General features: G+C 61.3%; 95 protein-coding genes and 1 riboswitch (2 of these 96 running past the window's edge). Of the genes, 34 read left to right on the forward strand and 61 right to left on the reverse strand.

What is annotated here, in order from left to right:
- Window positions 1-110 carry the beginning of a GlxA family transcriptional regulator gene (locus tag FHT29_RS17540; RefSeq protein WP_037197560.1) on the reverse strand. 883 nt of this gene lie to the left of the window's left edge, so the window shows 110 of its 993 coding nt (coding positions 1-110); its start codon is at window positions 108-110; its stop codon lies beyond the left edge, outside the window.
- Window positions 111-213: 103 nt separating this feature from the next.
- Here FHT29_RS17540 and FHT29_RS17545 point away from each other — a divergent pair, with 103 nt between their 5' ends.
- The 10 genes from FHT29_RS17545 (at window position 214) to FHT29_RS17590 (ending at window position 14037) form a co-directional block, all read left to right on the forward strand.
- Window positions 214-1116, forward strand: coding sequence for a 3-keto-5-aminohexanoate cleavage protein (locus FHT29_RS17545; protein WP_037197404.1), 903 nt, complete (start codon window positions 214-216; stop codon window positions 1114-1116).
- A 7-nt stretch (window positions 1117-1123) separates the two neighbouring features.
- Window positions 1124-2614 carry a carnitine 3-dehydrogenase gene (locus tag FHT29_RS17550; protein ID WP_037197402.1) on the forward strand — a complete coding sequence of 497 codons (1491 nt, stop codon included), beginning with the start codon at window positions 1124-1126 and terminating at the stop codon, window positions 2612-2614.
- 12 nt (window positions 2615-2626) lie between these two features.
- Window positions 2627-3787 (forward strand): acyl-CoA dehydrogenase family protein, encoded by a 1161-nt coding sequence (locus tag FHT29_RS17555; RefSeq protein WP_168599928.1) that lies wholly within the window; start codon window positions 2627-2629, stop codon window positions 3785-3787.
- A gap of 4 nt (window positions 3788-3791) precedes the next feature.
- Window positions 3792-5849, forward strand: a complete 2058-nt coding sequence (locus FHT29_RS17560; protein WP_168599929.1) for an acetate--CoA ligase family protein — start codon at window positions 3792-3794, stop codon at window positions 5847-5849.
- Between the two features lie 6 nt (window positions 5850-5855).
- Complete coding sequence (locus FHT29_RS17565) at window positions 5856-6638, forward strand: carnitinyl-CoA dehydratase (protein WP_168599930.1); 783 nt, start codon at window positions 5856-5858, stop codon at window positions 6636-6638.
- A 130-nt stretch (window positions 6639-6768) separates the two neighbouring features.
- The gene (locus FHT29_RS17570; RefSeq protein ID WP_047561373.1) at window positions 6769-8358 is read left to right on the forward strand and encodes an ABC transporter substrate-binding protein; all 1590 of its coding nucleotides are present in this window, start codon (window positions 6769-6771) and stop codon (window positions 8356-8358) included.
- Window positions 8359-8514: 156 nt separating this feature from the next.
- Window positions 8515-9522, forward strand: coding sequence for an ABC transporter permease (locus tag FHT29_RS17575; RefSeq protein WP_037197396.1), 1008 nt, complete (start codon window positions 8515-8517; stop codon window positions 9520-9522).
- Window positions 9519-10346 carry an ABC transporter permease gene (locus FHT29_RS17580; protein WP_037197394.1) on the forward strand — a complete coding sequence of 276 codons (828 nt, stop codon included), beginning with the start codon at window positions 9519-9521 and terminating at the stop codon, window positions 10344-10346. Before FHT29_RS17575 ends, FHT29_RS17580 begins: the two co-directional genes overlap by 4 nt.
- Entirely contained in the window at window positions 10339-11970 is a 1632-nt protein-coding gene (locus FHT29_RS17585) for an ABC transporter ATP-binding protein (RefSeq protein ID WP_168599931.1), read from the forward strand. Before FHT29_RS17580 ends, FHT29_RS17585 begins: the two co-directional genes overlap by 8 nt.
- A gap of 63 nt (window positions 11971-12033) precedes the next feature.
- Entirely contained in the window at window positions 12034-14037 is a 2004-nt protein-coding gene (locus FHT29_RS17590) for a CocE/NonD family hydrolase (RefSeq protein WP_168599932.1), read from the forward strand.
- A 1-nt stretch (window position 14038) separates the two neighbouring features.
- On the opposite strand, the gene FHT29_RS17595 is transcribed toward FHT29_RS17590, so the two are convergent.
- Window positions 14039-14959, reverse strand: coding sequence for an alpha/beta hydrolase (locus FHT29_RS17595; RefSeq protein WP_047561377.1), 921 nt, complete (start codon window positions 14957-14959; stop codon window positions 14039-14041).
- 282 nt (window positions 14960-15241) lie between these two features.
- A riboswitch (guanidine-I (ykkC/yxkD leader) is annotated at window positions 15242-15355 on the forward strand.
- Window positions 15356-15429: 74 nt separating this feature from the next.
- Between FHT29_RS17595 and FHT29_RS17600 the strand changes: the two genes are divergently transcribed.
- From FHT29_RS17600 to atzF, 7 genes are all read left to right on the forward strand, one after another.
- Window positions 15430-16503: a putative urea ABC transporter substrate-binding protein gene (locus FHT29_RS17600; RefSeq protein ID WP_047561379.1), complete on the forward strand. Its 1074-nt coding sequence runs from the start codon at window positions 15430-15432 to the stop codon at window positions 16501-16503.
- 62 nt (window positions 16504-16565) lie between these two features.
- Window positions 16566-17384: an ABC transporter permease gene (locus tag FHT29_RS17605; RefSeq protein ID WP_168599933.1), complete on the forward strand. Its 819-nt coding sequence runs from the start codon at window positions 16566-16568 to the stop codon at window positions 17382-17384.
- Window positions 17381-18202, forward strand: a complete 822-nt coding sequence (locus tag FHT29_RS17610; protein WP_168599934.1) for an ABC transporter ATP-binding protein — start codon at window positions 17381-17383, stop codon at window positions 18200-18202. Before FHT29_RS17605 ends, FHT29_RS17610 begins: the two co-directional genes overlap by 4 nt.
- A 2-nt stretch (window positions 18203-18204) precedes the next feature.
- The gene (locus FHT29_RS17615) at window positions 18205-19023 is read left to right on the forward strand and encodes an urea amidolyase associated protein UAAP1 (RefSeq protein ID WP_168599935.1); all 819 of its coding nucleotides are present in this window, start codon (window positions 18205-18207) and stop codon (window positions 19021-19023) included.
- A 15-nt stretch (window positions 19024-19038) separates the two neighbouring features.
- Window positions 19039-19689: an urea amidolyase associated protein UAAP2 gene (locus FHT29_RS17620; RefSeq protein ID WP_168599936.1), complete on the forward strand. Its 651-nt coding sequence runs from the start codon at window positions 19039-19041 to the stop codon at window positions 19687-19689.
- Between the two features lies 1 nt (window position 19690).
- Window positions 19691-23227 carry an urea carboxylase gene (uca, locus tag FHT29_RS17625; protein ID WP_168599937.1) on the forward strand — a complete coding sequence of 1179 codons (3537 nt, stop codon included), beginning with the start codon at window positions 19691-19693 and terminating at the stop codon, window positions 23225-23227.
- On the forward strand, window positions 23227-25038 hold the full coding sequence (atzF, locus tag FHT29_RS17630; protein WP_047561391.1) for an allophanate hydrolase: 1812 nt from the start codon (window positions 23227-23229) through the stop codon (window positions 25036-25038). The genes uca and atzF overlap by 1 nt, the downstream gene beginning before the upstream one ends.
- A 188-nt stretch (window positions 25039-25226) precedes the next feature.
- Here the strand turns inward: atzF and FHT29_RS17635 are convergent, their stop codons facing one another.
- The 24 genes from FHT29_RS17635 to cydD form a co-directional block, all read right to left on the reverse strand.
- A complete protein-coding gene (locus FHT29_RS17635) occupies window positions 25227-26858 on the reverse strand; it encodes an FGGY-family carbohydrate kinase (RefSeq protein ID WP_168599938.1) in 1632 nt (543 codons plus the stop codon).
- On the reverse strand, window positions 26858-27586 hold the full coding sequence (locus FHT29_RS17640; protein ID WP_037197379.1) for an SDR family oxidoreductase: 729 nt from the start codon (window positions 27584-27586) through the stop codon (window positions 26858-26860). Before FHT29_RS17640 ends, FHT29_RS17635 begins: the two co-directional genes overlap by 1 nt.
- Before the next feature lie 24 nt (window positions 27587-27610).
- A complete protein-coding gene (locus FHT29_RS17645; protein WP_047561398.1) occupies window positions 27611-28861 on the reverse strand; it encodes an ABC transporter permease in 1251 nt (416 codons plus the stop codon).
- Window positions 28858-29679, reverse strand: a complete 822-nt coding sequence (locus FHT29_RS17650; protein ID WP_037197377.1) for an ATP-binding cassette domain-containing protein — start codon at window positions 29677-29679, stop codon at window positions 28858-28860. The genes FHT29_RS17645 and FHT29_RS17650 overlap by 4 nt, the downstream gene beginning before the upstream one ends.
- An 82-nt stretch (window positions 29680-29761) precedes the next feature.
- Window positions 29762-30847, reverse strand: coding sequence for a sugar ABC transporter substrate-binding protein (locus tag FHT29_RS17655; RefSeq protein WP_168599939.1), 1086 nt, complete (start codon window positions 30845-30847; stop codon window positions 29762-29764).
- A gap of 202 nt (window positions 30848-31049) precedes the next feature.
- Entirely contained in the window at window positions 31050-31934 is an 885-nt protein-coding gene (locus FHT29_RS17660; protein WP_037197375.1) for an AraC family transcriptional regulator, read from the reverse strand.
- 229 nt (window positions 31935-32163) lie between these two features.
- Window positions 32164-33117: an ABC transporter ATP-binding protein gene (locus FHT29_RS17665; RefSeq protein WP_047561405.1), complete on the reverse strand. Its 954-nt coding sequence runs from the start codon at window positions 33115-33117 to the stop codon at window positions 32164-32166.
- The gene (locus FHT29_RS17670; protein ID WP_047561407.1) at window positions 33118-34134 is read right to left on the reverse strand and encodes an ABC transporter ATP-binding protein; all 1017 of its coding nucleotides are present in this window, start codon (window positions 34132-34134) and stop codon (window positions 33118-33120) included.
- Window positions 34134-35054: a dihydrodipicolinate synthase family protein gene (locus FHT29_RS17675; protein WP_047561434.1), complete on the reverse strand. Its 921-nt coding sequence runs from the start codon at window positions 35052-35054 to the stop codon at window positions 34134-34136. The genes FHT29_RS17670 and FHT29_RS17675 overlap by 1 nt, the downstream gene beginning before the upstream one ends.
- Before the next feature lie 19 nt (window positions 35055-35073).
- The gene (locus tag FHT29_RS34300) at window positions 35074-35949 is read right to left on the reverse strand and encodes an ABC transporter permease (protein ID WP_047561408.1); all 876 of its coding nucleotides are present in this window, start codon (window positions 35947-35949) and stop codon (window positions 35074-35076) included.
- 3 nt (window positions 35950-35952) lie between these two features.
- Window positions 35953-36912, reverse strand: coding sequence for an ABC transporter permease (locus FHT29_RS34305; protein WP_047640650.1), 960 nt, complete (start codon window positions 36910-36912; stop codon window positions 35953-35955).
- Between the two features lie 54 nt (window positions 36913-36966).
- Window positions 36967-38517, reverse strand: a complete 1551-nt coding sequence (locus FHT29_RS17685; protein ID WP_246703051.1) for an ABC transporter substrate-binding protein — start codon at window positions 38515-38517, stop codon at window positions 36967-36969.
- A gap of 70 nt (window positions 38518-38587) precedes the next feature.
- Window positions 38588-39298, reverse strand: coding sequence for a FadR/GntR family transcriptional regulator (locus tag FHT29_RS17690; protein ID WP_047561414.1), 711 nt, complete (start codon window positions 39296-39298; stop codon window positions 38588-38590).
- Window positions 39299-39478: 180 nt separating this feature from the next.
- Window positions 39479-40348: a shikimate dehydrogenase gene (locus tag FHT29_RS17695; RefSeq protein ID WP_047561416.1), complete on the reverse strand. Its 870-nt coding sequence runs from the start codon at window positions 40346-40348 to the stop codon at window positions 39479-39481.
- A gap of 139 nt (window positions 40349-40487) precedes the next feature.
- On the reverse strand, window positions 40488-41159 hold the full coding sequence (locus FHT29_RS17700) for a TetR family transcriptional regulator (protein WP_037197370.1): 672 nt from the start codon (window positions 41157-41159) through the stop codon (window positions 40488-40490).
- Window positions 41160-41243: 84 nt separating this feature from the next.
- A complete protein-coding gene (locus FHT29_RS17705) occupies window positions 41244-43133 on the reverse strand; it encodes a sugar phosphate isomerase/epimerase and 4-hydroxyphenylpyruvate domain-containing protein (RefSeq protein ID WP_047561418.1) in 1890 nt (629 codons plus the stop codon).
- A gap of 105 nt (window positions 43134-43238) precedes the next feature.
- Window positions 43239-44579, reverse strand: coding sequence for an MFS transporter (locus FHT29_RS17710; RefSeq protein ID WP_047561436.1), 1341 nt, complete (start codon window positions 44577-44579; stop codon window positions 43239-43241).
- Window positions 44580-45001: 422 nt separating this feature from the next.
- Complete coding sequence (locus tag FHT29_RS17715) at window positions 45002-45406, reverse strand: DUF983 domain-containing protein (protein WP_037197368.1); 405 nt, start codon at window positions 45404-45406, stop codon at window positions 45002-45004.
- Window positions 45407-45619: 213 nt separating this feature from the next.
- A complete protein-coding gene (locus FHT29_RS17720) occupies window positions 45620-47023 on the reverse strand; it encodes a PLP-dependent aminotransferase family protein (RefSeq protein WP_037197549.1) in 1404 nt (467 codons plus the stop codon).
- A 326-nt stretch (window positions 47024-47349) separates the two neighbouring features.
- On the reverse strand, window positions 47350-47472 hold the full coding sequence (cydX, locus tag FHT29_RS17725; RefSeq protein WP_037197367.1) for a cytochrome bd-I oxidase subunit CydX: 123 nt from the start codon (window positions 47470-47472) through the stop codon (window positions 47350-47352).
- Window positions 47473-47490: 18 nt separating this feature from the next.
- A complete protein-coding gene (gene cydB, locus FHT29_RS17730; protein ID WP_047561420.1) occupies window positions 47491-48645 on the reverse strand; it encodes a cytochrome d ubiquinol oxidase subunit II in 1155 nt (384 codons plus the stop codon).
- 6 nt (window positions 48646-48651) lie between these two features.
- The gene (locus FHT29_RS17735; protein WP_168599940.1) at window positions 48652-50253 is read right to left on the reverse strand and encodes a cytochrome ubiquinol oxidase subunit I; all 1602 of its coding nucleotides are present in this window, start codon (window positions 50251-50253) and stop codon (window positions 48652-48654) included.
- Window positions 50254-50333: 80 nt separating this feature from the next.
- Complete coding sequence (locus tag FHT29_RS17740; protein WP_047559200.1) at window positions 50334-52025, reverse strand: ATP-binding cassette domain-containing protein; 1692 nt, start codon at window positions 52023-52025, stop codon at window positions 50334-50336.
- Complete coding sequence (cydD, locus tag FHT29_RS17745) at window positions 52022-53713, reverse strand: thiol reductant ABC exporter subunit CydD (RefSeq protein ID WP_281408378.1); 1692 nt, start codon at window positions 53711-53713, stop codon at window positions 52022-52024. The genes FHT29_RS17740 and cydD overlap by 4 nt, the downstream gene beginning before the upstream one ends.
- A gap of 546 nt (window positions 53714-54259) precedes the next feature.
- Between cydD and FHT29_RS17750 the strand changes: the two genes are divergently transcribed.
- The 5 genes from FHT29_RS17750 to FHT29_RS17770 all read left to right on the forward strand — a co-directional run bounded on the left by FHT29_RS17750 (window position 54260) and on the right by FHT29_RS17770 (window position 60456).
- Window positions 54260-54715, forward strand: coding sequence for a universal stress protein (locus tag FHT29_RS17750; RefSeq protein ID WP_047559190.1), 456 nt, complete (start codon window positions 54260-54262; stop codon window positions 54713-54715).
- Window positions 54716-54833: 118 nt separating this feature from the next.
- Window positions 54834-56090, forward strand: a complete 1257-nt coding sequence (locus tag FHT29_RS17755; protein WP_047559189.1) for an arsenic transporter — start codon at window positions 54834-54836, stop codon at window positions 56088-56090.
- 57 nt (window positions 56091-56147) lie between these two features.
- Window positions 56148-56750: a TetR/AcrR family transcriptional regulator gene (locus FHT29_RS17760; RefSeq protein ID WP_047559186.1), complete on the forward strand. Its 603-nt coding sequence runs from the start codon at window positions 56148-56150 to the stop codon at window positions 56748-56750.
- Window positions 56751-56791: 41 nt separating this feature from the next.
- Window positions 56792-57769, forward strand: coding sequence for a zinc-binding dehydrogenase (locus tag FHT29_RS17765; protein ID WP_047639916.1), 978 nt, complete (start codon window positions 56792-56794; stop codon window positions 57767-57769).
- 353 nt (window positions 57770-58122) lie between these two features.
- Window positions 58123-60456 (forward strand): heavy metal translocating P-type ATPase, encoded by a 2334-nt coding sequence (locus FHT29_RS17770; RefSeq protein WP_168599941.1) that lies wholly within the window; start codon window positions 58123-58125, stop codon window positions 60454-60456.
- 73 nt (window positions 60457-60529) lie between these two features.
- Here FHT29_RS17770 and FHT29_RS17775 read toward each other — a convergent pair whose 3' ends face one another.
- The 12 genes from FHT29_RS17775 to FHT29_RS17830 form a co-directional block, all read right to left on the reverse strand.
- Window positions 60530-62185, reverse strand: a complete 1656-nt coding sequence (locus FHT29_RS17775; RefSeq protein ID WP_168599942.1) for a GMC family oxidoreductase N-terminal domain-containing protein — start codon at window positions 62183-62185, stop codon at window positions 60530-60532.
- A 14-nt stretch (window positions 62186-62199) separates the two neighbouring features.
- Window positions 62200-62979, reverse strand: a complete 780-nt coding sequence (locus FHT29_RS17780; protein WP_047559174.1) for a 3-ketoacyl-ACP reductase — start codon at window positions 62977-62979, stop codon at window positions 62200-62202.
- The gene (locus FHT29_RS17785) at window positions 62976-64481 is read right to left on the reverse strand and encodes a GMC family oxidoreductase (protein WP_168599943.1); all 1506 of its coding nucleotides are present in this window, start codon (window positions 64479-64481) and stop codon (window positions 62976-62978) included. Before FHT29_RS17785 ends, FHT29_RS17780 begins: the two co-directional genes overlap by 4 nt.
- Before the next feature lie 21 nt (window positions 64482-64502).
- On the reverse strand, window positions 64503-65618 hold the full coding sequence (locus tag FHT29_RS17790; protein ID WP_037197717.1) for an ABC transporter ATP-binding protein: 1116 nt from the start codon (window positions 65616-65618) through the stop codon (window positions 64503-64505).
- 5 nt (window positions 65619-65623) lie between these two features.
- Window positions 65624-66571, reverse strand: a complete 948-nt coding sequence (locus tag FHT29_RS17795; protein WP_037197716.1) for a carbohydrate ABC transporter permease — start codon at window positions 66569-66571, stop codon at window positions 65624-65626.
- Window positions 66568-67515: a sugar ABC transporter permease gene (locus tag FHT29_RS17800; protein ID WP_168599944.1), complete on the reverse strand. Its 948-nt coding sequence runs from the start codon at window positions 67513-67515 to the stop codon at window positions 66568-66570. Before FHT29_RS17800 ends, FHT29_RS17795 begins: the two co-directional genes overlap by 4 nt.
- 77 nt (window positions 67516-67592) lie before the next feature.
- Window positions 67593-68855 (reverse strand): ABC transporter substrate-binding protein, encoded by a 1263-nt coding sequence (locus FHT29_RS17805; protein WP_037197714.1) that lies wholly within the window; start codon window positions 68853-68855, stop codon window positions 67593-67595.
- Between the two features lie 87 nt (window positions 68856-68942).
- Window positions 68943-70463: an aldehyde dehydrogenase family protein gene (locus FHT29_RS17810; protein WP_168599945.1), complete on the reverse strand. Its 1521-nt coding sequence runs from the start codon at window positions 70461-70463 to the stop codon at window positions 68943-68945.
- Window positions 70463-71242, reverse strand: coding sequence for an enoyl-CoA hydratase/isomerase family protein (locus tag FHT29_RS17815; RefSeq protein ID WP_037197711.1), 780 nt, complete (start codon window positions 71240-71242; stop codon window positions 70463-70465). The genes FHT29_RS17810 and FHT29_RS17815 overlap by 1 nt, the downstream gene beginning before the upstream one ends.
- The gene (locus FHT29_RS17820) at window positions 71235-72848 is read right to left on the reverse strand and encodes an acyl CoA:acetate/3-ketoacid CoA transferase (protein WP_047559259.1); all 1614 of its coding nucleotides are present in this window, start codon (window positions 72846-72848) and stop codon (window positions 71235-71237) included. Before FHT29_RS17820 ends, FHT29_RS17815 begins: the two co-directional genes overlap by 8 nt.
- Window positions 72849-72857: 9 nt before the next feature.
- Window positions 72858-73862, reverse strand: coding sequence for a Gfo/Idh/MocA family oxidoreductase (locus FHT29_RS17825; RefSeq protein ID WP_047559166.1), 1005 nt, complete (start codon window positions 73860-73862; stop codon window positions 72858-72860).
- On the reverse strand, window positions 73859-74905 hold the full coding sequence (locus FHT29_RS17830) for a LacI family DNA-binding transcriptional regulator (protein WP_037197708.1): 1047 nt from the start codon (window positions 74903-74905) through the stop codon (window positions 73859-73861). Before FHT29_RS17830 ends, FHT29_RS17825 begins: the two co-directional genes overlap by 4 nt.
- Window positions 74906-75172: 267 nt before the next feature.
- Here FHT29_RS17830 and FHT29_RS17835 point away from each other — a divergent pair, with 267 nt between their 5' ends.
- Window positions 75173-76339 (forward strand): dihydrodipicolinate synthase family protein, encoded by a 1167-nt coding sequence (locus FHT29_RS17835; RefSeq protein WP_168599946.1) that lies wholly within the window; start codon window positions 75173-75175, stop codon window positions 76337-76339.
- A gap of 7 nt (window positions 76340-76346) precedes the next feature.
- On the opposite strand, the gene FHT29_RS17840 is transcribed toward FHT29_RS17835, so the two are convergent.
- The 9 genes from FHT29_RS17840 to FHT29_RS17880 all read right to left on the reverse strand — a co-directional run bounded on the left by FHT29_RS17840 (window position 76347) and on the right by FHT29_RS17880 (window position 86819).
- On the reverse strand, window positions 76347-77312 hold the full coding sequence (locus FHT29_RS17840) for a sensor domain-containing diguanylate cyclase (protein WP_246703049.1): 966 nt from the start codon (window positions 77310-77312) through the stop codon (window positions 76347-76349).
- A gap of 434 nt (window positions 77313-77746) precedes the next feature.
- Complete coding sequence (locus tag FHT29_RS17845) at window positions 77747-78787, reverse strand: LLM class flavin-dependent oxidoreductase (RefSeq protein WP_047559160.1); 1041 nt, start codon at window positions 78785-78787, stop codon at window positions 77747-77749.
- A gap of 12 nt (window positions 78788-78799) precedes the next feature.
- The gene (locus FHT29_RS17850; RefSeq protein WP_131512146.1) at window positions 78800-79738 is read right to left on the reverse strand and encodes an ABC transporter substrate-binding protein; all 939 of its coding nucleotides are present in this window, start codon (window positions 79736-79738) and stop codon (window positions 78800-78802) included.
- Between the two features lie 78 nt (window positions 79739-79816).
- On the reverse strand, window positions 79817-80761 hold the full coding sequence (locus FHT29_RS17855) for an ABC transporter substrate-binding protein (protein ID WP_047559154.1): 945 nt from the start codon (window positions 80759-80761) through the stop codon (window positions 79817-79819).
- Window positions 80762-80853: 92 nt separating this feature from the next.
- A complete protein-coding gene (locus FHT29_RS34955; RefSeq protein ID WP_168599947.1) occupies window positions 80854-82638 on the reverse strand; it encodes an amino acid ABC transporter permease/ATP-binding protein in 1785 nt (594 codons plus the stop codon).
- Window positions 82639-82678: 40 nt separating this feature from the next.
- The gene (locus tag FHT29_RS17865) at window positions 82679-83239 is read right to left on the reverse strand and encodes a GNAT family N-acetyltransferase (protein WP_168599948.1); all 561 of its coding nucleotides are present in this window, start codon (window positions 83237-83239) and stop codon (window positions 82679-82681) included.
- Window positions 83236-84435, reverse strand: coding sequence for a M20 aminoacylase family protein (locus tag FHT29_RS17870; protein WP_168599949.1), 1200 nt, complete (start codon window positions 84433-84435; stop codon window positions 83236-83238). Before FHT29_RS17870 ends, FHT29_RS17865 begins: the two co-directional genes overlap by 4 nt.
- Before the next feature lie 16 nt (window positions 84436-84451).
- Window positions 84452-85801 carry an LLM class flavin-dependent oxidoreductase gene (locus FHT29_RS17875; protein WP_112442266.1) on the reverse strand — a complete coding sequence of 450 codons (1350 nt, stop codon included), beginning with the start codon at window positions 85799-85801 and terminating at the stop codon, window positions 84452-84454.
- Window positions 85802-85826: 25 nt separating this feature from the next.
- Window positions 85827-86819, reverse strand: a complete 993-nt coding sequence (locus FHT29_RS17880) for an LLM class flavin-dependent oxidoreductase (protein ID WP_037197753.1) — start codon at window positions 86817-86819, stop codon at window positions 85827-85829.
- 387 nt (window positions 86820-87206) lie between these two features.
- Between FHT29_RS17880 and tauA the strand changes: the two genes are divergently transcribed.
- From tauA to FHT29_RS17915, 7 genes are all read left to right on the forward strand, one after another.
- Window positions 87207-88220, forward strand: coding sequence for a taurine ABC transporter substrate-binding protein (gene tauA / locus FHT29_RS17885; RefSeq protein ID WP_168599950.1), 1014 nt, complete (start codon window positions 87207-87209; stop codon window positions 88218-88220).
- A gap of 55 nt (window positions 88221-88275) precedes the next feature.
- Window positions 88276-89064, forward strand: a complete 789-nt coding sequence (locus tag FHT29_RS17890; protein WP_168599951.1) for an ABC transporter ATP-binding protein — start codon at window positions 88276-88278, stop codon at window positions 89062-89064.
- Window positions 89061-89915 carry an ABC transporter permease subunit gene (locus FHT29_RS17895; RefSeq protein WP_168599952.1) on the forward strand — a complete coding sequence of 285 codons (855 nt, stop codon included), beginning with the start codon at window positions 89061-89063 and terminating at the stop codon, window positions 89913-89915. The genes FHT29_RS17890 and FHT29_RS17895 overlap by 4 nt, the downstream gene beginning before the upstream one ends.
- Before the next feature lie 91 nt (window positions 89916-90006).
- On the forward strand, window positions 90007-91077 hold the full coding sequence (locus FHT29_RS17900) for an LLM class flavin-dependent oxidoreductase (RefSeq protein WP_168599953.1): 1071 nt from the start codon (window positions 90007-90009) through the stop codon (window positions 91075-91077).
- A gap of 262 nt (window positions 91078-91339) precedes the next feature.
- Entirely contained in the window at window positions 91340-91819 is a 480-nt protein-coding gene (gene mntR, locus FHT29_RS17905) for a manganese-binding transcriptional regulator MntR (protein WP_037197698.1), read from the forward strand.
- A gap of 213 nt (window positions 91820-92032) precedes the next feature.
- Window positions 92033-93499: a sensor domain-containing diguanylate cyclase gene (locus FHT29_RS17910; protein WP_047639931.1), complete on the forward strand. Its 1467-nt coding sequence runs from the start codon at window positions 92033-92035 to the stop codon at window positions 93497-93499.
- A 123-nt stretch (window positions 93500-93622) separates the two neighbouring features.
- Window positions 93623-94432 carry a mechanosensitive ion channel domain-containing protein gene (locus tag FHT29_RS17915; protein ID WP_168599954.1) on the forward strand — a complete coding sequence of 270 codons (810 nt, stop codon included), beginning with the start codon at window positions 93623-93625 and terminating at the stop codon, window positions 94430-94432.
- 231 nt (window positions 94433-94663) lie between these two features.
- On the opposite strand, the gene FHT29_RS17920 is transcribed toward FHT29_RS17915, so the two are convergent.
- The 3 genes from FHT29_RS17920 to FHT29_RS17930 all read right to left on the reverse strand — a co-directional run bounded on the left by FHT29_RS17920 (window position 94664) and on the right by FHT29_RS17930 (window position 97806).
- On the reverse strand, window positions 94664-95320 hold the full coding sequence (locus FHT29_RS17920; protein WP_037197696.1) for a hypothetical protein: 657 nt from the start codon (window positions 95318-95320) through the stop codon (window positions 94664-94666).
- Window positions 95321-95664: 344 nt separating this feature from the next.
- Window positions 95665-96756, reverse strand: coding sequence for an LLM class flavin-dependent oxidoreductase (locus tag FHT29_RS17925; protein ID WP_037197695.1), 1092 nt, complete (start codon window positions 96754-96756; stop codon window positions 95665-95667).
- Window positions 96757-96882: 126 nt separating this feature from the next.
- The gene (locus tag FHT29_RS17930; protein ID WP_168598579.1) at window positions 96883-97806 is read right to left on the reverse strand and encodes a LysR family transcriptional regulator; all 924 of its coding nucleotides are present in this window, start codon (window positions 97804-97806) and stop codon (window positions 96883-96885) included.
- Window positions 97807-97910: 104 nt separating this feature from the next.
- Here FHT29_RS17930 and FHT29_RS17935 point away from each other — a divergent pair, with 104 nt between their 5' ends.
- Genes FHT29_RS17935 through FHT29_RS17945 form a run of 3 tightly spaced genes read left to right on the forward strand, consistent with a single transcriptional unit; the run spans window position 97911 to window position 102142 of the window.
- On the forward strand, window positions 97911-99308 hold the full coding sequence (locus FHT29_RS17935; protein ID WP_047559123.1) for a VOC family protein: 1398 nt from the start codon (window positions 97911-97913) through the stop codon (window positions 99306-99308).
- A gap of 60 nt (window positions 99309-99368) precedes the next feature.
- The gene (locus tag FHT29_RS17940; RefSeq protein WP_047559121.1) at window positions 99369-100901 is read left to right on the forward strand and encodes an aldehyde dehydrogenase family protein; all 1533 of its coding nucleotides are present in this window, start codon (window positions 99369-99371) and stop codon (window positions 100899-100901) included.
- Window positions 100902-100906: 5 nt separating this feature from the next.
- Window positions 100907-102142 (forward strand): pyridoxal phosphate-dependent aminotransferase, encoded by a 1236-nt coding sequence (locus FHT29_RS17945; RefSeq protein WP_047559115.1) that lies wholly within the window; start codon window positions 100907-100909, stop codon window positions 102140-102142.
- 66 nt (window positions 102143-102208) lie between these two features.
- On the opposite strand, the gene FHT29_RS17950 is transcribed toward FHT29_RS17945, so the two are convergent.
- Window positions 102209-103312: a saccharopine dehydrogenase family protein gene (locus tag FHT29_RS17950; protein ID WP_047559105.1), complete on the reverse strand. Its 1104-nt coding sequence runs from the start codon at window positions 103310-103312 to the stop codon at window positions 102209-102211.
- A gap of 137 nt (window positions 103313-103449) precedes the next feature.
- On the opposite strand from FHT29_RS17950, the gene FHT29_RS17955 reads away from it, so the two are divergent.
- The gene (locus FHT29_RS17955; RefSeq protein WP_037197688.1) at window positions 103450-103881 is read left to right on the forward strand and encodes an Lrp/AsnC family transcriptional regulator; all 432 of its coding nucleotides are present in this window, start codon (window positions 103450-103452) and stop codon (window positions 103879-103881) included.
- 22 nt (window positions 103882-103903) lie between these two features.
- Here the strand turns inward: FHT29_RS17955 and FHT29_RS17960 are convergent, their stop codons facing one another.
- The 10 genes from FHT29_RS17960 to FHT29_RS18005 form a co-directional block, all read right to left on the reverse strand.
- Window positions 103904-104728 (reverse strand): ABC transporter ATP-binding protein, encoded by an 825-nt coding sequence (locus tag FHT29_RS17960; RefSeq protein WP_047559097.1) that lies wholly within the window; start codon window positions 104726-104728, stop codon window positions 103904-103906.
- A gap of 4 nt (window positions 104729-104732) precedes the next feature.
- Window positions 104733-105716 (reverse strand): ABC transporter ATP-binding protein, encoded by a 984-nt coding sequence (locus FHT29_RS17965; protein ID WP_168599955.1) that lies wholly within the window; start codon window positions 105714-105716, stop codon window positions 104733-104735.
- Between the two features lie 2 nt (window positions 105717-105718).
- Window positions 105719-106576, reverse strand: coding sequence for an ABC transporter permease (locus tag FHT29_RS17970; protein ID WP_037197682.1), 858 nt, complete (start codon window positions 106574-106576; stop codon window positions 105719-105721).
- A gap of 4 nt (window positions 106577-106580) precedes the next feature.
- Window positions 106581-107585 carry an ABC transporter permease gene (locus FHT29_RS17975; protein WP_168599956.1) on the reverse strand — a complete coding sequence of 335 codons (1005 nt, stop codon included), beginning with the start codon at window positions 107583-107585 and terminating at the stop codon, window positions 106581-106583.
- A gap of 115 nt (window positions 107586-107700) precedes the next feature.
- The gene (locus FHT29_RS17980) at window positions 107701-109602 is read right to left on the reverse strand and encodes an ABC transporter substrate-binding protein (protein WP_037197679.1); all 1902 of its coding nucleotides are present in this window, start codon (window positions 109600-109602) and stop codon (window positions 107701-107703) included.
- A 127-nt stretch (window positions 109603-109729) separates the two neighbouring features.
- Window positions 109730-111238, reverse strand: coding sequence for an alpha-N-arabinofuranosidase (locus FHT29_RS17985; protein WP_037197677.1), 1509 nt, complete (start codon window positions 111236-111238; stop codon window positions 109730-109732).
- A gap of 223 nt (window positions 111239-111461) precedes the next feature.
- On the reverse strand, window positions 111462-112388 hold the full coding sequence (locus tag FHT29_RS17990) for a helix-turn-helix domain-containing protein (RefSeq protein ID WP_037197676.1): 927 nt from the start codon (window positions 112386-112388) through the stop codon (window positions 111462-111464).
- A 167-nt stretch (window positions 112389-112555) separates the two neighbouring features.
- Window positions 112556-113212 (reverse strand): class II aldolase/adducin family protein, encoded by a 657-nt coding sequence (locus FHT29_RS17995; RefSeq protein ID WP_051963631.1) that lies wholly within the window; start codon window positions 113210-113212, stop codon window positions 112556-112558.
- A gap of 32 nt (window positions 113213-113244) precedes the next feature.
- Window positions 113245-114633, reverse strand: a complete 1389-nt coding sequence (locus tag FHT29_RS18000) for an FGGY family carbohydrate kinase (RefSeq protein WP_037197671.1) — start codon at window positions 114631-114633, stop codon at window positions 113245-113247.
- A protein-coding gene (locus FHT29_RS18005) for an ABC transporter permease (protein WP_113102457.1) crosses the window boundary here: on the reverse strand, window positions 114630-115343 show its 3' portion. Its footprint extends 345 nt past the window's final position; 714 of the gene's 1059 nt are visible here — the last part of the coding sequence; its start codon lies off the right edge, out of view; its stop codon occupies window positions 114630-114632. Before FHT29_RS18005 ends, FHT29_RS18000 begins: the two co-directional genes overlap by 4 nt.

The raw sequence follows: 115343 nt of genomic DNA on the forward strand, positions 1-115343 counted from the left end.
ATGCGATTGGCCCCGCGTAGCGGCTCGATCACCGAAGCGATCAGGATCAGGTTCGTTTCCGGCAGGACCAGCAGATCGATGTCGAGTGGCGTATCGGAGGGGGTCAGCATAACCATTATCTCAAATTTCCGATAATGTATCGACAGATTCCGATAATGCAAAGCATGAAGATGTCGCATGCCGCGTAATGCTCTCAATACGAGGGAGAACAAAATGCCTCTTGCGATGAACCGAGATGTCTTCATCACCTGTGCCGTGACAGGCTCCGGCGATACGGTTTCGAAATCCAGCCATGTTCCGATCACCCCTAAGCAGATCGCGGATTCGGCGATCGACGCCGCCAAGGCTGGAGCCGCAATCGTTCACTGCCATGTCCGCGATCCGGAAACAGGCGCTGCCAGCCGCCGCAACGATCTCTACAAGGAGGTCACCGACCGGATCCGCTCGGCGGACGTCGACGTGGTGCTGAACCTGACTGCCGGCATGGGCGGCGACCTGATTTTCGGCGATGTCGAAAGCCCCCTGCCTCTGAATCCCAAGGGCACCGATATGGCAGGCGCAGCCGAACGTGTCAGCCATGTCGCCGAATGCCTGCCCGAAATCTGCACGCTCGATTGCGGCACCATGAACTTCAGCCTCGGCGACTATGTCATGACCAATACGCCCTCCATGCTGAGGGCCATGGCGAAGAAGATGACCGATCTCGGCGTGCGCCCCGAGATCGAGGCCTTCGACACCGGTCATCTCTGGTTTGCCAAACAGCTTGCCGAGGAGGGTCTTATTGAGGACCCGGTCCTCATCCAGCTCTGCATGGGCATCCCTTGGGGCGCGCCCGACGACCTCAACACCTTCATGGCGATGGTCAACAACGTTCCCACCAGCTGGACCTTCTCGGCCTTTTCCATCGGTCGTAACGCCATGGCCTACCCTGCGGCTGCTATCCTTGCCGGCGGCAACGTCCGCGTCGGCCTCGAAGACAACCTCTATGCCGGAAAAGGCATGCTCGCCACGAACGCACAGCTCGTCGAAAAGGCAGTGCAGGTGGTCGAAGGCATGGGCGCGCGCATCATCGGCCCCGAAGATGTCCGCAAGAAACTGAAACTGACGAAGCGCTGAGGCCCAGATGACGAAGATCAACAAGGCGGCCTGCATCGGCGGCGGCGTCATCGGCGGCGGATGGATCGCCCGCTTTCTGCTGGCCGGCATCGATGTCGATGTCTACGATCCACATCCCGAGGCAAGCCGCATCGTCGGCGAAGTGCTTGATAACGCCGAAAAAGCCTATGCGATGCTGACGGGCGCCCCTCTTCCGCCGCGCGGCAAACTGACGTTCCGCGAGACGCTGGAAGCGGCCGTCGCCGGTGCCGACTGGATTCAGGAAAGCGTGCCCGAGCGGCTGGACCTGAAGCGGAACGTGCTGACGCAGATCGACGCGGCGGCACGACCGGATGCGCTGATCGGCTCCTCTACTTCGGGGCTGTTGCCGACCGATCTGCAACGCGACATGCGCCATCCGGAACGCCTCTTCGTCGCCCATCCCTATAATCCCGTCTATCTGCTGCCGCTTGTCGAGATCGTCGGCGGCGAAAAGACGAGTGCTGCGACGATCCAGGCCGCGATGGACAGGCTGCCGCCGATCGGCATGAAGGGCGTGCATATCGCCAAGGAGATCGAGGCTTTCGTCGGCGACCGCCTGTTGGAAGCTCTGTGGCGCGAGGCGCTCTGGCTGATCAAGGACGACATCTGCACCGTCGAGACGCTGGACGACGTCATCCGCTACTCCTTCGGCCTGCGCTGGGCGCAGATGGGCCTGTTCCAGACCTATCGCATCGCCGGCGGAGAAGCGGGCATGCGCCACTTCCTGGCGCAGTTCGGCCCGGCCCTGCAATGGAACTGGACCAAGCTGATGGATGTCGTCGATCTCGACGACGCCCTCGTCGAGAAGATCGGCCAGCAGTCGGACGAGCAGGCGAACGGATTGTCGATCCGCGAGCTGGAGCGCATCCGTGACGAAAACCTCGTCGGCATTCTGCAGAGCCTGAAAGGCGGCCACGGCGGCAAGGGCTGGGGCGCCGGCAAGCTGCTCAAGGATTTCGAACAGAGCCTCTGGGCGGCAGGCGGCGGCGAGAAGACGCCGCCTGACGTGGCAAGGCCGCTGCGCCTGATCGACACCAAGGTCAGCCCGGCATGGGTCGACTATAACGGCCACATGACCGAGCATCGCTATCTGCAGGTATTCGGCGACACTTCGGATGCGCTTCTGCGCCTGATCGGCGTCGATTTCGACTATGTCGAACGCGGCCACAGCTACTATACGGTGGAAACCCATATCCGCCATATCGGCGAGGCCAAGCTCGGACAGGCCATCCATTCGACCTGCCAGGTCCTCGCATCGGACGAGAAGCGGCTGCATGTTTTCCATAGGCTACACGACACGGCGAGCGGCGATGTGATCGCCACCGCGGAACACATGCTCCTGCATGTGGATGCCAAGGCGGGCAAGGCTGTTGCCGCACCGGAGGAGGTGCTGGTGAGACTAAGGCCGATCGCCGCCGCGCATGCAGCACTGCCAATGCCGGAGGGAGCCGGCCGTCATGTGGGACAAAAACGCTAGGAGGAAGCGACCGTGAATTTCGGACTCAGCGAAGAACAGGAGATGATCGTCAAAACGGTCCGGGACTTCGTGGAGACGGAGATCTATCCGCATGAGAACGAGGTCGAGCGCACCGGCATCGTGCCGCCGGATGTTGCCGAGGATATCAAGCGCAAATGCATCGAGCTCGGCTTCTATGCCTGTGGCTTTCCCGAGGAGATCGGCGGCGCCGGCCTCGATCATCTGACCTTCACTCTTGTCGAGCGCGAGCTCGGCCGCGGTTCGATGGCACTGACGGTTTTCTTCGGTCGCCCCTCCGGCATCCTGATGGCCTGCGCAGGCGAGCAGCGCGAACGTTATCTTCTGCCGGCCGTGCGTGGCGAACGGATCGACGCTCTCGCCATCACCGAACCGGACGCCGGTTCCGACATGCGCGGCATGAAATGCGCGGCGCGGCAGGATGGCGATGATTTCATCCTCAACGGCACCAAGCATTTCATATCGCATGCCGATGTCGCCGATTTCGTCATCGTCTTTGCCGCCACCGGCGAGGAAGAGACCTCGAAAGGCGTCAAGAAGAAGATCACGGCCTTTCTGGTCGACCGCGGTACGCCGGGCTTTGATATCGTGAAGGGTTATGACTCGGTCTCTCATCGCGGCTATCACAATGCCATTCTGAACTTTACCGATTGCCGTCTGCCGAAATCGCAGGTGCTCGGTGAGGTGCATCGCGGCTTCGATCTCGCCAATCAATGGCTGTACGGAACGCGGCTGACGGTTGCGGCGACCTGCGTCGGGCGGGCTCGCCGCGTCTTCGACCTGGCGCTGCCCTATGCCGCCGAGCGAAAGCAATTCGGCAAGCCGATCGGCGCCAATCAGGGCGTGTCGTTCAAACTCGCCGACATGATCACCGAGATCGACGCCGCCGACCTCCTGACGCTGTCCGCCGCCTGGAAGCTGGATGCCGGCATCCCAGCCAATCGCGAGATCGCCTCGGCAAAGCTCTATGCTTCCGAGATGTTGGCTCGCGTCACCGATGAAGCCATCCAGATCTTCGGCGGCATGGGGCTGATGGACGACCTGCCGCTCGCCCGCTTCTGGCGCGACGCCCGCGTCGAGCGCATCTGGGACGGAACCTCGGAAATCCAGCGGCACATCATCAGCCGCGACCTGCTTCGGCCGTTCGGAGCATGACGACATGACGCCACGCCCGCTCGACCGCCTCATCAGACCCAGAACGATCGCCGTCTTCGGCGGTCGCGAGGCGCGACGGGTCATCGAGCAGTGCGACCTGATGGGATTTGCCGGCGACATCTGGCCGGTGCATCCGACGCTGGAAAGCGTGCTTGGACGCCGCTGCTATCGCTCCGTGGAGGAGCTGCCGGATGGGCCGGATGCCGCCTTCGTCGGCGTCAACAGGATGCTGACCGTCGAGATCGTGCGAGCCCTCTCGGCACGAGACGCGGGCGGCGCGGTCTGTTACGCCTCCGGTTTCAGCGAGGCGGTTTCGGAGCTGGCGGATGGAGCGGAGTTGCAGCAAGCCCTCGTCGAAGCCGCCGGCGATATGCCGATCGTCGGTCCCAATTGCTATGGCATGATCAACGGGCTGGACGGCGCCCTGCTCTGGCCTGATCAGCATGGCATCGTGCGCAGCGAGCGCGGCGTTGCGATCCTCACCCAATCCTCCAACATCGCCATCAATCTCAGCATGCAGCGGCGCGGCTTGCCCATCAGCTACCTGATGACGGCCGGCAACCAGGCGCAGATCGGGCTATCGGATCTTGCCCATGCCGTTCTCGACGACCCGCGCGTGACGGCAGTCGGCCTGCATATCGAGGGCTTCGGAAATATTCGTGCGCTCGAGGCTCTTGCCGCCCGCGCCCGCGAGCTGAAAAAACCGGTCGTCGCCCTGAAGGTCGGCAAATCCGAACAGGCGCAACGCGCCGCAATCTCGCATACGGCCTCGCTTGCAGGCAGCGATGCCGTTGCTGACGCCGTTCTCGATCGCTTGGGCATCGGTCGCGTAACCACGTTGCCGGAGCTTATCGAAACACTGAAGCTCCTGCATGTCGCCGGCCCGCTCGAAAGCAATGCGATCTCCTCGATGAGCTGTTCAGGCGGCGAGGCATCGCTGATGGCTGATGCAGCCGTCGGCCGGAACGTGGAATTTCGCGCCCTGAAACCCGGGCAGCTGCCGGCCTTGCGCGCGAGCCTCGGCGAGATGGTGACACTCTCGAACCCGCTCGACTATCACACCTTCGTCTGGGGCGATCTCTCCCGCCAGACGGATGCCTTCACCGCCATGTTCGAAGGCGGTTATGCCCTCAATCTGGTCGTGCTCGATTTTCCCCGGGAAGATCGCTGCGACGGTTCGGACTGGATGACGACCGTTTCTGCTGTCGCCGCTGCCGCCAAGCGAAGCGGCGCCCGGGCCGGCGTCCTCGCGACCTTGCCGGAAAATCTGCCGGAACCGATCGCCAAGCAGCTCATCGAAACCGGCATCGTGCCGCTCTGCGGCATCAGCGAAGCACTGGCGGCCGCCGATGTCGCGAGCGGGATCGCCAGAGTTTGGAAGAAGCCACGGCCATTGCCGTTGCTGGACCAGCCCGCAGACGCGGGCGAGATCGAAACCTTGAGCGAAGCGGCCGCGAAGGCGGAGCTTGCCGCTGCCGGCCTTACGGTTCCGCTCGGAAGAACGGCCGCTACAGCAAATGAGGCAGCCGAAACTGCGCAGCAAATTGGCTTCCCCGTCGCACTCAAGGCGCTCGGCATAGAGCACAAGTCCGAAGCGGGTGCCGTCAAGCTCAACCTATGGGATAAGAATGCAGTCAAAGATGCGGCCGAAGGCATGGCTCCCATCGCCCGCGGATATCTGGTCGAGCGGATGATCGAGCGCCCTGTCGCCGAGCTCATTGTCGGTGCGGTGCGCGATCCCGTCGTCGGCCTGACCTTGACGGTCGGCGCGGGCGGAATCCTCGTGGAATTGCTTGAAGATTCCGTTGTCCTGCCGCTTCCGGTGACGAAAGCGGAGGTTTTGGACAGGATTTCACGGCTGAAGATCCGCAAGCTCATCGAAGGCTATCGTGGCAGTGCTGCAAGCAGTCTCGAAATCGTTGCCGACGCCGTCGTATCAGCGGCAGAATATGTCGTAAAGAACGCCGCGCTGCTCGAAGAACTGGACATTAATCCCTTGATGGTCTTGGGTGAATCACGCGGCGTCGTTGCCGCGGATGCCCTCATCCGGCGAAGGAGGTAGCAGAAGTTGCAAGACCCCATTCGCACCCGATGCGACGACGGTATCCTCGAGGTCGTCATCGACCGGCCGAAGGCGAATGCCATCGACCTGGCGACCAGCCGTACCATGGGGCTCATCTTCCGCGACTTCCGCGACAATTCGGATCTGCGCGTCGCCATCGTTTCGGGCGCCGGCGAAAAATTCTTTTCAGCCGGCTGGGATTTGAAGGCTGCCGCTGATGGTGACGCTGTCGACGGAGACTATGGCGTTGGCGGCTTTGGAGGCCTGCAGGAGCTGCGCGATCTCAACAAGCCGGTCATCTGCGCCGTCAACGGCATCTGTTGCGGCGGTGGCCTGGAGATCGCGCTTTCCGCCGATCTGATCATCGCGGCCGCTCACGCAACCTTCGCGCTGCCGGAAATTCGCTCCGGCACTGTCGCCGATGCGGCGTCGATCAAATTGCCGAAGCGCATTCCCTATCACATCGCCATGGATATGCTGCTCACCGGCCGCTGGCTCAATGTCGAAGAGGCGCATCGCTGGGGTTTCGTCAACGAGATCGTCTTGGCCGACAAGCTGATGGACAGGGCTTGGGAACTTGCCCGTCTGCTTGCAAGCGGGCCGCCGCTCGTCTATGCGGCCATAAAGGAAATAGTTCGCGAAGCGGAGGGAACGACGTTTCAGACTGCCATGAACAAGATCACCAAACGGCAGTTTGCGACCGTCGACGCCCTCTATTCAAGCGAGGATCAATTGGAAGGCGCAAGGGCTTTCGCGGAGAAGCGGGCCCCCATCTGGAAAGGAAAGTGAAAAGCGGCGGCAACCGCAGCATTTTCCCGCATGATCGCGGGCAACAGGCTTCACGCGGAAGAGGAAACCGTGACGTGAAGTGCGCTGCCCGGGAATTTCTGTCAACACGGCAAAAAGAAGGAACAGGGGAATGAACGACTACACGAAATATCTGGCAAGCCGCGTGACTTCGGGCGGGCTCAGCCGCCGCGAATTCATGGGACGAGCAATGGCAGCCGGTGTAACCTTGGCACTCGCCGACCAGCTCTTTACCGAAAGCGCGATGGCGGCCGAGCCGAAGCGCGGCGGGCATCTGAAGCTCGGCCTCGAAGGTGGAGCTGCGACCGATTCCAAGGATCCGGCGAAATTCCTGTCTCAAGTCATGTTCTGCGTCGGCCGTTGCTGGGGCGACATGCTGGTGGAATCCCACCCACTGACCGGCGCTGCCGTTCCGTCGCTTGCCGAATCCTGGGAGCCGTCGAAGGATGCCGCTACGTGGACCTTCAAGATCCGCAAGGGCGTGAAGTTCCACAACGGCAAGGATCTGACGATCGACGACGTCGTCGCCACCCTCAAGCGCCACACCGATGCGAAGTCGGAGTCGGGCGCGCTCGGCGTCATGAAGTCGATCAAGGAGATCAAGGCCGACGGCGGCAACCTCGTGTTGACGCTGACGGAAGGCAACGCCGACATGCCGTTGCTTCTCACCGACTATCATCTCGTCATCCAGCCGAATGGCGGCTATGACGATCCCCTCGCCTCGATCGGCACCGGCCCCTACAAGATGGTCAGCTTCGAACCCGGAGTGCGCGCCACGTTCGAGCGGAACAAGGACGACTGGCGCACCGACCGCGGCTATGTCGATTCAATCGAAATCATCGGCATGAACGATGCGACGGCACGCATCGCCGCCCTCTCCTCCGGCCAGGTGCACTACATCAACCGCGTCGACCCTAAGACGGTTGACCTGTTGAAGCGCGCACCGAATGTCGAGATCCTGGCGACGGCCGGCCGCGGCCACTACGTGTTCATCATGCATTGCACCACGGCGCCGTTCGACAACAACGACCTGCGTCTCGCGCTCAAATACGCCATGGACCGCGAAACCATGGTCAAGAAGATCCTCGGCGGCTATGGCAAGGTCGGCAACGATTTCCCGATCAACAACACTTATGCCCTGTTCCCCGAAGGCATCGAGCAGCGCACATACGACCCAGACAAGGCCTCCTTCCACTACAAGAAGTCCGGCCATAGCGGCTCGGTGCTGCTGCGCACCTCCGAAGTCGCTTTCCCGGGCGCCGTCGATGCAGCCGTCCTCTATCAGGAAAGCTGCAAGAAGGCGGGGATCGAGATCGAGGTCAAGCGCGAGCCGGGCGACGGCTATTGGACCAACGTCTGGAACGTCCAGCCCTTCTCCACATCCTATTGGGGCGGCCGCCCGACACAGGACCAGATGTATTCCACCGCCTACCTGTCGACCGCCGACTGGAACGATACCCGCTTTAAGCGCCCGGACTTCGATAAGCTTCTGCTTCAGGCCCGCTCCGAACTGGACGAAGCCAAGCGCAAGGAGCTCTACCGTGCCATGGCGATGATGGTGCGCGACGAAGGTGGTGTGATCCTGCCGATGTTCAACGATTTCGTGAACGCCTCCACCAAGAAGGTGAAGGGCTACGTCCACGATATCGGCAACGACATGTCGAACGGCTACGTCGCGACCCGCGTCTGGCTGGACGCCTGATGCCCGAAGCCGGGCGACAACGCCCTCATCTCTGACGAAGCCTGGACCGCGGACTCTCTTCGCGGTCCTCCCGACGTTTAGGGCAACTCCAGGAAAAGTGCGCAGCGGTTTTCCATCCGGAATTGCGTAAAACAACAAGAGCGCGAGGCATCGGCCATGTCCAATCCATCCCCCGGAACCGTTCTGCCCGGGCTGAGGTTCAAGCAGCGCTTTCCGCTGCTGTCCCTGATCATCGAGCGCTGCCTGCTCAGCATCGTCCTGCTGTTTGCGGTCTCCATCCTGATCTTCGGCGGGCTGGAAGCCCTGCCGGGCGATTTCGCGACCACCTATCTCGGCCAGTCGGCAACGCCGCAGGCGGTTGCCAACATTCGCGCCGATCTCGGCCTCAACCGGCCTGTCGTCACTCGCTATGTGGAATGGCTCGGCAACGCCGTACAGGGCGACTTCGGCACCTCCTGGGCCAGTAAGAATTCCGTCAGTGAGCAGATTGGCAAGCGGCTCGGCAATTCGCTGTTTCTGGCCGGTTTCGCCGCGCTGATCTCGGTGCCGCTCGCCGTCGGCCTCGGCATGCTGGCGGTGCATTTCAGGAACCGCATGCCCGACAAGATCATCAATGTCGTTTCGCTGGCGGCGATCTCCCTGCCGGAATTCTTCATCGGCTACCTGCTAATCCTGTTCTTCGCCGTAAAATTCGGCGTGGCGACCTTTCCCGCCACCGTCTATGAAGGCATGGGCCTCATGGACCGGCTGCAGGCGATCGCCCTGCCGACGGCGACGCTGGTGCTCGTGGTGCTTGCTCACATGATGCGCATGACCCGCGCCGCCATCCTCTCGGTCATGTCGTCGGCCTATATGGAAACGGCTGAGCTCAAGGGGTTGTCTGCCTTCCGCGCCATCGTCAAGCACGCGGCCCCCAACGCGCTGGCCCCGATCATCAACGTCATCGCGCTGAACCTTGCCTATCTCATCGTCGGCGTCGTCGTCGTCGAGGTGGTCTTCGTCTATCCCGGCATGGGCCAGTACATGGTCGATGCGGTCACCGTGCGCGATATGCCTGTCGTCCAGGCCTGCGGGCTGATCTTTGCCGCCGTCTACATCCTCCTCAACATGACCGCCGATATTCTGGCGATCGTCGCCAACCCGCGCCTGAGGCATCCACGATGAGATTGAGAGAGATCCCCATCACCGCCTGGATCGGCATAGCCGGTATTCTGCTCGCCTTCTTCTGCGCGATTTTCGCGCCCTGGATCGCCCCCTATGGCGAGACCGAAGTCGTCGGCAATGTCTGGCAGGCCGCCGACGCGCAATATTTCTTCGGCCTCGACAATCTCGGCCGCGATATCCTGTCGCGTCTGATCTATGGCACACGCACGACGCTGTTCGTCGCGCTGACGGCGACGATCATCTCCTTCTCGCTCGGCATCGTCCTGAGCTTCACCGCCGCCGTCTCGCGCGGATTGATCGACACGATCTTCTCGCGCTTCAACGACCTGATGATGTCGATCCCGACGCTGATCTTCGCGCTCGTCGTGCTGGCGGTGCTGCCGCAGAACCTGATCGTGCTGATCCTCGTCATGGCCATCCTCGATTCCACCCGCGTCTATCGTCTCGGCCGCGCCGTGGCGCTCGATGTGGCGGTCATGGAGTTCGTCGAGGCCGCCAAGCTGCGCGGCGAAGGCAGGATCTGGATCATCTTCCGCGAGATCCTGCCGAACACGCTTTCGCCGCTGCTGGCGGAATTCGGCCTGCGCTTTGCCTTCTCGATCCTGTTCCTTTCCACCCTATCCTTCCTCGGCCTCGGCATCCAGCCGCCATCGGCCGACTGGGGCGGCATGGTCAAGGACAACAAGGACGGCATCATCTTCGGCATCTCTGCCGCTCTCGTACCGGGCTCCGCGATCGCGGCGCTCGCGGTCTGTGTCAATCTGGTGGTCGACTGGCTCTTGAAGCGCACCTCCAGCCTCAAGGGAGGGCGTGGCGATGCCTGAGCTTCTTTCCGTTCGCGATCTCAAGATCGAGGCAACCAGCTATCCGCCGGGCGAGCCACCGAAACGCGTGACCATCGTCGACGGCGTGTCCTTCGATCTCAAGAAGGGCAAAGTGCTCGGCCTGATCGGCGAATCCGGCGCCGGCAAGTCCACCATCGGTCTCTCCGTGCTGGCCTATGGTCGCGGCGGCGCCGAGATCACCGGCGGCCAGGTGCTGCTCGACGGCGTCGATATCCTGCCGCTCGGCAAATCCGGCATCCGCAAGATCCGCGGTGCCCGTGTCTGCTATGTCGCGCAATCGGCAGCGGCCGCCTTCAATCCGGCGCACAGGCTGGGCGATCAGGTGATCGAAGCCACCGTCAAACACCGGCTGATGACGAAGGACGAGGCCAGGAAGCGCGCGCTTTACCTCTTCCGTGTGCTTGGCCTGCCCAATCCGGAAACATTCGGCGAGCGCTATCCGCATCAGGTCTCCGGCGGCCAGCTTCAGCGCGCCATGACGGCCATGGCGCTTTGCTCCAACCCCGAACTGATCGTCTTCGACGAACCCACAACCGCGCTCGACGTGACGACGCAGATCGACGTGCTGGCGGCGATCAAGCACGCTATCGAGGAAACACATACGGCGGCGCTCTATATCACCCACGATCTCGCCGTCGTCGCCCAGATCTCCGACGACATCATGGTGCTGCGATACGGCAAGCAAGTGGAGTACGGCAGCGTGCAGCAGATCATCGAGGCGCCGCGACAGGACTATACCCGCGCCCTCGTCAACGTTCGCCAGATAGCGAGAGAGGAAACCGCCGATCAATCGGGAGCGCTTCTGAAAATCGAGAATATCAACGCGCAATATTCGAACGGTTTCAAGGTATTGCACGATGTTTCTCTACATGTACCAAAAGGTCAGACACTGGCTGTTGTCGGTGAATCCGGATCGGGGAAATCGACGCTCGCCCGCGTCATCACCGGCCTGCTGCCCCCGAGCGATGGACGGATTTCCTTCGACGGCAAGCCGCTGACACCAGCCTTGAAAAACCGCTCCCGCGAGGAATTGCGGCGGATACAGCTGATCTACCAGATGGCCGACACCGCCATGAATCCCCGCCAGACCGTGCGCGACATCATCGGCCGCCCGCTGACCTTTTATGACGGTCTGCACGGCGCGGCGAAGACGGCGCGCGTGAAGGAACTGCTCGACCAGATTGAGATGGGCACCGGTTTCGTCGACCGTTACCCGGCCGAGCTTTCCGGCGGCCAGAAGCAGCGCGTCGCAATCGCCCGTGCGCTTGCCGCCAAGCCGGAGCTCATCCTTTGCGACGAGCCGACCTCGGCGCTCGATCCACTCGTTGCCGATGGAATTCTGAAGCTGCTCTTGAGGTTGCAGAAGGAAGCCCAGCTCTCCTACATCTTCATCACGCATGATATCGCCATCGTGCGCGCCATCGCCGACAGCGTCGCCGTCATGCATCGCGGCAAGCTCGTTCGCTTCGGACCGAAATCACAGGCACTGTCGCCGCCTTTCGATGATTACACGGACCTGCTGCTGAAATCCGTGCCCGAGATGGAAATCGGCTGGTTGGAGCGTGTCTTGACGACGCGAAAAATGGAGAGCGCCGGAAATTGAATGCTCGACATCTCAAGGCCTCCGCCCAATCTTAATCCTGCCTGCAATACCGGAATGAAACGCATGACCGACCGCAGCTTCACCACCATCGAAAATCACTGGATCACCCTCAAGGACGGCACGCGCCTGGCGGCGCGCATCTGGATGCCGGACAATGCGGAAAACGATCCCGTGCCCGCCGTCTTCGAATTCCTGCCCTATCGCAAACGGGACGGAACCAGCCCCCGCGATGAATCGACCTACCCGGTTTTTGCGGCCGCCGGCATTGCCGGCGTGCGCGTCGATATAAGAGGCTCCGGCGAATCCGACGGCGTGATCGATGGTGAATATACCGAGCTCGAGCTTGCCAATGCCTGCGAACTGATCGCCTGGATCGCCGAACAACCCTGGTCCAACGGATCGGTCGGCATGATGGGCATTTCCTGGGGTGGCTTCAACTGCCTGCAGGTCGCCGCCTTGAAGCCGCCGGCACTGAAGGCCGTCATATCGATCGCCTCCACCGTCGATCGCTACAACGACGACATCCACTACAAGAACGGCTGCCATCTCTCCGCGCAGCTCTCCTGGGCCGCGACTATGCTCGGCTATCAATCGCGTTCGCCCGATCCGGCCATCGTCGGCGAGCGCTGGCGGGAGATGTGGTTGGAGCGCCTGGAACACGAACCCTTCTTCATGGAGGAATGGCTTCAGCATCAACGCCGCGACGACTTCTGGCGGCATGGCTCCATCTGCGAGAATTTCGCGGAGTTCGATGTCCCGGCTATCGTCATTGCCGGCTGGGCGGACGGCTATCGCAATACGCCGCTGTTGGCTGTCGAAGGCCTCGGAAATAAGGCGAAGGCGCTGATCGGGCCGTGGGTCCACAAATATCCGCATTTCGCCTGGCCGAAGCCACGCGCCGATTTTCACGGCGAGGCCATCGCCTGGTGGAACCGCTGGCTGCGCGGCGACCAGAATGGAGCAGAAAGCATACCGCCAGTTCGCGCCTATATTCTCGATGCCATAAAACCCGCAACACGCCGCGATTTCGACCCTGGTTTCTGGGTCGCCAAGCCGGAATGGCAAAAGCCTGATATGCAGTGCTTCTATGTCGAGCAGTTCGGCACGCTGATGGAAGGCATGCCGATCCCACATGCGCCCGAACATCCCATCTATCTGCGCTCGCCGCTCGACACGGGCACCGCCTCGGGCGAATGGTTCACCCTGAAGCCGGACGTGGAAATGGCGATCGATCAGCGTCTCGACGACGCCGGCTCGCTCACTTTCCAGACGGCGCCGCTTGTAGAGGATCACGATTATCTGGGACGCCCGGTACTTGCGTTGACGCTTCGATGCGACGCGGAAACGGCAAATCTCTGCGCAAGACTTGTCGATATCCATCCGGACGGCACGGCGACGCGCGTCTCCTTTGGCGTGCTCAATCTCGCCCATCGCAACAGCAATGCCGAGCCCGAACCGCTGAGCAAGGGCGAGCGCACCAGGGTCACGCTGACGCTCGATGCCTGCGGCTACCGCTTCCGCAAGGGTCATCGCATCCGCCTGTCCCTGTCGACGGCCTACTGGCCGATGGTCCTGCCGCCGCCGGAAGATCCGGGCCTGACGATCGACCTCGCCTCCATCGGCCTCGGCCTGCCAAAGCTGGGGGCGCATGACGTCATCGACTTGAAGCAGCCCGATAATCCGGATCCGCTGCCGAAATACATCGAACATGCGCCGCCTTCGACGAAACGGCGGGTGATGCGCGACCTTTCGGCAGGTAAAACTCACTATGAAATTCATGAGGATACCGGACTTTTTGAACATCCCGGTACAGGTCTTTCCACGCGGCAGCTACGCGAGGAAGTCTGGTCGATCGCACCGGACGATCCGCTGTCGATGAAGGGCATTTCGACCTGGACATGCGACATGCAACGCCCCGACTGGTTCGTTAGGACGATCGCGACATCGGCGATATCCTGCACGGCAACGGACTGGATCGTCAGCGCTTCCGTCACCGCCTATGAAGGCGAGACGCAGATTTTCCGCAAAGTGTTCGAGGAGAAGCGCGTCCCGCGCGACCTGATGTAAATCAGCGCGTGCCTGCGAACCGGCTTGCCGCGGCGCATATGGCGGCAAAGCCGTCGCGGGCGCCGTCGCTCATATGTCTCGCCCGCAGCCAGGCATGCACCATCTGCGGCTCCTCGCGGAACCAGACCTCGACGCCCGCCTGCGCCAGCCTTGCCGCATAGTTGCGGCCGTCGTCGCGCAACGGATCGAAATGCGCTACCGTGATGAAGGCGGGGGGAAGGCCGGCAACCGATTGCGAGGCAAGCGGTTCGGCAACGGGATTGCCTGATGGAGCCTGCAAGACGCTGCGGTAGTAGCCGACATCGGCGGTCGTCAGCCCCGGCGCGTCCGCCATCTCCTGGTAGGAACCGGAGACGAGATCGCCGCCGAGCGCGGGATAGATGAGGATCTGACCCGCAATCCCCGAAAGACCGTCGGCCTTCGCGCGGATGGCCAATCCAGCCGCGAGATTGCCGCCGGCGCTGTCACCGATCAGCACGACGGTCTTTCCCTCGGCAAGCAATTGCCCGAGAACGCTGAAGCAATCATCCGTCTGCGCCGGCCAGCGATACTCCGGCGCCAGACGATAGTCGACGGAGATAAGCTCTGCTCCGGCATGGTCGGCAATCTCGGCGCAAATCGCGTGGTGGCTTTCGAGCGAGCCGACGACGAAGCCGCCGCCGTGAAGATAGAGCAGGCAGGTTGCGGTGCGGATGTCGGCCGGCTGATAGCGCCTGACCGGAATCGTTCCCGACACAAGCTCATCGCGCATGCGCATGCCATCAGGCAATGGTCGGTCGAAGCGAGCGCAGAGCGCGTCATACCATTGGCGTTGCTGTCCGATGGAAGCCGTCACCGCGTCCGGCGGATAAAAGGAATCGCAGATCTCCATGAACTGCAAGATACCCGCCTCGGTCGGCATGGGGCGCTGCGGAGAATCCATCTGAAATCCTCGTTCCGTTGGGATTGTCGAGCAATAGCACAGTCCCGCCGCGGGCCGCTTATCCGCTTACGGCCAAAGCCGCCGCGACGGCGACATGCGGCTGGACGGCTCCACGGAAAGGCGAGCGATTGCACACAGCCCCTCATTGCCGGAAGATTCGTCAGAAACTGCACATTTTTCGCGCAAGTGCATGCACTATTGATTTCAGAAATTGCCGCTCAATCACATCACCAAATAAAATCAATGAGTTGTGATTTGGCACGCCACTTGCTTCGTTACCGTTGAGTTGGTGGCTAGGGTTCCGGCGCTCCATTGGGAGCGTGACTGGTCCGAGAGCTGCCACCGGTCGGGAGAGAAATCCCACCGGATGCACGGCGGGACAAAAGCCCGGGAGACCTCGTAAGCCAAGGGATTGGCGGCGCGATGGTCTTTGCCGATCCCTTTTGACGAAAAGCAAAAGGGGAATTTCTATGCAGACTTTTTCAAAGATCCTTTCCGTAACCGCTCTTTCGGTATCGCTGGCTCTCGGGCTCGGCTCCGCCGCCAGCGCAGCACCCAAGACCAGCTTCAAGGTCGCCTGGTCGATCTATGTCGGCTGGATGCCCTGGGGCTATGCCGCCGACCACGGCATCGTCAAGAAATGGGCCGACAAATACGGCATTAGCATCGACGTCACCCAGTTCAACGACTATGTCGAATCGATGAACCAGTACACGGCAGGCGCCTTCGATGCCGTGACGCTCACCAATATGGACGGCCTGTCGATCCCAGCGGCGGGCGGCGTCGACACGACTGCCGTCATCGTGGGCGACTTCTCCAACGGCAATGATGCCGTGATCCTCAAGGACAAGACCAGCCTTGCCGATATCAAGGGCCAGAACATTAATCTCGTCCAATATTCGGTCTCCCACTACCTGCTCGCCCGCGCGCTCGACAGCATCAAGCTGACCGAACGCGACGTGAAGGTGGTCAACACCTCGGACGCCGACATGGTCGCGGCCTACAAGACACCTGATGTCTCCGCCGTCGTGACCTGGAACCCCTTGGTCTCGACCATTCTCGAGGACCCCACCGCCAAGAAGGTGTTCGACAGTTCGCAGGTGCCGGGCGAGATCATCGACCTGATGGTCGCCAACAGCAACGTGCTCAAGGACAACCCGAATTTCGGCAAGGCGCTGGCCGGCATCTGGTATGAAACGGCGGCGCTGATGAAGGCCGACACGGCGGAAGGCAAGGCTGCCCGCGAGGCGATGGGCGCGGCCTCGGGCACGGATATCAAGGGCTTCGAGGCCCAGCTTGCAGCCACCAAGCTCTTCGACAAGCCGGCCGACGCCGTCGCCTTCACCGCATCGCCGAGCCTGCCGAAGACGATGGATCTCGTGCGCAACTTCCTGTTCCAGAAGGGCCTGCTCGGCAATGGCGCTGCTTCCGCCGATGTCATCGGCATCGAAATGCCCGATGGCAAGGTTCTCGGCGACAGCAAGAATGTCAAGTTGCGCTTCACCGAGAGCTACATGAAGGCAGCCGCCGACGCCTCGCTCTGAGCGAAAGATCCATCGGCGGCGCGATAGCGCCGCCCCGTTCCTTCATTCGCGGAGCATTGTTCATGCGTTGGATCAACACAAGGCCGAGCCCGGGCGCACAGCTTGCCTTGACGCTGCTGCCCTTTGCGCTGCTGATCGTCGCCTATGCCATCGGTTCGGCCGCGCGGCTTGCCGAAAACGCCAACGACAAGCTGCTGCCCAATCTTGCCGGCTTTGCCGATGCGATCGACCGCATGGCCTTCATCGCCGACCCGCGCACGGGAGATTATCTGCTGTGGTCCGATACGGGGGCGAGCCTCGTTCGGCTGCTATCCGGTCTCGGCATATCCACAGCGATCGCGCTTTGCTTGGGCATGCTCATCGGCATGTTGCCTTATCTGAGAGCGCTGCTTTCGCCTTTTGTCGCCGTCATCTCGATGGTGCCGCCTTTGGCGCTTCTGCCGATCCTCTTCATCGCCATGGGCCTGGGCGAAACGTCGAAGATCGCGCTGATCGTCATCGGCGTCACGCCAACGATGATACGCGATCTGGCACTGAAGGCGCTGGAATTGCCGCGCGAGCAGATCGTCAAGGCCGAAACGCTCGGCGGCTCCTCCTGGCAGATCGCTCTTCGCGTCGTGCTGCCGCAGATCCTGCCACGGCTGATCACCTGCCTGAAATTGCAGCTCGGCCCGGCCTGGCTGTTCCTGATCGCGGCTGAAGCGATCTCGTCGGATGCCGGTCTCGGCTACCGCATCTTCCTCGTTCGCCGATACCTGTCGATGGACGTGATCTTTCCCTATGTCGTCTGGATCACGCTGCTCGCCGTGCTCATGAACTATCTGCTCGACCGAATCCGCATCGCCGTCTTCCCGTGGTCGGAGCTGGAGAAGCAGGCATGAGCGAACTCAGGATCGAAAAGGTCTGGAAGGAATATGGCGACCAGATCGTCCTTGAGGACGTGTCACTGACCGTGGATTCGCGCGCCTTCGTCGCGCTGGTCGGCCCCTCCGGCTGCGGCAAGTCGACCTTTCTGCGCATGTTGCTGGGGCAGGAGCAGCCAACCAGGGGCAATATCCTTCTCGACGGCGTGGCGTTGCCGTCAGAGCCAGGTGCGGATCGCGGCGTGGTCTTTCAACGCTATTCGGTCTTCCCGCATCTGACAGTGCTCGGCAATGTGCTGCTCGGCAAGGAACTCACCGCCGCCCGCTATAAGGCAAGGCTCCTTGGTGCAGCGCGCCGGAGCGCCCTCGATGAAGCCCGTCAGCTGATCGCCGAGGTTGGCTTGGCTAGCGCGGAGAACAAATATCCGGCCCAGCTTTCCGGCGGCATGCAGCAGCGCCTGGCACTTGCCCAGGCTCTCATCATGCGGCCGAAGGTGCTGTTGCTCGATGAGCCCTTCGGTGCGCTCGATCCCGGCATCCGCGCCGAAATCCATACGCTGATGAAGCGGCTGTGGCATGAAACGCAGATGACCGTCGTCATGGTGACCCATGACATGCGCGAGGCCTTCACGCTCGCCACCCGTGTCGTCGCCTTCGAGCGCCGCCGCGACCGGCCGGAAGAAAAGGAGCGCTACGGCGCGACCATCACCAAGGACATTTCCATCTGGCCGCCGCGCATCGCCGGCGCAGCCTCGATCTTCAGCCCCGACCGGGACGGCCCGGTCGCTTCCCCGGGGCACCGCCGGGACGACCTGGCACCGCTGGGAGACATCTAGCCATGCAGCACGTCAGACGTTCGCCGGAAGAAATCGCCGCCAATCGCGCACGCTATGAGGAACATCAAAGGAAAGGACTGGAGTTCGCGCCCAAGGCCTTGCCCGCGCCAAGCCCCCTTCCCGCCCCGCCTGTCGACGCAGCTCGCGTCGTTCATCAGGAGGTCATACCGGGCGGCTGGTATTGGTCGACCCGCATCAAGCGCGGCGAGACGTTGCGCATCGCCCAGCAGCAGGGTTTCTCGACGGTAACGCTCGTCGCATGGAATGCGGCTGAAACAAGCGAGCGGCTGAACCTGCCCGACACCGTGAAAATGCAATGGACCACCGCCCTTTCGAAGGGCCGGGTGATCTTCTCCGATATGGGCCGGGTGATGTTTTCGGTGACCGAGGATTCCTCCGGCGCTCATGATTGCCTGATGGGCGGCTCCACGGCCACGTCGAATCTCACGAAATATGGCGAGGGTACGCGCAATACCCGCGACAACCTCGTTTTGCTTGCGACCAAGGCCGGGCTTGAGCGGCGGGATATCCCGGCGGCGCTTTCGCTCTTTGCCCCCATCCGCGTCGACCAGGACGGCAAGTTCCAATGGAGACCCGAGCTTCGTCATGAGGGCGACTACATCGAGCTTCGCGCCGAGATGGAAATCATCGTCGGCCTCTCCAATTGCCCGCATCCGCTCGACCCCAACCCCGACTACCGGCCCAATCCGGTAACGGTCACCCGCATCGCAGCAACCGAGCCACGCGCCGACGACCTTTGCCGGACGGCAACCGCCGAAGCCGTGCGCGGCTTTGAAAACAACGCGCTGGCAGCGATCTGAGCGAGGATCGATATCATGACCACTTTCATCCAGACCGCATCCAGCCGCACCCTCGATAACGCCGCGCAAGATCACTCGATCGCTGCCGAAGCACCCTTCTCGACCATCATTCGAAAGGGCCAGACCCTGCGCATCGAGGATAGTTACGGCCAGCAGGCAATCGACACGTTGTTCTACAACGCGAAGGATCACTCCGAGCGCTACTCCAGCCAGGACACCATACGCGAGCAGGGTGCGGCCTATATCTCCACGGGCACCCGGATTATCTCCAACGAGGGCCGGGTTATGCTGACCATGACCGCCGACAGTTGCGGGCGCCATGACACCTCGGCCGGCGCCTGCTCCTGCGAGAGCAACACGGTGCGCTTCGGCCATGGCACGAAGTATCTCCATGCCTGCCGCGACAATTTCGTTCTGGAGGTCTCCAAGCACGGCATGAGCAAGCGCGACGTCGTGCCTAACATCAATTTCTTCATGAACGTGCCGATCGAACCATCAGGCGAGATGACGATCGTCGACGGTATTTCAGCGCCTGGCGACTATGTCGAGCTGAAGGCCGAAATGGACGTGCTGCTCGTCATCTCCAATTGCCCGCAGATCAACAATCCCTGCAACGGTTTCGATCCGACGCCGATCCGGGTTCTCGTCTGGGACGGTGAGGCCTGAGATGTTCAAAAAGATATTGATCGCCAACCGAGGCGAAATCGCCGTCCGGATCATCCGGACATTGAAACGCATGGGCATCGCCTCCGTCGTCGTCTATTCCGACGCCGACCGGTTTTCCAAGGCATCGCTGATGGCCGACGAGGCCGTGAGGCTCGGCCCCGCACCGGCATCCGAAAGCTATCTCAATGTCGATGCCGTCATAGCGGCCTGCAAGGCGACTGGCGCGGAAGCCGTTCATCCTGGCTATGGCTTCCTTTCGGAAAACATCGGTTTTGCCGAACGGCTGGCGGAAGAAGGCATCGTCTTCATCGGCCCGACGCCGGAAAACATTGCCGCCTTCGGCCTGAAGCACACGGCGCGCGGGCTGGCGCGAGCAAGCGGCGTGCCGCTACTTCCGGGCAGCGGTCTTGTCGACACGAGCGAGGCGGCGCTAGCGGCCGCCGCGGAGATCGGCTACCCGGTCATGCTAAAATCGACAGCGGGCGGCGGCGGCATCGGCATGCAGCTCTGCGAGGATGCCGATAGTCTGAAGGCCGCTTTCGAAAGCGTGCAGCGCACGGCCAAGGCGAGCTTCGGCGACGCGCGCGTCTATCTCGAACGCTTCGTTTCCAAGGCCCGTCACGTCGAGGTGCAGATCTTCGGCGATGGCGAGGGACGGGTGATCGCGCTCGGCGAGCGCGACTGCTCGCTGCAGCGCCGGAACCAGAAGGTGATCGAGGAAACTCCCGCTCCCGGTCTTTCGCCCGCCGTGCGAGAGCGTCTGCACGCCGCGGCCGTGGCGCTGGGCACCTCCGCGCGCTACCAATCCGCCGGGACGGTGGAATTCATCTACGATCCGCTGCGCGAGGAATTCTATTTCCTCGAGGTCAATACCCGCCTGCAGGTCGAGCATCCGATCACGGAAGCCGTCTATGGCATCGATCTCGTCGAATGGATGATCCGCCAGGCGGCTGGCGAGGATGTGATCACCGGCAACGACCATCTGACTCCGAGCGGCGCTGCGATCGAGGCTCGCATCTATGCCGAGATGCCGCATGCCGGCTTCCGGCCCAGTGCCGGTCTGCTGACGGAAGTCGCCTTCCCGGCGAGTGCGCGCGTGGATGGCTGGATCGAGACCGGCACGGAAGTTACGCCCTTCTATGACCCAATGCTCGCCAAGGTGATCGTCACGGCCGAAGACCGACCTGCCGCGATCGAGAAGTTGAAGCACGCGCTTGCGGAAAGCGCCATCGCCGGCATCGAGACCAATCTCGAATATCTCAAGGCGATTGCGGGATCGGATCTGCTGTCGAGCGGCGATGTGGCGACGACCGCGCTCAAGGACTTCGCCTTCGTGCCCGATATCATAGAAGTTGTTGCGCCGGGCGCGCAGTCGAGCATACAGGACCTACCCGGCCGACTCGGCCTCTGGCATGTCGGCGTGCCGCCGAGCGGCCCGATGGACGAGCGCTCGTTCCGCCATGCCAATCGGCTCGTCGGCAACGCCGATGAGACGGCGGCGCTGGAACTCACCGTATCCGGCCCGATACTCAAGATCTTCTCGGACATCACCATTGCTCTCGCAGGCGCGCGCATGCCGATGAGCCTCGACGGCCTCCCTCTGCCGCATGACGAAGCCGTCACCATCAAGGCGGGACAGACGGTTGTGATCGGCGCGATAGAGGGTGCCGGCCAGCGCTCCTATCTCGCGGTTGCGGGCGGCTTTGCAGCCCCCGTCACGCTCGGCTCGAGAGCGACCTTCGGCCTCGGGAAATTCGGCGGCCACGCCATTGGCACGCTCCAGACCGGCCATGTGCTGCGGCTGGCCCGCGCACCGCAACTGCCCGCCAAAGCAGCTGAGGCACCGGCGCCGCTGACCCGCAACTGGCAGGTCGGCGTTCTCTATGGCCCACATGGCGCGCCGGACTTCTTTCTGGAAGACGACATCGAGACGCTGTTCTCGACCGAATACGAGGTGCATTTCAACAGCGCCCGCACCGGCGTGCGTCTGATCGGCCCAGCACCCAAATGGGCGCGCAGCGACGGTGGCGAAGCCGGCCTTCACCCCTCCAATCTCCATGATAATGCCTATGCTGTGGGAGCCATCGACTTTACCGGCGACATGCCGATCATTCTCGGACCCGATGGCCCGAGCCTCGGTGGCTTCGTCTGCCCTGCCGTCATCGCCCGCGACGAGCAATGGAAAATGGGTCAGTTCAAGCCCGGCGATAAAATCCGGTTTCATCCGGCCGAGCGTGCGCAAGATCCTGTCGCCGGTCCCGTGGTGCGGCGCATCGGTGATGAAGCTGGATCGGCGATCGTCGGCCAGAACGAGCATGGACCGGTTCCCGTCGTCTATCGCCGCCAGGGCGACGACAATCTGCTGGTCGAATATGGCGCGATGACTCTCGATATCGCGCTCCGCCTGCGGGTGCACTTGCTGATGCAGGCCGTCTCTGAGATCCGCCTGCCAGGGATCATCGACCTGACACCCGGCATCCGATCGCTGCAGATCCATTATGACGGCACCACGCTCACGCGCACGCGCCTGCTGGGCCTGCTTGCCGAGATCGAGGCGGCCCTCCCGGCAGCGCAGGAGGTCAAAGTCCCGAGCCGCATCGTGCATCTGCCGCTCTCCTGGAACGATCCGGATGCCGAACTCGCCATGCGCAAATATCAAGAACTCGTGCGGCCAAACGCACCCTGGTGCCCATCGAATATCGAGTTCATTCGCCGGATCAACGGCTTGCCCGACGAGCAGGCCGTGCGCGACATCGTCTTCGATGCCAGCTATCTGGTGCTCGGCCTCGGCGACGTCTATCTCGGCGCACCGGTCGCGACCCCAATCGACCCGCGCCATCGGCTGGTGACGACGAAGTACAATCCGGCCCGCACCTGGACGCCGGAGAATGCCGTCGGCATAGGCGGCGCCTATATGTGCATCTATGGCATGGAGGGCCCGGGTGGCTATCAGCTTTTCGGCCGCACCATCCAGGTCTGGAACAGCTGGCGGCAGACACCGGTCTTTGCCCGAGGCAGGCCGTGGTTGCTGAACTTCTTCGACCAGATCCGCTTCTTTCCCGTCGGCCATGAGGAACTGGCGGAGGCACGTGCCGCCTTCCCGCATGGAGGCTATCCCGTCAAGATCGAGGAGACGGAATTTTCCTACGGTGCCTATGAAGCAGGCCTTGCCCGCGACGCAGCCACCATCGGCGCTTTTAAATCCAAGCAGCAGGCCGCCTTCGAAGCGGAACGCCAGCGCTGGAAGGAACTCGGTCTCGACAGTTTCACCGTCGACGAGGGAGCCGGCCCCGGATTGGGCGGCGACATACCCGAAGGCTGTTTCGGCATCGAAAGTGCCGTACCCGGCAACGTCTGGAAAATACTCGTCGAAGAGGGTCAGCCGGTTGCCGCCGGCGATACATTGGCCATCATCGAATCCATGAAAATGGAAATCAACGTCACCGCACACGCCGCCGGGCGCGTCCGCGATCTGCGCGCCGGCCCGGGGCACAACGTCAAAGCCGGCGATGTGCTCGTCATTCTGGAGGAAATCTGATGCTTCCCACCATTCTCGATCTCGCTTCGCTGAAAGCGGCCTATGCGGCAGGCCTGTCACCGCTCGACCTGGTGGAGGAGATCATCGCCAGACGGAAAGCGTCGGACGATCCGGCGATCTTCATCACCATGACGCCGGATGACGATCTGCGCGCGGCAGCCCGCGAGCTGTTGGCAAGAGTGCCCGAGCCGAACAGCCTGCCGCTCTGGGGCGTTCCCTTCGCGGTCAAGGACAACATCGACGTCGCAGGTCTGCCGACAACAGCCGCCTGCCCGGCCTTTGCCTATCATCCTGAAGAGGATGCGACCACGGTCGCCCGGCTGAAGGCCGCCGGCGCCATCGTCATCGGCAAGACCAATCTCGACCAATTCGCGACCGGCCTTAACGGCACGCGTTCGCCCTATGGCGCACCGCGTTCCGTATTCGACCGCAACTACGTTTCCGGCGGCTCCAGTTCCGGTTCGGCCGTCGCCGTCGCGGCTGGACTGGCGAGCTTTTCCCTTGGCACCGATACGGCAGGCTCGGGCCGCGTCCCGGCCGCCTTCAACAATCTCGTCGGCATCAAGCCGACGCCAGGGCTTGTGCCGAATGTCGGCGTGGTGCCTGCCTGCCGCAGCGTCGATGTCGTCACCGTCTTTGCGGCGACAGTGAGAGATGGCACTACCGTGCGCAGGATCATGGAAGGCTATGACGCTCGCGATCCGTTCTCGCGGCAGGCCGCGCCGCCAAACCTGCCATCATCACGCCCGCGCATCGGCGTGCTCGACGGCGTGGAGCGCGAATTCTATGGCAACAAGGATGTCGAAGCTCTCTATGACGCCGCCATCGAGCGGGCTAAATCGCTGGGTGCAGAGATCGTACCCTTCGACTATGCGCCTTTCCGGCAAGCGGCCGAATTGCTCTACAACGGCCCCTGGGTCGCCGAGCGGCTGGCGGCGGTGAAGGATTTTCTGGAGACGAATGCTGGTGATTTCAATCCGACCGTGCGGACCATCATCGAAGGGGCAAAGGCCTATGACGCGGTCGCTGCCTTCGAAGGCCGGTACCGGTTGGAAGCCTTGCGACAGAAGACGAAGGTGGAATGGGAGAAGGTCGACTTCCTGATGCTGCCGACCTCGCCCACCACCTACACCGTCGAGGAGATGCGGGCCGATCCGATCGTCAAGAACGGCCACTTCGGTCGCTATACCAACTTCGCCAATCTGCTCGACTGCGCGGCGATCGCCATACCTGCCGGCTTTGACGCCAAGGACCATCTGCCCGCGGGCGTGATGCTCGTCGGCCCCGCCTTCACCGACGAAGCATTGGCTCCCTTCGCCGACGCCATGCATCGCGCCCTGAACGCCGGAATGGGCAAGGACCGCACGGCCGCGCTGCCCGCTGCAAGCCGCGTAGCCCCGGCTGCCGAAGACCTCGTTCCAATCGTGGTCGTCGGCGCGCATCTGACCGGCATGCCGCTCAACCATGAACTGACCCGGCCGGGCGGATATAAGTTGAAAACCTGCCGGACGGATGGCAGCTACCGGCTCTTTGCGCTCCCCGGCACCGTCCCGCCAAAGCCGGGACTGGTGCGCGATCCGGGTTTTGCCGGCAAGGGTGTGGAAGTTGAGGTCTGGGCTCTGCCGCCTGCGGCATTCGCCCGGTTCGTCCAGAATATTCCGGCACCGCTGGGCGTGGGCAAGATCACGCTCGATGATGGAAGTTCCATCTCGGGGTTTCTCTGCGAGGTCCATGCCGTCGCTGACGCCCGGGATATCACCGAATTCGGCGGCTGGCGCGGCTATGTAAGCGCCGCTGACCCGGCTTCTTGAGGAGGCAAGTCAAATGCCGGAATTGCTGATGAAGGCGTTGCGAACCATCCTCGAAGGCCTGATAGCGAGAACCGGTGCTATCGGTGGCGGCCGTCCTGACAGGCACGATCTCCAATCACAAAAAACTCGTGTTAGCGACTCCTGACTGATCTCGGCCACCGTGGATGACGAGTCATCCGCGGTGGCATCTACGATGCCATCAACGAGCGGATGCTCCGATCAGCCGATTGCAGCAGCTCGAAAGCGGCATAGCGACGTTCGTGCAGCACCTTGATGGCGCCGTGCGCCGGCGAGAACAATTTCGCCAGCCGCGACATGGCCGCCATCGCTTCCGCGAGCGAGCCATAATGTCCACCGGCCGTAGCGCCCAGCATGGCCGCTCCGAGAAGAACCGGCTCTTCAGTGTCGGCAACAGCGACAGGTATGTTGGCCGTATCGGCCAGAAGCTGTCGCACAAGGCCGCTCTGGGCGGCACCGCCGCTCGCGACGATAAGATTGCACGCGATGCCATCCAGAGACAGCTTTTCGAGCAGCTGCCGCAGGCCGTAGCCGATGCCGCAAAGGCCGGCGACATAAAGCGCGACCAGATCGTCGATGCCGGTTTCCAGCGCCAGACCCGAGATGACGGCACGGGCGTCAGGATCAGCGAAGGGTGAGCGGTTACCGAGGAATTCCGGCACCACCTGTATGGATTTGGCGAGCACGACCGCGTCGGACGCATTCTTGCAGGCTTCGCCTGCCTGACGATCGAGCCAGGCGACCAGCGAGAGGCCCTCCGCCTCGGCCCTCGCCCGCGCTTCGTCGGCTGCGGGATGCATGGTGACGAGATGGTCGATGGCGGCTCCAGCCGCCGACTGCCCGCCTTCCGTCAACCACAGGCCGGGCACCATGGCCGAATAATAGGGGCCCCAGACGCCATCGACGAAAACCGCCGTCTCGCTTGAGGCCATCGAGCAGGCTGATGTGCCGAAGATGTAGGCGAGCCTGTTGCTGATATCGGCATTCCCCTTGGCGTCTTGGCCACCTAAGGTGCCGACGCCGCCGGCATGAGCGTCGATCAGGGATGCGCCGACGGGCGTGCCGGCTGCAAGGCCCAGATCACGGGCCGCAGCTTCGCTCAGACCGTTCCCCAGGGGAGTGCCGGGCTCGACGATGTCAGTGCCTATTCTGGCAAAATCCTCGTCAGCCAGTTCTCCGACGCCGATATCCCTGAAATATTGGGCGTCCCAGCGCTTTTCATGCGCGAGATAGGTCCATTTGCAGGTGACCGTGCAGATTGATCTCGTCAGTGAGCCCGTCGCGCGCCAGGTCAGATAATCGGCAAGATCGAAAAAATGATCGGCTGCTGCGAAAGATTGCGGCAGGTTTCGCTTGAGCCAGAGGAGCTTGGGGGTCTCCATCTCGGGCGAGATGCGGCCGCCGACATAGCGCAGCACGGCATGATTGCCGGCATTGATTTCCTGAGCTTCGCGGGCGGCGCGATGATCCATCCAGACGATGATATTGCGAGCGGGATCGCCGGACGGACCGACCGCCACCGGCGCGCCATCCGCCGTGACCGCGACAAGTGAGCAAGTCGCATCGAAGCCGATGCCGGCAACATCGGTTGCCACTATGCCAGCAGTCGCGACAGCTTCCCTGACGCTGTCGCAAACGGCCTTCCAGATCTGCTCGCTCGACTGCTCGACGATGCTGCCGGCCTCGTGCCAGATGGTGATCTGGCGTTTGGCCGAGGCGAGCAGATGTCCCCGCGCGTCGAAGACGCCGGCGCGGGCGCTGCCGGTTCCGACGTCGATGCCGATGAAATAAGGTGCCGTCATCAGAGATCCGTACTTAAAGGCAGGATCACCAGATCCCGAATGACAATGTTACGTGGCCTCGATAGCATGAAGAGGACGGCTTCCGCCACTTCGGTCGCTTCCATAAGGCCGCCGGCGGCGATCGTCTCGTCCAGCTTCGCCTTCGGCCAATCGCTAATCAGCGCGGTCACCACGGGCCCTGGCGCGACTGCGCCGACACGGATGCCATGCTTGGCGACCTGGCGGCGTACGGTATGGACGAATGCCTGAACCGCATGTTTCGAGGCCGTATAGATCGGCTCCCAGACCACCGGCACCAGGCCGGCAATAGAACTGGTCATGATGATGTCGCCAGTCTTCCGCTCGACCATATGCGGCAGCACCATCCGGACGGAACGGAAGGCCGCGTTGATATTGAGATCCAGCATCCGATCCCAGGCATCGGGATCACCATCCACGACCTCGCCGCCAATATAGGCGCCGGCATTGGCGTGGAAGATGTCGAGTTTGCCGAATTTCTCCAGAATCTGCGGCATCATGGTGGCCACACTTGCAGGGTTCAGAAGGTCGATGACCACGGGATGGGCATTCGGTCCCAGGTCGGCGCAGAGGCTTTTCAGAGTATCCTCGGCCCTGTCGATGAGGGCGACGCTGGCGCCCTCGTTCAAAAGCGATTTGGCGCATTCCAGCCCGATCCCGGAGGCGGCCCCGGTGATGGCGGCGATTTTACCGGCAAAATCCTGTCTCATATCAATCCTTACTTTGTGATGAAATCAGCCACGACCATGCGAGGCGCGAGACCGGCGAGCCAGCGAGTCGACGATGACAGCGATGGCAAGGACTGCGCCGGTGATCATGTAGCGAAGCGCCGACGACAGATCGAGCATCGTAAGACCGCTCGCGATCGACTGGATGACGATGATGCCCAGTAGCGCCGAATAGGCGTTGCCACGGCCGCCGAAGAGGCTGGTGCCGCCGATGACGGCTGCGGCGATCGCATTCAGGTTGACGTCTCCGGTGCCGGCCTGCTGGCTGGCCGAGGCCAGACGCGCCGCGGCCAGCACACCGCCGAGGGCTGCAAACATGGCGCAGAGCACGAAGGCGCTCGTATAGATCATCCGCACGTTGATGCCGGCACGCCGCGCAGCCTCCCGGTTGCCGCCGACCGCTGACATCGACCGGCCCCATTGCGTGCGCGTCAGCGCGTAGTCCATCAAGATGACCAGCACCACGAACAAGGCGAACATCCAGGGAATGCCGCGATCCTGATTGAGGTAGAACGCGACGAATTCAAGAGCCACGGTGATGGCGACGGCTTTCGCAACGAGGCCGCCGGCGGAAGGAGCCGACAAGTTCGCCTGCTTGCGACGACGAACTACGGCGAAGCCGGAAAACAGCATCACCACGCCGGGGATGAGCGCAAACAGATAGGCGAGCGGACGCGGAATGACCAGGAGTTGGCCGAAGTTCACGATCGCCGAACCATAGGGCAGATTGATGGAGCCGGTGGCGCCGAGCAAATAGAGCTGCATGCCGAGTACGGCGAGCAATCCCGCCAGCGTCGAAACGAAGCTTGGCATGCCCAAACGGTTGAAGAGCAAAGCGTAGATCGTGCCGATCACACCACCGAAGACAAGCGCGGCGAGGATGGCGAGTACCACCGGCCAGCCTTCATTGACCCAGAGCATGCCGACCATGGCCGAGGCGAAGCCGCTGATCGAGCCCACCGAAAGATCGATCTCGCCGACCATCAGCACACAGACGATGCCGAGCGAGATGATGCCGACCGTCGACGCATCGAACAGCAGATTGGCGAGATTGTTGCTAGAGAGGAATGTCGGGTTGAGCGCGCCGAATACCGTCCAGATGATGACGAGGCCGACGACGACTGGCAGGGAGCCGAGATCGCCTGACCGTACCTTGTCGATGGACGAACGGATCGTGGCGGCGATGCCTGTTTCATGGCTGACGCGAACGTCGCTTCGGTCGAGCAACACGGCCGGCTGCTTCATGTCCTGGTTCATAGCTGGCCCCCTTCTCTTTGTTCCTGTTGGGCCTGACGCCGCCCGGCGCGCCGCGACACGGCATTTTCAGTTGCGCCGGTGATGGCGCTGACAAGTTCCTGGTTCGAGGTGTCGGGATAGAAGATGCCGTTGTTGCGGCCGAGACGCAGCACGACGATACGGTCGGCCACGGCGCGCACGTCCTCCATGTTGTGGCTGATCATGAGCACGCCGAGCCCCTTGTCGCGGACGCGTTCGATCAGGTTCAGCACCTCCGCTGTTTGCGCCACGCCGAGCGCGGCTGTGGGCTCGTCCAGCATGATGAGCTTCGGCTCGAGCAACAGCGAGCGGGCGATGGCCACCGTCTGCCGTTGGCCGCCGGAAAGCGAGGCGATGGGAATGCGCACGCTCGGGATGCGCGCAGCAAGCTCATTGAGGAGTGTCCAGGCACGCACCTCCATCGCGGTCTCGTCGAGCTTCAGCGGGCTGAGCTCCCGGCCGAGGAAGATGTTCGCCACGACATCGAGGTTCTCGCACAGCGCCAGATCCTGAAAGACCGTGGCGATGCCGAGATCGAGGGCTGTGGCGGGATCGCTGAGCGTGACCGGCTTGCCTGCGAATGTGATCGTGCCGGCGCTCGGCTGGTGAACGCCGGCAAGGATTTTCACGAGCGTCGATTTGCCCGCGCCGTTATCGCCGACAAGCGCCACGACCTCGCCGGCATGTACATCGAGGTTAATGTCAGTCAGTGCCGAGACGGCGCCGAAATGTTTGGAGACACCTTGCAGGCTGAGCACCAGCTCGCCTGTCGGGGCTCTTTGACCGGAAGCGTCAATCATGTTTCGCCACTCTCTCGGTTTGCAGTGATGGTCGGTTCATTTCCGGCCGCCGAAGCGGCCGGAGCATATCGATTAGCTATAGTCAGCTGCCGATACCGAGCTTCTTGCAGCCATCCGCGTAGCGATCGGTGCAGAGCTGGTCGGGCGTCTGGATCGGCTTGCCGTTGACGGCCTTGTCGATAATTTCAGCCTTGAGATTGTCGGCCGTAACCAATGCCGGCGTGAAGAGCTTCGTCGGCGTGTCGAAGAGTTTCGTGTCCGCCTTCGGCATTTCGCCGGAGAGCAATTCTATCGCGACATTGGCAGCAGCCGCGGCGACGATCTCGCTCGGCTTGGAGATCGTGTTGTACTGATCGCCGGAAATGATGAGCTGCAGGCCGGCGATGGTGGCGTCATTGCCCGTGACCGGCGGCACCGGATCGAAGCCTCCTGCCTTGAAGGCCGCCACCGCAGCGCCGCCCGTGCCATCATTGGCCGCGACCACGCCGAGGATCTTCTTGCCAAAGCGGGTGATCTGGCCACTTGCCCATTGCTGTGCCTTCGGCGGCGCCCATTCCGGCGTGTCGAATTCGGCGAGCACGGGATAGCCGCCCTCGGCGAGACCGGCATGGATGCCCTTCTTGATGAGGCCGGCCGCCGCATCGGTCGGCGAACCGTTGATCTGGAGCAGGCCGCCGTCACCGGCCTTGACGTTCTTGGCCTTCAGGTGATCGACGAGCGATTTCGCGATCATCTTGCCGATCTCTTCGTTGTTGAAGGACACATAGTAATCGGCAGGGGTCGACGGGATCGGGCGGTCATAGGCGATGACGCGAACGCCCTGGCTCTGGGCCATCTTGACCAGCGAGGCAGCGGCGGTGGAGTCGACCGGGTCGAGCACGATTGCCTTGGCGCCCTGCGAAATCGCCGAGTTGAATTGCTGCTGCTGGCGCGAAGCATCGCCATTGGCATTCTGGTAGATGACCTTGCAGCCGGCGCAGAGCTTCTTCATCTCCGCCTGGAAACCGGGAAAGTCATGCTCTTCGTAACGCGTCGAACTCTGGTCTGGCATCAGGAAGGCGACGGTTGCGTCGGTTACCTTGGCGGATTGCGCGAATGCGGACGTGCCGCTCAGAAGACCAACCGTGAGCGCGGCTGCGCCAGCGATTTTCAGTGCGAGATGGTTCATTGGAAATTCTCCGTTCCAAATGGTAATGGTTTCCCTCGATCATCGCGGCCCTAAGCACGCGATGCTCTTGTTCGACGTCCCCTGGCGACGGTCGTCCGACCGTGGCAGCGGTTATTTTTCGGACAAACGATCTCCTTCGGGCGACAGAGGCGCCCGTTCGCTTGGCCTGAATTGTTGTCTCTCCTCCCTGTCCTCCCCTTGGTTAGGCGGCCTCCACCGCACGAGCATGCTGTGCCAACAGTGATCTGAACCGTGAGGGCGCCATGCCCTTCTGATCCAGAAAACGGCGATTGAAATTCGAGATATTGTTGAAGCCGGCGGCAAAGCAGATGTCGGTGATCGACATATCCGCCTTGCTCATCAGCAGGTGACAGGCGAAGTTGACCCGCAGTCGGTTGACATATTGCACCAGCGCCATGCCGGTGTGGCGGCGAAAGCTGCGCGAAAAAGCGCTCGGGCTCTGGCCCGTCAACTCGGCGAGGTCACACTCGCTGAATGGCTCGGTCAGATGCGCATTGATATAGGACAGCGCCTGATTGACGCCCGCGGACATGAAGCCAGACGGATCCGGCTGGTAACCGGCGCTGGCAAGCGAGCGCGTATCCGAGGCACTGCTCATGGCGTCGAGAATGTTCATGAAAAGCTCGATACGGCGGATGCCGGTCGCCTCAACCAACTCACCAAGGATTGGGCCGACGATTGCGGCGGTCTCGGGCGTGAAGAGCGCACCACGGCGGCTCGTTTCCAATATGCCTGCGCAAGCGGACAGTTCCGGGAAGACCCTGCTCGCATCGGCAAAGAAGGATTCGGAAAATTGCAGGACGCGGCAGCGCAGAGGAAGGGTGACGCCGACCGGGACGTCGCTCACCCAATTATGCGGTAGGTTCGGCCCCGTCAGCACCAGATTGCCCGGCTCGAACTCGCCGATGAAATCGCCGACAAAGTATTGCCCGGTGGTCGCCACGACATGATGGATTTCATACTCGGGGTGAAAATGCCAGCGAACCGTGCGGTAGGGATAGCCATGCTCCCAGGCCTTGAAGGACTCGCCGCTGCCGATCGCAACAACTTCCAAATCGGGGTTCATCAGCCAGCCTCCTTTCGCCCGCCCGTGCTCAATCCGGTTGCGGGGCCTCCTCCCAGAGGCCATCACGTCTTCTATGTGGTAAATCTACGCCTCGTATTCGCCCCCCGCTACTACGCCCTGAACGCTCGGCCGATACTTTTTTGACATGAATGGCCCCTTCGTTGGCCAAATGTGCAGTGCAGTATGACAAACCGCAATGCGAGGGGCGTGGCGATATTATGAAGCGACTTCAATCCAGATCGTTGCGGATGCATGCCTTGAATTGTCCCGGCACGACTTCGCGCAACTCGGGCACTGTTGCTGCACATGCATCGAGAGCATGCGGACAACGCGTTCGGAAGACGCAGCCGCTGGGCGGGTTTGCCGGGCTGGGAATGTCGCCCTTCAGGATCTGGCGGTCGCGCCGGGCATCCGGATCGGGGGACGGAATGGCTGATAGGAGCGCGCGCGTATAAGGATGGCTGGGGCGGGCATAGAGATCGGCGCCCGCGGCGATCTCCATGATCCGCCCGAGATAGAGTACAATGACCCGATCGCAGACATATTCGACGACGGCGAGATCATGCGAGATGAACAGCATGGTCAGGCCGAGCCGCTGCTGCAGGCCGCGCAACAGATTGATCACCTGGGCCTGGATAGAGACATCCAGCGCTGAGAGGGGTTCGTCGGCCACGAGAAACTCCGGTCCGAGCGCAAGCGCGCGTGCGATGCCGATCCTCTGTCGCTGGCCGCCGGAAAACTCATGCGCATAGCGATTGATCGCCTCTGCCGGCAAATCCACCTGCTCGAGCGCTGCTCGCGCCCTGTCGAGCCGATCCAGGCGATGGCCGATACGCTGTATCTTCAGGCCTTCCGTCAGGATCTCGCCGATGGTCATGCGTGGCGATAGGCTGGCGAAGGGATCCTGGAAGATATACTGCATGCGTGGCCGCATGCGTCGCAACGCTCCCGCGCGAAGACCGGTGATCTCGGTGCCATCGAAACGGACGCTTCCGGCGGTGGGCTCGACGAGCCTGAGGACAGAACGCCCTATCGTCGTCTTGCCGCTACCAGATTCACCCACGAGCCCCACGACCTCCCCCTTGCCGATATCGAAGGAGATATCGCGAAGGACGGCAAGCTTTGCGCCTCGGGAGACATAGTCCTTGGCAAGGCGGCGCACGGAGAGAAGCGGTTCGGTCATCTAGATCTCCCGCCAGCGGATACAGCGGCTCGCATGCCCGGCACCAACAATCTCCAGAGCTGGCACTGCTTCGGCGCAGGCGGCAATGGCGTGAGAACAGCGCGGTGCGAAGGCGCAGCCTGTAGGCATCCTGGTCAACCCCGGCACGACACCCGGAATGGCGGCCAGCTGTTCGCCGGCTTGCCGCATCCGCGTTGCCTCGCCGAGGCGCGGCATGGAGGCAAGCAGCCCCTGCGTATAAGGATGCCTTGGATCGCGAAACACTGTTCCGACCGGTCCTTCCTCGACAATCCGGCCGGCATACATGACGGCGACGCGATGGGCGATTTCGGCCACCACACCGAGATTGTGTGTGACGAAAAGGATCGCCATGCCGCGCTCCCGTTGCAGCCGCTGCATGAGTTCGAGGATCTGCGCCTGGATCGTGACGTCGAGAGCCGTTGTCGGCTCGTCTGCGATCAGCAGCACCGGGTCGCAGGCAAGCGCCATGGCGATGGTCGCCCGCTGCCGCATGCCGCCGGAAAGCTCATGCGGATACTGCCGCACCCGCCGCTCCGCATCGGGAATGCCGACGCTCTCCAACAGCGCGACAGCCTTGCGCATCGCCGTCCTGCGGTCAGCCTTGCGATGGATGCGGATCGGTTCGGCGATCTGGTCGCCGATGGTCAGCACCGGGTTGAGACTCGACATCGGCTCCTGAAACACCATGCCGATATCATCGCCGCGTATCGCGCCCATATGCCTGTCGTCCAGGGTGGCGAGATCGCTGACGACGCCTTGCTTGTCCCGCAACCTGATACTTCCGGCGGCAATGACGCCGACATTGCGCGTCAGCAGCCGCATGACTGAAAGACTGGTAACCGACTTGCCGGAACCGGATTCCCCGACCAGCGCCAGGGTCTCTCCAGCGCCAATGGTCAGGTCGACATCCCGCACCGCCGTCAACTCGCCGCCGCGGGTACGGAAGACGGTCCTCAGCCCCTTGATGTCGAGAACGGGCTCGGCGGCCGGCGTCATCATATCTGGAGCAGCCCCGTTTCCCGCAGGATGCCATCGATCCTGGCCGTCTCTTCCGCATTGAGCGGTGCGCGCGGACGCGGCATGATGGCGGTATCGATGATGCCGAGGCTTTTCATCGCTGCCTTGAAAGCGCCGATGCCGGACGCGCCGCCGCTGACGCGGCCCTGCGCCACCCAGGCAATCTCGAACAGGCGGCAAAGCCGCTCCTGTTCGCGCCGCGCCGCGACCCAATCGCCTCGCTGTGCCGCATCCCAGAGGCGGACGTAGCCATGCGGATCGACATTGGCGATACCGGGAACCACACCATGCGCTCCCATCAGCAAGGCATTGTCGACGACGATCTCGGAGCCGGTCATCAGGAAGACGTCCTTGTGATCGGCGAGATCGAGGAGCGCGTAACGGAAGTTGCCGTCGTCGCCGCTGGAATCCTTCAGCCCGATGATGGTGCCTTCCTTGGCAAGGGTCACCACCGTCTGGCGCAGCAGCTTCACATGCACGCAAACTGGAATGTCATAGGCGACAAGCGGCACGTCGACGGCATCGCGGATATAGCGGAAATGATCGAGTATCTCGGATTGGCTGGTGACCGTGTAAAACGGCGCCGTCACGACGACGGCATCCGCCCCGGAAGCCCTGGCGATCTGCGAATGGGCGATCACGCGGTCGGTGGTCGCGTCGATAGTGCCGACCAGCAGCGGAACGCGGCCATTCACGACCTTGGCCGAATGTTCGATGATCTCCCGCCGTGTCTTCTCGTCATGGAAGACGACTTCGCTCGTCGAGCCCAGCACGAAGACGCCATGGCAACCGGCCTCGATCAGATGCTCCAGAACCCGCGTATAGGATTTGTAATCCACCGTGAAATCATCATTCAGCGGCGTTACGACGGGGGGCACCACACCCTTGAATTTGCTCATTGTCTCTTTCTTTCCTGGTTCAATGAAGCTCGGCGCGCGGATCGAAGGCATCCCTCAATCCGTCGCCGATGAAATTGATGGCAAGGACGGCAAGAATCAGCGCGGCGCCGGGAAACAGCCATTGCCAGGGATATTGTTCGAGGACGGCGGTGGAGCGGGCGGCATTCAGCATGTTGCCCCAGCTTGCTGCCGGCGGGGCAATGCCAAGCCCGAGAAAGGAGAGCCCCGCCTCCAGCAGGATCGCATTGGCAACCTGGGTCGTCGCGTAAACCACGAGAATATCGATACAGTTCGGCATGCCGTGACGCAGCAGAAGGTGCGGCAGCCCGGCGCCCATGCCGCGCGCGGCCGTCACGAAATCGCGTTCGCGCAATTCGAGCAGCCTTGAGCGCACCATGCGCGCAAGCAGCGGCCAGGACAGCAGCGATATGACCGTGATCGTCGGCAGGATACCGGTGCCGGTGATGGAGGCGAGCACCAGCAGGAAGATCACCGGCGGCAGGGTCATGACCAGATCGACGAAGCGCATGCTGAGCGCATCGGCCCAACGACCGGCAAAGGCCGAAATGGAACCGAACAGGAAGCCGATCAGCGCCGAAATCAAAGTGGAACCCGCAGCCACCATCAGCGAAATACGACCGCCTTCGAGGACTCTCGCAAAGACATCGCGTCCGACACCATCGGTTCCGAACCAATGCGTCGCATTGGGTGCGGAATTCATCGCCAGAAGGTCGATGTCGTTCGGCTGGAACCGCCACCACAGCGGATAAGACAGAATGAACACCAGCATCGGCGCGGCGAGGCAGACGCCAAACAGCGCCGCTCCGTTCAGCCGGAAGCGGTCGAATGCGCGGGCCAGAGGGCCGGGACTTGGTCGTTCGGTTCGCGCCAGCATCGCTCATCCCATCTTGATGCGCGGATCGACCACCGCATAGGCGATGTCGGTCAGCAGATTGACGACGATGACACAGGCGCCGATGACCAGCGCTGCTCCCATGATCACAGGGTAATCACGGGTCGTGACCGCATCGACGAGCAGCAGGCCCATGCCGGGCCAGTTGAAGACGCTCTCGATGAAGATCGCCCCGCCGATGGCAAGCCCAATGGTCGAGCCGATGACAGTGACAACAGGCAGCAAAGCGTTGCGCAGAGCGTGCTTGACGATAACCCAGAACTCGACCACGCCCTTGGCCCGCGCGGTGCGCACATAATCCTGGTTGAGGACTTCGAGCAGCGAGGCGCGCATGTAGCGCATGATCAAAGCCGCCTGGGCGACCGCCAGAAGTGCGGACGGCAGGATGAGATGCCGGAGCAGGTCGCCAAGAGAGAAATCCTCGCCCGGCGTCAACATGCCCCCGGATGGCAGCCAGCCGAGACGCACGGCAAAGATATAGAGGCCGAGAAGCGCGCTCAGGAAGGCCGGGCTCGATATGCCGGCCAGCGCCAGGACGGAGAGCGAAACGTCGGTTACAGAATTGCGCCTGACGGCGCCGATGACGCCAGCGGCAATGCCGGCGACGATCGCCATGATAAGTGCGGAGCCCATCAGCAGGAGAGTCGGCCCTATGCGCGACAGCACCAGCGTCAGCACCGGCTGATCCAGCCGCTTGATCGAATAGCCGAAATTGCCGTGCAAGGCCTGCTGCAGCCACCCGATATATTGCACCGGCAAGGGCTGATCCAACCCAAGTCTATCGCGCAGATCGGCCATGGCAGCCGGAGACAGCGGCGTGCTCGGATCGATATAGGCATCGATGGGATCGCCTGGTGTCAGCCGCAGCAGCACGAAGACCAGCATGCTCAGCGCAATGAGCATGCCGATACCGATCGCCAGACGCTTGAGACAGGAACGAAGCATATCGAATCCGCGCTTGAAGGATGAGCCAGCCGCAGCCCGCGACCGGCCGAAAGCCTATTCGGAGAGTTTCCACGCTTCCGGATGGGCCACATACGGACCACCGCCGGGCGCGGGCGTCCAGATGAAGTCCTTTACCTTCGATGAAACGACACCATAGCGGTTCGCCACCCACATGGTCGCCCAGGGCAGATCCTTGTTCATGACCTTGCAGACATCCTGATAGCGCTGGTGGCGCTTGGCGACGTCCGTCTCGGCAATGGCGGCGTCGAGTGCCTTGGTCAGATCCGGCATGCGGGCACGTACGACATTGGCGCCCGCCGGCGGGATCTGTTTTTCGTTGAGCCCGGTATTGATGTTGCTCGGATCGGGGCCATTCTGCAAACCCGCATAGACAAGCTGGAACTGTGATGCATCAGCGTCGGGCTTGAGCACCAGACCGTTATAGGTCGGCGCATCGACCGCGCGCGGCACGACGTTGATCCCGACCTGCGCGAGCATTGCCTGCACCGCCGCCAGCACGTTGGTGGCAAGCGGGGTGTTGTAATAGGTCAGCAACGTAACCGGCTTGTCGCCGTTGATCTTGTTCCACCCGGCCTCATCCAACAGTTGCTTGGCTTTGGCAGGATCGTAGGGATAGGCCTCGATACCTTCCGGAACCAGCTGACCCGCCACATAGGCGCAATTGGCCGGCTTTGCCGCGCCGCCATAGAGGCTCTTGATGATCGCATCGCGGTTGAGGGCATACATGACGGCCTGGCGGACACGGAGATCCTTCCACAGCGGCGAGTCCTGGTTGAAGCCCAGATAGTTGACGACGAAGGAAGCTCCCTCGATCACCCGGAAGGATTTATCGTCCTTGAAGGTCGGCACATCGTTGGAATCGATGTAGGTGAACTGGATTTCACCGGCGCGCAGCGCCGAGATCGCCGAAGCAGGATTGGCGAAATAGCGATTGATCAAACGATCGAGGACGGGCTTGCCGCCGCGATAGTCCGGATTTGCGGTCAGCTCGACATATTGATCCTGTACATATTTGACGAATTTGAACGGACCTGTCCCAATCGGCGAGGTCGACCACCAGGTGCTTTTCGCAAGCTGATCGGCGGGTACGGCCGCAAGCGCATGCTCCGGCAGCACCATTATCTTCGTCAGCGTGTCCAGGAGACTGGCGGAGGGAGCGGAAAGCTTGACGACCAAGGCATGATCGTCAGGCGTCTCGATCGCGGATAAAACCTTCAGGCGAGCTGCGAAGATCGAACCCGTCTTGGCATTGGCAGCAAGCTCGATGGTGAATTTGGCGTCCTTGGCCGTGAAGGCCTTACCGTCGTGCCATTTGGCATCCGCAAGCTTGAACGTATAGGTGAGCTGATCCGGGCTTACCTCATAGGAAGAGGCAAGCACGCCGACGATCTTCTCCAGCTTTTCGTCATAGCTGATCAGCGGCTCGAAATAGATGCTGAGCCAGGTTAAGCCGGCGGTCGCAGCCAGCGGATTGAAATTGCCTTGAAAGCCGCCGGGGCCAACATCGAATCCACCAGACAATGTCGCGGCAGCTGCGGGCGCGGCCACACCGCCTAAGATCGGCACGCCGGTGATCGACATCATCGCTCCCAGCGCGATTGCCGGCAGACAAAAAAGCTCCCTCATCGTAATCCTCCTCCCTAGTTTTGGGTCGCTAACCCTTCTTGTTGTTGGCTATCACCCTCGAAATCCCCTCGTAGTGGCGGTCGAGGCGCATGCGCACCTCCTTCAAATTCTTCGCTTCGACGGCATCGACGATCGCCTCATGGTCCCTCCACGTGGCCATGGGATCGGCATTGTCGAGGTCGAAGAAATTGGATGCCTTGTAAAAAGCGAGCCAGAACACGTCGATCAGCCGGACGAAGGTCTCGTTGCCCTGGCAGCGAAACAGCAGCCGATGAAACAGCTGGTCGTCCTCGGCGAAGGGTTCGCCGCGCTCGGCATGAATGCGCATGCGGTCGACGGTGGCGCGCAGTTCGGCCAGATCCTCCGGCCCGATCATCTCAAGCGTCTTGCCGATGAGGCCGACTTCGAGTGTGCGGCGAATTTCCAGCACCTCCTCCATATGGCGCAGCGCATTGCCGAGCCCATAGGCGAGATTGTCCAGCAGCGGCCCAAAGGAAAACGCCCTGACGAAGATGCCGATGCCGCGGCGCGTCTCGAGCACACCCAGGGATTCTAGCGCCTTGATGCCCTCGCGCAGGGAATTGCGGCTGACGCCGAGCTGCGTCGCCAGTTCGCCTTCGGCCGGCAACGGCGTGCCCGGTTCCAGACCGTTGTCGGCGATATAGCTGCGCAGGCTTTCCTGCACCGAAACATGCAGCAACGGCGCGCGCATCAAAGGCTGAATGACTTTGCCGACCATGAAACGGGTCCCCGAAGTATCGGCATTGATCCTATGAACTTGTAGGATATCCGTCAAGTGGATGAGTGCATGCACGAAGAGGCCGGATGGCGGCTGCCTGAATTCGCCTCCAAAGCAAAAAGGCCGGGCTATCAACCCGGCATCTTCCGCACCATTCGTTTCAGGGGATTATCCGATGGTCTAAGAACGCAGCGAGTCGAAATGCTGCATCATGCGCTCCGCATCGGGGCGAATGCCTGTGAACAGTTCGAAAGCCTTGACCGCCTGGAACACCGCCATGCCGCCGCCATCGAGAACCCGGCATCCCTTCTGTCTGGCAAGTTTCACCAGTTCCGTTTCGATAGGGAAATAGACGATCTCCGCGACCCAGAAGCGATCCGAAACAAGATGGGCCTCGAGCGGCAGGCCAGGGTGGGCGCCCATGCCCGTCGGTGTCGCATGCACGAGACCATCCGCCCCATTCAAGGCTTCAGCGAGGTTGTGACCGACGGAGAAGGAACAGGTGGCATGAGCCGCCTGCAACTGATCGGCAAGCGCATGCGCGCGGGACGGGTCCAGATCGAAGATCTCGATCGAGCGCGCGCCCATTTGCGCCACCGCATGCGCGACGGCAACCCCGGCGCCGCCCGCTCCCAACTGCACGACACGATCAAGCGAGACATCGCCAAGCCCACGACGAAAGCTCTCCGCAAAGCCCCACCAATCCGTATTGTGCCCGATCCTGCGCCCACCACGAAAGACGATCGTATTGATCGACCCCAGCGCCTGGGCATCCGGCGACAGTTCATCGACCAGCGCGACGGCAGCCTGTTTGCAGGGATGCGTGATATTCAGGCCGGCGAAACCCGCTGCCTCCGCCTCATCGATCAGGGCCGGCAGATCCGACACGGAAAGACCCCGTGCCTCAAGATCGATCAGATCGTATTGATAGGAAAGGCCACAATGCTCGCCTTCGCGCATATGCATGGCCGGCGTCAACGAGCGGCCGATGCCCGCGCCTATCAGGCCGACATGAAGTTGACGCGGAATGATGGCTGCCTGAGTGTTCAATCTATCCTCCCGAGCGGCGAGTCAAAGGAATATCTCCGCCCACAATCAAAATGTACGAACTAGTACGTAAAGTCAATGAACGCCGCAGAAATCCTATTCCGGGGTAACGTCGGTCGATATCTTCCGACGGTTCAGATTCTCATGTAATCTCTGAGGAAGGTGTCTTTAAGAAAGCCAAGATTGCATCGACTATCAATGCCTTGTGCCGATTCTTTAATTCATCGGAAGATAGGTCGCGTTCGAAGATCGCCCCGAAGGTATGGCGGTTCGACACGCGGAAAAAGCATTGTGCACTGATCATCATATGCAGATCGACCGGGTCCACCCGGCGCGAAAAGCTGCCGTCGGCATAGCCGCGCGCCAGGATTTCGGTGATGATGTCGATCACGGCGATATTCATCTGCGACAGCACGACCGAGCGTTTCATGTGCTCGGCACGATGAATGTTCTCGATACTGACGAGGCGCACGAAATCGGGATTCTGATCGTCGTGATCGAAGGTGCTTTCGATCAGTTGGGCCATGGCCTGAACGGGCGGCATGTTCTGCAGATCGAGTTCGCTCTCCAGCGTGCGGATCTTGGTGTACGCCTGCTCGAGAACGGCGAGATAGAGCCCTTCCTTGCTGCCGAAATAATAATAGATCATCCGCTTGGAGGTCTTGGTGCGCTCGGCTATCTCATCAACGCGAGCGCCGGAAAAGCCTGCGGCGACAAACTCTTCCGTCGCGATCTTCAGAATATTTTCCTTGGTCGCGTCGGGATCGTTCTTTCGCGTAAGGCGCTCGATCTTGGCCGCTTGCGCTTTGGTCATGCCTTTGCTCGTCTTCCTGGGTTCATCGATGCGCGCCATTGAAGATCAAAGCTTTAACACAGCCTCAACGCGAATGGGGAGAGCCTAACGCTTCGGCAGACCAATCGGCCGCAGATGCCGCCTCAGCGCTGCGATGCGGAAGATGGCGTTCGCCGCGCCATAGCCGCGATAGCCGCTGCGCTGGACGATCTCGAAGAAGAAGCCTTCGCCATAGGTCGGGCTGTAGAGCTGGAAATATTCGCCATGCTCGTCACGATCGTAGAGAATATTATGTGCCTTCAGGCGCTCGGTGAAATCCGGGTCGAGGCCGAACCTGGCTTCCAGATCGTCGTAGTAATTCGGCGAGATCGCCAATGTCACGAAGCCGTTGGCCGAAAGGGCCGATGCCGTCGCGAAGATGTCGTCGGTCGCAAAGGCCAGATGCTGAATGCCCGAGCCGAATGTCTCGGCGATGAAATGGCCGGCCAGCGTATTGCGGTTCTCCGCACCGTTCAGCGTGATCCGCAACGTACCCGGGTCATTTTCGACGACCTGGCTTCGAACGACACCGGCCGGGTCGATGATGTCGACCATCGGCGTCTTATGCGCATCGAGTATCGCCGTATAGAACAGCAACCAGGTCAGCAGCTCATCATACTTCATGCTCTGCGCGACATGGTCGATGCCTGTCAAACCTACCGGCTGCAGATCGGCACTATCCTCGACGGGGTCGAACTCGATCTCCCAGATCCGCCCGAGCGGGCTCTGGCGATCGAGGAAATAGAGGATGCCACCGCCGATCCCGCGTATGGCAGGCATTTCGATCTCGCCGGGATCCAACGACTGCTCGAAACGCTCGGCGCCGAGCGCAACGGCACGCGCAAGGGCCGCCTGCGCCTCGCCGACCCATAGGCCCATCGCATAGGCCGATTGCCCGTGCAGCGCATAGGAAGCGCCGGCGAATCCGCCTTGATCCGCATTGACGACCAGATTGATGCCTCCCTGCCTGAAGACATCGACGCGCTTGGTCTTATGGCGGCCGACATGCCGGAAGCCCAGCCCGCGCAGGCGATCGGAAAGGGCCGATATCTCGGCTTCATCGACGGTGAATTCGATGAACGCCACGCCCTCGACTTCGGCACGCGGCGGCATGGGCGCCAGCGTCAGGTTGCTGCCGCTTACGGCGCGGCGGACCTGATCGCCCAGATAGACAAGCGAGCGCCTGCCGTCGACGGCAATGGCCGTCGGCGAGCCGCCGCGGAACTGGTCGTTGAAAATCTCGAGCGAGAGATAGCCGTCATAGCCCGTCGCCGCTACCGCATTCATGAAATCGAGGACGGGCAGATCGCCCTCGCCCGGCATGTTGCGGAAATGACGGCTCCAATAAAGAAGATCCATGTCGATCAGCGGTGCGTCTGCAAGCTGGATGATGAAGATCTTTTCCTTCGGGATCGACCGGATCGAATTGACGTCGATCTTGCGCGAAAGCGTGTGGAAGCTATCGAGGATGAGGCCGATATTTGGGTGATCGGCACGTCGGACAATTTCCCAGGCATCGCGGTGATCGTGAATGTGCCGCCCCCAGGCAAGCGCCTCGTATCCGACACGCAGGCCGCGTTTTGCCGCCCGCTCCCCAAGCTCGAAAAAGTCGGCGGCAGCACGGTCGATGCCGCCAAGCGCCGCCGAAGAGACGTTCGAGCAAACAAGCACAAGATCGGTGCCCATTTCCTGCATGAGATCGAATTTGCGCTCGGCACGATCGAAAGTGCGGCTGCGCAACGGCTCGGGCATGCCCTCGAAATCGCGGAACGGCTGAAAGAGCGTGATCTCCAAGCCGTAATCCCTAACCATCTGGCCGACCTGGCGCGGCGATTCATCGAAGGCAAGGAAGTCGTTCTCGAAGATTTCGACACCGTCGAAACCGGCCTTGGCGATGGCGTGCAGCTTCTCTTTGAGATCGCCGCTGATCGAAACGGTCGCGATCGAGGTTTTCATTGTGTCATCCCATCCATTTGGCGATTTCCAACAAATTCATCCGCGATCGCGTGCCCCCGCTGCTGCTATGAGGTGCCGGCACAACGCACCGGCACCCGTTCATAGTCAGCGGGCGCGGTCGGCATGCGGCGTCGTAGCCGCGTATCGGCCTATATCCCTGCCGAGCTGGTCGATCGGTGTCCGATAGGTCTCTGTCGCCGTTGCCGCGGAAACGGCGGCAATGAGAGCGGTGATCGAGGTAAATGCTGCGACCGGTACCCAGCCCATCGGCCCGGCGCCCATTAAGGCGGCACTGATCGCAGGGGCGAAGCCGCCGAGCGCAAAACCGATCTGGGTGCCCACCGCCATGCCGGACAGACGCACGCGGGTATCGAACATTTCCGCATAGAGCGCCGGCCAGATGCCGTTGGAGGCGCTGTAGACCACGCCCGAGAGCAGAATGCCGAGGACGAAGACGAGCGTGAGGTTGTTTTGGCTGATCGCCCAGATATAGGGCCAGATCAGAATTGCGCAGCCGATGGCGCCGAAGATGAAGATGGGCTTTCGACCGATGCGGTCGGCCAGGGTCGCCCATAGCGGGATCGCACCAAGCGCCACGAGATTGGCGAGCACCAGCACGGTCAGCATGGTGGAGCGGTCGATATGCATGGTGTTGACTGCATAGGATAGGGTGAAGACGCTGAAGATCGTGCTGACGACCGAAATCAATGCGGCAAAGATGATGCGCAGGACATCGGCCCAATAGTTCGTCATCAGGGCGACCAGCGGCAACTTGGCAACCTCGCCCTTCTTAGTCTCTTCAAGGAAGGCTGGGGTCTCGGCCAGCGTGCGGCGAACCCAGAAACCGACGATGACGACGACGAAGCTCAGGAAGAAGGGAATGCGCCAGCCCCATGACAAGAGCGCGGCTTCGTCAAGCCTCCCCAGCGGTATGAAGACGAGGGTTGCAAGGATCAATCCGGCCTGCGTGCCGCTTAGCGTGAAGCTGGTGAAAAAGGCACGCCGATGCTCCGGCGCGTGCTCGAGCGTCATCGAGCTGGCTCCGGCCTGCTCGCCGGCGGCGGAGATGCCCTGCAGCAGTCGCGCCAGAACCAGAAGCATCGGTGCCAATATGCCGGCTTGATGATAGGTCGGCAGGCAGCCGATGATGAAGGTCGAAAATCCCATGAGCAGCAGCGTGAAGGTGAGCACCTTCTTGCGGCCGAACTTGTCGCCGACATGACCCAGGATAACGGCACCCAGCGGGCGCATGATATAGGCAACGCCGAAGGTGGCGAACGAGGCGATTGCCGCCGTCTGCGGATCTTCCGCAGAAAAGAATATCTTTGGAAAGATCAGCGCCGCCGCCGTCCCATAAACGAAGAAATCGTAATATTCGACAGCACTTCCAAGCCAGCTCGCCAAGGCGGCGCGCTTCGGCGTTTTATGTTCGACTGGTGTTTTCATCATCGTTCCTCCCCAGAACATTTCCGTTTCGAAGACATGCCGCATCCCTGAGCGCAAGCTTCGGCCGGCACCCTCCCGCGTGACATCCAAGATTGTCTTGGCAGCCATGGACGCCACCCATGGCAGCGTTCGTCACTCCTCACGACAAATAATGTACGAACTAGTTCGTTTTGTAAAGTACCGCTGTTTGAAGCTGCTTGCCGGCCTATTTTTCCAGATTGATCCATGCAGGCTCCGCCCTTTCAATCGGGCAGGTTCCGGCATTGGAATAGCCGTCTATGCATATGATGTTAATCGCTTTTGGGGCGATACATAGGCGCGCGGTAAACGCAACGCACTATGGTCGCAGAGACACTTACGGGCGGTCTCTCCGGTTGGCTGACGATGATGTATCCCGGCTCTCGATTGGAGCGGCCCGAAACTTATTTCACACTCTGAGGTGCATCCGTAGCAGGCAGACGAACGAGCTTGCCTTCCTCCGCCTTGTAGAAATATTGGCTCGCGATCAACCAACCCTTCAAGGGCCGTAGCGGTGGAATGCAGGTCGCCAGCATAAAGGGGCCGGTCACCAGAAACTGAACCCAGATCGGTGCGGAATAGGCGACCTCCAGCCAAACACCAAGAAGTACGCTCGGAATGCAGGCGAAGCAGATGACGAAGAAGGCTGGCCCATCGGCCGGGTCGGCAAAGGAGTAGTCGAGCCCGCACGCCTCGCACTCCTTGCGCAGAGTCAGGAACCCGTCGAACAGACGTCCCTGACCGCAACGCGGGCAACGGCATCTCAGTCCGGTCTGCAGCGGCTTCAGCGGGGGATATTCGGTATCCATGGCAATCTCGCTTTCAAACGGTAAGTCAGCATTATGATGCATTCAATTTTGATTATTGCATGCATACAATGTAATTACAATGAAAGAGAATTGTTTGTCCATTCGTCAGAATGACGCAGCGTAAATAGAGCGGAAGCGGGCGCAGAGGATTGCGTGTGCCGCCCGCAGTCGCGAGCCGCCTGTCCATCGCAGCGTTCGGGAAGCTGAGCGAACTCAGAAAAATGAGGCTGCCATCTCCGGCGGGCCTTCCAGGGCATGCGCCATGAAATCCAGCGCGCCTTGCAATCTTTCGCGTGAAATCGGGCCGCCGAGGCAGACCCGCACGGCCTCGGGCGCTGTTCCGTCGACCGTAAAGACATCGCTCGCCACGACGCCGATGCCGGAGTTGCGCATGTGGCTGCCGAACGTGGAGCGCGTCCAGCCGTTGGTCAGCGGCAGCCAGATATTGAAGCTTATCGGATCGGCATTGTAGCTGCCGGCCGGCAGAATATTGGCCACCATCGCCTGGCGCGCAGCCGATTCCGCGCGAATGAAGCGCAGAATGCCATCGGCGGTGCCGTCCTCTATCCAGCGGGTTGCGAGCGCCACATTCAGCGGTGAGGCCATGACATTGTTGGTTCGCATGGCGCTGACGAAGGGCCATATGGCTTTCGTATCCGGCGCAACGACATAGGCGAGGCGAAGCCCCGCACCGATGCATTTTGCCAATCCGCCGATGTGCCAGGCCAGATCCGGCGCGATGGCCGCGATCGGCGGGGGACCATGCAGCGGAATGAAGCCGTAGGCGTCATCCTCGATGACCGGCACGTGGTATTCGCGAGCAATCGCCGCAATCGCCTCGCGGCGTTTCTCCGGAATGGTCAACGTCAACGGATTTTGCAGCGTCGGATTGAGATAGAGCGCCTTCGGCTGCAGCCGTTCGCAGGCCTCGGCGAAGGCGTCCGGCAGGATACCCTCTTCATCCATCGGAAGGCCCGCGAGATTAAGCCGGAGCTGGGCGGCAATCGAACGCATGCCCGGATACGTAATCCTTTCTGACAGCACCGCCTCTCCGGGCTTGGCAAGCAGACCGAATATGGCGAGCAGGGCCGGATGCGCTCCTGGCGTTACGAAGATGCGCTCCTGCGACGGCACAAGCCCGCGGCGGCTGAGCCAGGCGGCAGCCGCTTCCTTGTCCATGCTCGAGCCGCCGAAACCCTGATAACGCAGCAGTGAAATGAGATTGGTCGCCACCGCGGACATGCCTTCGCGCATGCGGGCAACGAGGTCCGGATCGTTCGGCTCCGGCGGCAGGTTCATCGAGAAGTCGACCATCGAGGTGCGGCGCGGATCGGGCGCCGCATCTGACACGAAGCCACGGCGCTCCTTGTCGGCGCCACCGGTCACGAATGTGCCGCGACCCACATGGGAATCCACCAACCCGCGCTTCTGCGCCTCGACATAGCCTCGCGCCACCGTCGTGAAATCGATATTGAGGCGCTTCGCAAGCTCGCGCTGTGGCGGCAGCCTGTCGCCCACCACCAGAACGCCGCTACGCAGATCCATTTCGATCAGGTCGGCAATGGCGATATATCGGGGATTTGAGGAGCGGCTGAGATCGGGATGCCAGTTCTTCATTTCATGCTCCGCGATGATGATCGGACGGGGAAAGAAATCCAACCGACATTGATCGTATATTGTTGCATGCGGCTCACGTCACGCGAAAACATCGCGTCCACTTTGTGGGCGACGAATGACCAAATGCCGCAGCTGGCATGTCGACGCCACGCTCCGTTCAGCGAGAGAACCATACAATTGAATGCACCAAAAACTAGATTGATGGTATTTCCGCACAGTAGGTTTGCGAAAACGCCGCTCAGACGGCGGCAGTCCCGGGGCAGCCCGGCGCGAGCCGGGATGCCATTCCTGCTTGGCCGGACAACGATTTGGCGTTGCCTTCATAGTCATTGCCCCTTTTGGGAGGCTTTCTCTTTCGCCTGATCGTCGACGAGTTCATACCACATGGCATTGAGGACAGCGAAAGCGGCGGCCAGAGGAAAGCCGAGAAGCCAGGCGAAGTACCACATGCGGATTCTCCTTGAAGGTTAGTAGGCGTGACCGCCCTTGTCGTTCACCGTCTTCTCGTCGACCTTGCCCCACAGCACCCGATAGACCCAGGCAGTGTAGAAAAGGATGATCGGCAGGAAGATGCCCGTGACGACGAGCATGATGAACAGGGTCAGGTGACTGGACGAAGCATCCCAGACCGTCAGGCTGGAGCGCGGATCGAGCGACGACGGCAGGAGGAAGGGAAACATCGACAGACCCACCGTCGAGATGATGCCGAGGATGGCAAGCTTGCTGAACAACAGCACGGTCACTTCACGCCGGGCCAGCATGGCAAGCAGGGCGGCGGCCGCGCCGACGAAACCGAGAACCGGCGCGATCATCATCCACGGATGCGTACCGTAGTTGACAAGCCACGCCCCTGGACTGTGCTCGACGGTCTTGAGCAGCGGATTGGAAGGGCCGGCCGCATCGATGGCGCTGGAAATGCGATAGCCGTCGATCCCCGCCCAGAGAAACAGGCCGCCCAGCGCAAAGAGAACGATCACGGCCACAGCCGCCAGACTGCCATAGCGACGAGCACGCTCCGCAACGACACCGTCCGTCTTGACCTGAAGCCAGGCTGCACCGTGCATGGTGAGCATGGAGACAGAGAGAAGGCCGCAGAGCAGCGCATAAGGGTTCAGAAGCGCGAAGAACGACCCTTCATAGTAGATGCGCATGTCGTCATCGAAGCGGAAGGGCACGCCCTGCAGCACGTTGCCGACCGCCACGCCGAAGATCAGCGAGGGAACGAAGCCGCCGATGAACAGCGCCCAGTCCCAACCGGCCTTCCAACGGGCGCTTTCGCGCTTCGACCGGTATTTAAAGGCGACCGGCCGCAGGATCAACGCAAACAGGATGGCGAACATGGCAAGATAGAAGCCGGAGAAGGACACCGCATAGAGCGGCGGCCAGGCGGCGAAGATGGCGCCGCCGCCGAGGATCAGCCAAACCTGGTTGCCTTCCCAGGTCGGGCCGATCGAGTTGATGGCAATGCGCCGCTCCGTATCCGTCCTGGCGACGAAGGGAAGAAGCGTACCGACGCCGAGGTCGAAACCGTCGGTCACGGCAAAGCCGATCAGCAAGACGCCGAGGAGCAGCCACCAGATGATGCGCAGGGTCTCGTAGTCGATTAATTCATGAAGGATCATGGCAGGTCACTCCGCAGCCGGAACGAGGTTTTCGGAAATCAACTTGGCCTCCGGCACCTCGTCCGGTTCCGGGCCCTTGCGGATCGCCTTGATCATCAGCGTCATCTCGATGACAATGAGGACGGTATAGATCGCCGCGAAGCCGAGGATGGTCAGAAGCACGGTGCCGGCGCCGAGATTGGAGACGGCAGCAGCCGTCGGCAGCACGCCTTCGATGATCCATGGCTGGCGGCCGAATTCGGCAACCACCCAGCCCAGCTCGATGGCGACCCAGGGCAGCGGGATGGCGAAGACGGCAATCCGCAGCAGCAGCGGATAGCGGTCGAGCTTGCGCCGGGCCGACAGCCAGAAGAACACCGTCATCAGCAGGATGAAGAACATGCCGAGACCGACCATGATGCGGAAGGACCAGAACAGCGTCGGCACATGCGGAATGGTGTCACGAGCCGCCTGCGCGATCTGCGCGTCAGTCGCCTGCCGGGGATCGTCGACATAGCGCTTCAAGAGCAGCGCATAGCCGAGCTGATGACCGATATCCGCGAAGGAGGAACGTGCCTGCTCGGCGGCCGGGTCCTGTACTGCCGTACCGGCGGCCACCGGCTTTGCCGCGCGGATCTTCATCAGCGCGTCATAGGCCTTGATGCCGTCGCGGATGCGGGTCTCCGCTTGCTTCTCGAGCGTGTCGATACCGGAGATCTCCGTCGTCAGCGACCGCGTGCCGATCAGGCCCATGACCCAGGGAATATGCACGGCATAATGGGTCTCTCGCGCCTCCTGGTCCGGAAAACCGAAGGCGGTGAAGGCAGCCGGCGCCGGCTCGGTCGTCCACATGCCCTCGATCGCCGCGAGCTTCATCTTCTGATGCTCGGTCGTCAGATAACCGCTTTCGTCGCCAAGCACGACCACCGACAGTGCCGAGGCGAGACCGAAGGAGGCCGCGACCGTCATCGAGCGCTTGGCGATCTCGATATGCCGGCCTTTCAGCATGTACCAGGCCGAGACGCCAAGCACGAAGACCGAGGCACAGACGTAGCCGGCCGAAACGGTGTGGACGAATTTCGCCTGGGCGACCGGATTGAAGACGACATCGAAGAAGCTGGTGATCTCCATGCGCATGGTCTGCGGATTGAGCGCCGAACCCACAGGGTTCTGCATCCAGCCATTGGCGATCAGGATCCACAGTGCCGAGAAGTTCGAGCCGAGCGCGACAGCCCAGGTGGCCACCAGATGGCCGACCTTCGACAGCTTGTCCCAGCCGAAGAAGAACAGGCCGACAAAGGTCGCCTCCAGGAAGAAGGCCATCAGGCCTTCGATCGCCAGCGGTGCCCCGAAAATATCGCCGACATAATAGCTGTAGTAACTCCAGTTCATGCCGAACTGGAATTCCATCACGATGCCTGTGGCGACACCGAGCACGAAATTGATGCCGAACAGCGTCCCCCAGAACTTCGTCATCTGCCGCCAGATCTGCCGGCCGGTCATGACATAAGTCGTTTCCATGATGGCAAGCAGCACGGACAGGCCGAGTGTCAGCGGCACGAACAAGAAGTGATACAGCGCCGTCATGGCAAACTGCAGACGCGATAGCGCCACGATATCAAGTTCCATAGTCTTTCTCCCACCCCCTACGGTGTGTCTGACAGGAATGCGGCGCCATTCGACGCGCCGCGGGCATGCTACTTTGCCCCTCAGTCCGGCCGGAGCCGGTCGAGGAGCATGTCGAATTCCGGTGTGCCGCGCAGCGCTGTGGCGGCGATACGACCGCCGTCCAGGAGCACGATGCGATCGGCGATATCGGCCTCGCGGCGGATGTGCGTGGCAATGACAAGGCTGCGCCCGGCGGCCGCCGAAACCAGCCGTACAAGCACCGCGCGAGCCGTGCCGGCATCGAGGCCTTCCGTCGGCTCATCGAGCAGCCACAGCGGCGTGTCGCGCAACAAAAGCCTTGCAAGCGCCAGCCGGCGCGATTGTCCGCCGGACAGGCCGCTGCCGCCTTCGCCGAGACGGCTCGAAAGACCGCGCGGCAAGGCTTCGATATCCTCGAGCAAACCGGCGGTGGCGAGCGCGCGGCGCAGCTGGCTATCATCCGCATGCGGATCCGCCAGCCGCAGATTGTCGCGCACCGTGTCCTGAAACAGCTCGCTGCGCTGTGTCAGCGTCGCCGCCGGCAGAGAGGCAACCGTGCCATTGGTTGCAGCGATCTCGCCTGCGAGCAGCGCCAGCAATGTCGACTTGCCGACACCGCTCGGGCCGACGATGGCCAAGCGTTCACCGACCGCCAGCGACAGGGATAGATCGCGCAGGACCGGCAGCGCCGCGCCTTGATGCCCGGCGACGACACCTGCCATCTGGAAGGCATGCTCCGGGTCCGGCCCGATAATCCCCGGCGCAGCAGAAACCGGCGCCAGCCGGGGCGCAATGCGTTTGGCGGCAAGCAACGTCCGCCCGAGTTCAAGGGCACCACGACGCATGGCAGCAAAGGGCTCCGTGGCGGCGAAAGCGACCAGCAGTGCGAAAGCGGCGGAAGGCGCTCCAATCGTTCCCTGCTTGGCAAGCAGGGCGACGGTCAGGAGCGTTGCTGTCAAAAGTAATGTGGAGGCCAGCGAAAAGCCTGCAGCGACAGCGGTGTCGATCCGGTTGAGGGCATCGTCGGCCTGCGCCAGCCGTTGATCGGCCGCAGCAATGGCCACCCGTTGCGCCTGCAACCGCCCGACCATTGCAAGGTCCGTCTGGCCGGCGACGAGATCGATGCTCCGGGCGCGCAAGGCTTCCATGGCATGGACGCGACGCCGCCCCGGCTTAAACGCAAAATGTCCCGCCGCGAGCGAAAGGCCAAGACAGATGGCAACAAGCCACAGTCCCGCCAGGCCACCAAACAGCGGATCGATGAAACAGAGCGCGATCATGACCGCGAAAGCGGCAAGGACGGCAACGCCGGCCGGCACCAGCACGCGCAGATAGAGCGAATCGAGCGCATCGACATCGTTCGTCAAGCGGAAGAGCAGCTTTGCCGGCCGGCGCATCATCGCTGCGGCGGCAGCCGGCTGCGCCCAGCCGCGAAACAGCCGCTCACGCAGCGCTGCGAGCACCTTGAGCGTCGCATCATGCGTCACGATTCTCTCGCCATAGCGAGCCGCCGTGCGGCCGATCGCAAGCAGGCGTATGCCGGCGGAAGGCGCAAAGACATCGAAGACCATTGCGCTGGTGACCGTCAGGCCGGCAAAGGCCGAAGCGGTGATGAACCAGCCGGATAGTCCGAGCAGCGCGGTACCGGCAAGCGTTGCCAGTGCCGACAGGCCGGCGCCGAGACCAAGGCTCGCGCCGCGCTCGATCCAGAACAGCCGGATAACCGGAAGAAGGGTAGAGAGAGAGCGTCTCATGCAGCCACCCTCCGCACCGGTGCATCCAGACGAACGACACGGCCGAGACGTCCTGCCAGCACCGGATCATGTGTGGCGACGATCAGCACACGGCCCTTGGCAAGCGCAAGCAGCGCATCCGTCACGGCAGCCGCCGTTTGCGCATCGAGATGGGCAGTCGGCTCGTCGGCAAGGATGATGTCGGCGTGTTCGTCGACCATCATCCGGGCAAGCGCCAGCCTCAATGCCTCGCCGCCGGAAAGACCGAGACCGCCCTCTCCGACCGCTGCAACCCTCTCGGCAGTAAAGACCTCGTCGAGCGCCACATTCCGGAGGGCATTTGCAACCGCATGACCATCGATGCCGGTTCGTCCCAGCGCAATATTCCCTATGACACTACCAGCGAACACATGAGGCGACTGCCCGATCCACGCCATTCGCCGGCGCAAGCCATCCGCCGTATCATCCCGCAGCGGAACGCCGCCGACACGAATCACGCCGGCTTCATGCGGCGCTAGGCCTGCAATCAGCGACAGAATGGTCGTCTTGCCGGAGCCGCTGGCGCCCCATAGAGCGATATGTTCGCCTGGAGCGACGAAGAGATCGAAATGATCGATGACAGCCCTCCGCTCCGCACCATGGCGGAAGACCAGACCTTGGATCTCGACCGAGGCAGGGCCGGTGGATATGCACGGCTTCGCATCGCTGCCGCCGAGAATCGTTTGTTGCGACGATGCCAGATCCTTCAGCGCCGCAAGGGCCGCTTCTCCGGCTGCCCGGTCGTGCCAGACTGCCGACAATTCACGCAACGGCTCGAAGAAGGCGGGTGCGAGCAGAAGAATGAAGAGCCCCTGCGTCAATGTCAGGCGACCATCCCAAGTGCCGATGTCGATCGAGCCGAGTAGGCTGAAGCCGACATAGACGGCCATCGCTGCAACGCCGAGAGCGGAGAAAAATTCCAATACCGCCGACGACAGGAAGGCGATTCTCAACACCGCCATGGTGCGAACCCGCAACGACTCCGCGTCCCCACGCAATCGCAGCGCCGTCGCATCGACAGCACCGAGCGCGCGAATGGTGGCAAGTCCGCGCAGCCGGTCGAGCAGAAAAGCGTTGATGCCGCCGGTCTCGGCGAGCTGTTTCTCGCTGGCGGCTTTGGCACGCCAGCCGATCAACGCCATGAAGATCGGGATCAGCGGTGCGCAGAGAGCGAGGATCACGGCCGCTACCCAGGAAATCGGGAGGATGCAGACGAACATGACGAGCGGCACCACGCTTGCCTTCAAGCGTGCGGGACGAAATCGCTGGAAATAAGGAACAATCGCTTCGGCCTGCTCGCCCAGCATGCTCGCCGCCAGACCGGATGCGGGCCTGGCGCTATCCAGGGGCGAGCGGAGTGCGAGTGCTGCCGTTGCGGCCGAACGATGCGCGGTCAGCTCCCGGCGTGCCGCCTGGAAAGCCAGCCGCCCGCCAGCCGCATCCAGGGCGGCACGCAGGATGCCAAGGCCCAAGACGATGGTAGCGGGTATCGTCAGATCCGACACCCCACCACCTTCGCTGATCGCTCCCACGCCAACGGCGAGCATGGCGGCCTGCCCTATCCACACCAGAGAAGACAAGCAGTGCAAAGCCGACGCAAAACCCAAACGGGCGAGCCGTTCCGGAGATCGGCGGGCGGCTGCACCACGAGCATCGGCGCTTGCAGACATGCTCGGGCCACCAGCCTCTCGTCTTTCCAACATTCCATCGCCGGTAGAGGAAACACTCACGCTAGCCTGCCCTTTCCAATTCCGTGCCCTCAAGAAGGGCCAATCGCCGAACCAGGAACACACTTGCTGCAACCGATGATATCGGAGCCCAACTAATATGACTGGCTTTCCGCTCCTTGTCAGCGCCAGAATAGCGACGCCGGCTCGCCGATGGGTTGATACCATGGCAAGTTGTTCGCGAAATAGTACTAGTGCATTTTTTGCACTGCACAAAAGCGCAGGATGTCGCAGGGCACCTCCGCAAAGACGGCAGATTGACGCAGAACGAGGCATTTCGACTATTCGTACAGGCTGTTCAACGCGATTTCCTTCAATCCCAAAGCGCGGCTGTGTATTGCTCCGCATCATTCCCGATACAAGACTTGACGGGCGCCGTCGTTATCGATGTGTTGGGCAAGGATCGGTTTGCGCAAGCGAGAGTTGACGGAGAACTTGCGGGCCGGCTGAGGCGACCGCCCGGTATCGACGCATTTTATGGAGATTGAGATGTATGCGAAAATCATTTGTGCGATAGGGCTCGGATCACGCGAGCGCGCCGAACGTTTGTTGCGCACGTCTCAGGCTCTCCTGACGCCGGGCGGCGAGTTGACCGTCGTGCATGTCATCGAACGCTCTCCGTCCGGAGACGAGAGCCCGGATAAATGGGCGGTCTCCGTCATCGGGGAAGCCGAGGAAAAGCTCAACGCACTCTGTAAGCGTCTCGGTATAATCGCCTCCATCGACGTACGCATGGGGACGGCATCGAAAACCTTGCTGATCGTCGCCAAGGAGAAGAAGGCTGACTTGATCGTCCTGGCAACTCATGCGTCCGATATCCTCGACCGCATATTCGGTTCAACGGTCGAGTACGTCACCCGGCACGCCGAATGTTCCGTTCTCATCGATCGAGCCGAGAAATCCGACCATAGCGCAACAACAAAGGGCAAAGGGAAGCAGACGTAGCGCTCCGTCGCGCCACATGATTCTGACCGCTTCTGTTGAGCGACGCCCTAGTGACCGCTTGCGTTGCCGTTCAACGGTGTTACATACCCGCTCCCGTCACCTATCCAAGACGATCTATATGACCGAAGCCGCCATCACCTGGAGCATCGCCGGCCTGACCGCCATAGGGGTCGTCACGCGCCCGTTCCGATGGCCGGAAGCGGTCTGGGCCGTGTTCGGCGCGGCGCTCCTGCTTGCCTTCCGGCTTATCGGGCCGGCAGACGTGTGGGCCGGCGTGTCAAAGGGCTTCGATGTCTATCTGTTCCTGATCGGCATGATGCTCCTGTCGGAGCTTGCCCGGCGGGAAGGATTGTTCGATTGGGTGGCAGCGATCGCCACCTCGCATGCCAAAGGCTCGCCTCGGCGGCTGTTTCTGCTCGTCTATGTCGTTGGCGTTGTCGTGACCGTGTTTCTCTCGAACGATGCGACCGCCGTCGTCCTGACACCCGCCGTCTACGCGGCCTGCCGCGCGGCCCGGGTCAAGGACCCCATGCCCTACCTATTGATCTGCGCCTTCATCGCCAATGCCGCCAGCTTCGTGCTGCCTATCTCCAACCCGGCCAACCTCGTCATCTTCGCCGGTGGCGAGATGCCGCCCCTATCGCGGTGGATGCAGACCTTCATGTTGCCGTCGATCGTCTCGATCGTCGTGACCTTCGCCTGTCTCTACTGGACGCAAAGACGCGCATTGGCGGAGGACAGCATCGCACGCAGCGTCGAGGAACCCGCCCTTTCGCGCAGCGCCCGGCTGGCCGGATGGGGACTTGTGGCGACCGCCATCATTCTGATCGGGGCATCGGCCATGAACGTCGATCTCGGGATCCCGACATTCGCCGCCGGCGTCACCACGACCATCCTCGTCCTCGCGCTCACCCGGCAGAGCCCGGTCGAGACCATCCGCGGCATCAGTTGGAGCGTGCTGCCTCTCGTTGCGGGGCTGTTCGTGATCGTCGAGGCGGTCAATCATACCGGCTTGACCGCTCTTTTGTCCGGCAAGCTGGCTTCGCTTGCGGCTCAATCCCAGGGGCAGGCAGTCGGCGCGGCGGGCCTTTCCGTCGCGATCGTCTCCAATCTCGTCAACAACCTGCCGGCAGGCCTTTTCGCCGGCAGCGCAGTACAGGCGGCCCATGTTGCGGACGCCATAGCCGGCGCAGTACTGATCGGCGTCGATCTCGGTCCCAACCTGTCGGTGACCGGTTCGCTCGCCACGATCCTGTGGCTCGCTGCCCTGCGTCGCGAAGGCCTTCATATGGGCGCATGGGCCTTTCTGAAGCTCGGCATCGTCGTGATGTTTCCGGCACTGATCCTCTCGCTAGCGGCACTTTCGCTGATATGACGGGCAAAGAATCCCGGCGTCGTAGACGACCGGTCGATTATTTGTTACGCACGGATCATGACGACCAGAAGAAAATCTGATCTGACGCGTAACCACATCCTCGCGATCGGGCGAGAACTGGTGCTGCGAAAGGGTTTTGGCGGCGTTGGCCTGAAGGAACTGCTCGAGCAAAGTGCAGTGCCGAAGGGATCGTTCTATTATTATTTTGCGTCCAAGGAAGCCTTCGGCTGTGCTCTGCTGAAGGAATATTGCGCCGACTATGCAGAGCGGCTCGACGCTCTGTTCGGCTGGAAGGGCAATGGCCGTCAAAGGCTGATGCACTATTGGCGTGCATGGGTTTCCGACGATCATGCGGCCAGCCTCGCGGATCGCTGCCTCGTCGTGAAACTCGCAGCGGAGATATCCGACCTTTCCGAAGGCATGCGTGTGATCCTGCTCGGCGGCGTCGAGGATCTCATCCGGCGCATTACCAAAACAATCACCGAGGGTCGCGACGATGGTTCCATTGCGCCTTCATGCGTCCCGGAAAAGATGGCCCGGTCGCTTTACAGCCTGTGGCTTGGTGCAGCGATCCTGGCCAAGCTTGGAAAGGACAAGACACCGCTCGACCAGGCAATGCTTGCCACCGAGCAAGCACTTTCCCTACCCGGCAGCCTTTGATCCAGGCCCGGACCAGCACATGAACATACAAGGAAAACAGAATGCGTAGTGCCATCCATGATGTCTTCGGCGATCCTACCACGGTCCTTCGCCTCGCCGACATGCCCCTTCCCGAACCTGCTGCGGGAAGCGTGCGGATTCGCACCATTCTGTCGCCCATTCACAATCATGACCTTTGGACCGTCCGCGGCGCCTACGGCTACAAGCCGGTCTTGCCCGCCATCGGCGGCAGCGAGGCGGTGGGTATCGTCGATGCTGTCGGCGCTGGCGTCGATGTGACGCTGGTCGGCAAGCGCGTCGTTGCGGCCGGTGTCCATGGAACCTGGGCCGAGCAATTCATCGCGCCCGCTGCAAGCCTCGTTCCGGTGCCCGATGTCATCACCGACGAGGCCGCCGCCCAACTCATTGCCATGCCATTCAGTGCTATTGCGCTTCTGGAGTTCCTCGATGTCGGCCGTGGCGATTGGATCATCCAGAATGCAGCGAACGGAGCAGTCGGCAAGACCCTGGCCATGCTGGCGCATAGTCGCGGCGTACACGCGGTCAATCTCGTCCGGCGGGATGCCGGCGTAGACGAGCTGGCCGCGTTCGGCATCGAGAATGCGGTCTCGACCGCCTCTCCGGATTGGAAGGCCAAGGTGCGCGCCATCATTGGCGACGCACCGATCCGTGCCGCCGTCGATTCCGTCGGAGGCGTGGCGAGCAACGACCTTGCCGACCTCTTGGGGGAGAACGGCCTCCTGGTTTCCTTCGGGACGGCAGCCGGCAAGCCGATGCAGATCGCATCGGGCGCCGTCATCTTCAAACAGCTGACGATCAAGGGATTCTGGGGCAGCAAGATCAGCGCCGCCATGTCCGCCGACGAGCGCCGCCGGCTGATCGAAGAACTCATCGCGCGCGTTGCCTCAGGTGATGTCGAGCTGCCGGTGGAAGCGGCCTATGATATCACGGAGATCGCCCAGGCGGTAAAGTCCTCGCTGACACCGGGCAAGGCAGGCAAGGTTCTATTGAAACCGTAGCTTTCAGGCAGCGCTCGCCGCCCGCCGGTTCCCGGATCGCCACCGGCTCCTTGCACGAGTAACCATTCCCTCTCCATGGGTCGCCCCTGGCCGCAGAGCGCTCGGTGCGATAGCCGGCGAATAAATTCAAACACTTCGCCTCGACACACGCGTCTCGTTGCGGAGCGTGTCCAGCTGCTGCACGCGCGCGGGTCAGTTGCAGCAGCGGCGCTGGGACTGCATAGCCGCACTCCACGCCGATAGATTGCCGCCGACAGCAAGCGGCCACCGCGAAAATTCCATAAAAATGCTCTTGTCCCTCTAGTTACTAGAGGATGTAGCAATGGTTCCACGACCCAATCTGGAACCCGAATATGACTTCGACAACACAACAGAGCCGCTATCGCGTCGATGGCATGGACTGCGCTTCCTGCGCTGCGAAGATCGACACGGCCGTTCGTCGCCTGCAGGGCGTTGAGGACGTTTCCGTATCGGTCACGGCAGGCACGATGACAGTCAAACATCAGGGCGATGACACTCTCGCGCCGGCAATTGCCAAGCGCGTGACGGGACTGGGTTACAAGATCATTCCGCTTCCTCAAAGTAGCGCGCCCGCGGCCAAGGAAGACGAAAGCCATGCCTGCGGCTGTGGCCACGACCATCATGATCACCAGGCACAAGGCCATGATCACAAAGATCACAATCATGACCATGGCCACGGCGATCGTGGAACCGGAAGCCACGAGCATGCTCATCCGGGACAAAGCCACGACGCACATGGGCACGCGGCGACCGTTGCCGGTCTCCATGGACACGATCATGGGCCGAGCATCGGGCCATGGTGGAAATCTGCAAAGGGCCGATTGACGATCGCCAGCGGCATCGCACTTGCCGTGGCCTGGGCCATTGGCAAACTCGTGCCTGGACTGGAGGGCTGGATCTTCACCGCCGCCATGCTTGTTGGCTTGTTGCCGATTGCCCGGCGCGCCTTCATGGCCGCGATGGTCGGAACGCCGTTCTCGATTGAGATGCTGATGACGATCGCGGCGATCGGCGCTGTTATCATCGGCGCCAGCGAGGAAGCCGCAACCGTGGTCTTCCTGTTCCTGATCGGCGAGCTGCTGGAAGGCGTTGCGGCCGGCAAGGCCCGTGCCAGCATCCAATCGCTGACGGATCTGGTTCCCAAAACCGCCCTCGTCGAGGAGAACGGCAAGACGCGCGAAGTGCAGGCGGAGAGCCTGTCCGTCGGTGCCGTCATCCTGGTGCGCCCGGGGGACCGAATTCCCGCCGACGGCACGATCCTGTCCGGTGAAAGCGCCATCGACGAAGCGCCCGTCACCGGTGAGAGCACGCCTGTGCGCAAGGGGGCCGATGCGACCGTCTTTGCCGGTACCGTCAACGGCGATGCGGCACTACGCATTCGCGTTACGGCGGCCGCTGCCGACAACACGATCGCCCGCGTGGTCAAGCTGGTCGAGGAGGCGCAGGAATCGAAGGCGCCGACCGAGCGCTTCATCGACCGCTTCTCGCGCTATTACACGCCGGGCGTCGTCGTTGTCGGCGCGCTCGTCGCCGTCGTCCCGCCGCTTCTGCTGGGCGGCAACTGGGGCGAATGGGTCTACAAGGGCCTGGCCATCCTGCTGATCGGCTGCCCCTGCGCCCTCGTCATCTCGACGCCGGCGGCAATCGCGGCCTCGCTGTCATCAGGCGCCAGACGCGGCCTGCTCCTCAAGGGTGGCGCCGTGCTGGAGAATATCGGCAAGGTGACCGCAGTCGCCTTCGACAAGACAGGCACGCTGACGGAGGGCAAGCCCAAGGTCACGGATATCGTCGGCCTCGGCACGGGCGACGCAGAGGTGCTGCGATTGGCGGCGGCTCTCGAAACCGGCTCGAACCATCCGCTCGCCCGGGCGATCCTCGATCGCGCCGCCGCGGACGGTACGGAAGTGCCGTCGGTCATCGATGCAAAGGCGATCGGCGGCAAGGGCGTGAGCGGCACGGTTGACGGCATCGAGGTCTTCCTCGGTTCGCCGCAGGCGGCCGCCGACAGAGTTCCCCTTGCCCCGGAACAATCGGCACGGATCGCCGAACTCAACGACGAGGGAAAGACCGTCTCCGTTCTGGTGGTCAGGGGCGTGGCCGCCGGCCTGCTGGCGATGCGCGACGAACCGCGGGCCGATGCCGCGGCGGGCCTGAAGGCACTAGCGGATGCCGGCATCAAGACGATCATGCTGACCGGCGATAACAGGCGCACTGCGCAGGCCATCGGCAAGACGCTCGGCATCGAGGTGAGGGCGGAGCTGCTGCCTGAAGACAAGCAGCGCATCGTCGGCGAGCTGAAACGCCAGGGCCTTCGGGTCGCCAAGGTCGGCGACGGCATCAATGACGCGCCGGCGCTCGCCGCCGCCGACGTCGGGATTGCCATGGGCGGCGGAACCGACGTCGCGCTCGAAACGGCCGATGCCGCCGTGTTGCATGGCCGCGTCGGCGACGTCATCGAGATGATCGACCTTTCGAAGCGGACGATGAGCAATATAGGCCAAAACATCACCATCGCGCTCGGCCTGAAGGGTGTTTTCCTGGTCACGACGATCGTCGGCGTCACCGGTCTCTGGCCGGCGATCCTCGCCGATACCGGAGCGACGGTGTTGGTCACCATGAACGCACTGCGCCTGCTCGGCGGGAAGCGGCGGCGGATCGAAGCCTGACACCCGTGGCGGATCACTCGCGGATATCAAGCAACTCGTCCCGAAACCCGCCTGTTCACAACAACCGTTTTGCCTAACGGATAGCGACACGCGCCCTCGGGCGCGCGTCGTTTCGCTCATGGGCAAAAATCTGAGCCGGGAGCGGCGGAAGCTCTCGAATGATATCCGCGCCCTTCTCGCCGACCATGATCGTGGGTGCATTGGTGTTGCAGGAGGGAACGCGCGGCATGACAGAGGAATCGCAGACCCGCAGCCCTTCCAATCCACGAACCTTCAGGTCAAGGCCGACAACGGCATCCGGACCGGTGCCCATCTTGCAGGTGCCGACCGGATGGTGGTCGGTCTTGGCATTGGCGCAGCCATAATCGAAAAGCTGTTCGTCGGTGACGACCTTCGGGCCTGGAAGGCGCTCGGCAAGCACGAACGGCTTGAGGGCCGCCTGCTGCATGATCTCGCGCGCAACCTTCAAGCCCTCCAGCGACATCGCCCTGTCGTGAGGATCCGACCAGTAGTTCGGATCGATCAATGGAGCGGCCGCGGGGTCCGATGAGGAGAGCCGGACCGTCCCCCTGGACCGGGGATGAAGATAGGCTGAATTCAGCGTGACGCCGGCATTCTTGAGACGCTCGACGCCCGCCTCGATCCCCGAGCCGAGGCCGAGGTGAAACTGGATGTCGGGAGAACGCGCCTCGGGATCGGCATACCAGAAGCCGCCTGTCTCGAAGAGGGAAGACGCCACGGGACCCGTCCTGAACAGCATATATTCGAGCCCGGCCCACAGCGTCCTGTGGAGTTTTGCCACGCCGTCATAGGTATGGTCGCCGGTGCACTCCGCGATCACGAAGAGATCGAGATGATCCTGCAGGTTCCCGCCAACGCCCGGAAGGTCGTGCAGGACCTTCACGCCGACCGATCGCAAGTGATCGGCGGGGCCGATACCGGATTGCAGCAGCAGCTTGGGCGAGCCGATCGCACCTGAGGAAACGATGACCTCCCGCTCCGCCCGCACGATCTCCGACCCTTGTTGCGACGCGATTTCGACACCGACAGCCCGCGTCCCTTCGAGGACAATGCGGGCTACGCGCGCGCCCGTTCTGACTGTCAGGTTCTTCCGCTGCTTGATGGGTGAAAGATAAGCGAGCGAGGCGGAGGAGCGGCGGCGATTGCGCTGCGTCAGCTGATAGAAGCCGACGCCGGCCTGTTGGCGGCCGTTGAAATCATGGTTGTAGGGAATGCCGAGTTCCTGGCCGGCACGAATATAAGCATCACAAATCGGCAAGGCGGAAACCGGCATGGAGACGCCGAGCGGCCCGCCATAGGAGTGATAATCATCCGCAAAACGCTGATTGTCTTCGGCGCGCTTGAAATAGGGAAGGATGGAACGATAGTCCCAGCCCTCGCAGCCGTCCTCGCTGGCCCATAGATCGTAGTCCACCGCGTTGCCGCGCGTGTAGAGCTGTGCGTTGATCGACGAACCGCCGCCGATGACCTTGGCTTGCGTATAGCGAAGAACCCTGCCCTTCATGTGTTTCTGGGGTACCGTCTCCCAGCCCCAGCTGGCCACTCCCTTGGTCATCTTGGCAAAGCCTGCCGGCATGTGGAAGAGCGGGTTCCAGTCTCCGCCTCCCGCCTCCAGCAGCAGCACGTTGACATCCGGGTCTTCGCTCAGCCGATTGGCCAGAACGCATCCCGCCGGACCAGCGCCGGTAATGATATAGTCGAAACGCATATCTCAAATCCTGTCTACAAACGGGGAATGGACAGACCGCCATCCGCATCGATCACCGTGCCGGTGGCAAAAGCGAAGTCGCCGGAGGCGAGCGCGGCGCAGATCCTGCCGATGTCCTCTGCTTCGCCCCACCGTTTCATCGGCACCAGCCCGCCCTCGATCAGCGTGTCGTATTTGGAGCTGACGCCTGCGGTCATATCCGTGCGGATGATGCCGGGGCGGACTTCGAAGACAGCGATGCCGGATTCGGCAAAACGCAAGGCGAGCCCTTGCGAAAAGGCGGCAAGCCCGGCCTTGCTGATGCAGTAATCCAGTCGTTCGGGTGAGCTCGCCTCCGCCGATACGGACGTGATGTTAATGATCGAGCGCGGGTGCGAGCGACTGCCGGACACCAGCATCGCCTTGACCACAGCCTGGGTGAAGAAAACGGTGCCCTTGAGATTGGTCGCCAGGATCGCATCGAAATTCTCGGGCAGCAGCTCGAGAAAATCGCCGCGCACGACCGCGGCCATGCCGGCATTGTTGACGAGGCAATCGATGCGGCCAAAGCGCCCCAGAATGGCGTGGACGGTTGCGTCATGCTTTCCGACATCGGACAGATCGGACTGAATGTAGAATGCATCACCGCCAAGAGCCTTGAGCCCGGTGATCACCTCCTCGGCGGTCTCCTCGGGTCCGATGCCGGTAATGACGATGCTGTAACCGGCCTTTGCGAGCGCGGACGCTATGCCGAGGCCAATGCCCCTCCGTCCTCCGGTGATGACCGCGACCGGCCGTTCAACCTTGTCTGTCATGCGTTCAGGTCCTTGGATGCGATGTGATCGGCGACGCGCAGAGCCTGGCTGGCAACCGTGAGCGCTGGGTTCACGGCTGCCGAGGTCGGCAGGAAGCTCGCGTCGACCACAAAGAGGTTCGGATGGTCATAGGCACGGCAATAGATGTCGAGCGGTGCGCTCGCCGGATCATTGCCGATCCGGACCGTGCCACATTGATGGGACGGCGTACGCTTGTCGAAGGGACGCGAGAGCACGAGCGGAAAACCGATGGATTTCAGTATGTCCTTGAGCTTGGCGACCAGTGCGAGATGGGCGTCCCAGTTGGTGCGCTGCCATTGCAGGACGATGCGATCGCCATCGATCATGACACGGCTTTCCGGGTTCGGCATATCCTCGCTCATCGCATAGAAATCGATCGCCCTGTTCGTCATCTGTCCGAGCACCCACTCCGGCACCTTCGGCAGCGAACCCTTGAGTACCTTGGCGGAAATCCTGCCCAACAGCTGAACATTGCCGAGGGGCGGGCCGCCATTTCCGTCGGAGAGATAAAAATCATTGAAGCCGAAGGTCTTCTGATAGACGGAGGTGTTGCGATAGGTCGGCGACACGCCGATCACCGCCGAGGAATTGTGGTTCATGAAGTTCCGCCCGACCTGGTCGGACGAATTCGCCAACCCTTTCGGGTGCCGGTCATCGGCCGAGCGCAAGAGAAGCACCGCCGATTGCACCGCGCCGGCGGACAGGATGACGAGCTTGGGTGAAAGCCTGATCTCCTCACCGTTCATCTGGTAGACAACGCTGGCGATCCTGCCGTCCGCCGCAGCTTCGAGCCTTGTTACCCGCGCACCCGTCTGAAGGCGGACATTGCCGTGCTTCAGGGCAACGGCAAGGGCCACCGTTTCAGCATCCATCTTGCCGTCACGCGAATTCGGATGGGCATCCCAGGGCGTCTTGGCCTTGGCAAGCCAGGCCTCGAGATCGATGCCCAACGGCAGAGAATAGGGATGGAGGCCCTTTTCCTTCAGCCGCGCCCTGACGTCGGCGATTGGCGCCTCGTCGGGAACCGGCGGGAAATCATAGCCGAGCGAATGATTTGGTTCGGTCGGATCCTCGCCGAGGCGTCCCCGAACCTGATACATGCGCTCGGCGCGGCTGTACCAGGGTTCCAGCACGTCATAGGAGAACGGCCAGGCGGGAGACACGCCCTCGCGATGCTGTATCTCCTCGAAGTCTTCCCTGCGGTAACGGACGAGGACTGCCCCATAAAACTTTGAATTGCCACCGACATTGTAATAGTTTCCCGGATTGAAGCCGGCGCCGCCGGCCTCGTACCAGGTCTCCTTCGGGCGAAAATGGCCCCGTTGAAAGATCGCCCTCTGGTCCCGGTTTTCGGGGCGATCGGCGATATGATCGCCGGCCTCGAGGATCAGGATCTCGGCTCCCGTCGCCGCCAGCCCGGCCGCGACCGTCGAGCCACCGACGCCCGAACCTATGATGACGATGTCAGGTGTTTTGCTCATGTCGATATCTCTGATGCCGTCTCACGCAATCCGCATCTGGCTTTGCGGATCGAAGAAAACAGCCTTGTCGAGATTGAAGGCGAGGCGTGCGTGCTGGCCTGCCTGGATGCGTGCATCCGCACGCAGCCGGGCGACGACCTCCTTGCCGCCGAGCTTGATGACGGCGAATGTGTCGGAGCCCGCCGGCTCGACCACCTCGATCAGGCAATCATTTTCGGCCACCGTCTTCGCATTGCGATCGGCGCCGTCCGGATCGGTCAGCGCCTCGGGGCGAATGCCGAAGACGATCGCACGTCCGGCATGCGCCTCCAGCTGCTCGCGGCCCGCAGCGATCGGCAGTCTGATCGGCTCGCCATCCGCGCGCGCCAGCGAGACGGAAAGCCCGGTGTTTCCCTTCTCGATCGTTCCGGAAAGCAGGTTCATGGCGGGCGATCCCATGAAGTCGGCGACGAACATATTGGCCGGATTGTTGTAGATTTCCGCCGGCGACCCGAACTGCTGCAGAACGCCGTCCTTGAGAACGGCGATCTTTGTCGCCAGCGTCATGGCTTCGATCTGGTCATGCGTCACATAAACGATGGTCGTCTTCATCCGCGCGTGCAGGCGCTTGATCTCCGTGCGCATATCGACGCGAAGCTTGGCATCGAGATTGGACAGCGGCTCGTCGAAGAGGAACAGCTTGGGATCGCGCACCAGGGCACGGCCCATGGCGACACGCTGGCGCTGGCCGCCCGAGAGCTGGCTCGGCTTCCGATCGAGCAGATGACTGATCTGCAGGACCTTGGCGACCTCGTCGATCGCCTTCTTGCGCTCTTCGGCGGGCACGCCGCGCATCTCCATGCCGAAGGCGATGTTGCCGGCCACCGTCATGTTCGGATAGAGCGCATAGCTCTGGAACACCATGGCGATGTCGCGCTTGGAGGGATGCAGACCGGCGATGGAACGCCCGTCGACGCGGATGTCACCCTCGCTGATCGCCTCTAGGCCGGCGATGGTATTGAGCAGCGTGGACTTGCCGCAACCGGACGGTCCTACGAGAACCAGAAAGCCACCCTTCTCAAGCTCGAGGTCGATGCCTTTCAGGATATCGAGTGCGCCATAGCGCTTCTTCAGTCCGGAAATTTCAAGAAAAGCCATAGCGATTATCCTTTGACAGCGCCCGCCATCAGACCGCGCACGAAGTAGCGGCCAGCGAGTATGTAGACGATGAGCGTGGGGACGGCGGCAATCATGGCGGCGGCCATGTTGACGTTGTATTCGACCACGCCGGTCGAGGTGTTGACGACATTGTTGAGCGCCACCGTCATCGGCATGGAATCACCGGTTCCCGCATAGGCCGAGGCGAACAGGAAGTCGTTCCAGATGTTGGTGAACTGGTAGATGACCGTCACGACGATGATCGGCAGGGAATTCGGCAGCATGATGCGGCGGAAGATCTGGAAGAAGCTCGCGCCATCGACCTGCGCTGCCCGCACCAGTTCGGTCGGGAAGGCTTCATAGTAGTTCCGGAAGAACAGCGTGGTGAAGCCGAGACCGTAGACGACGTGAACGAAGACCAGGTTGACCGTCGAATTGCCGAAGCCGAAGCTGAAACCCGTCGCATCCTGCAGCGTCACGCCGAAGCGCCCGAGAGCGCCGAGGATCGTCGCCATCGGCAGCAGCACCGACTGGAACGGGATGAAGCAGGCAAACAGCATCAAGCCGAACACCAGCGTATGGCCCGGAAAGCGCCACTTGGTCAGCACGTAGCCGTTCAAGGCGCCGAAGATCGTCGAGATCGCCACCGCCGGCACGACCATCTTGATGGAATTCCAGAAATAGCCCTTGATGCCGGCGCAGGTGAGGCCGACGCAGGCTTCGCCCCACGCCTTCAGCCATGGGTCGAAGGTGGGAGACTGCGGCAAGGCCAGCATGTTGCCGTTCTGGATCTCGTCCATGGTCTTGAACGAGGTGACCAGCATCACGAAGAGCGGGGCGAGATAGAAGAGCGCAAAGAGCAGCAGCAGGCCATAGATCACGACACGGCCGATCCATCGGCCGCGATTGCCGCCATGCGCCAGCCCGACGGCAGGAGAAACAACGGAGCTCATCGCGCCTTCTCCTTCAGTTCGGAGTAAAGATAGGGAACGATGATCGCCGAAATGGTCATCAGCATGATCACGGCGCTGGCCGAACCAACGGCCATTTCATTGCGCTTGAAGGTATATTCATACATGAAGTTGGAGGGCAGCCAGGCCGAGCCACCGGGGCCGCCCGATGTCAGCGCCACCACAAGGTCGTAGGATTTGATCGCCATGTGCGCGAGCACGATGAAAGCGGACAGGAATACCGGCCTTAGCAGCGGAATGATGATGCGACGGTAGAGCTGGAAGGGCGAGGCGCCATCGATCTGCGCCGCCTTCATGATCTCGCTGTCGATGCCGCGCAGACCGGCGAGGAACATCGCCATGATGAAGCCGGACGCCTGCCAGACACCAGCGATGACGACGGTGTAGATGACGAAATCCTTGTTCTTGATCCAGTCGAAATGGAAGCTCGTCCAGCCGAACTGATGCAAGGTCTGCTCGAGGCCAAGACCCGGGTCCAGGAACCATTTCCAGGCAACACCCGTCACGATGAAGGAAAGCGCCATCGGATAAAGAAAGATCGGCCTGAGCATGCCCTCGCCGCGGATCTTCTGATCGAGCAGGATCGCCAGCAGCAGGCCAAGCGCCAGGCAGATGAAGATATAGAGGAAGCCGAAGATCCCCATATTGACGATCGAGGTATACCAGGACGAGGGCGGATCGCTTTCGAACGTCCAGCGCCAGAGCCGCTGATAGGCGCGCGGGCCGGTCAACGCATAGGACGGAAAGGTCTTGGAGTTGGTGAAGGACAGATAGACGGTCCAGAGAATGAAGCCGTAGACGAAGACAAGCGTGATCGCGAAGCTCGGCGCAAGAACGATCTTCGGCAGGGCATCTTGCAGGCGCGCGCGTAGAGAAACCGCGGGCCGCCGCGCCGACACCGGTTCCGTGGTAGCAACTGAGCTCATGAGGTCCATCTCCTCCCAATGATATGCTCGCTATCGGAGGCTTCCCCGCCAGGGCGGGGAAGCCGTTCTCGACCCGATCAGCGGGCGTCGTCGATCGCCTGAACGAGCTGCTTGACGGCCTCGTCAGACGTCTTGATCTGGCCGTGGACGAACTTTGAGACCACGTCCTTGTAGGCATTGGCGATCGCCGGCGGAGCGCCGTAGCCCTGGGCGAGCGAGCCGAACAGCGTGCCGCCTTCGTTGGCGGCCTTCAGGTCGGCGATGCCCTTCTTGCCGCAGGCGTCGAAGGCGGTGTCCGGAACGTCGGTGCGGGCGGGAACCGATCCCTTGACGACGTTGAAGGCCGACTGGAAGCTCTTCGACAGCGTTGCGGTCGCAAGTGCTACCTGAGCGGCCTTGCGGTCGGCAGGAACGTTGAACATGCCGAACATGTCGGAGTTGTAGATCACGCTGCCTTCGGTGCCGGGGAAGCGGTAGCACAGGTAGTCTGTCCCTGGGGTTTTCTTGGCGGCGACGAATTCGCCCTTGGCCCAATCGCCCATGACCTGAACGAGCGCGTCACCCTTGATGACCATCGCGGTCGCAAGGTTCCAGTCACGGCCGGAAAAGTTCGGGTCGACGTATTTGACGATCGTGGCGAGGTTGTCGAAGGACTTCTTCATCGTGTCGGACTTCAGCGAGGCCTCGTCGAGGTCGTTGAAGGCCTTCTTGTAGAATTCCGGGCCGCCGGTCGAAAGGACGATCGAGTCGAACATCGTCGCTTCCTGCCAGTTCTGGCCGCCGAGTGCGAGCGGAACGACGCCGGCCGCCTTTGCCTTGTCCAGAAGCGCGATCAACTCGGCAAAGGTCTTCGGCTGCTTGCCGCCGATCTTGTCCATGACAGCCTTGTTGATCCAGAGCCAGTTGACGGAGTGAACGTTGACCGGAGCTGCGACCCACTTGCCGTTATAGACGGCGAACTTCTGCAGAGCCTTCGGAACCGACTTGTCCCAGCCTTCCTTCTTGGCCGTCGCGGTCAGGTCGCCCATGACGCCTTCCTGGGCGTAGTCGAGCACGGTATAGCCCAGCATCTGCGAAGCCGTCGGATAGTTTCCGGCAGCAACCATGGCTTTGAGTGCCGTCATGGCCGCGTCACCGCCGCCGCCGGCGACCGGAACATCCTTCCAGGCATATCCCTCCTTGGAAAGATCCTGCTTGAGCACGTTCAGCGCCGCAGCCTCGCCGCCGGATGTCCACCAGTGCAGCATCTGCACCTCTTTTACATCAGCGGCGCGAGCGGACGCGCCGGCACCCGCGACTGCAAGTGCGATCATTGCAGTCGTCGTCAAAAACTTACGCATTTAAAACCTCCCAGTTTTGCAATTTTTAGATGCGAGACCCATTCTCGCATCTATTCCCCGCCCTCCTCAGGCGTAGTCTTCCGCTGGCTAGGCCAGCTTTTCCTTCTGCGGCATCCACCAGCTGGTGCGGCTGCCGACGTGCATGTTGAGTGTCTTGGTCTCCGTATAATCCTCCACCGCGTGGCGGCCGAGCTCGCGCCCGAGCCCGGACTGCTTGTAGCCGCCGAACGGAAGCTCAGGGGTACCATCCATGAACGTGTTCATCCAGACGGTTCCTGCACGGACTCTTCTGCCGATTGTCAGGCAAGTATCGAAGTCGCGGCTCCAGACGCCGGCCGACAGGCCGTAGTCGATCGAATTCGCGATTTCTATTGCCTCGGCGGTCGTCTCGAAGGTCAATACCGACAAAACAGGGCCGAAGACTTCCTCGCGCGCAACCGCCATATCCGGCGTCACACCGGACAGGATTGTCGGCGCCATGAATTGCCCCATGCCAAGGTCGAGAGTGCCGCCGCCGTGCGCCACGTCCGCACCGCCGTCCCTTGCCTTGGCGACGTAACCGGCAATCTTGTCAAAGTGTTGCGGCGTTATGATCGCGCCCACTTGCGTGCTGGGATCCAGCGGATCGCCGACCCTCACATTCTGCGTGAGATCGGCGACGCGCTTGACGACTTCGGATGCAATGCTCTTGTGCAGGATCAGTCGAGAGCCGGCATTGCAGCATTCGCCGGCATTGAAATAGGCGCCGAAAACGGCGGCATCGATGAAGGCGTCCAGATCGGCGTCCGGGAAGACGATCTGCGGGTTCTTGCCGCCGAGCTCGAGCGAAACCTTCTTCAACGTCTGTGCCGCATTGGTCATGGTGAGCTTGCCGACGCCGGTGGAACCGGTGAAGGACACCATGTCAACGTCGGGATGGGATGTCATGACGGCGCCGACCTCGGGGCCGGTTCCGGTGACGATATTGACCACGCCGTCCGGCACGCCCGCCTCCTGCAGGATCTCGCCGAGGACAAGCGTCGAGCCCGACGTCAGTTCGGATGGCTTGACAACTGTCGTGCAGCCGGCCGCCAGGGCGAAGGGAAGCTTCTGACCGACGATCAGGAACGGGAAGTTCCAGGGGGTGATGATGGAGACGACGCCGATCGCCTCGCGCAGAACGACACCGAGTGTTCCCTCGCCGAGCGTATTGTAGCTTTCGCCATGCAGATCGCGCGCGAGTGCCGCCGCATAGCGCCAGATATCAACGGAGCCGGCGATCTCACCGCGCACCTGGCTGATCGGCTTGCCGGCCTCTATCGCATCGAGATAGGCAAGCTCTTCTGCCCGCGCCGCGATGAGATCGGCGGCCCTCAGAAGAACAGCCGATCGCTCGGAGGCCGTCATTCGCGGCCAGGGACCATTGTCGAACGCCTTGCGGGCGGCGGCGATCGCCCGTTCGGCGTCCGCCTTGCTGCCGGCGGGAAAGCGGCCGACCACGACGCCGTGGCTCGGGGCGATGCGCTCGATCGGCCTGGCATCGCCTGCCTGCCACCGGCCGTCGATCAGCATTTTGAAATCCCGCGCCTCATGAGAGCTCAGCGCCTTTGGCTTCACCGGAATCGTCATCACCATTCTCCCTTGAACTGTGCCGGGCGCTTTTCGCTGAAGGAAGCGACGCCCTCTTTCAGATCGCCTGTCTTGGCGGCGAGTATAGACCCCAGCGCCTCGACGGCGGTGCCGTTGTCCTCGCCGTTTGCCGAAGCGACCAGCAGCTTCACGATTTCCAATGCAGCAGGTCCGCGCGCGGCCACGCGCTGCGCATAATCCTTGGCCGCGGCGACAGCGTTGCCGCTCGGGGTGACCGCATCGACGACGCCCAGATTACGCGCCTCCTCGGCCGTGAAGATTTCTCCACCGAGCGCCATACGGCGAACGACTTGTGCGCCGAAGCGTTTGACGAGGCGCTGCGTGCCGGACCAGCCCGGCACCATGCCGAGGCCCGTCTCGGGCAATCCGATCTTGATGTGCTCCTCGGCGATCCTGATATCCGCCACGCCGGCAAGCTCCAGGCCGCCGCCAAGGGCATGGCCATTAAGAGCCGCGATCAGAGGAACGCGAAGGGTCGCCAGTCTTTCGAAAACGCGATGACCGTAGCGAACCCAGGCGTGTCCGAACTCCTGCGGCTCCATTCCGCCCCAGGCCTTGATGTCGCCGCCCGCCGAGAAGCCCTTGCCCTCGCCCGTCAAGATCGCGACCCGAACGGCGCCGTTTGCCTCGACTTCATCGGCAGCATTGCCGAGTGCCTTCAACATATCCAGATCGAGAGCATTGAGCTTTTCCGGCCGAGAGACCGTCATGACTGCGATGTGCCCGTCTATCTCGACCTTCACCGTGCCGCTAGCCATGGAACGTCCCCTCCAGAACGCGGGCGTCTTTCTTCGGCAGGGAAAGGCCGATATTGCCTTCCGCAAAGAGTCCGGCGTCCATCACCTTGAGATCCGCTGCCACGGTGAGCGGGAATTCGGATTGCTCGAGAATATGTGTCTGCAGATCGATGCCCGGCGCGATTTCGGTCAGTACGATGCCGGCCGACGTCAGCTTCATCACGCAGCGTTCGGTGACATAGGTGATGTCCTGACCCTGCTCGACTGCCCGCTTGCCGGAGAAGGTGACATGCTCGACTTCGTTCACCAATTTCTTGAGCTTGCCTTCCTTCTCGATGACCAGCCTGCCGTCGGCGACCGCGATCTTGGCGCCCGCATTGAACATGCCGGAGAAGACGATTTTCCTGGCGCGGGCGGTGATATCGACAAAGCCGCCGGCTCCGGCCGTCACATGCGGCCGGAAGGACAGTTTCGAAACGTTGACGGATCCGTCCCGGCCGATCTCGAGGAAGGACAGGAGCGAAGCGTCGAAACCGGCGCCCTGGAAATAGGTGAACTGATAGGGGGATGGCATATAGGCATCGGCGTTGGATGCGCAGCCGAAAGCAAAATCGAGGAGCGGAACGCCACCGACGGCACCTTGCTCGATGACCCAGGTGACCGCCCCATGCAGCCCCTCTTCCAGCAGGATGCGCGGCACATTCGCCGATATGCCGAAGCCGAGATTGACGCAGCTGCCGGCCTGCAGTTCCTGCGCCACGCGTCGCGCGATTACCTTCTGGATGTTGAATTCAGGAACGCGGAACGTGTCGAGCGGACGAAAAATCTCGCCTGAGATCGCCGGATCGTACAAGGTCTGGGTCGTCTGCTTCTGCTCGGGATCGACGATCACATAGTCGACCAGCATTCCGGGAACGCGAACATCATGCGGCTTCAGCGAACCTTCCTTGGTGATCCGCTTGACCTGGGCAATGACGATGCCGCCATTGTTGCGTGCGGCAAGCGCCTGGTCCAGACCACCCAGATAGGCGCCCTCGTGCTCGTAGGTGAGATTGCCGCGCTCGTCCGCCGTCGTCGCGCGAATGATCGCGACCTGCGGAACGATAGCGGGAAAATACAGCCATTCATCGCCTTCGAAGGACACGCGCTTGACAACCGGCTCTTCGCTCGCGGCGGCATTCATCGCGCAGCCCTGACGCTTGGGATCGACGAAGGTCTCGATCCCCACCTTGGTCAAGACTCCCGGACGCTTGGCGGCGGCCTCCCGGTGCATATCGAAGAGGATGCCCGACGGGATATTGTAGGCGGGAATTTGGTTATCCGTGATCATCTGCCAGATGAGCGGCGGTTCGGCGGTGGACGGTCCGGACGGATAGGAGCCGCCGATGATGCGCTTGAGCAGGCCTTTCTTGGCAATATGGTCGACACCCCTAATGCCGCTCATGTCGCCTGCCGCGATCGGATGCAGCGTCGTGAGATTGCACGGATGCCCCGTCTCATCGAAGCGCTCGCCGATCGCCTTCAGCATCAGATCGGGGCAGCCAAGACCGCTTGACGATGAGACCGAGACGATGGCTCCATCGGGGATCAGGGCGGCGGCTTCGGCCGGAGTGATGTGTTTGCTCATATGCATAATCTAGAGTCCGGTTTTTATCTTGACGGCCGCGCCGCTTCTTGCGGCCTCGACGACGGCGAGGCCGGTTGCAAGCGACCAGACTCCATCCTCGGCTGTAGCGGCAGGACGCCCCTTCCCCGCCACGGCGGCGTGGAAGGCTTCAAGCGCGGTCTGGTAGAGGTTCTTGTCGGTCGTCGGCAGTTCCTGCTCGCCCTCGGCGGTCCGCAATATCACGGTGCCGATCGGCCGCTGCGTCATGACGTTGCGAGCGATGAGCGATCCCTCGGTTCCATGCACCTCGAAGCCGGTGTCCGCATATTTCACCGTAAAGGCATCATGGAACTGGGCGATGACACCGTCCTCGAAGCGCATCACGCCCATGACGGCATCTTCCAGCCCTTCCCTGCCCATTCCGCCCGACTGTGAGAAAGCCGTGACCTCAACCGGGTTACGCCCAAGGACAAAGCGCAGCGTATCGGCGTCGTGAACCGTGATATCGAGGATCACGCCACCGCCGGCGGCCGGCTTCTCGATCCTCCAGCCCTGAAGATGAGGCGGCAGATAGACGGCGTGGAATACCCGAGCCGCCAGCGGCTTGCCGATCTTGCCGGAGGCGATGGCATCCCTCATGGCGATATGGGTCGATGCATTGCGAAGATGATGATTGGTCGCCAGAACGACGCCGGCATCCTTCGCCGTCTTTGCCATAGCATGCGCATCGTCAAGCGACATTGCCAGCGGCTTCTCGCAAAGCACATGCTTGCCGGCGCGAGCCGCGGCAATCGCCTGGTCGCGGTGCAGCTCGTTGGTGGTCGAAATATAGACGGCATCGATCTGCGGATCCGACACAAGCTCCGAGACCTGCGAAACCGACCGGCCGATACCGTTTTCAGCAGCGTAGGCTCGTGCGCGCTCCGGGCTCGAACTCATGACCGACACCACCTCGCCGCCAGCAGCGCGGATGGCGCCGATGACCCATTCGCGGGCGATGGTGCTTGCGCCGATAAGACCCCAACGAACAGTCATGCCAACTCCTCCCTTGATTTTCTCTGCGCGGCACCGCAGCTCTCGCGAACGACGAGACGGACGGCCGCGGTCACGTTCTCCGCCTCCACCTTTCCCGCATTGATCTGCTTGAGAAGAAGCTGAGCCGCACGCCTGCCCATGCCCTGCGGATCGACTGAAATCGTCGTCAGCGCGGGCACTGCAGTCTGCGCCTCGATCACATCGTCGAAACCGACGACGGCGAAGTCACGGCCGGGCTCCATGCCACGCGCGCGAAGCCCGTCGCAGACGCCGAAAGCGACCGCATCATTGAAGCAGACAGCCGCGGTCGGCGGATTGCCCATCGCCATGGTGCGAGCAATCGCATCCGCACCGCCGGCCCTCGATGGGGCCGATGAGACAATCAGTTCGTCGTCAAAACCGAGACCGACTTCCACCACTGCATCCCGGTAACCGGTCAAGCGCTCGGCGAAAACGGCCGTATTGGGAAAGCCGCCCAGGAAGGAAATCCGCCTATGGCCAAGCGAGGCCAGATGCCGGACTGCCGCCGCCGTTCCTTCGTGATTGTCGGATACGATCGAGGAAACCTTGGCGCCGGGCAGGCTGCGCACCGCGACGACGACCGGGATGCCGGCTGCGACCAACGGCTTGAAATCGGCTGCCTCCGTTGCACGGGCCGGCGAAACGATCAGGCCGGAAATGCCATGCTCGCGCATGGACGCAATGACCTCGCGCTGGCGATCGATGCTTTCGCTCGTATTCGACAGAAACTGCACGAAACCCGCGGATTGAACGACCATATCGACTCCCACTGCCAGCTCCGCGAAGAAACTGTTGGTGAGGTCGTTGACGACGACACCAATGATCTTCGACTTCGCGCCCGTCTGCCGGAGCGTGGCGGCGCCACGATTGTAGACATAGCCGAGCTCCCGCATCGCGGCACTGACCTTCACCCGCGTGCCCTCATTGACCAGAGGGGACCCCTGAAGCACCAGCGAGACGGTCGACTTTGAAACGCCGGCAGCCTTCGCGATGTCTATGACGGTAACCCGTCCCCCGGCCATATAATCCTCCCTGCTAATTCTCTAAGCAATTAATTGGAACGTTCCAATTATGTCAAGAGCGTTTTTCCAAATTCAGATCGATAGCCGCCACATCTTTTCTGCCATTTCGCAGGAACCAATTGTTTCAAATAGGTATTTCTGTCTACTTCGCAGCAGCAATCGCCAGCGCTAGTATTTTTCGGCAAATTAGCAGATCCCCAAAATAGCCTCTTGCAATTTGGAACGATCCAAATTAATGGGTCGTTCAATCTTGTGAGGAGGATTGTCATGAGCCTGACTTTGAACCTGCCGAACTCCGATGGCATCATTCGCGGTTATGAACTGGTGGGAACGCCTATCGCACGGCCGGCGGCACCCCCGCGCTTCAATCGCATCGCTTACGCCGCCGCACATGTCGTTTCGGATCCGCGCAAGGAAACCGACCCTTGGGGCCGGCCGGCCATCGACTGGGAGGCAACGATCGCCTTTCGCCGGCATTTGTGGAGCCTCGGCTTCAAGATTGCCGAGGCAATGGATACATCGCAGCGCGGCATGGGACTGGACTGGGCCGGCGCGCAGGAACTGATCAGACGGTCGCTCGATGAGGCAAGGAACGTCGATGGAGCCGATCTCGCCTGCGGCGCCGGAACCGATCATCTCATCGCGTCCGAGACGCGATCGCTTGATGATGTCATCAGAGCATACGAGACACAGGTCGAATATGTGGAGAAGCATGGCGGCCGCGCCATCATGATGGCGAGCCGCGCGCTTGCCCGCGTCGCAGCCTCCACTGACGATTACGCCAAGGTCTATGGTCGCATTCTCTCGCAGGCCAGGGACAAGGTCGTCCTGCACTGGCTCGGCGACATGTTCGATCCGCAACTGGCGGGTTATTGGGGCAGCGCCCAATTCGAGCCGGCGCTCGAATGCGTCTTGAGGATCATCGACGAAAACCAAGATAAGGTCGAAGGCATCAAGATCTCGCTTCTCGACAATGCCAAGGAGGTGCAGCTTCGCACCCGGCTTCCAAACGGTGTCCTGTGCTTCACCGGTGACGATTTCAACTATGCGGAGCTGATCGAAGGAGACGGCGAGCGCTACAGCCACGCTCTTCTCGGCATTTTTGACGCCGTCGCCCCGTCCGCCTCGAAGGCGCTAGCCGCGCTCGCGGCCGGAGACGTAGCGACCTTCAGGTCCGTCATCGAACCCACGGTTCCCCTGTCGCGCAAGATTTTCGAGGCGCCGACACAATATTACAAGGCGGGCGTGGTGTTTCTTGCCTGGCTGAATGGACATCAGAACCATTTCAGCCTCCCCGCCGGCATGCAATCCGCACGCGGCATCAATCACTATGCCGAGATCTTCCGACTGGCAGACAAGGCCAATGTCCTCGACAAGCCGGATTTGGCTGTTCGCCGCATGAAGAACTTCGTGGGAGTCTTCGGTATCGAATAAAGCGTCTTCAGTCGGCTCGAGCCCACTTAGCCGGCATCACCGCATCCGTCGGCCTGAGCCAGACGACAGAGACGCGCTTTCCGGTTTGCTTGGCAAGATACATGTCGTTGTCGGCGCGTTTGACGAAGGAAGCTGACGTATCTCCCGGCCTCAAAAGCGTTACGCCGACGGCCGCCCCGACGTCCGTCAAGGCACCACCGATCGCTATCGGCTTGAAGATGCGCTCGATCGCCTCGAACAGCATGTCGCGCGCCTCGTTCAAAAGGGCAGGATCGATTTCGAACAATACGATGAACTCGTCGCCGCCAATGCGAGCTATAAAATCATGTGTTCGGAAACTGTCACGCAAACGGCTTGCAATGGTGCGGATCACTTCATCGCCGGCATCGTGGCCCATGGTGTCATTGACGATCTTGAAACCATTGAGATCGATGAAGGCAAGCGCAAGCAGCCGCTCATTCGATTCCTGCGCCGCAATCCTTTCCTTCAGCACCTCGTCGAAGCAGGCGCGGTTCGGCAGGCCGGAGAGCGCATCGGTACGTGCGGAGGCGCGAAGCGCGAGTTCGATTTCGGACTGATGGCGGACGCGCGCCGATACGTCGAGGATGATTTCCACGTCGAAAGATATGCCGTCGACCACGGTGCGCTGCGCCGATATCAAGGTCGGAATGATGTTGCCGTCCGCATGGCGGATTTCGACCTCTTCCAGCACATACGCACCATCCTCCTGCAGCAGGCGATGCCGGCGGTCGCGGGCCGGGCTGTCAATGGCTGCGCCCTTCGAGGCGAGCTTCTTGCCGCGAATATCGTCCCATTTGAGCCCGGTCAGCTTGAGATAGGCGTCATTGACCTTTGCATAGCTCGACGTCTTCGCATCACTGGTCGTGATAGCGATCGCTATTGGCGCGAATTCGAACATCCGCATCAGCATTGAGGCCAGCACTTCCGGCGGCAGGATTTCGGTATCGTCCATTTGAACACCGAGAATAGTACCCAAATCGAAAGAAATGTAGACGAAAGTCCTTAAAATCTCGCTGATATCAAAGAAACATATCTAAACGCGTTCCTCGCAGCCATCGACTTCTTGCCACCGAGCGAGAAATTCGCGCCGACATCTGTTGCCTGACCGCAACAAGCGCAAAACGCGAAACTAAAAGCCAACATAAATCTCGGCAAAACGGGGAAATGAATTGAAAGAAAACAATCACTTCTTGGCGCGCGCCCCACGCATCGTGCGCCGGACGACATCCTCACCATCGAGGCCCTGCGCCATCTATGGCCTGAATGCACATCATGCAGCATCCAGCCTCGGGCCATCCAGACCTGAATGATCGCTGACCCACATGGAAGAACGGATCGGCATATGCTCCCGCCGATCCCTTCCTCGGATATGCGACCCTGTGACGATCAAGATGCTGACCGGCGCAGGAGGGGCGCCGCCTTCCATCCCAACCCAGGTGCGATAATCGTCACGAAATCATGGAGGATCTGCCGATATTCTTCGTCGTGAAATTCGTACGGCAGTTCCAGCCGGAACTCGCTGACATAGGGCAGGATCGGATCGGCGTGGAGGCGTTCGAGAATCTCGTCCGACGTCCCGACCAGGTCGCGCGCGAAAAGCGTTCGGCGTTCCCCCTGCGGTGAAAGCGTTCGCTCGTAGCGGCCGGCGGCATAATCGGTATAGCGCTTGCGCGTGATGGCGTCGGCGCTGTCGAACGGAACGATGACGCGACCGAGCGCCACCCGTCTCGTCTCGCCGCCGGAAGCGCGATAGGTCTCCAGCTGCCGCGATTGCGCCACGAAGAAATCGTCGGTCTCTTCGCCCGTCGTTACATTGCCGATCAGAAGATTAAAGCCGTTCTTGCCGGCCCAGGCCGCGGAACGCAACGAGCCGCCACCATACCAGATGCGATCGATCAGTCCCTTCGCATAGGGCTGGAGACGCGGACGCTGCGGACCGAAGGGCGTCTTGATGAGTGTATGCTGATCGCCGATATAGGCCCCGCGCAGATTGTCGGCAAAGCGCAGCACCCTCTGATGGGAAAAATCGTGGCTTTCCCAATCGCCATCAAAGGCGAGCGGACCAATCAGGTCGGCATGCAAGGGGCGACCCGCGCTCAGCCCGATGTTCAATCGTCCGCGCGACAGGACATCCACGGTCGCGAGATCCTCGGCGAGACGATACGGGCTTTCGTAGCCGATCGGAATGACGGCCGTCCCGAGTTCGATATGGCGCGTCCGCTGCGTTGCCGCCGCAAGAAAAGCGCTTGCCGAGGAGATGCCGGGCTCGAGATGCCGCTGGCGCACCCAGGCGCTGTCGAATCCCCTCTGCTCGCCATGCTCGAGAAGCTGCAAGGTCTGCTCCAGGCCAGCTAAAGGATCCTCATCGGGATAGTTGCCCGGTGTGAGAAAGCCGATGTGGCTGATCGATGGGGCTGGATGGCTCATTCGGCTATCTCCTCAATATTTCGGCAGGCCGGGCGGATTGGTTTCCGACTTCGCGAGGGCTTCCTCGGAGAGATGCCAGTGGTCTAGAATCTTGGCATAGGTGCCGTCGTTGATCAGCCCGTTCGTGGCAGTGGTGAGCGCTGCCGCAAGGCCGCTGCCCTTGCGTGTGGTGATCGCGACGTCCGAACGATCCGGCCAGCCCGCGCTCAAGGTGCCCACGCGTTTGATGTTCTTGTCCCGGGCAGCGATGTAGACGAGCTGGGCGTGTGGCTGCACGATGACGTCGGCCCGGTTCGACTGGAGAGCCAGAAGGCTCGCGGCATCGTCGTCGTAATATTGCAATTCGATCGGCTTCAGGCCGGCCTTGACGTCCTCATCGCTCCATTTCAGCAGGATCCGCTCCTGATTGGTGCCTGCGCCGACGATGATCCTGAGGCCGGCAGCATCCTTGGGTTCATTGATCGACGCGACCTTGCTGTCGGTCTTGACGAAAAAGCCGTGCAGACCCTGACGATAGGTGGAGAAATCGAACTTCTCCTTGCGTTGCTCGGTGACGCCGACATTGGAGATGACGGCATCGTATTTGCCCGAGGTCAGACCGAGCGGCCAGTCGATCCAGGCAACGGGTACGAGTTCCAGCTTCAGGCCGAGCGTATCGGCAATGGCGGAGGCGTAGTCAGGATCCGCACCGACGACGGTCTTGGCATCCGTCGCGTAGGTCGCAAGCGGCGGCCCGCCGGGGGCGACAGCCACGGTGAATGTGCCCGGCGTCACAAACTTGAAGCCCCTGGGAATGGCGGCAATCGCCGCATCGTTCTTTGCCGCACGGACACGTCCGGGCTGTTGCGGACTGAGATCGAAGTCGTCGGATGCCTTCACCGGGCCAAAGCCGATCAAGGCAGTGGCCAGCACCGCGGCAAGCATGGTTCTGAAGCTGGGAAGGATCGTCACGAACTCTGTATCTCCATAACAGATGAATGGGGGGCGGACCGGCGCGGGCCCCACCAACGCCGGTCCGCTCGACCAACATTACGAACCGCTTTTCGGCAGGCCCGCAGGGTTGGTCTTGGATTGATCGACCGCCTCGGCGGTCAGGCTCCAGTGCTTCAACACTTCGCCGTATTTGCCGTCCTTGATCCGATCATTGATGGCGAGCGTCAACGCGTCGGCGAGACCAGCGCCCTTCTTCGTCGTGACAGCGATTTCAGCCGTGAGCGGCCAACCGCCCGAGACGGTGCCGACAAGCTTCCTTGTGCCGTTGATGGCGGCCTTGTAGGCCTGCGTCGCGTTCGGATTGAACTCGACATCGGCACGACCCGACTGCAGGGCGAGATCGGCGGCGGCGCGATCGTCGTAATACTGCACGTCGATCGGCTTCAGGCCGGCCACCACGTTCTGCCGGTCCCATTCGAGAATGATCTTCTCCTGGTTGGTGCCGGCTCCGGTGATCACCTTGAGACCCGCGACATCCTTGGGCTCCTTGATTTCGGTGATCTTGCTGTCTGCCTTCACGTAGAACCCGAGCACGTCCCTCCGATAGGTGGAGAAGTCGAATTTCAGCTTGCGCTCCTCGGTAACCGTCACGTTGGAGATCACGGCATCATACTTGCCGGAGGAGACGCCGAGCGGCCAATCCTCCCAGGCAACTGGCACCAGCTCGAGCTGGAGACCGAGGGAATCGGCGAGCAGTTGTGCGATGTCCGGGTCAGCGCCGACAACGGTCTTCGCATCGGTGGCGTAGGTTGCGATTGGTGGATCCCAGGGGTTGATCGCCACCGTGAATTTGCCGGGATTGACGAATTTGAAGCCGGGTGCGATCGCCTTGATTGCCGCTTCATCCTTCTCCGCCCTGACGCGATTTGATGTATCCGGGCTCAGGTTGAATTTTTCGGCCGCACTGGCGACCGCGCCGCTCATCACTACAGCGGTGATGGCCCCGGCAAACACGTACTTTGCTCTATCAAAGAATGCCATGCCTCTTCTCCATTTCATCTTAAAGTTGTTGTTTTTGTCGTTATCATCCGAGTGCCCGTCACGGCCCGGCATTTTTCACCAGCTTGTGTCTGCTAGAGAACCTTGGCGAGGAATTCGCGCGTGCGCGGATGCCTCGCATCGTTGATGATCTGCGTCGGCGATCCCGCCTCGATAATGTGGCCGCCGTCCATGAAGACGACGGTATCGGCAACCTCTCGGGCAAAGCCGATCTCGTGGGTGACGATGACCAATGTCGTCCCGGTGCGGGCGAGCTCCTTGATCACGTCGAGCACTTCGCCGACAAGTTCCGGGTCAAGCGCCGAAGTCGGCTCATCGAACAGCAACACCTTCGGGCGAAGCGCCAGGGCGCGGGCGATGGCCACACGCTGCTGCTGGCCGCCGGAAAGCTGGCGGGGATAAGCATCGATCTTGTCGCTGAGGCCGACCCGTGCCAACAGTTCCCGGGCAAAGGCCACGGCCTCGTCCCGGCTCTGACCGCGCACCTGGATCGGCGCCTCGATGAGGTTTTCCAGAACGGTCAGATGCGGGAAGAGATTGAAGCTCTGAAAGACCATGCCGATATCGGTCCGGCGCTTCAGGATGTCCTTCTCCTTCAGCTCGTAGAGCACCTCGCCCTTCTGGGTATAGCCGACAAGCTCGCCGTCCACCGAGATGAAGCCGCTGTCGACACGCTCCAGATGATTGATGGAGCGCAACAGCGTCGACTTTCCCGAGCCGGATGGGCCGATAATGGCGGTCACGCTGCCCGCCGGCAGGCTGAGCTCGATATTGTCAAGCACTTTCAACGTGCCAAAGCTCTTCGATATGCCGTGAATACGCACCGCCCCGCCCTTGGCGCGAAGACCCGTTACGCTCCGAAAAGCGGCCAGCGTCCCGGTGTCCACCCCGGCGCTCGTGGCAGCGACAGGCAGCGGGCGGCGGAAGCGCTGGAAGAAAGCCTGGAATGGCAATGGGGTCGGATTGCGCAGCGCGCCGCGGGAAAAATAGCGCTCGATATAGTGCTGGACGATCGACAGAACCGTCATGATGACGAGATACCAGACCGTCGCCACCATCAGCAGCGGGATGACCTCCAGATTGCGGCGGTAGATGACCTGCACCGTGTAGAAGAGTTCCGGCAGGGCCAGCACGTAGACCATGGATGTGCTCTTGGCGAGACCGATGATCTCGTTGAAGCCTGTGGGAAGGATAGAGCGCATGGCCTGCGGCAGAACGATGCGGAACGCCTGACGTCGGCGCGGCAGGCCAAGCGCGGCCGCGGCTTCCAGCTGCCCCTGGTCGACCGACAGGATGCCGCCGCGAACGATTTCTGCGAAGAAGGCCGATTGGTTCAGTGTCAGCCCGAGGAAGGCCGCCGCAAACGGCGTCAGGAGTTGCGTCGTTGGATAGTCGAACAACACCTTGTCGGTAAAGGGGATGCCGACGGAGATCGTCTCGTAGAGATAGCCGAGATTGTTGAGCACGAGCAGCAGCACGATCATGGGGATCGAGCGCAACAGCCAGATATAGCCCCAGGAGAGACCGGAAAGCAGCGGCGATTTCGACACGCGGGCCAGAGCCAGGGCCGTGCCGAGGATGGAGCCGGAAACAGCCGCGAGTGCGGTTAGAAGCAACGTCCTGCCGAGGCCCACCAGCACCGGCTCAGCAAAGAACCACTCGGCGAATACCCCCCAGCCCCAGCGGGGATTGGTGAAGGTGGAATAGAGGACGGCGGCAAGAACGAAGGTGGCAAAGATCGTCCCGGCGGTACGTCCGGGATGCCGTGCCGGCACGATACGATAGCGCGCATAATCGGTCTTCGTCTCGTTTGTTCCGGCGGCGGGATCGATACCCGCAAAGTCCGTTGTCAGCGCCATGATGCTTGCCCCTTATGATTATCGTTGCTTCAATCCGCCGTCAGCGTCCAGCGGCGGCCAGCCGCTGCGGTGATCCGGAGGTCTCGACTGAATAGGATGGCGCCAGATGGCTGACGTCCTTCTCGAAAGGCAGGCTCTTGTAGATTTCAGGATCGACCGATGTATCGAAGAGAGCGGTGTAGCCGTTGTTCAGATAGAGGCCGACGGCCTCCGGCTGGCGGAAACCGGTCGTCAGGTAGATGCGCTGATAGCCTTGCCGCGCGGCCTGCTCCTCAAGCTCGACCAGGAGCTTGCGCGCCAACCCCTGACGCCGCAGGTCATGCCGCGTCCAGATGCGCTTGAACTCGGCGGTCCGGTCGTCATAGCGCTTGAACGCCCCGCCGCCGATCGTCTCGCCGTTACGCACGAGAAGCAGGAAATTGCCGTTCGGCGGCGCGAATGCCTCCGGCGGATAGCGGTTCAATTCGGCGGCTGCGCCGTCGGCATTGAAATAGTTGCCGTAACGGCTGTCATATTCGAAAATCAATTCGTCGATCAGCGGCTTGGCGCGCGGGTCCAGCGTGGTCGTATAAAGAAACGTGTCGCTCATGTCGTTCGTCACCTGTTGTCATCCGCGAGGAAAGTTTCGGCGAGCCGCACCCAGTAGCGGGCGGCGGGCGCGATGATGGCGTCATTGAAATTGTATTGGGCGCTGTGCAGCGGGGCGCTGTCGCCATTGCCAACGAAGAGGTAGCTTCCGGGTTTGGCCTCCAGCAGGAACGCAAAATCTTCGCTTGCCGTGCGCGGCCGGAAATCCGCTTCGACGGCGGCCGGGCCAAGCGCCTGCACTGCCACGCCGCGGGCAAAAGCAGTCTCGTCGGCATGGTTGACCAGCGCCGGAAAGCCCAGGCGATAGTTGACCTCCGCCACCGCGCCAAAACTTTCCGCCTGCGCGCGGGCAAGCGCGGGGATACGCTCCTGAAGCGTCACGCGCACCTGTTCGCTGAAGGCGCGCATGGTGAGCTTCAACTCGACGCTTTCCGGAATGACGTTCGATGCGGAGCCGGCATGAATGGAGCCCACAGTCGCAACAGCCATGTCCTGCGGGTCGATGTTACGCGAGACCACGCTCTGCAGAGCCGTGATGAAGGAAGCCGACGCCAGCACGGGGTCGACGGCCCGATGCGGCTCGGCACCATGACCGCCCTTGCCGACGATCTTGATCACAGCCTGGTCGACGGAGGCCATGGCAGGACCGGCAACGAAGCCGAATTGCCCCTCGGGAACACCGGGCCAATTGTGCAGGCCAAAGACGGCCTCGACCGGAAAGCGATCGAAAAGCCCTTCCGACAGCATCTTGCGGGCGCCCGCGCCGATCTCTTCAGCCGGCTGGAAGATCAGCCGAAGCGTGCCGTTGAACTGGCTACTTTCGGCGAGATAGCGCGCGGCAGCGAGCAGGATGGACGTGTGTCCGTCATGGCCGCAGGCATGCATGACACCGGGATTGCTGCTCGCATAGTCAAGCCCGGTCGCCTCATCGATCGGCAGGGCATCCATGTCGGCGCGGATGCCGAGACTGCGCTGCCCATTGCCGCGCTTCAGGGTAGCGACGACACCGGTTCCGGCTATGCCGGTGGCGACCTCATAGCCCCAGTCGGTCAGCAGCGACGCCACCCGCTTGGAGGTGCGGTGCTCCTGAAAGGCCAGTTCGGGGTATTGATGCAGATCGTGCCGCAGCGCGATGATCTCGTCGAGATAAGCGGCAATCCCCTTCTCGACGGGATCATTGAGCGAAGCGGCATTGACGATGGCGTTCATGGGGATCGGTCCGGGCTCAGGCGCCGACGGCCTTTGCAGGTTCGATATGATCGGATTGCGCCACATGACGGCTCTCGCGGAACGGCAGGCCGAGATGGTCGCGCAGCGTCTCGCCCTTCAGCTCCGGATCGAAATAGCCGCGCCTCGTCAGGATCGGCAGGACATGCTTGGCGAAGTCGTCGAAGCCTTCCCCGATGACCGGGAAGCCGAGGATGAAACCGTCGGCACCTTCCTGATCCACCCAGCGGATGATCTCATCGGCAATGTGCTCGGCAGTCCCGATGAAGGCGGTGCGCGGCGTTGCGGCGTCCAGAGCCACTTCGCGGAGCGTGAGCCCTTTCTCCCGCGCCGTCTTCTTGATGCGATCGGTCGTGGCGCGGAAGTTGTTGCGGCCGATATCGCCGAGATCCGGAAATGGCTCGTCCAGCGGATAGGCGCTGAAATCATGGTGGTCGAAGAAGCGACCGAGATAGGCCAGCGCCTCTTCGACTGTAACGAGATTGCGGATTTCCTGATACTTGGCCTCCGCCTCCTCCTGCGTCGCACCGACGATCGGGCCGATGCCGGGAAAAATGCCGACCTCGGCCGCGCTGCGGCCATGGGCGATCGCGCTCTGCTTGACTTGCTTGTAGAAGACCTTGGCATCCTCAAGCGGGCCGCCATTGGTAAAGACGGCATCGGCGTGCTTGCCGGCAAGCCTGATGCCGGAATCGGACGCACCGGCCTGGAAGACCACGGGCTGTCCTTGCCTGGATCGGCCGATATTCAGCGGTCCTTCGATACGGAAGAAGCGTCCCTTGTGATTCAGGCGATGCAGCTTGGTCTTGTCAGCGTAAACGCCCGTTTCGCGGTTGCGCGGGAAGGCATCGTCATCCCAGGAGTCCCACAGGCCCTTGGTGGCATCGAGATATTCGTCTGCGATCTCATAGCGCAGCTCGTGTTCGGGATGCTCTCGGCTGTAGTTGCGGCCGGAGCCTTCGAGCGGGGAGGTCACGGCATTCCAGCCGGCGCGACCGCCGCTGATGAGATCGAGCGAGGCGAATTGGCGGGCAATGGTGAAGGGATCGCTGTAGGACGTCGAGACCGTGCCGACCAGACCGAGCTTCGTCGTAAAGGCGGCAAGCGCCGACAGGATGGTCAGTGGCTCGAACCGATTGAGGAAATGCGGGATCGACTGCTCGTTGATGTAAAGGCCGTCGGCGACGAAGGCGAAGGCGATGCCGGCCTCTTCCGCCTTACGGGCCGTCTTGACGAAAAAGTTGAGATTGGTGCTGGCATCAGCCGGAACGCTCGGATGCTTCCAGGCATTCATGTGGCCGCCTGGGCCTTGCAGCATGATACCGAAGGTGACGTGTTTTTGAGCCATGATTGATCCTCCTGGGACAGGCTGTTCAGGCAACGAGGGAAAGCCGCTCTTTGGCGAGCAGTTCAATTGAGGTGAGCCGTTCCGCCGCCGTCAGCGCCGGCGTATCGAGCACGAACTCCTCGACGCCGTAACGGCGGTGCAGCGCATCGAGTTCGTCACGGATCTGCGCGGCCGTGCCATGCAGCACGCTCGGGACCTTTTCTTCCGTGCGATAGTCCGTGACACCGGCTTGACGAGCGAATTCCGCCGCCTGCTCCAGGCTGCCGACATTGACGCTTTGGCCGTTGGGCAGGAAAAGCTTGACGATGCGAAGTTGGCCGACGCGCTCGCGAGCATGGGCCTCGCTTTCAGCGGCAAAGGCTGCGAGCGCCAGGATCGGAACCTTGCCACCTGTCGCACGCCCATATGCCTCGAAGGTCTTATTCAGATTCTCGGGATCGCCGTTCAGATGGCCGGCGAAAACCAGCTTCCAGCCCTTCTCCGCCGCAAGCTCGGCGCTCTCGACGCTGGCGCCGAGCAGGAAGCGTTCCGGCGAGCGCGGCGGAAACGGTGTCGCCAAAGCGCCATCAGAATGGGGATCGGCAGCGAGATAGCCATTCAGGTCGGAGAGTTGCTCGGCAAAACTCGGCTTCCGTTCCGGATCGATGGCGACCTGCAATGCGCGTGTTGACAGCGGAAAGCCGCCTGGCGCCTTGCCGACACCGAGATCGATGCGGCCGGGCGCGAGCGAGGCCAGGAGATTGAATGCCTCGGCGACCTTGTAGGAACTATAGTGTTGCAGCATGACGCCGCCGGAGCCGATGCGGATCTTCGAGGTTCTGGCTAGAAGATAGGCGATCAGCACTTCCGGTGCCGAACTTGCAAGGCTCGCCATGTTGTGATGCTCGGCGACCCAGAAGCGGTGATAGCCGAGCTCTTCGGCTCTGACGGCCAATCGCGTCGTGGCGCCGAGCGCATCGGTGGCGCTGAGCCCCTGCTCGATCGGGCTCTTGTCGAGAAGGCTGAGGAGATAGGACATGCCGTTCCGTTTCATCCATGTTTGCGCCGAATGACGATCATCGGCGCCATAATCTATAAAAAACATAGATTTTACGGAATTTAAGAAACAGCTTTCTTTTTCTTCATGCGGATGCGGAAAAAATAAGCAGCCGATTAAAGGGGCGGCAAGCGGATTTGCAGAGGTCGACTGGGGCAACATCCATGGGAAGCAAGGCTCCCATCAACCCGCGCTTTTGCCTTCGGAAAGATGCCAACGCTGCAGCGCCGGTCATTTCAGACAAACAATTCCCCTTATAGTCTATAAAAATAGTTTGTTATTTCTATCGATATTCCACCCTTCTTCGCTAGGCTCGGATCATTGAACTCAGGGAGCGCCGGAAAGTATGGTCCGGCCAAAGGGATAAACATGAACCTCAAGAATCTGTTCGCTGCGGCCGTCGTCGGTCTCGCCAGCATTTCAACGGCAACGGCTGCAGCCGCAGCCGACAAGAAAGTCGTCGTCGGCTATCAGACCGATGCTCTGCCTTCTTCCGTCGCCATCGCCAACGGCGATTTCGCCAAGGCGACCGGATACCAGATCGATTTCCGCAGGTTCAATTCCGGCGCGGAAATCTTTGCGGCCATCGCCTCGGGTGATGTTCAGATCGGCTACGTGGGCTCCAGCCCGTTTGCGGCGGCCGCATCGCGAGGCCTCGAGGTCAAGGCCTTCTACCTGTCGTCGATCTCGGGCGTCGATGAAGCGCTTGTGGTGCGCAACGGCTCGGGCATCAATACGCTCGCCGATCTCAAGGGCAAGAAGCTAGCGGCAGCACCGGTTTCCACCGACCATTACCAGCTGCTCGCCCTTATCAAGTCTCTCGGCTTGACGGAAAAGGACGTGCAGGTCTTCGCTATTCCGCAGCCGGAAATCGTCGCAAGCTATAATCGCGGCGATATCGATGGCGGCTTTGTCTGGGACCCGGCGCTGACCGAGCTGAAGAAGAACGGCAAGGTGCTGGTGACCTCCAAGGATGTGGCAGACAAGGGCGCACCCACCTTTTCCGCCTGGGTGGCAACGTCGAAATTTGCCGCAAGCGATCCGCAATTTCTGAAAGCCTTCGCTTCCGTGATCAACAAGTACTACGCCTCCTTCGCAACCGACAAAGCGGCATGGGGACCCGATAGCGACAACACCAAGGCCCTTGCCAAGCTTCTTGGCGGAACGGCGGAACAACAGGCTGCGGCGCTGAAGAACCTCACCTTGCTGACACCAGACGTTCAGGCGTCGGCAGCCTGGCTCGGTGGCGGCGACCAGTCGGGAGCAGCAAAGATCCTGAAGGACACCGCGACCTTCCTGAAGGGCCAGGGCAAGGTCTCCGAAGTTCTGCCGAGCTACAGCGCCTTCGTCACGTCCGACGCGCTTGTCAGCGCCAGCAACTGATCCTCCCCAACGCCGGTGCGGCAGGCGCGCCGGCGTCGAACGTCCGAGAGAAGACATGCTTCAAGTCGATCATGCCAGCGTATTTTTTGCAGCGCGCGACGGCCGAACCGTTCACGCGCTCGATCGCGTATCCTTCAATATTCCGGAGCGCGGTATCGTCGTTGCGCTGGGTGCATCGGGATGCGGCAAGTCCACCTTGCTGAATGCGATCGCGGGTTTCCTGCCGCTTTCAGAAGGAACGATCACGCTCGACGGCAGATCCGTTTCCCGCCCCGGAGCCGATCGCGGCGTCGTCTTCCAGAAGGATTCACTGCTCCCCTGGAAATCCGTGGTCGATAACGTGGCTCTTGGTTTGCAGTTTGCGGGGTTGGGACGACGAGAACGCCGAGATCGCGCCTTCGAGTTGCTGCGGCTCGTTGGATTGACCGACTTCGCCAATGCCTTTCCCTACGAACTTTCGGGCGGCATGCGGCAGCGTGTCGGCATTGCCCGTGCGCTCGCCCCCGATCCCGACATATTGCTGATGGACGAGCCCTTCGGCGCGCTCGACAGCTTGACGCGCGAGCAGATGCAGGAACTGCTGGTCTCGGTTTGGGCCAGAACTGACAAACGTATTTTCTTCATAACCCATTCGATCGAGGAGGCCTTGTTCCTCGGTACCGAGCTGCTGGTCATGTCTCCGCGACCGGGCCGCGTCGTTGCCCGCTTCGAGCTTGATTTCGTGCATCGCTTTGCCGCCAGCGGCGACACGAAGTCGATCCTCGCATCGCCCGAATTTACCAATCTGCGCGAAGAAATTCGCGCTATCCTTCACAATGCGGATGATTTCAGGAGCGCGGCATGAGCGATATCATCGAGGCGCGCCCAATCACGGCTTCTCAGCGGGAGGCGGAACCGAAGCTCGTCCGCATGCCGAGCTTCGGTGTCGCCGACAAGCCGACCATTGCCATCAGCATCGGTGCCGCCATCGCCTGTCTTGGTCTGTGGTGGCTTGTCTCCAGGCTCGGTCTGGTTTCCCATCTCTTCCTGCCACGGCCCGACGAGGTATGGACGCAGATCGGCGTCGTCTATCGTGACGGCTATGCCGGCGCGTCACTATCCGAGCATATTTTCGCAAGCCTGTTTCGCATCGTCGTCGCCGCAGCAATCGCAATTGTGGTCGGCATCCCCGTCGGTCTGCTGATGGGTCTCAATCGTTGGGCAAAAGGCATCCTTGACACGCCGATCGAGTTCTATTGGCCGTTGCCGCCTTTGTCCTACCTGCCGCTGATGATCATTTGGCTCGGCATAGGCGAGACCTCGAAAATCACGCTTCTGGTTCTCGCCATGTTCGCGCCGATCTGCCTCTCGGCCCAGGCCGGCGTCCGGTCGCTTCCGCTCGAGCGCGTCAACGCGGCCCGTTCGCTCGGCGCCAGCCGGTTGCAGCTCTTCATCTCCATCGTCCTGCCCTCAGCCCTGCCGGAAATCCTGACGGGTGTCAGGATCGCCTTCGGCATCGGCTGGGGCACGCTTGTCGCCGCCGAGCTCATCGCCTCGACTCGCGGCATCGGTTTCATGATCATGTCGGCCTCGCAGTTCCTCGCCACCGACGTCGTCTTCGTCGGCATCGGCATCATCGCGATCTGCGCCTTCGCCTTTACGGCTGGCATCCGCATTCTGGAGGCCGTTCTCGTTCCGTGGAAAGGCAAGCTCTAACCGAATGATCTCGGCACGATCAAAGGACTGATCCATGGCGGCTCTCCCCGGGGATCTCCCATCCAATCCATACACACCTGCAGGCCCAGACATGAGCAGCAATAGCGAGTTTCTTTGGTATATTCCCAATGACGTCAAACCCGGCCACCGTGGCGATTCAGCAGTCGAAAACCACAACAGCCTGCAAACGCTGACAGCCCACGCAAAGGCACTGGAAGACCACGGCTGGAAAGGCGCGTTGATCGGCACCGGTTGGGGCCGGCCCGATACGTTTACCGTCGCGACCGCACTTGCCGCAGCCACAACCACCTTTGAACCTCTTATCGCAATCCGTCCTGGTTATTGGCGGCCAGCGCACTTTGCCTCCGCCGCTGCCACGCTCGACCACCTGAGCGGTGGCCGCGTACGAGTCAACATCGTGTCGGGCAAGGACAATCTTTCCGCCTATGGTGACAGCGAGGGCGACCAGGCGCATCGCTACGCCCGCACCAAGGAATTCATGCGGCTGGTTCGCAGGCTCTGGACCGAAGAGAACGTCACCTATGAAGGCGAACATTTTGGTGTCACCGAATCCACAGTGGCACCGCGTATCCAAAGTCGCGGCGATCGTCGACATCCCAAGCTCTATTTCGGTGGCGCCTCGGAGGCAGCCGAGCGGGTTTCCGCCACCGAGGCCGACGTCCAGCTCTTCTGGGGCGAGCCGCTGGACGATGTTCGCGAGCGGATCGAGCGGCTGAAGATATTAAGCAGGCAGTTGGACCGCGACCTCGCTCCGCTGGAATTCGGATTGCGGATCACCACGCTGGTGCGCGACACCACCGAACAGGCTTGGGTCGACGCCGAGGCGAAAGTCGCCGAAATGGCGAAGATCAAGGGGGCCGGCTGGAACGACCATCGGCAGTCGATCGCCGTCGGCCAGCGGCGGCTGCTCGATCTGCATGCGCGCGGCGATGTCCTCGATGACAATCTCTATACGGCGCCTGGCAAATTCGGCGGCGGTGGTGCCGGCACCACCTGGCTGGTCGGTTCGGCCGCCGACGTCGCCCGTTCGCTGCTCAAATATCGGGACCTCGGCATCACCCATTTCGTCCTCTCCGACACACCGTATTTGTCGGAGATCGCTCGGCAAGGCGATCAACTCCTGCCGCTGCTGCGCGGCTGACGCGACGAGACGACATCAATTTTTGGATAGTGCGTTCTGACGGCTGAACTGTCGTCCGACGGACATGGCTTTGACCATTTCGGAGAGTGAATTGCTCAGGGAGGTTGTTCAGCGCGGAACATCTCCCCCGAGCAATGTTCCGATTCCTGTACCGGATAGTCGTTGATCGCATGCCGGTCGGGGTTTCATAACGGATGTGATTTATTTATAGTCGAGGCTAAACATTATCACGTTGCTCTTAATCTTCTGGAGGTGAGCCGCCTTGACGAAACTGCCCGCAACCCCGGAAAGCCGACTTGCATCGACAGAAATCGAGTCGCATGCCGAGGCTTTCCAGAAAAGCCGTGAAGACCGACGTACGGAATTGATGGAGGACTACGTCGAACTGATCGCCGATCTGATAGAGCATGCGGGCGAAGCGCGCCAGACCGATATCGCACAGCGTCTCGGGGTCACGCAGCCGACGGTCGCCAAGATGCTCAAGCGTCTGGCCGAGGAAAATCTGATCACCCAACGCCCTTATCGCGGCGTCTTTCTGACAGAAGAGGGACAACGTCTCGCGGCGGCCACCCGTCGCCGCCATGAGGTCGTCGAGGCCGTGCTATGCCGTCTCGGCGTCGATCCCGATACCGCAAGAAACGATGCTGAAGGCATTGAACATCATGTCAGCGAGAAGACGCTCGAGGCATTCGAACGCTTTCTCAAGACTCAACAGGCCGTAGTGCGGCCGCCGATCGCCTGAGTTTGGCAAGCCATGGGGTTGAATTCCCTTCCCTGCCCGTTCCGGCAGGAATGAGCTGAGATGGGTGTGAAAATAGCTTGCCCGCGATCTGCAGGCTTGACCAATCATCCAGTGTCAACGCAAGCTTTACAAATGGTCGCTAAGCAGAACTTGGTGAATTGCCGGTCTTCGTGCTTGATATACTGATTTTATTGCCGGCGCAGGGAATTACAAATGAACGCCCAGAATTTCAGCGCCACCGTATTCGATCTTGCTCCCGTCGCCATGTGGTTGGAAGACTTCAGCGGCGTCAAGGAACAGTTCGAACTCTGGCGCACGGAGGGCGTGACTGACCTGCGCGCCCATCTGCTCGCCGATATCAGGCGCGTCGAGGCATGCTCGCAAAAGATACGGGTCCTTGCGGTCAACGCCAAGACACTGGAATTGTTCGAGGCGCAGTCTTTCGAGGCACTGGTCGGCGGGCTTTCGAACGTCTTCCGGGACGAAATGCTCGAAAGCCATGTGAACGAACTGCTCGCGCTTTGGGAGGGCAAGAGCGAATTCTCCGGCACGGCCGTCAACTACACGCTGGCAGGCCGCAGACTCGACATCCAGCTTCGCGGCATCATTCTGCCGGGACACGAAACGTCATGGAACAGATTGCTGCTGACGACCGAGGACGTGACCGCACGCGAAGAAGCACGGCGACAGGAAGAACGGCAGCGCCGTTACGCGGAAGGGATGTTCGAACATTCGCCGGTATCCCTGTGGGTCGAGGATTTCAGCCGCATCAAGGTCCTGCTCGACGAAATCCGCGGCCGCGGCATCGTCGATTTCCAGGTATTTCTCGACGTTCACCCGGAATTCGTCCGGCAATGCATGAGCGAGATCAGCGTGCTTGATGTCAATCAGGCGACGCTCGATCTTTTCTGCGCACCGGATCGCCAAACCCTGCACCAGCGGATCGGTGAAGTGTTCCGTGACGACATGGAAAAACACTTTCGCGGTCAATTGGTGGAATTGTGGAACGGGCACCTGTTCCATCAGCGTGAAGTCCTGAATTATGCCCTTGATGGCTCGGAACGCCACGTTCTCCTCCAGTTTTCCGTCTTTCCGGGCTATGAACGCGACTGGTCGCTGGTTCAGGTCGCCCTGACCGACATCACCGCCCGCAAGAAGGCGGAAGCCTATCTCGAATATCTCGGCAAGCACGATGTTCTGACTAAGCTCTACAACCGCGCCTTCTACACGGAGGAGCTTAATAGGCTGGAACGCAAATCGCTTCGGCCGGTGTCGGCCGTCATCATCGACCTGAACGGACTGAAGGAGGCCAACGACGAGAGCGGGCACGATGCTGGCGACTCCCTGCTGCGTCGCATGGGAGAAGTGCTGAGCAGCGTCGTCTCCCTGCCGAACCATGCCGCTCGGATCGGCGGCGACGAATTTGCCGTTCTCATGCCTGGCGCGGACGAAGTCGCGGCTGCCTCGATGGTCGAGACGATCAATGAGCTGTTGAAAATCAACAATCAGTTCTATTCCAGCGCGCCGTTGAGCGTTGCCGTTGGCGTCGCAACGAGTCAGAGCGGAGAGACCATGGAAGCGATGATCAAGCGCGCGGATCTCGGCATGTATGAGGATAAGAAGACCCACCACGCCGCCGCAGCCGTTCGCAGTGCTCATCGCGCAAAGCATGGCGTCTAGCGTAACGGCGTCGATTTCCCCTCCGCAGTGCTGGCCGAGGGCGCCCATCCCGGAGCCGTCGATCGCTCAGGAACAAAAGCCGCCACGCGTCATTTGGCTTTTTGGAAAAGATGGAGCTCTCAAATGGAAGATCAAACGGCCAACGTTGTCGTCGCCGCTCGAACTGCCCTTAACCAGGCCTCGGCACTTGCCGTTCAGTATGGCTTTTCGATCCTGGGCGCGATCGTTCTCTTGATTGGGGGCTGGATTCTCGCCGGAGCCATCAGCCGCTCGGCCTATCGCGTTATCTCGCGTGTCCGTGGCATCGATGAAACGCTGGCGAGCTTCTTCCAGAACCTCCTGCACTACAGCCTGCTTATACTGGTGTTCATCACCGTCCTTGGTCAGTTCGGCGTTCAGACCGCTTCCATTATCGCCACTCTCGGTGCCGCCGGTCTGGCGATCGGCCTGGCGCTTCAGGGCACGCTTCAAAACATTGCCGCGGGTATCATGCTGTTGGTGCTGCGTCCGTTTCGGGTCGGCGAATATATCGAGACGGTTAACGTCAAGGGATTCATCAGGGACATCGGGCTCTTCGCAACGGAGATGAAGACGGCCGACGGTCTCTATCTCATGGCGCCGAACTCCACGCTCTGGAACACACCCATCATCAATCATAGCCGTGAGCCTAATCGCCGCCAGGAATTGTCGCTCGCTTTTGGCAATGAGGTCGACACGGATCTCGCTCGCAAAACCATTTTCGATGTTCTGAAGGCGGACCAACGCATCCAGGCCAAGCCTGCGCCAGTGGTCTATTTCGACGATTTCGCCGCCGATCAAACGGTGATGAAAATCGAATATTGGACCATCACCGCCGTCTGGACGCAAACGCGCCATGACATCATCGCGCATCTCAAATCACGGCTTGCGGCGGCGGATATCCCGATCAAATAGCGAATGCCCGGCGCGCAGGCGGCCTGCCATCAGATCCGCGATTTTTCGGGTCGGTTTTACAACTGAGCCTGCCGCCGGCAGGGAGTTGAACCAGCGGCAGGCTCTAATAGGGCAAATGCGCCCTGAGCAGGATCAAGCGATCTTGCTGTCCCTAAACTGCAGCGCGAGATATTTGTTCCCGTCGCACTCAAAATCCGCAGGTGTCGCCAATTCCACGGCGCACGTCCTTGCCTACCACTTGATGCGGTAGTCGAAACGCACATCGCCAGTTGGCGCCATCGTCAGCGGATTCGTGAAGGAAGCGGAGAAATTGAGGTTCGATGCCAGCGGCTGCTGGAACACAACCGTGCTCGAGAAGACGCTGTCGCCGTCCATCAGATTGCCGCTCGCCGAGATGGACGTCCCCGTCCAGGGAACGGCAATCGCCACCGCCTGCGTCGCGGTGATCGACGTCGGCCCATTCCTTGCGCCCACATAGTTCACGTTCAGAGACCTCGATGTGCGCATGTCCAGATTGTCTGACACAATCCAATTTCGCGAGCGGCCGAGATAGAGCATGCCACTGCCATTGAGCGCATCCACCCGCAAGGCGACTTCACGCCGCGAGACGGTGGCGAAGCGGCTGCGATCGTCGACCGCTCTTCCCCAGAGGGTTGCAAGCTCGCTGCTGCGCAAGATCGTTCCGCCTGCCGTGCCGCCCAAGCCAAGATCGACACCTGCACTCATTTCCCACGCCATCGGCAGTCGAAAGCCCAGCGTCGTCTTGTAGGTCTGAGGTGCGACCTTTACCGGCGACCAGATCATAAGATCACTGGCATTGGCGGCCTGCGACAGCGCCATCACGCTTGCAAGAACGCCAAGAAAGGCGCGCTGTGCAAAAAAACTCATTCATAAACCCATTTATCTCTGCCCCGGCGCAACGACGCTGAGGGCGCACTAAGACAACAGCCGAACGCGCAGCAGATGCCGCATTCCAGCCTCGGATTGATTTTCTCGGTTAAGCGCCCGGAATCAAAGCGCAGCGGAGCCCATAGCTTAGGCGTCCGGTCGAAGGAACGTCGCCACTGCAAACCAGCAGCACCTTCGCTTAAACGATCCCATCCACCACCACGCTTGTAAACCCCTTGGGCTCATGTTTTTCGCTGCGGTGCACATTTGCCGCACATCATGACAATGCCTGGGATCGCCGATGCTCTCCAGGGCGACTGCGATCGAAAGCTGGCTCCGCCGCTCTATTCCGCCCGAAGCCCGGCCCTCTTCAGCAACGGAAGCACCCGATCGCAAAAATAGGGGAGCTCCTGGGTGTAGTTGACGAACGACAAGGCGATGCCTGCATAGCCTTGCTCGGCAATCGCGATCATCTCGTCCGCGATCCGCTCCGGCTTGCCGATGAGAGGATAGCTGCCGGCCCCGCCGGCGAAGCGCTGTCGATAGCGCTCATAGGCCTCGCGATCATGAGATTGCGAAAACTCCTTCTTGCCGGCCATGTGCTGGTCGACGGCGGCATGATCGGCCATGGTGACGGCATAGCGGGTGTAATAGTCCTCTGCCTCAGCCTGTGTCTCACGGCAGACGACATGGCATACCGTATAGACGCCGACCTGCCTGCCGTTCCTTTCCGCGCGCTCGCCGATATCGGCCACATGCCTTCCGGCCTCGGCGATCTCGGTAAAGGTGGTGAAGAGATAGTCGCAATGGCTGGCAGCGAAATCCCGGCCGGGACCGCCGAATGCGGCATTCATCGTCACGGGGCGCGGCGTCTGCAGGCTCGCCGGCCGGCTGACGGCCTCCTTCAAACTGTAGTAGGTTCCGGCATAATCGAGCGGCTCGTCGGAGGCATAGAGCTTTTCGACGATCTCAAGCCATTCCGCCGCCTGATCGTAGCCCTTCTCGACCAGCGGCACGCCGAACATGCCGAACTCCTTCGGGTTCCAACCGCAGACGATATTGAGCCCTGCCCGCCCCTGGCTGATGTGATCGACCGTCGCAAGCGACTTTGCCGCATAAAGCGGGTGGACGAGCGGTACATGCACCGTCATGAACAGGCCGATCCGCTCGGTCGCGGCCGAAAGGGCTGCTGCCCAGGTGAAGGTTTCGAAAGACCATTCCCGCACCCGGTTCTTGCCGCCGAAGCCACGCCAGCGGGCGATCGGCAGGAAGAACTCGAGGCCGGCCCGGTCGGCGATCTGTGCGGCGGTCAGATTGTCCTGCCAGCCAGCCGTCCAACGCTCCGGTACGTCGGTAATCGCCAGGCCGCCGTCGGCGTTCGCCGAAAACACGCCAAGCTTCAGCCGGTTCGGTCCCTTCAGCGGATGCGTCTTCATGCTGGCCTCTCCTCCGACCTCATCTTGCAGCGCCCCGGCAACCGGCAACGATGCGACAAGCAAAGGTGTGACGCGCGCCGAAAAGAATTTCAAGCCTAAAATTTATTGCATGGCCGCCACACAAGACTATGTCGCATTGGCCGCTGCTCGTGACGGAGGCGTCACCTGGCTCAGCAGCCAATCCTGAAAAAGCATCGCGATCTCGTTGGTCTGCCTCTTTTCCGGCATGACGATATAATAGCTGTTCTCGGTCGGCATCGGCAGATCGAACAAAGGTAAAAGCACGCCCGTCTTCAATTCCTCTTCGATCAGATAGGTGGGCAGGAGCGCAACACCGAGCCCGGAAATGGCTGCGGCGATGATCATCGAAAACTGATCGAACCGGGCGCCGGGATAGGCATGCTCCGTCGGCAATCTCTGCAGATCGAACCACTGCGCCCAGAGCTTGGGACGTGTTGTCAGATGCAGCAGCGGCGCATGTGACAGATCCTCCGGACCGCCGAGATTCAATCGTCCGGCAAGCTGCCGGCCAGCGACCGGCAGGACGGTCTCGTTGCAAAGAAATGTCGCAACAGCGCCGGCCCAGGCCGGCAGGCCGTAGTGAATAGCGAGGTCGAAATTATCCTCGTCGAAACTGAAGGGCTTGGAGCGCGACTCCACCGTGATCGCGACATCGCGATGCTCCTCGAGAAAATGGCCGAGGCGTGGCACCAGCCATCGCGTGCCGAAGGTCGGCAAGGTCGCAACCTTCAGCGACAATTTCATCTGGCCTGCCGCGACGGCGCCGATCATCAGACGCTCCGAGCGAAGGAGCAGGTCCTTTACCTCAGGCAGCAGACGAAGCCCGGCTTCCGAAAGCACGACACGCTGCCTCACCCGTTCGAAGAGCTTCAACCCGGTTTGCTGCTCGAGATCGCTGATCTGCCGGCTGACGGCGCTTTGGGTTAGATTCAGTTCTTCGGCGGCACGCGAAAAATTCTGGTGCCGCGCCGCACATTCGAACGCCTGCAGATTGACGATATCGGGGACGAGGCGTCGGCGCATGATCATTCCATTTCAGCATCAAGTTAGAATTTTCTCTCACAACACCGAGCGCCAGACAAGAGTTATCCTGCGAGATAGGAATGATATAGCCTTTCAGGAAGACATCGCCCATGAAGTCTGATCACGTCTCGACCAGCGATATACGCAGCGCCTTTTCGGCCGCCATGTCCGCCATGTATCGCGACGAAGTTCCCGCCTATGGCACGCTCATGGAGCTGGTGGGCCGCGTCAACGACGAAACGCTGGCTGCCCAGCCCAAATTGAAGGAACGCCTGCAGGCGACCGACTATCTCGACCGCATCTCCGAGGAAAGACACGGCGCAATTAGGCTCGGGACGGCAGCGGAACTCGCAATGATGGCGCGCGTATTCGCCGTCATGGGCATGTATCCCGTCGGCTACTATGATCTTTCCACGGCAGGCGTGCCCGTGCATTCAACGGCATTCCGGCCAATTGGCGATGCCGAACTGAAGCGCAACCCTTTCCGCGTCTTCACATCGTTGCTGCGGCTCGACCTCATCGCCGATGAAGACCTGCGCGCGGCGGCGGCCAAAATTCTCTCGAAGCGCCGAATCTTCACCGAAGACGCCATCGCTCTCACCGAAAAGGCCGAACGCGGCGGCGGCTTGACCATGGCCGATGCCAGCCGTTTCGTGGACGAAGTGCTGGAGACCTTCCGCTGGCACGACGAAGCCAATGTCGATGCTGCCATGTACGAGCGCCTTCATGACGCACATCGCCTGATCGCCGACGTTGTGTCGTTCAAGGGCCCGCATATCAACCATCTGACGCCGCGCACGCTGGATATAGACCAAGTGCAGGTGCTGATGCCCGATTACGGCATCGCGCCGAAGGCCATCGTCGAAGGCCCGCCGACGCGCGCCTGCCCGATCCTGCTGCGCCAGACCTCGTTCAAGGCGCTCGAAGAGCCGGTATCCTTCCGCAATGCCGACGGCGTCCGGGAAAGCGGCTCGCACACCGCCCGCTTCGGCGAGATCGAGCAGCGTGGTATCGCGCTGACACCCAAGGGTCGCGCGCGCTATGATCGCCTGCTTGATCAGTCACGCAAGATCGTGCGGCCCGCAGCCGACGGATCGAACGCACGCGACTACGAGGCCGCGCTCGCGCAGAGCTTTGCCGAATTCCCCGACGATTGGGCAGCGATCCGTGGCGAAGAACTTGGCTACTTCGCCTATTCGCTGACGGCCAAGGGGAAGACCGCAGCCGCAAGGGGCGATCTCTCCCTCGAAACCCTGATCGAAGAAGGGTACATCCAGTTCGACCCGATCGTCTACGAAGACTTCCTGCCCGTCAGTGCCGCCGGCATCTTCCAATCCAACCTCGGCGACAGCGCGCAGCAGGAATTCGTTGCCAGCCCGAACCAGAAGCGGTTCGAAGCCGATCTTGGAATGAAGGTCTTGAACGAATTCGACCATTATGCCGGCATCGAGCAGGCATCGATCGACGCCTGCCTGCGGGCGCTATCCCAACGAGACGCGGCCGAGTGAGATCGCGCGACCTTTACGGTCGCGCCGCAGGCCCGGATCAGAGACAAGTGGAGTTATGAGATGAACATCGCAGCAAAGAACCTTTCCGTCGCGGCCGAGACCGCCGCCATCCTAGAAAAGCTCGGCGTCGACAAGGCGCTCTATACTCAGGGTGACATGCCCTCCTACTCGCCGGTGACTGGCGAAAAGATTGCCGACGTTAAGACCGTTTCGGCAGACGAGGCCGCCCAGCGGATCGAGAAGGCGCACGCCGCGTTCCGTGAATGGCGGCTGGTGCCGGCACCCAAGCGCGGCGAACTCGTCCGCCTGCTCGGCGAAGAACTGCGTGCCGCCAAGGACGACCTCGGCCGCCTGGTCTCGATCGAGGCCGGCAAGATCCGTTCCGAGGGTCTCGGCGAAGTGCAGGAAATGATCGACATCTGCGACTTCGCCGTCGGTCTTTCCCGCCAGCTTTATGGCCTGACGATCGCCACCGAGCGCCCGGGCCATCGCATGATGGAAACCTGGCATCCGCTCGGCGTCGTCGGCATCATCTCGGCTTTCAATTTCCCGGTTGCGGTCTGGTCTTGGAATGCGGCTCTGGCGCTGATCTGCGGCGACGCCGTCATCTGGAAGCCCTCGGAAAAGACACCTCTGACGGCGCTGGCCTCGCAGGCAATCCTCGACCGCGCCCTCGCCCGTTTCGGCGATGCGCCGGAAGGCCTGTCCCAGCTTCTGATCGGCGACCGCGCGATCGGCGAAGTTCTGGTCGATCATCCGAAGGTGCCGCTGGTCTCAGCGACCGGCTCGACCCGCATGGGCCGCGATGTCGGGCCGCGGCTTGCCAAGCGCTTCGCCCGCGCCATCCTCGAACTCGGCGGCAACAATGCCGGCATCGTCTGCCCGTCGGCCGATCTCGACATGGCGCTGCGCGCCATCGCCTTTGGCGCCATGGGCACCGCCGGCCAGCGCTGCACGACGCTGCGCCGACTTTTCGTGCATACGAGCGTCTACGACCAACTCGTACCGCGCCTGAAAAAGGCCTATCAGAGCGTTTCGGTCGGCGATCCCCTGCATTCCTCGGCCTTGGTCGGGCCTCTTGTCGACAAGGCAGCATTCGACGCCATGCAGAAGGCGATTGCAGAAGCAAAGTCGCATGGCGGCACTATCACCGGCGGCGAGCGCGTCGATGTCGGCCATGCCGATGGCTATTATGCCAAACCGGCGCTTGTGGAGATGCCGAAGCAGGCCGGCCCGGTCTTCGAGGAAACCTTCGCTCCCATTCTTTACGTCATGCCCTATGACGATTTCGATGCTGCTATAGACGAACACAATGCCGTCTCGGCCGGCCTGTCGTCGTCGATCTTCACCCGCGACATGCAGGAATCCGAGCGCTTCCTTGCGGCTGATGGATCCGATTGCGGCATCGCCAACGTCAATATCGGCACGTCTGGCGCCGAAATCGGCGGCGCGTTCGGCGGCGAGAAGGAGACCGGCGGCGGCCGCGAATCCGGATCGGATGCCTGGAGAGCCTACATGCGCCGGGCGACCAATACCGTCAACTACTCCAAGGCCCTGCCGCTGGCACAGGGCGTTTCCTTCGACATCGAGTAAGACTCATGACGGTCGCCACCAACACCGAGGAGGCGGGTTTTCGGCCCGCTTCGCGGATCGCCTCCATCGGCGTTTCGACGATCCTGCAGATCGGCGCGCGCGCCAATGCGATGAAGCGGGACGGTCTGCCCGTCATCATCCTCGGAGCGGGGGAACCTGATTTCGATACGCCTGATAATGTCAAAGAGGCTGCGAAAGCCGCCATCGATCGCGGCGAAACGAAATACACCGCCCTTGACGGCACGCCGGAGCTGAAGAAGGCGATCGCCGGCAAATTCCTGCGTGAGAACGGCATCGACTACGCCCTCGATGAAATCACCGTGGCGACAGGTGCAAAGCAGATCCTGTTCAATGCCTTCATGGCATCAATCGATCCGGGCGACGAGGTCATCATCCCGACGCCCTACTGGACTTCCTATTCCGATATCGTCGAGATCTGCGGCGGCGTGCCGGTGCTGATCCCATGCGATGCCGAGGCCGGGTTCCGTCTCCAGGCGGATCAACTCGAGAAGGCAATTACCCCGAAGACGCGCTGGCTCCTGCTCAACTCACCGTCCAATCCGTCGGGTGCGGCCTATTCGGAAGCCGATTACCATTCGCTCATCGAGGTGCTGCTGCGCCATTCGCATGTGTGGCTGATGGTCGACGATATGTATGAGCATATCGTCTATGACGGCTTCCGCTTCACGACGCCGGTCGCGATAGAACCGCGCCTCAAGCGTCGGACCTTGACCGTCAACGGCGTTTCCAAGGCCTATGCCATGACCGGCTGGCGCATCGGCTATGCCGGCGGCCCGAAGGCACTGATCAAGGCCATGGCCGTCATCCAGAGCCAGGCGACGTCCTGTCCCTCCTCCGTCAGCCAGGCAGCGGCCGTTGCGGCGCTGAACGGCCCGCAGGATTTTCTGAAAGGTCGCACGGCAAGCTTCCAACGCCGGCGCGATCTGGTGGTCAACCGGCTCAATGGCATCGAAGGCCTGGATTGCCGGCTGCCGGAAGGCGCCTTCTACACGTTCTCGAGCTGCGGCGGCGTGCTGGGGAAAACAACGCCGTCCGGAAAGACGATCGCAACGGATGCGGAGTTCTGCGCCTATCTGCTCGAAGAGGCCCATGTCGCAGTCGTGCCCGGCTCGGCATTCGGACTGTCGCCCTATTTCCGAATTTCCTATGCGACCTCGGAAGCCGATCTTGTAGAGGCTCTCGATCGCATCGAGCGGGCTTGCGCGGCGTTGCGGCCATAGCTTCGTCGCCAAAACGAATGTGGCGCCCGTTCGGGCGCCACTTGTTTAGCAAGCAATGACTTCGGCTTACACCGCTTCTCTCACCCTGAGCTTCTCCAGGCCGTAGACCTGCCCGAAGCGATTGGCGAGAAAGTCGCCGAGATCGATTTCCTCCTGACGAACAAAGCCCTTGGTGGGAAGCTTGCCATGGGAAAGCAGGTCAAGCACGGTCGTAATGCCGGCAGCCGTGGTGATCTGGATGGCGCTCATCTTTTTGCCGGCAACGACACCAGCATAGACCTTATTGGCGTAGGTTTCCTGCATGTACCGCCCGTCGCGCCAGCCGCAGACGGTGACGAAGACGACGACCACATCCTGCATCGTCGCGGGCAGCGCGTTTTCGAACAGATCCTTCAACACATCGCGGCGATTCCTGAGGTTCAGGTCATTCAAGAGCGCCTTGATGATGGCCTGGTGGCCGGGGTAGCGGATCGTGCGGTAGTTCATCGTGCGCACGCGACCGGCCAGCGTCTTGGCGAGCGTTCCGAGGCCGCCGGAGGTGTTGAAAGCCTCATAGGTGATGCCATCGAGGGAGAATTCCTCTCTCTCTTCCAAGGCCGGCACCGTCACGAGCTTGCCTTCGACGATTGCTTCGCACGGCTCGATATACTCGTTGATCAGGCCGTCCGTGCTCCAGGTCAAATTGTAGTTCAGGGCGTTGGATGGATATTGCGGCAGCGCGCCGACCCGCATGCGTACGCTATCGAGGCTATCGAAACGCTTGGCGAGATCATTGGCGACGATCGAGATGAAGCCTGGCGCTAGGCCGCATTGCGGGATGAAGGCGGTGCGTGCGCCCTGGGCCAGCTCCTCTACCTTCCTCGTCGTGGCGACATCCTCGGTAAGATCGAGATAGTGAACGCCGGCTTCCAGCGCAGCTTCGGCGACAAAGCCGGTCAAGTGGAAGGGCGCGGCTGACAGCACGGCGAACTTCCCGGTCAGAACGGCCACCAGCCCTGCACTGTCGGCGATATCGACGGCTGCGGTGGAAATTGCAGGATGGTGGTCGATCTTGGCAAGCTGCTCCTGGCTGCGGTCGGCGACAATAACCTTGTAATCGCCGGTCTCGGCCAGCATCAGAGCGATCGCTCCGCCGATCTTGCCTGCGCCGATCACCACTATCTCTTTCATATATTTCCCCTGTGTTTCACTATAGGATTTTTATAAGTGTAGGCAGGAGCTGGACGATTCATAGCGACAGAAAACGCGTTTCGTTGTATAAATCTAAGCAATATGACTATCCATTTGAACAGAATGCAGGATGAGCCATGCAGGTAACAGGGAAGGATCGCGAGCTGCTGTCGTTGCTCGGCCAGAATGCCCGCGTGCCCGTGGCGACACTGGCCAAGAAGCTGTCGCTGTCGCGAACGACAGTTCAGGCTCGGCTCGAGCGGCTTGAGAGGGAAGGCGTAATCGCGGGTTATGGCGTGCGACTGTCGGAGGCCTATCTTTCAGGTCTCATCCGCGCCCACATTCTGATCACCATTGCGCCGAAGGCGCTCTCGGCAGTGACGGCATCGCTGGACGCGATCCATGAGGTGACTACGCTTCACTCCGTCAGCGGTACCTTCGATCTGATCGCCATCGTCGCGGCTCCGTCGATTTCCGAGCTTGACCATCTGATCGATGAGATCGGCAAGATCGACGGCGTCGAGCGGACGCTATCCTCCATCATCCTTTCGACGCGGATCGCGCGCTGAAAGCAAACCCGTGCCTGTGGGATCACACTAGCGAAGCTGGCTCCATATCCGGGCTGGCGGATAGCACCGCCTCCTTCAAGGCGCGCGAATAGGAATGCTGCGGATTGTCGAGAACGGCACGCGCCCCGCCCTCCTCGACGATCTCCCCTTTCTTCATGATGATGATCCGGTCGCTGATGTAATAGGCCGTCGCAAGGTCATGGGTGATATAGATGATCGACAGACCGAGTTCTTTCTTCAGCTGGCTGAAGAGGTTGACGATCGCCATTCTAAGGGACGCATCGACCATGGAAACGGGCTCGTCTGCCACCAGCAGTCTGGGCTGCGGTATGAGCGCGCGCGCGATCGCGGTTCGCTGCAGCTGACCGCCCGACAATTCATGCGGAAACCGGCCCTTCACTTCGGCAAGCGTCAGGCCGATATGGACAAGCGCCCTGTCGGCCATGCGTTCGATATCGGCCTGGCTTGGCCTGATACCATCAGGTGAAAAATTTCGCGCGGTTTCAAAGAGATATCGATCAACCTTCTTAAGCGGATTGAACGCTTCGAACGGATTCTGAAGGACTGGTTGAACTTCGCGCATGAAGGCGCGCCGTTCAACCTTTCCATGAACGGCAACGGGCCGCCCGCGAAAATTCAGGATGCCCGACGTTGGCGCCGTTTGGCCGAGGATCATCGCCGCGATGGTCGATTTCCCGGAGCCGGATTCACCGACGATGGAGAGAATTTCCGGCTCCTCGCCAAGCCTCAAGCTGACGTCGCGGACAGCCGTGACATGCCGGCGGCTCAGCATTCCGCCCTGACGGTAAAGCTTGGTGACATGCGAGAGTGAAAGCAGATCGCTCAAAACTCTATCCTCCTGTCACGGCGAAACAGGCGACGCGACGATCCGGCTCGACGGTCACCATCGGCGGCACCTCGCGGCTGCAGATATCCATGCGCTTGGGACACCGCGGATGAAAACGGCACCCTTCCGGCGGCATGGCGAGATTGGGCGGTCTGCCCTCGAGCGAGGGACGGGTGGAGAGATCGCCGATGCGCGGCAGGCTCGCCACCAGATGCTGCGTATAGGGATGCAGCGGCAGATGAAAGAGCTTGCGCGTCGGCGCCTCCTCGACCAGCCGCCCGGCGTAGACGATGCCGATGCGGTCGGAGACGGCGGCATGCACCCCCATGTCATGGGTAACGAAAAGGAAGGAGGAGCCCATCTCCCGCTGGATCTCCCGGATCATCTGCAGGACATCGCGTTGCACGATCACGTCGAGCGCGGTCGTCGGCTCGTCGGCGATGATGAATTCCGGCGTCAGGATGGTGGCGAGCGCAATCGTCATGCGCTGGCGCATGCCGCCGGACAATTCATGCGGATAGGCATTCAGGAGATCGGCATCGAGTTTCAGGCGCTGCAGATGAGCGCCGACCCGATCAAAGAAGGCACCGCGATCGACTTTCATGTGGCGAAAGGCAAAATCCGTGAACGAATGGCGGATGCGCCGGACGGGATTGAGCACGTTCATCGAGCCCTGCATGATATAGGACAGATGCCGCCACCGAAGCGCCGCCCGCTGCTCCGGCGCCATGGCGTAGATATCCTGTGTGCCGCTATTGAAGTGAAACTTCACCGAACCGGAAACTACCCGAAGCGGCGGGCGGATGGCGCCGGCAATCGTCTTGATCAATGTCGTCTTGCCGCTGCTGGATTCGCCGGCGACGCCATAGATCTCGCCGCGACCGATCCTGAGGCTGACATCATCGACAGCGCGCACTTCACGATCGACACCATAGAGGAAGGCCCGGTAATATGCCTTGAGGTTGTTGACCTCGACCACAGCCTCCATTCCTAGCCCCCCATCCGGTTCAAGCGACTGCGCGGATCATTGTATTCGTTCATCGACATCGACAGCAGGAAGAGCGCCATGAAAAGCACGATGATGGCGGCGACGGGTGCTGCGACCCACCACCAGGTTCCCGCGATCAGCGCCGAATGGGCGTTGGCCCAATAGATCATCATGCCCATGGTCGGTGTCTCGATATCGGTGAAGCCGAGCACCGAGAGCGTGATCTCCATGCCGATCGACCAGATCATGTTGTTCATGGTCGTGGCGAAGACGATCGGCAACACATAGGGCAGATGCTCCTGGACGAGGATCTTGGACATGCTCATGCCGGAATAGACGCTCTGCGTGGTAAAGGGGCGCGTCTTCAGGCTGATCGCCACCGAGCGGATCAGGCGCGCGTCATAGGACCAGCCGAGCGAAGCCATGACGATGATGAGCACCGTCCACGTCATTCCGTCCTTCAGCACGAAATAGAACAGGATCAGCACCGGGAACTGCGGAATGACCATGATGCTGTCATTGATCGCCATCAGCACCCGATCGACGATGCCGCCGGCATAGCCCGCCACCAGTCCCACTACCAGCGAAATGATGCGCGACAGGAACGCAACGCCGATACCGAAATAGAGCGTATTGCGGAGCGCCGTCGTGAGCTGCCAGAAGACGTCCTGGCCGCGCGAGGTCGTGCCCAGCCAATATTGCCCGTCGGGCGGCATGTCGGGCGGCAACACATAGATATCTGAAGGACCGTAGGGCGAGAAGTAGGACAGGATCACCAGCCCGACAATGATGGCAAGCAGCAGGAGGCCAGAAAGGAATTCGGTATTCTGGCGGGCAAGGTCGCGAACGATCGTCAGCATGGCCCTACTCCACCTTGATGCGCGGGTCGATCAGCGGACCCAATATGTCGATGATGAAGACTGCGGCAGCGACGCCGACGATCGACAGCGCACTAAGCCCCAGGACGAGACTGTAGTCCCCGGCATGCACGGCCGAGATCAGTAGATTGCCGATGCCCGGATAGCCGAAGACGATTTCGGTGATGACGGTGCCGTTGAAGACCGCTCCGAGCGACATGGCAAGGCCGGTAAACTGCGGCACCATGGCATTGCGGGCGATGTAGGAGCGCAGGATTTTGCGCTTCGGCACGCCGCCGAGTTCGGCGAAGACGACATAGTCCTCGGTGATGATATTGGAGACGAGCGCCCGCATGCCAATGAGCCAGCTGCCAGTCCCGACGAGGATCAGCGACAGCGCCGGCAGGATCGAGTGGCGCAGAATGTCGAGCACCAGCGAAAAGGACAGCCGCAGATCGGTGTTCATCTCATAGCCGCCATTGATCGGCAGGATCGGCCAGAGATAGCCGAACAGAATGATGAGCACGAAGGCGAGGATATAATAAGGTATCGGCTGCATGGCGATGAAGACGAGACTGACGGCCTTCAGCACCATGCTCTTGCGGTAGTAGCCCGCAAGCGCACCGATCATGTTGCCGAGGATAAAGGTGATGATCACCGAGACGGTCATCAGGCTGATTGTCCAGGGCAGTGCTCTTGCGATGATGGTGGAAACGGGCGTTGGAAATGCCGATAGCGACGGCCCGAGATCGCCAGTCGCAAGACGGCCCCAGAAGTGGAGATATTGCTGCCAGATGGAGCCTTCGAGCCCATAGAGTTCGCGGAGCGATTGACGCATCAAGTCAACGGCACGGGGATCGGACTGCCCCATCTGCTGTATCGCGCCGACGCTTTCCTCGACGGGGTCGATCGGCGTCATATGGGTGATGAAGAAGGTCGCGGAAATGCCAAGGAAGACAACGAGCAGGAACTGACCAAATCGCTTCAATACGAAAACTGGATAGGACGTCATGCTGCCGTCTTCCTTGCTGCTTGCGCTTCATCTTTCACTGAAAAGATTCGCCGGACGTGCCTAGTGTCCGGCGAAAGGTGCCTGACGCGGCAACCGCCGCATCAAGGTGGGAGATCTACGGCTGCGCCGGCTTCAGCTTGACCATCATCAACCGGGAGTTAGCCCAGTTAGGAACAGGGTCGGTATAGGGGTCCGATATGGTCGGATAGCCCTTCCAGTAGGTCGTATCCATCGAGGTGAAGACGTTATAGGACATCAACGGGATGGTCGGCATTTCCCGGGCAACGAGCTTCAGATAGTCCTTGCCGAGCTCGACGCCCTTCGGATCATCGGCACTGACGCGGCGAACGTTCTCGATGATCTTGTCGAGTTCCGGATTGGACCAGCGCTGCCAATTGCGCGGCGCCTGGTTTTCACCCTTCTTGGCAACGAATTCCGAATGCCAGCTGTCGAGGAAGAAGGACAGGTCGGGATCGCCGCCCCAGGTCTCCACGCTCCAGGCGATAGCCACCTGAAAATCGCCTGGCTGGAGCGCAACCTGCCAGAGATTGACGGTCGGAACTGCCTTGGCGTCGATGCCGAAGGCCGCCCATTGCTGGGCGATCAACGTGCCAGCTCGGGTGAAGACAGAGCGCGTATCACCTTCGACCGTCAAGCGGATCTTGAAGGGTTGTCCATCCGGCGTCATCCACTTGCCGCCGACCTTCTTGAAGCCGGCCTTTTCCAGCAGTTCGGCGGCAGCCTGCGGATCGGGCTTCCACCAGCCATAGCCGAAGGCGGCGCTGATGGCGGCCGGATCGGTCGGGATCTGATCCTTATATTTCGGCTGCTTGCGCAGCATATCGGCGATCTGCTGGCCGATGGTCGGATCATAGGGCTTGATCTTGCGCTTGCCAGTATCGATCTCGAAACTCTTCAACCAATCCTGCAGCGGCGCCTGATAGTCCGTCATGGCAATCGCCGTTGGCGGGACGCCGAGGGCGGAGAGCGTCGCGGTGCCACGATAGCTCGCCATATCCACAGCCTTGATATCGATGAGCAACGCAAGCGCCCAGCGTACATCGGCATTCTGGAACAACGGATCCTGATTGTTGAAGATCACGGCCGGCAAGGTCGGATCGGGATGCGCGAAGGGAAAACCGGGGAACCAGCTGTCGACCGTCTTCGATTTCTCCTTCAGCGTGAACATGCCCTCCGGCGTGTTGTCGTGAATGATATCGAGATTATGCTCGAGCTGAGCGATGGTGCGCTTATCCGGCGGGCCGGGATCAACATAGGTGACGTATTTCGGAGCGGGTTCGCCGAAGCGGGCAAGCGAGGTGCGCTGCCAGTCGTCGCGCTTTTCCCAGGTATACCATTTGCCCTGCGGATCATAGGTTTTCAGCTTGTAGGCGCCAAGCGAGACCGGATTGGCGAAATCATAGCGAACCGGATCGGCAACCTTTTCGAAGACATGCTTCGGCATGATCCAGGCGCCGTTCCAGCGCACTGTGAAAATGGCGTGGAAGCGCGAGTTCGGCTTCTTCAGCTTGAAGACGACGGTATAGGGATCCGGCGCCTCGACGCTTGCGACCTGCACCGAGAAAGCGGCGCTCCAGTTCATGCCTGGATGGTCCATCTGCGTCTTGACGGTGTAGACGACATCGTCGGCTGTGAACTCGACGCCGTCGCTCCAGTACAGGCCCTTGCGCAGCTTCACCGTCATCTGGGTGAAGTCGTCATTATATTGCGGCTTGTCGGCGGCGAGCGAATTGTCCCAGGCCGAGCCGCCCAACCCCTTCTCGGGGTCGATGTACCAGAGCGTGTCCATGGTCAACTGCTGCAGGCCGGTCGAAACGCCTCCTCCGCCATTGACCCAGACGTTGAACCAACCGGGATTCTTGACCGTTCCCTCCGGATTTTCGACGATCAACGTCTCCTTGCGAGGCAAGGCGGTATAATCCTGAGCCTTGGCTGCCGCGATGAGGCCGAACGTGGCCAGTGCGACGCCGAAAGCAAGCTTCTTCCACTGTTGCATGATCTCCTCCCGTTGTTATCGATTGCGCGCTGCGCCCGGACACTGCCGGGCGGACCGCGACTTTCTTCTCCTTACGCTGCCTAGGCCGACCGGGACCGCCTCCTCGCGATCTTGCGGCCGCCAGCTGTCATACCGACAGCCGGATCACCGTGTAGGACAGCGGCTTCAATGTAGCGCGAAGCCGGCCGTCCTCGACTTTCGCATCGCTGGTGCTGGTCGGAACGACCGCATTCGGCCGCGATGCCGTGTTGACCGCCGCCAAGTCCTCATGAACCATCTCATGTTGCTCGACGACGCGGGCGCCGGCAAAGCCCTCCAGCCGGGTGTCGAGGTCGAGTGCACTGTCCGGATGCCGGTTGACGGCGAACAACGTGACCATATTGGCCGCCACGTCGTGAACCGCGGAGACATCGAGATAGGGCACGTCGTCGGCCTCGTCGCTGTCGTAGGTCGGACCGTCGGCGACCAGGCGCAGCGCATAACCGCGACCGTATTTCGAGGCGAAATAAAGGGGATAATAAATGGTCTGCCGCCATGCCGGGCCGCCATCCTCCGTCATGATCGGCGCGATGACGTTGACGAGTTGGGCGATACAGGCGATGCGCACGCGGTCGGAGCGGCGAATGAAGGTGTTGAGGATGCCGCCGACCTGCAGCACATCCTCGAAATTATAGACATCCTCAAGCAGGTGCGGCGCATCCGGCCATTCGTCGCGCGCCAGGATATCCTTGTCCTGCTGGTTGGAATGGTACCAGACGTTCCATTCGTCGAAGGAGATGCCAATCGTCTTCTTCGAGCGCTTCTTTGCCTTGATATAGTCGATGACGCCGCCGATCGTGACGATGTAGCGATCGAGCTTTTCAGCCTTGGCGAGATAGTTGAGCGTGTTCTTCTCGCGGTTGGCGAAATACATGTGAAGCGAGATATGGTCGGCGCTGTCGTAGCACTGTTCCAGGACCTGGGCTTCCCAATCGGGATAGGTCTTCATGTCGGAATTCGACGAGCCGCAGACGACCAGTTCCAGCGATTTGTCGAAACCGCGCATGGCTTTTGCCGTTTCATCGGCCAGACGGCCATATTCATAGGCAGACTTATGGCCGACCTGCCATGGGCCGTCCATCTCGTTACCGAGGCACCACAGTTTGACTCCATGGGGATCAGCCCAACCGTGCTTGCGCCGCAGATCCGACCAATAGGTGCCGCCGGGATGATTGCAGTATTCGAGGAAGTTGCGAGCATCATCCAGCCCGCGTGACCCCAGATTGACGGCGAGCATCGGCTTCGTATTGGCCTTCTTGCACCAATCGACGAATTCGTTGACGCCGATCTGGTTGCTCTCGCGCGTCCGCCAGGCAAGATCGAGGCGCACCGGCCGCTCCGAACGAGGTCCGACACCGTCTTCCCAATTATAGGCGGAGACGAAATTGCCGCCGGGATAGCGGCAGTAGGGTGAATTCAGCTCGCGGACCAGTTCGATGACATCTCGGCGAAAGCCGTGCTCATCGGCGGTCGGATGGCCGGGCTCATAGATGCCCCCGTAGATCGCCCTGCCCAGATGCTCCAGAAACGAGCTGTAAAGTCGATCGTCGATGTCGGCAATTCGGAAATCGCGATGGATGACCACGTCCGCCTTCACGGCTATCCTCCCTTATGTATCATATATCTCGTTCTTATACCTTGATCTTGATACAGTTTTATAGGGTCGTCAACGCCATTGAGAGAGCATTCCGCGTAAATAATCGTATATTCGCAGCCTATGAATGCAGAAATATGATGATAAAACAATTAGCTATAAAAAATATGACAAATTCGAGATTCGGCCCGATTGCGCGCTATATATCAGAAAATATGATTTCGTCTCACGTCAGGTCGATGCGCATCAGAATATCTCGGCCATAATTGCCGAAACCACGACCGAAAATGTTGACGCCTCCCGTGTGGCGCGCGTCCTCGGCAATGCCGATCCTCAGACGGATCGAAGAATGCTGGCTGATGGCGAGGTCGTCGACGGTCACGTCGGACGCGACGACGCCGTCGATGAAGGTGCCCTTCTTCGAAATTCGCCAGGTCTTGAGCTTGCCGTATTGCGAGCCTTCAAGCTTCCACCAGCCCGGCGTGAAGGCCCCGCGCTTGTCGCCATAATCCCCCGGCGACGTCCAGGTGCCAACGGCAACGCCGTTGACCCAGATCGTGATGTCGGATGGCCAGTCGGGATTGGTGCCCGGCACTTCGGACGACAGCTCCATCGAGAATTCGATGGCATTGACGGCCTTGTTCAAGATCTTGGCATTGTTGGGGAATTTATATTCCACGTGGCCGCGGCCGAACCAGAGAAGACCGGCCTGCATACGCTGCGGATCGAGGAAATAGTCGGGAACGTCGAGAAGCCCGATCACCCCTTCGGTCGAACACAGGCCGCAGGGCGCATGCGTCTCGCAGCTCGTATAGAGGCCAATCGGCATGGCGACCTCGATCACATCCTCATCATGCTTGAAGGCCGTATCCTCGAAGCTCACAAGGATTTCGTCGTAAAGCGCCGTGCAGATCTTCTGGTAACCCTTGCGCGCCTTGGCCGCCTTGGTTTCGACAAGACCGGCCTCCTCCAGGATCATGATGCCGGTGGCGACGGTCGACTGCGGCAGATCCAACTCGCGGGCGATCTCGTTGACGTTCATGGCGCCCTTGGCGCAGAGCAGCTTCAACATGTCGACGCGCGCCGGCGCCGAAAGCGCCCGCAAAACCGCGGCGTTCTCACCCGCATAAATTGTCAGAAAGCCGCGCTTCATCGAATCCTGATAGCCCCATCAATAAGCTTCATTTATATCAGGATTTTTGATTTCACAAGAGATATCGACGTGAGATCATCGCAGGCGCCTCCCCGCTCGGCATGAGGACACCATTGACAGCCGATATACCGGGACACGCTGGACGAGATTTGCCTTGCGATTTCGAATTACTGCTTGCGTCTTGCCACGTCGTTGACACCATCCAGATCCGGCGCCTGCCCATAGCTCATATTCTTCATCTGCTGGATCACACGCGCCATTTCCTCGTCATCAAGAATGGGCGGCTCGCCGAGCGTCAGCGCCTGAACATAGAGGCGCGACAGGGTCTCGACCTCTATCGCCAAGGCGAGGGCAGCCGCGGGCGTCTTGCCAAGCGATATCTGGCCATGCTGGCCGAGCAGGCAGGCAAGCCTGTCCTGCAGGGCCTCGATCGCCGCATCCGAGAGCGCCTGCGTGCCGAAAGTGGCGTAGCGTGCGCAGCGAATGGTCGTGCCGCCGGCAACGCCCGTCATGTAGTGAAAGCTCGGAATGGTCTTGTGATGCACCGCAAGCGTGGTCGCATAGACCGAATGGCAATGCAGCACGCAATCGATATCCTGGCGGGAAGCTAGAATGTCGCGATGAAAGCGCCATTCGGATGATGGCCGGCGCTCACCCTCGTAGCTGCCGTCGAAATACATCTGCACCAGATCATTGGGCCGCATCATGTCGTAAGGCAGGGAAGTCGGCGTGACCAGAAACCCCTTGGGATTGCGCACCGACACATTGCCGGCCGTTCCCTGATTGATGCCGGAGGCGTTCATCCGGCGGCAGACCGCCACCATGTCCTCGCGCAGGCCATTGTCGTCATATGTCGTCACGATGCTTGCTCCATTGTCTTGACCAGGGCACGCCAGCGCCTCTGGTATGATGAAAGGTCGGGAAGGCCTGATATATCCGGCGCTTCGGCCGCCAGCGTCACGGGCGATGCCCGTGTTTCGTGCGCGGCGAGCATAGCGGCACCCGTCGCCGTTCCCGTCGTGCTGCGGCTGACCAGCACGCGCCGATCCGGCAACAGCGCCGCGACGACGGCGCCATAAAGGGGATCGACGACGAAATTGCCGTCCAGAACCACCGTTTTCGCCGGCGGCAGATCATCCACGCAGGCCGCAGTCAGAAGCGCCGAATAGAGGACAGCAAGCGTGAAGCGGATATTCTCGTCGCGGGCTAGCGGCCCCTCAAGACGGCCGCAGCCTGCCGTGCCGGGAAAGAGCCCGTCATCCGAACCGAATGTCGGCACTGCAAAAGTCCCGGATGCGACGATCTGCTGAAGGGCCGGCAGCGAGGCCGGGCCGGAGGCAGTCGCGGCGACGGCGGCGAACTCGCGCCCGCCCATGGTCAGCATGCCGGGCATCGGATTGCCGAACACATCGGCATTGCATGAGTGCCCCGGACGCTCGACATTGAAATCGACGCCGGTACGATCGGTCAGCGCCACGATCCAGGTTCCCGTCGAGATGACCGTGACGTCGGAGAGATCCGCCGCCTGGTAGCGATAGAAATTGGCCGAGGAGTCGTGCACGCCGCACAGAATGCGGGTCGTCGGCTTAAGATCGGTACGCTTGGCAATGTCCGGCCTTATGGGGCCGAGTGTCTCCCAGGCGCGTCGCATCGGCGGCATGAGCCGCTGCCAGCCGCGATTTGCTACGAGAGCAGACGGCCGCCCGTCGGCCGATGCCCAGAGATGCGATTGCGCGGCCAGGCTCGTCACCTCGCTTGCGAGAACGCCGGACAGGCGGAAGGCCCAATATTGCGGCGTGGCGAGATAGGCGGAGGCTCCAGCAAAAGTCTCGGGCCAGTGCATCTCCTGCCACAGCATCTGCCGCGCGAGATGTGCCGCACCGAGCATGACGGCGCTCGCCCTTTCGCGATGGGAGCCGACAATCTTCCTGTAGTATGCATCGACGTCGGCGGGCGTGGGCTGCTCATAGTCGATCATCGGCAACGCAGCGCCTTGCCTGTCGACCAGCACGCCGCCGGAGCCGTGGGCGCAGGTGACGATCGCGCCGATATCATGCCGGCGGCCGAGCGCGGCCAGGCTGTCGATCAGCCAGTCGTCCAGCCCGTCGAGATCATGATGGCGATAGGGCGGACCGTCCTTTACGACATTCGGCGTCGACAGAGTTTCCAAGACGCGGCCGTCGTCGCTCGCCGCCGATAGCTTGACATTCGTCTTGCCGATATCGAAGACCGCGACAATGCTCATTTCGAACCATAGAAACGTGAGGGCAGCAATCCCATGAGATAGGGGCGTACCGTCTGGGCCATGGCGACGAAGATGAGGGTGCCGCCCCATATCGCCACCGTGAGATAGTTGCTGAGGCCGAACTGGTTGAAGCCTGAGGAAATGACCTGCAGGATGGCAAGCGCCAGCATCAGGCCGCCGGCCGTGCCGAAGCCGCCGAAAGGATCGACGCCGCCAAGGACGGCCGCAAGAATCGTCACCAGCAGATAGGATTGGGCATAATCCGCGCTGGCCGAATTGAAAGTTGCCAGCATGACCAGCGCAGCAAAGAAGCAGATCAGGCTCGACATGACATAGACGCCGACCAGCACGCGACGCGTGTCGATCGCCGAATAGCGCGCGGCCTCGATGTTGGAGCCGATCATGGCGCAGGCGACGCCGAAAGCGGTGCGCCGCAAAATGATGCTGACGATCACCGCCACCACAATCAATAGCAGGAAGATCAGCGGCACGCCGACGATCGTCATCGTGCCAATACGGGCAAACCCGTCCGGTATACCCGAAAGGGCCATGCCGCGGGTCAGATAGATGCTGATGCCGTCGATCAGCGATTTCGTGCCGAGCGTGATGAGGATCGGATGGACGCCGGTATAGGCGATGAGCGTGCCGGTGACGAGGCCGATGAGAAGGCAAAGCGCCAGGCCGGCGACAAGTGCCAGAACGATGACGGC

Origin of the sequence: Rhizobium sp. SG741 (genome assembly GCF_012275435.1) — a bacterium.
Lineage (GTDB): Bacteria > Pseudomonadota > Alphaproteobacteria > Rhizobiales > Rhizobiaceae > Rhizobium > Rhizobium lusitanum.

Excerpts from the sequence above, each read along its gene's own strand:
- FHT29_RS17640 (WP_037197379.1), bottom strand. The coding sequence starts at position 27,586 with ATGAGACAGGATTTTGCCGGTAAAATCGCCGCCATCACCGGGGCCGCC.
- FHT29_RS34955 (WP_168599947.1), bottom strand. The coding sequence starts at position 82,638 with ATGGCGCTGACAACGGACTTTGCGGGTATCGATCCCGCCGCCGGAACA.
- FHT29_RS17950 (WP_047559105.1), bottom strand. The coding sequence starts at position 103,312 with ATGAAAGAGATAGTGGTGATCGGCGCAGGCAAGATCGGCGGAGCGATC.
- FHT29_RS17645 (WP_047561398.1), bottom strand. The coding sequence starts at position 28,861 with ATGAACCAGGACATGAAGCAGCCGGCCGTGTTGCTCGACCGAAGCGAC.
- FHT29_RS17770 (WP_168599941.1), top strand. The coding sequence starts at position 58,123 with ATGACTTCGACAACACAACAGAGCCGCTATCGCGTCGATGGCATGGAC.
- FHT29_RS17785 (WP_168599943.1), bottom strand. The coding sequence starts at position 64,481 with ATGAGCAAAACACCTGACATCGTCATCATAGGTTCGGGCGTCGGTGGC.
- FHT29_RS17870 (WP_168599949.1), bottom strand. The coding sequence starts at position 84,435 with ATGAACGCCATCGTCAATGCCGCTTCGCTCAATGATCCCGTCGAGAAG.
- FHT29_RS17675 (WP_047561434.1), bottom strand. The coding sequence starts at position 35,054 with ATGAGCAAATTCAAGGGTGTGGTGCCCCCCGTCGTAACGCCGCTGAAT.
- FHT29_RS17975 (WP_168599956.1), bottom strand. The coding sequence starts at position 107,585 with ATGACGTCCTATCCAGTTTTCGTATTGAAGCGATTTGGTCAGTTCCTG.
- FHT29_RS17915 (WP_168599954.1), top strand. The coding sequence starts at position 93,623 with ATGGAAGATCAAACGGCCAACGTTGTCGTCGCCGCTCGAACTGCCCTT.
- FHT29_RS17970 (WP_037197682.1), bottom strand. The coding sequence starts at position 106,576 with ATGCTGACGATCGTTCGCGACCTTGCCCGCCAGAATACCGAATTCCTT.
- FHT29_RS17835 (WP_168599946.1), top strand. The coding sequence starts at position 75,173 with ATGAGCCTGACTTTGAACCTGCCGAACTCCGATGGCATCATTCGCGGT.
- FHT29_RS18000 (WP_037197671.1), bottom strand. The coding sequence starts at position 114,633 with ATGAGCATTGTCGCGGTCTTCGATATCGGCAAGACGAATGTCAAGCTA.
- FHT29_RS17935 (WP_047559123.1), top strand. The coding sequence starts at position 97,911 with ATGAAGTCTGATCACGTCTCGACCAGCGATATACGCAGCGCCTTTTCG.
- FHT29_RS17570 (WP_047561373.1), top strand. The coding sequence starts at position 6,769 with ATGAACGACTACACGAAATATCTGGCAAGCCGCGTGACTTCGGGCGGG.
- FHT29_RS17955 (WP_037197688.1), top strand. The coding sequence starts at position 103,450 with ATGCAGGTAACAGGGAAGGATCGCGAGCTGCTGTCGTTGCTCGGCCAG.
- FHT29_RS17840 (WP_246703049.1), bottom strand. The coding sequence starts at position 77,312 with ATGGACGATACCGAAATCCTGCCGCCGGAAGTGCTGGCCTCAATGCTG.
- FHT29_RS17880 (WP_037197753.1), bottom strand. The coding sequence starts at position 86,819 with ATGTCCTATCTCCTCAGCCTTCTCGACAAGAGCCCGATCGAGCAGGGG.
- FHT29_RS17715 (WP_037197368.1), bottom strand. The coding sequence starts at position 45,406 with ATGGATACCGAATATCCCCCGCTGAAGCCGCTGCAGACCGGACTGAGA.
- FHT29_RS17755 (WP_047559189.1), top strand. The coding sequence starts at position 54,834 with ATGACCGAAGCCGCCATCACCTGGAGCATCGCCGGCCTGACCGCCATA.
- FHT29_RS17735 (WP_168599940.1), bottom strand. The coding sequence starts at position 50,253 with ATGGAACTTGATATCGTGGCGCTATCGCGTCTGCAGTTTGCCATGACG.
- FHT29_RS17705 (WP_047561418.1), bottom strand. The coding sequence starts at position 43,133 with ATGAAAACCTCGATCGCGACCGTTTCGATCAGCGGCGATCTCAAAGAG.
- FHT29_RS17750 (WP_047559190.1), top strand. The coding sequence starts at position 54,260 with ATGTATGCGAAAATCATTTGTGCGATAGGGCTCGGATCACGCGAGCGC.
- FHT29_RS17805 (WP_037197714.1), bottom strand. The coding sequence starts at position 68,855 with ATGCGTAAGTTTTTGACGACGACTGCAATGATCGCACTTGCAGTCGCG.
- FHT29_RS17780 (WP_047559174.1), bottom strand. The coding sequence starts at position 62,979 with ATGACAGACAAGGTTGAACGGCCGGTCGCGGTCATCACCGGAGGACGG.
- FHT29_RS17560 (WP_168599929.1), top strand. The coding sequence starts at position 3,792 with ATGACGCCACGCCCGCTCGACCGCCTCATCAGACCCAGAACGATCGCC.
- FHT29_RS34305 (WP_047640650.1), bottom strand. The coding sequence starts at position 36,912 with ATGCTTCGTTCCTGTCTCAAGCGTCTGGCGATCGGTATCGGCATGCTC.
- FHT29_RS17760 (WP_047559186.1), top strand. The coding sequence starts at position 56,148 with ATGACGACCAGAAGAAAATCTGATCTGACGCGTAACCACATCCTCGCG.
- FHT29_RS17595 (WP_047561377.1), bottom strand. The coding sequence starts at position 14,959 with ATGGATTCTCCGCAGCGCCCCATGCCGACCGAGGCGGGTATCTTGCAG.
- FHT29_RS17575 (WP_037197396.1), top strand. The coding sequence starts at position 8,515 with ATGTCCAATCCATCCCCCGGAACCGTTCTGCCCGGGCTGAGGTTCAAG.
- FHT29_RS17740 (WP_047559200.1), bottom strand. The coding sequence starts at position 52,025 with ATGAGACGCTCTCTCTCTACCCTTCTTCCGGTTATCCGGCTGTTCTGG.
- FHT29_RS17650 (WP_037197377.1), bottom strand. The coding sequence starts at position 29,679 with ATGATTGACGCTTCCGGTCAAAGAGCCCCGACAGGCGAGCTGGTGCTC.
- FHT29_RS17910 (WP_047639931.1), top strand. The coding sequence starts at position 92,033 with ATGAACGCCCAGAATTTCAGCGCCACCGTATTCGATCTTGCTCCCGTC.
- FHT29_RS17615 (WP_168599935.1), top strand. The coding sequence starts at position 18,205 with ATGCAGCACGTCAGACGTTCGCCGGAAGAAATCGCCGCCAATCGCGCA.
- cydX (WP_037197367.1), bottom strand. The coding sequence starts at position 47,472 with ATGTGGTACTTCGCCTGGCTTCTCGGCTTTCCTCTGGCCGCCGCTTTC.
- FHT29_RS17685 (WP_246703051.1), bottom strand. The coding sequence starts at position 38,517 with ATGATGTCGATCACCGGCGTGCCGATCTTAGGCGGTGTGGCCGCGCCC.
- FHT29_RS17550 (WP_037197402.1), top strand. The coding sequence starts at position 1,124 with ATGACGAAGATCAACAAGGCGGCCTGCATCGGCGGCGGCGTCATCGGC.
- cydD (WP_281408378.1), bottom strand. The coding sequence starts at position 53,713 with ATGTCTGCAAGCGCCGATGCTCGTGGTGCAGCCGCCCGCCGATCTCCG.
- atzF (WP_047561391.1), top strand. The coding sequence starts at position 23,227 with ATGCTTCCCACCATTCTCGATCTCGCTTCGCTGAAAGCGGCCTATGCG.
- FHT29_RS17995 (WP_051963631.1), bottom strand. The coding sequence starts at position 113,212 with ATGGTGGCGGTCTGCCGCCGGATGAACGCCTCCGGCATCAATCAGGGA.
- FHT29_RS17895 (WP_168599952.1), top strand. The coding sequence starts at position 89,061 with ATGAGCGATATCATCGAGGCGCGCCCAATCACGGCTTCTCAGCGGGAG.
- FHT29_RS17940 (WP_047559121.1), top strand. The coding sequence starts at position 99,369 with ATGAACATCGCAGCAAAGAACCTTTCCGTCGCGGCCGAGACCGCCGCC.
- FHT29_RS17990 (WP_037197676.1), bottom strand. The coding sequence starts at position 112,388 with ATGAAGCGCGGCTTTCTGACAATTTATGCGGGTGAGAACGCCGCGGTT.
- FHT29_RS17965 (WP_168599955.1), bottom strand. The coding sequence starts at position 105,716 with ATGGAGGCTGTGGTCGAGGTCAACAACCTCAAGGCATATTACCGGGCC.
- uca (WP_168599937.1), top strand. The coding sequence starts at position 19,691 with ATGTTCAAAAAGATATTGATCGCCAACCGAGGCGAAATCGCCGTCCGG.
- FHT29_RS17900 (WP_168599953.1), top strand. The coding sequence starts at position 90,007 with ATGAGCAGCAATAGCGAGTTTCTTTGGTATATTCCCAATGACGTCAAA.
- FHT29_RS34300 (WP_047561408.1), bottom strand. The coding sequence starts at position 35,949 with ATGCTGGCGCGAACCGAACGACCAAGTCCCGGCCCTCTGGCCCGCGCA.
- FHT29_RS17790 (WP_037197717.1), bottom strand. The coding sequence starts at position 65,618 with ATGGCTTTTCTTGAAATTTCCGGACTGAAGAAGCGCTATGGCGCACTC.
- FHT29_RS17580 (WP_037197394.1), top strand. The coding sequence starts at position 9,519 with ATGAGATTGAGAGAGATCCCCATCACCGCCTGGATCGGCATAGCCGGT.
- FHT29_RS17610 (WP_168599934.1), top strand. The coding sequence starts at position 17,381 with ATGAGCGAACTCAGGATCGAAAAGGTCTGGAAGGAATATGGCGACCAG.
- FHT29_RS17945 (WP_047559115.1), top strand. The coding sequence starts at position 100,907 with ATGACGGTCGCCACCAACACCGAGGAGGCGGGTTTTCGGCCCGCTTCG.
- FHT29_RS17635 (WP_168599938.1), bottom strand. The coding sequence starts at position 26,858 with ATGACGGCACCTTATTTCATCGGCATCGACGTCGGAACCGGCAGCGCC.
- FHT29_RS17605 (WP_168599933.1), top strand. The coding sequence starts at position 16,566 with ATGCGTTGGATCAACACAAGGCCGAGCCCGGGCGCACAGCTTGCCTTG.
- cydB (WP_047561420.1), bottom strand. The coding sequence starts at position 48,645 with ATGATCCTTCATGAATTAATCGACTACGAGACCCTGCGCATCATCTGG.
- FHT29_RS17925 (WP_037197695.1), bottom strand. The coding sequence starts at position 96,756 with ATGAAGACGCATCCGCTGAAGGGACCGAACCGGCTGAAGCTTGGCGTG.
- FHT29_RS17800 (WP_168599944.1), bottom strand. The coding sequence starts at position 67,515 with ATGAGCTCAGTTGCTACCACGGAACCGGTGTCGGCGCGGCGGCCCGCG.
- FHT29_RS17830 (WP_037197708.1), bottom strand. The coding sequence starts at position 74,905 with ATGGCCGGGGGACGGGTTACCGTCATAGACATCGCGAAGGCTGCCGGC.
- FHT29_RS17545 (WP_037197404.1), top strand. The coding sequence starts at position 214 with ATGCCTCTTGCGATGAACCGAGATGTCTTCATCACCTGTGCCGTGACA.
- FHT29_RS17980 (WP_037197679.1), bottom strand. The coding sequence starts at position 109,602 with ATGCAACAGTGGAAGAAGCTTGCTTTCGGCGTCGCACTGGCCACGTTC.
- FHT29_RS17710 (WP_047561436.1), bottom strand. The coding sequence starts at position 44,579 with ATGAAAACACCAGTCGAACATAAAACGCCGAAGCGCGCCGCCTTGGCG.
- FHT29_RS17655 (WP_168599939.1), bottom strand. The coding sequence starts at position 30,847 with ATGAACCATCTCGCACTGAAAATCGCTGGCGCAGCCGCGCTCACGGTT.
- FHT29_RS17855 (WP_047559154.1), bottom strand. The coding sequence starts at position 80,761 with ATGGCATTCTTTGATAGAGCAAAGTACGTGTTTGCCGGGGCCATCACC.
- FHT29_RS17810 (WP_168599945.1), bottom strand. The coding sequence starts at position 70,463 with ATGACGATTCCGGTGAAGCCAAAGGCGCTGAGCTCTCATGAGGCGCGG.
- FHT29_RS17670 (WP_047561407.1), bottom strand. The coding sequence starts at position 34,134 with ATGACGCCGGCCGCCGAGCCCGTTCTCGACATCAAGGGGCTGAGGACC.
- FHT29_RS17660 (WP_037197375.1), bottom strand. The coding sequence starts at position 31,934 with ATGAACCCCGATTTGGAAGTTGTTGCGATCGGCAGCGGCGAGTCCTTC.
- FHT29_RS17690 (WP_047561414.1), bottom strand. The coding sequence starts at position 39,298 with ATGGTCGGCAAAGTCATTCAGCCTTTGATGCGCGCGCCGTTGCTGCAT.
- FHT29_RS17820 (WP_047559259.1), bottom strand. The coding sequence starts at position 72,848 with ATGAGCAAACACATCACTCCGGCCGAAGCCGCCGCCCTGATCCCCGAT.
- FHT29_RS17845 (WP_047559160.1), bottom strand. The coding sequence starts at position 78,787 with ATGAGCCATCCAGCCCCATCGATCAGCCACATCGGCTTTCTCACACCG.
- FHT29_RS17815 (WP_037197711.1), bottom strand. The coding sequence starts at position 71,242 with ATGGCTAGCGGCACGGTGAAGGTCGAGATAGACGGGCACATCGCAGTC.
- FHT29_RS17585 (WP_168599931.1), top strand. The coding sequence starts at position 10,339 with ATGCCTGAGCTTCTTTCCGTTCGCGATCTCAAGATCGAGGCAACCAGC.
- FHT29_RS17890 (WP_168599951.1), top strand. The coding sequence starts at position 88,276 with ATGCTTCAAGTCGATCATGCCAGCGTATTTTTTGCAGCGCGCGACGGC.
- FHT29_RS17700 (WP_037197370.1), bottom strand. The coding sequence starts at position 41,159 with ATGACCAAAGCGCAAGCGGCCAAGATCGAGCGCCTTACGCGAAAGAAC.
- FHT29_RS17775 (WP_168599942.1), bottom strand. The coding sequence starts at position 62,185 with ATGCGTTTCGACTATATCATTACCGGCGCTGGTCCGGCGGGATGCGTT.
- FHT29_RS17765 (WP_047639916.1), top strand. The coding sequence starts at position 56,792 with ATGCGTAGTGCCATCCATGATGTCTTCGGCGATCCTACCACGGTCCTT.
- FHT29_RS17825 (WP_047559166.1), bottom strand. The coding sequence starts at position 73,862 with ATGACTGTTCGTTGGGGTCTTATCGGCGCAAGCACCATCGCCCGCGAA.
- FHT29_RS17875 (WP_112442266.1), bottom strand. The coding sequence starts at position 85,801 with ATGGCTCAAAAACACGTCACCTTCGGTATCATGCTGCAAGGCCCAGGC.
- FHT29_RS17665 (WP_047561405.1), bottom strand. The coding sequence starts at position 33,117 with ATGACCGAACCGCTTCTCTCCGTGCGCCGCCTTGCCAAGGACTATGTC.
- FHT29_RS17600 (WP_047561379.1), top strand. The coding sequence starts at position 15,430 with ATGCAGACTTTTTCAAAGATCCTTTCCGTAACCGCTCTTTCGGTATCG.
- FHT29_RS17590 (WP_168599932.1), top strand. The coding sequence starts at position 12,034 with ATGACCGACCGCAGCTTCACCACCATCGAAAATCACTGGATCACCCTC.
- FHT29_RS17620 (WP_168599936.1), top strand. The coding sequence starts at position 19,039 with ATGACCACTTTCATCCAGACCGCATCCAGCCGCACCCTCGATAACGCC.
- FHT29_RS17920 (WP_037197696.1), bottom strand. The coding sequence starts at position 95,320 with ATGAGTTTTTTTGCACAGCGCGCCTTTCTTGGCGTTCTTGCAAGCGTG.
- FHT29_RS17795 (WP_037197716.1), bottom strand. The coding sequence starts at position 66,571 with ATGAGCTCCGTTGTTTCTCCTGCCGTCGGGCTGGCGCATGGCGGCAAT.
- FHT29_RS17930 (WP_168598579.1), bottom strand. The coding sequence starts at position 97,806 with ATGATCATGCGCCGACGCCTCGTCCCCGATATCGTCAATCTGCAGGCG.
- tauA (WP_168599950.1), top strand. The coding sequence starts at position 87,207 with ATGAACCTCAAGAATCTGTTCGCTGCGGCCGTCGTCGGTCTCGCCAGC.
- FHT29_RS17720 (WP_037197549.1), bottom strand. The coding sequence starts at position 47,023 with ATGAAGAACTGGCATCCCGATCTCAGCCGCTCCTCAAATCCCCGATAT.